This window comes from Methanobacterium alkalithermotolerans (genome assembly GCF_018141185.1).
Classification (GTDB): domain Archaea; phylum Methanobacteriota; class Methanobacteria; order Methanobacteriales; family Methanobacteriaceae; genus Methanobacterium_F; species Methanobacterium_F alkalithermotolerans.
In genome coordinates, this window is record NZ_CP058560.1 from 2046024 (window position 1) to 2161366 (window position 115343).

The following is a 115343-nucleotide window of genomic DNA, read 5'->3' on the forward strand; positions in this document are numbered from 1 at the left end:
CACATCTTGTAATCTTCTCAATTGTAATTCTTCCATTTCATCCCGGGACATACATTCGGCTCTTTCATTCCAGATCATTTTATCAAATCCCTTAATCAGTGCAATTTTGATAGATATTCATCATGACAATAATCTTTATAATTAAATTTAAATTATAGAAGTTTTTAGGGGCCCTATAACTTAAATCTTACTAATATGTCAATTTGACTGTCAGGGTTTTACTGATTACAGATATTCAAAAGAAAAATAATCAGGTTAAAATGATGAATCAGGACATTTTAAGGCAAGTATAATTTAAAATAAGGATTTTTAAACTCTTTAAAAAAAAATTAAAAAAAAATTAAAGTGGGGATTCTAGCCAGGTTTCAGTTCTTTGGTTAACTTCTTCCCAGTTTACTATGTTCCAGAAAGCTTCCACAAAATCAGGCCTTACATTTTTATAATCCAGGTAGTAGGCATGTTCCCATACATCCAGCACCATCATAATCCGGAAGTTAGGAATCACATTCACGTTATGTTTTTCTATCTGCATTATAAATAAGCGATTAGTTCTCCTGCATAAAGTAAGAACTGCCCATCCAGAACCTTCTACACTAAGAGCAGCCTGTGTGAACTCTTTTTTAAATCTCTCAAAGCTACCAAAATCTTTTTTAATGTATTCTGCTATAGTACCTTCTGGTTCACCACCGCACTTACTGGCGGGCCCCATATTTGTCCAGAAAAGGTTATGAAGAACAAAACCACCTACCTGAAAGGATAATTCCTTGGCAGTTGCTTTTATATCAAAATCTTCATCATTTTCTCTAGCATCATCAAATTTTTGCTTTAAAATAGCATTAGCACCATCAACATAGGCCTGGTGATGCTTGGTATGGTGTATGGTTAACTGTTCTTTAGATATAAAAGGCTCCAGATCCTGATAACCATAGGGTAACTCTGGTAACTGATAAAGTTTTTTTTCCATTTTTTCACCTTTTTTATATTAAAAATATTTCATCTTAACTACCATTTGTAGTAATTTCTATGACATAACCACCAGTCATAACATTTGTATTCTTCTTTGCGCTTTTTAGCGGTTTCCACATCACTTGCAGGAGGTATAATCAGTCCTTTTCCTATTAATTCATTGTTAGGCCAGTTGGCAGGTATGGCTACTCCTTTTTCTTCTATATTGGCAAAACCCTCTATCATACGGAGTATTTCATCCATATTTCTACCCAGTTCTTGAGGATAATATAGAATGGCCCGTACTATGGCCTCCGGATCCACAATAAATACTGCCCGAACGGTATTGGTGGGGCGGGCAGGGTGGATTAAACCTAATGTATCCGCCACTTTTCCTGTATCTGCAATTAATGGAAAAGTTATCTCCACATTAAGGTTTTCTTCTATCCATTCAATCCATTTTAGATGTGAAAATATCTGATCAATACTAAGACCAATTAATTCACAATTTAATTTTTTAAATTCTTCATACCTGTTCTGGAAGGCCACAAATTCAGTAGTACACACCGGTGTAAAATCTGCAGGATGGCTAAAAAGAACAAACCATTTTTTTTTAAATGCCTTAGGAAGCTTCATCATCCCCTGTGTAGTTTGAACTTCCATTTTAGGAAATTTATCCCCAATTAAAGGTATTCCCCTTCCTTTTTTCTTAATTTTTTTTAGCTCATATATTTTTTCTCCCATTAAATCACCCCTCTTTGCATATCTATGGTAATATTATGCACCTAATTTTTATTTATTTTTAGCTTTTTTTATAAATCCATAAATTCTAAAAATAAATTTCATAAAACCTTAATTTTTTAATATCCACCATAATTTTATTATTTAGCTAACCCCGGGATTTAAATTAATTACTGGAGATTTTTTTTTTTTTGAAAATCAGATTATTCTAAAAAAAATAAATAAATGAGTTTAATTATTCTGAAAATTGCGATGAATTGGCGGAGTACTGTCTTTTATGGTGAATGTTATCCCGATCATTCCGCTGGTGGATTGAATACCCTTTGAGCCATTTCACTATCCAGCATCAGTAGACTGGCAGGAGATTCAATGGCCAGCCTTACTTTTTGCAATATTCCTCCGGCTGATTCTTCTTCTTCTACCTGTTCTGCCACAAAGTACTGCAGGAAGTTATTGGTAGCATGGTCTTTTTCTTCCAGAGCCAGGTTTACCAGCTGATTAATAAGTCCGGTTACCTTTTTTTCGTGGCTTAAAACATTTTCAAACACATCCAGGGCAGATTCCCATTCACGGGGAGGTTTTTCGATTTCATCCAGAAGCACTCTTTTTCCTCTTCTAATCAGGTAGTCATGGAACTTCATCCCATGGCTTAGTTCTTCCTGGGCCTGAATTCTCATCCAGTTGGCAAAACCGGGCAGGTCAGAATCCTCAAAATAGGCCCCCATAGCCAGATAAAGGTAGGCAGAGTATAACTCCGCATTCATCTGTCCATTCAATGCATCCTGCATTTTTTCACTAACCATCTACATTCCTCCTTAATATGAAAATAATTATGAAGATTCATGTTTTTTCAGTATCTCATCTGCCAGGGCATCAATTTTTTCTAAATCATCCTGAGTGGGAAGGCCTTTTATGGAAATAGATTCCAGATATTCTACTTTCAGGTTACTTAACTGACCTTTTAATAATTCTTCCATGCGACTGCCCCATCCAAAAGAACCCATAATGGCCACGTATTTTAATTTAGGCCTTAACAGATTAATCAAATAGGCATTGGAAACGGTAAGTGGATGAGGACCGGTTAATACTGTGGGGCTGGCAATAACTAAAGTGGATGCATCCACCAGAGACATTAAAAATTCACCAGGATCCATGTGACCTAAATTGAATGGCTTTACAACCAATCCCCTTTTAATTAAAGAATCCACCAGATGATCTACCATAACCCGGGTACTACCATGCATAGAAACATAAGGGATTACTACCAGGTTTAAAGTTTCATCAGATATCCAATCTTTATATAAATTTATTATTTCGTTTACCGGGGAATAAATAGGCCCATGGGAAGGGGCAATTGTTTTTATATCTCTTTTACTTATTTTCGCCAGATTGTTTTTTATGGTGGGTCTAAAGGGCATCATAAGTTCTGCATAATACCTCTTGGCTGCAGAATATACTTCTTCGTTTTCATGGGAATATAACTGACTGGTGGCCATATGTGATCCGAAAAAATCACAGGAAAAAAGCATTTTATTTTCCTCTAAATAGGTTACCATGGTATCTGGCCAGTGCACCCAGGGAGTGAAGATAAATTCCAGGGTTTTACCACCTAAAGAAATTTTATCACCATCCCCTATAGTCTTAAACTTATCTTCCGGGATAAATAAAAAATTTTTTAAAAGTTCTTTGCATTTAGGATTGGTAACTACTACTGCCTCTGGATATTCCTCCAGGATAAGAGGTATAGAACCAGAATGGTCCTGTTCAGCATGGTTGGATACAATGTAGTCAATTTTTAATTCTAATTCCTGGAGGTTTTTTAATAGTTCATGAGCCTTCTCTGGATCAACCGTATCAATTAATGCAGTATTATCTCTTCCCTGAATAAGGTACGAGTTATAACTGGTTCCCTGTGGTAACGGAATTAACTCATCAAATATTTGCCGATCCCAATCCTGGGATCCCACATAATAAACACCGTCTTCCATCATCCGGGCAGACATCTTAATCCACTTTAACGAACTGATCTTTTCCTACTCCACAGATAGGACAAATCCAGTCGTCTGGTATATCTTCAAAAGCAGTTCCTGGTTCTATACCAGAATCAGGATCACCATTTTCAGGATCATATATATAACCACACATCTCGCATTGATATTTATCCATTTTTTACTCCTCCTAATCCCTAAATCACTTAAATTTTAAAATATATCTTATTTTATTACTATAAACATTCTTTTAGGTGCTCCACATGAGGGGCATTTCCAATTTTTAGGTATATCTTCAAAAGCGGTCCCTGGTGCTATATCAGACCGGGGTTCCCCTTTTTCAGGGTCGTATATGTATCCGCATACTTTACATTTGTATCTTGCCATGATTACACCTTTTTTTATCAATCTGGACATACCTGCCTTTTATTGAATTTATCTACTTTTAGCTGATTTAAAAGGAAAATTAATTCTTTAGCGGCATAAATCTTATTTTACCTGCTCCACATTTAGGGCAAGACCATTCATCAGGAAGTGAATCAAATTCTACTCCAGAAGGAGTTTCCTTACGTGGTTCTCCCATATCGGGATCGTATATGTATCCGCATACTTTACATTTGTATCTCATTTATCTCACCGGATTTAATTATAATTTTCCTCAAGTTAATATTAGTTTTTTTTCAAATAAAAATATTGTTATTTTAATTTCTACGAACAAACAAATATTCGAAAAACAGGATTAATTTGAATAAGATTTTTTTAATCCAATTTTAAATGGATATTTGTTTAAAAACAGCAATCTAAAAGAAAAGTAACAGATATATTTAAAAAAGAAAAAAAAAGGATTCATTAAAAAAATTATTCTTCTTCCACCACTTCGAAAAACTTAACTTTTTTAGGAATAACTCCTGGTCTCTCATCAGTCATATAATTAAAATAACTAATTAAATGGATGTTGTATTCTAAATATCCTCTAATTAAGTCATTTAGACCTTCATTACGCTTTCCAAGTACTAATATTATTAAGAACTGGATGGTTAAACATATTCCGGCTATGATACTATACAATCCCAGTACTATAACCACTGGTATTGCATAAAAAAACCTCACAAATAGTTCTAATCTACTTGCATTTTTTTCATATTCAAATAATTCATTTAATTCAAAATCTTCGCTCATATATAAACCTCCGGATTATATATTAACTGTTTTTATCTATTATAAATCTTATTAAGTTTGCACTGATAACAGTAATAATTAAAATGAATTAAAATAACTTTTCAACAGTTTAAACCATGCAAAAATTAAAAATAAATAAATTAAGTTTATTTAATCAGTAAAACCGGTATATCAGCAGTTTTCAATGTATTTTCTGCTACACTACCCATTAATATTTTTTCCAGGCCAGTTCTACCATGCGAAGCAATTACAATTAGATCCGCTTCGGTCTTATTACTTATCTTTTTCATGTCATGCCCGGGATTCCCCAACAATAATACTTCAGATACCTCTACTCCGGCAGATTCTCCTTTTTTTTGAATCTGATGTAGTATTTCCATACCCTCTTCTTCCAGGACTTCAAAGGGCTGGATAAGTTTCTCATCAATCACATGCACGGCTACAATTTCGGCATCTAATATTTTTGCAAGTTGAATAGCCTTATCTGCTGCTTTGGTGGCATGTTCTGAGCCATCAGAAGGTACCAGTATCCTTTTAAACATTATTCCACTTTCCTTAAGTGGTCCCCTACCACAAAAGAGGTTCCTCCTAAATGAAGAAGAGGTTTCACTTTTTCCACATCCAACAAATCATCTTTCATACAGTTTTCCTCCACAGAAGCATGCACCACCTTACCCAGAATCAATAAATGATCTCCTACTTCCTGGATTTCAATCACCTTACACTCTAAATGGGCCAGGGATTCTTTTATTCTGGGCGGTGAAACTATTTTAGATTCCAGGGAGGTTAATCCTGCTTTTTCCAATTCATTTTCCCCATAGGGAACCTTTTCACCAGTTATCCACATTTGATTAATTATTTCTGCGGGGGTTAAATTAATAACAAACTCGCTATTTAACTGGATATTCTTACTGGTATCATGGGAAGGTGCAGAGGCAAATGCCACAATAGGGGGGTCCATGGAAACCGGCATTACAAAGGAGAAAGGGGCGCCATTGACCTTAGCTTCATCATTAATAGTGCTTATAATTACAGTTGGCCGGGGAGCCAGTATACGGTTTGCTTTTTCAATCGGGAAATCTTTAAAATCCATATAATCATTTCCATTAAATTTTAATCATTATATAATATCCTTAGAATAGTATTAATTCTTTTTCTTAATTAATTCATTCATCACCCATTAAATACTGGGCCTGGCTCCGTTTTATGAATTCTTCACATAAATCTTCAGGATTTCCATCCAGGACCAGTTTACCTTTTTCCATCATAAGGGATCTGGTACTCACTTCTTTAATAAAATCAATATGGTGAGATACCATTAAGAAAGTGGTCTGGAACTTGTTATTAATTCGTTTTAATGCATTGGAAACAGATCTTAAAGTTATGGGATCCAAATCACCGAATGGTTCATCTAATATTAATAATTCCGGTTCAGAAGCCAGTGCCAGTGCCATAGTTGCCCTGACCTTCTGACCACCTGATAATTCATAAGACTTACGATCCAGTATTTCCAGGGGCAGTCGCAATGCATCAAATATGGGTGCGGCATATTTTTTGACTTCGGTATCCGGGAAGCTGGGGAAGAGAATATCTAAAATTTCAGCATTAAGTCCTATTTTCTCTAAGCGTAATTTGGCTTCATTTTCTGGGAGGTCAGTTAATTGGTACAGCACATCCAGCACCATATCACTAATCTCCAATTCCTTAGCCTTTTTCTTAGCCTCATAAATTACATTTTCCCCTTTTACACCAAGTCGGGATGCTATCTGATCTTTAATAGTTGCATGATGAACTAAAGCAAATTCTTGATGCATGAAACTCATCTTTCTTCTGATTTCCATTCTGTCTATTCCTGCCTGGTGCATGTCTATCCATTTACTATTGAATTTAAAACAAACTCTCCCTCCTTCGGGAAAATCCAGTCCCCCAATAATTCTTAAGATTACTGTTTTACCGGCACCACTGTGACCAATTAAGGATACCATTTCCCCTTTGTTTATCTCTATATTCACATCTTTAATATCCAGAACAGAACCCCCATTCATCAGGAAAAACCTTTTTTTTAGATCAATTGTTTTCAAAAGGGGACTTTTATCAACTAAGGGAGGATATGATTCTACAGGTTCTATATCTTTTAAAAATTCTTTTATAACATCTCTTGGACTTCCTTCATCCACTATCTGGCCTTTTTCCATTAATATAAGCCTGTCTGCTAGATATTCATGAATTTCTGGCAGGTGTGATACCAGAACTATGGTAACTCCCAGCTCCTTATTTATATTTTTAATAGCATCCAGTATTTCCTGTTTTGTTTGAGGACAGGACATGGTTGCTGGTTCATCCAGTAGCAATACTTCTGGTTTTTTTGCTAACTGACGAGCCATAATCAGTCGCTGCTTTTCACCACCACTGAGTACCGGGGCAAAGTGATTGGCCTTATTTTCCAGCCCTACCAACTTTAATAGCTCCAGGGCTTCATCTCCAAATTCGTCATAAGCATATTCAAAATCAGCCATAGCTTCATCCCCATATTTAACCCCATAAAGCTTCCGGATGATATTGTCAAAAGCAGTTTCAGACCATAAACCAAAGGATCTCTGTAAATGGATAGCGGTGGCTTTCTTTAACTTGGTGAAATAGTATGGATTGGAGTCCGGTGAGATTTTTGTGCCATTTAATACAATATTTCCACTATCAAATGATTCCACCCCTCTTAGAATTCTAAGCAAGGTAGTTTTACCTGATCCACTTTTTCCTATAATCCCCACTATTTCTCCATCATTTATTTCAAGATTAATGTCATCTAAAGCCTTAATTTCTTCCCCATTTTCTATTTTAAAAGTTTTTGAAAGATTTTCTACCTTAATCATCATAACACCCTATAAAATAATTATTTAAATTACAATTCATTCTGAATAAATCGATATAGAAGAATATTTTAATTAAATTGGTTTTCTAATATTATAATTATATAGAATTTAAAACTATCTAAATGAAATAATCCGGAATTGATTTAATAACCTTAAAAAAAATTGCTATTATAATTACAGTGCCCTAATATTTAATATTTCATTCATTGAACTTAAATTAATTCTTAATATTAAATAAAAGATGAATAAATTATCTTTCATAAATGATACTAAACTATAAAACTTTAATTAATATCTTATATAAAACAATAAATAATATTTAATAAAAATTTAAGTGATAAATGATTATAATTTTATTAATTAACATGGCTTGAGGATATGGTGATTAAATGAGAGGATTACTGGTAGGTAGGATGCAGCCAGTTCATCAGGGACACTTACAGGTTATCAAAAGTATACTCAAAGAGGTGGATGAAGTAATAATTGGTGTAGGAAGTGCTCAGCTAAGCCATACTTTAAAAGATCCTTTTACAGCGGGTGAAAGAGTAATGATGCTCACTAAATCCTTAAGTGAAAACGGGATCCCTGCTTCCCGGTATTATATCATACCGGTACAGGATATTGAATGCAATTCGGTATGGGTTTCCCATATAAAAATGCTCACACCTCCTTTTGAAAGGGTCTACTCCGGCAATCCCCTGGTTCAAAGACTCTTTATTGAAGAAGATTATCAGGTCACGTCTCCTCCCCTATATTACCGGGATAAACTCTCAGGAACAGAAGTTAGAAAAAGAATGTTAAGTAATGGTAACTGGGAAGAACTGGTGCCTTCATCGGTAGCAAAAGTTATTAAGGAAATAGATGGTTTGGAAAGACTAAGTCATCTTTCTCAAAAAGAAGTCAGTGAATTAGAATAGTATTTAAAAGTATAGGTGATTTTATGTTAGTTAAGCTCCTGGAAAAGGATGAAGAGTTAATTACCATCCCTGATTTACTCCATCAGATTAAAAAAAGCATAAAAATTGATGAATGCGGTGCTATTTTTACCTTTGAGGGAATAGTAAGGGGAGAAGAAAAGGGTAAAAAAGTTGATAAATTAATTTTAAGCACTCCGGATAAATTAAAAACTCAAAAAGAACTGGAAAGTATTGCCAGAGAAGTGAAGGAAAAATTTTCAGTTGCAGAAATTGGGGTTGTTCATTACCTGGGAGAATTTTACACCGGTGATTCCCTCTTCCTGGTGGCTGTTCTGGGAAATCACCGTCAAGAAACATTAGATGCTTTAACTGAAATAATTGAAAGAACCAAGTTTGATCTGGATTTTCAAAAAGAGGAACATACCACTAAAGGCACTAATATCATCATGTCGGGAGGATAAGCTCTAATTAGAAGGGAAGTTTCAAAATTTATATCTTAATCAATTAACTAGTTAATTAATGATGAGGGGGATTTAAATGAAATTTATCAGGGATAGTGTACATGGGAATCTCCATATAAATGATCTCGAAATTAAATTGGTTGACACACCCCAAATTCAACGATTAAGAAGAATAAAACAATTGGGATTCACTTTCTTAATATATCCTGGAGCAAATCACACCCGCTTTGAGCATTCTATAGGTACCATGTATTTAGCCTCTCAAATGGCGGATCACCTGAATCTGGATGAGGATAAAAAAAGTATATTGCGCATATGCGCTTTGCTGCATGATGCCGGACATGGACCTTTTTCACATGTATCTGAGGCTGTTTTAGACGATTCCCATGAGGTACTTACCTCCCGGGTTATTAAAAATTCCATACTGGGAGATATCATATCTGAAAACTATGATATTAATGATATAATAGATATAATTAATGGAAAAGGAGTTTTAGGGCAGATTATATCTGGGGAACTTGATGTGGATCGTATGGACTATTTAATACGCGACTCCCACTACACCGGGGTGGCCTATGGTATCATCGATATTGAGAGATTGATATATAACATGAAACTGGAGAACAATCTGGTTCTCGATAAAAAGGGAGTTCAGGCTGCTGAATCTACACTTGTAGCACGTTATTTTATGTATCCCAGTGTTTATCAACACCATACCACACGTATAGTGAATTCTATGTTTAGAAGATCTCTTAGAAAATTAATTGACCAGAATATAATTGATTCTAAAAAAATTTACCAGTATGATGATGCGGATATGATCATGGCCTGCCGGAACCAGGATGGGTTTATAAAAGACATGATCAAGCGTATGGATAATCGTGACCTGTTTAAAAAAGTGGATTCTCTTAAATTATCAGAACTAGAAGATCCTCAAAAAATATTTAAAATTAAAAGAGAGCAGATTAAAAAAGCAGAAAATGAGATCTGTGAAGAAAAAAACATTAATCCTGATTATTTAATTATTGATATGCCAGAATACCCATCATTCGATGAAATGAGGACTCTTGTTTCTGTCGGGGATGGTATTGTAAATTTAAGTCAGATTTCAAGTATTGTAGGGGCTTTAAGGGATGCCAGGTTTAATCATGCTGATTTATGTATTTATGTCCCGGAGGAACATACCTCTAAATTAGCTGATTTTGATTTTTATGATTATCTGGATTTACCTGAAAAAATAAACAAACATGATAAACAGATGCGTTTAGTTAGCACTTTTTGATACATAAAATTTGATTATCTTCAAATGAGATTTAGGTGGTTTATAAAATGATAATTGTAGCTATAACCGGTGCCAGTGGGATAATATATGGGTTGAAGGTATTAGAAGCACTAAAAGAAAGGAAAATAGATACGGCCTTAGTAATAACAGACCCTGCCCGGATTATTTTAGAATATGAACTGGATTTGAAAATTGAAGATTTAAAGAATAAAGCCACCTGTTACTATGAAGCCAGTGACTTAACTTCTTCTATAAACAGTGGTTCCTTTAAATTTGAATCAATGGTCATTGTTCCCTGCACTATGAAAACCCTTTCGGCTATAGCCACCGGTTATGCCAGTAATTCAATTACCCGGGCTGCAGATGTAGCTTTAAAAGAACGGAGAAAATTAGTATTAGTTCCCCGGGAAACACCTTTACGCTCAATTCATCTGGAAAACATGCTTGAAATCAGCCGGGAAGGGGGAATAATTCTACCAGCCATGCCCGGATTTTATCACCGCCCTGAAAACCTGGATGACATGGCCAATTTTATTGCAGGTAAAATTTTAGATGTACTGGAAATAGAACATGACCTTTTCTTGAGATGGAGTGGGGATGAAATATGATTAGGGACCGGGATTTTATAAAAAACTCCACTGTACCTGGCCCTACTAAGGAAGAAATCCGTTGTTTGGTTTTATGCAAATCAGAACTTACTTCTCAGGATATTGTGGTGGATATCGGCTGTGGGACCGGTGGATTAACCCTGGAATTTGCTAAAAGAACATCAAAAGTATATTCCCTGGATAGAAATCCTGAGGCTATTAATTTAACCTCAAAAAACCTGGAAAAACATGGCCTGAAAAACAGGGTGCAGCTTATTTGCGGTAATGCAAAAGATGAAATGGATAAATTCCCTGATTTTAATGTCTTAATGATTGGAGGCAGTGGTGGGGACCTGTCTTTTTTAATTGAAAAAGGATTTAGCAAACTTAAAAAAAGTGGAAGGATAATCATCACGGCCATCTTACTTGAAACTGCATTAGAAGCTATTGAAACACTAAAAAAGTTTGATATGGACGTGGAAGTGATAAATGCCGCTATATCTCGTGGAAAAATAATTGAAAGAGGCACCATGATGCTGGCTGAAAATCCAATAACCATAATTGTGGGAGTAAAAAGAAATTAAATTTTTAAAGGTTTTCTTAAATATTTATTCTATTTTTATATTTTTATTAATTAATACGCCATAAAATCCTTAAAAATTACCATTTATAAGGTTTTTTATAAAAATAATTTTATATATCTATTAAACCAAAAAAATATTTTAAAGTACATATCTCAAATTCAACCTTAAAAAAATTTTCAGGGAGAAATTCCATGGCTGATAAGATAAACTGGTATCAACTTTCAGCAGAAGAGACATTTAAAAAGTTAAATACAAGTATAGATGGCCTTACCAAAAAAGAATCTTTAAAAAGGTTGGAAAAATATGGATACAATGAAATAAAATTTAAAAAACCTTCTCCTTTTAGAAGATTACTTAAACAATTAAATAATCCTTTAATTTATCTTTTAATTCTGGTTTCCATTATAACTGCTTTTTTAGGTGAATGGGTGGATACGGGGGTAATATTAGGCGTGGTTATAGTTAACACTGCCATTGGATTCATACAGGAAGGTAAAGCAGAATCGTCTATAGAAGCCCTGGAACAAATGATGGTTCCCGAGTGCACGGTCATTAGAAATGGTAATAAAAAAAAGATCTTAGCAAGAGAACTTGCTATAGGGGACGTGGTGTTACTAGAAAGCGGAAGTCAGGTACCAGCTGACCTTAGACTTTTCCGGTCTAAAAATTTACATGCAGATGAAGCAGCCCTCACTGGAGAATCAGTACCGGTATCCAAGGGAATAGAAGCCATTGAAACACCTGATTTACCACCTGCTGATCAAAAATCAATGGCATTTGGTGGTACTTTCATCACCCAGGGGTCGGGGGGAGGTATAGTGGTGGCCACTGGTGAGTATGCAGAGATGGGTAAGATTGCTGAGATTATGAAAGAAACTCAGGAGATCATGACACCTCTAACCCGGAAAATGGAGGAATTCACCAAAGTCATTGTAATAGCCATTCTTCTGGTGGCCCTGGTTAATTTTGCATTGTCGGCCTGGTTTGGTTTTGGACTCATATATTCCTTTATGGCTTCTGCTTCTTTAGCAGTTGCAGCTATACCTGAGGGTCTTCCAGCGGTTTTAACCGTGACTCTTGCTTTAGGCGTTAAAGCCATGGCCAACAGAAATGCATTAATCCGTAAACTTCCTTCGGTAGAATCCCTGGGAAGAACCACTGTTATTTGTTCGGATAAAACCGGCACCCTCACTAAAAATCAGATGACCGTGGTCCGGATATTTTCTGGTGGAAAAACCTTTAAAGTTACTGGATCAGGTTATAATCCCCAGGGCGAAATTACTTTTGAAAACAATCCGGTGAAACTATCTTCTGAAAATAAAGAACTTAAATATACATTAAAGGCAGGTTTACTATGTAATAATGCTAGTTTGGTTGAAAAAGATGGTTTTAAAGTAATAGGTGATCCTACAGAAGGGTCTCTAATTGTATCTGCAGCTAAAGCAGATCTCACTGATAAAACTCTGCGTCTGGATGAGGTTCCTTTTGAATCAAAACAAAGATACATGGCCACCCTCCATCAGGGGCTGGATGAAAATATTATCTATGTTAAGGGTTCTCCTGAGAAAATAATCAAACGCTCCCGGAATCAATTGATTAAAGGGGAAATAACAGATATTCAAGAAGATGAAATATATGCTGCTTCTAATTTAATGGCTAAAGATTCTTTAAGAGTATTGGGATTTGCTTATAAGGTAGTGGATGAGCATAAAACTGAGATTAATCCGGATGATATTAAAGATCTTACATTTTTAGGATTACAGGGAATGATTGATCCTCCCCGTGAAGAAGTTATAGATGCTATTAAAAAATCTAAATCCGCTGGTATCAGGACGGTAATGATTACGGGAGACCATGCAAAAACAGCTAAAGCTATTGCTAAACAGCTGGGTATAGGATCTAAAAAAGAAAAAGTATTAACTGGTAAAGAAATTTCCAGGATGAGTCCCGAAGAATTATATGAAATAGTGGATAAGGTTTCCATATATGCCCGGGTTGCACCAGAACACAAGTATGATATAACTACCCAGCTTCAAAAAAAGGGAGAAATAGTGGCGGTAACTGGAGACGGGGTTAATGATGCCCCTGCTTTAAAAGCAGCAGATATTGGTATTGCCATGGGTATTACCGGTACTGATGTTAGTAAAGAAGCTTCGGACATGGTTTTAGCAGATGATAACTTTTCCAGTATTGTTAAAGCTATAGAAGAAGGCAGATTTATTTTTGAAAACATTCAAAAAGTAATCTTGTATGCTCTGGCTGCTAATGGAGGCCAATCTCTAATTATATTAGGAGCATTGATACTGGCTCCTTTTATATCACTTTTCGTGGTAAGCCTTCCTTTAGAGCCGGTTCAAATTCTATGGATTAATTTATTTGATTCCATATTTTTGGCACTTCCTCTTATTAAAGAACCTAAAGAAGCAAATCTCCTGGAAAAACCACCAAAAGACCCGGATGAAAAAATTGTTAACTGGCAATTTGTAAGGAAGGTGGGCCTGGTTTCTCTGGCCATGGCTGGAGCAGGTTTAAGCATATTTTATATTTACGGTAGTGCTGCATTCACCGACCCTCTAAATGAATTTCTTTTAACCCAGGCCCAAACTGCTGCTTTTGCCACGGTTATCATGGTGCATGTATTCTATCTGATAACGGCCCGTTCCATAAGGGAATCTATATTCACGTTCAGCCCCTTTTCCAACAAATGGTCTCTATTAGGTATCGGAATTACCATATCTTCACTTTTAATGATAATTTACCTCCCTGCTCTTCAGATTCTATTTAGAACCGCCCCTATTCCTGCAGAATGGTGGATACTTATTTTACTGTTCTCTCTTCCAGGGTTGATATTGATTGAAATTGAAAAATTTATAGCCCGTAGAAGAGGGTGGTTTTAATTTCCAATAAAAATTATGACCCTTAGGGAGTAAATACCCTTAAGGCAAGTATTTATATATGGGGAGTAATAAATGTTAAAAAAACTGAAGGTTGATATCAATGGATCGATTGAGCCTGAATCAATATAGAGAAATGGTAGATGGTATAATAGAATTTAAAAAAACAAATGGTGAAATGCCTCAATTTGCCATTGTTGATGGATGTAAAATTGAAAAACAAAATTATATAGACATGATAGAACGTGTAAATAAATTCATACTTGAAATGGGTAGGAATCCACGTTCAGTAGATATTGAATCATAGACCTGGACTCTGTACATTTATAAGGGAGTTAAATAAGCTTTTTATTATAAGCCAGTATAATCCCCAAATAGCTTTCTGGTATTTATTTTGAGGTTTTATTTTATTATACAGATTATTTTTTCACTATTTTAATTTATCATACCTCCTATTTTCGCATAAAATTTAAAGACATTGATTTTTTTTAGCCTTAAAATTTCCTCTCTTTAGATACAATAATTATTTTTTTTTTTTTTAGTCAGGGGGGTGCGCTTAGTATTAATTATTAAAAAAAACATATCGAAACAGTTATTTGTTATTAACAATTAATATTGATTTAATTACTAATTTCCATTTTAATATTTATTTTGGTGGAAATTATGAAATAAGAATGCTTTCGGTGGATAATAAAACAAAAGAGGGGAAATAATGGTGGAAATAGTGGTGGATGAAGATGCATGTGTGGGGTGTGGATCCTGTGTGGATGATTGTCCCAGTGATGTTTACCAGATGAATGAGGAAAAGTGGAAAAGCGAAGTGATAAATGCAGATGACTGCATGGCTTGCTTGTCCTGTCATGAGATTTGCCCTTCTCAGGCTATGGAACATCGTGATATACATGTGGCCAAACGATTATACATTGACCGTAAGGTCAGTGATGTTTTAAACAAAATTATCTAGGGGTATAAAAATGGAAATGGAAGAGATAAGGGGCACATTTAAACCTGAAATGATTCCTGAAGAAACTGGGGGAGACATATCAGATTATGAAGAAGCACTGCACGTTTTAATGAAATTTGTGGGATCCATGTCCAGTGCACTGGAACAGGTTTCTGGAAGGGGAGCAAATGCAATTGTTTACCAGGCCGGAAAAAGGATGGGACATGATGCAGGAAAACTTATGGAAAAAACGGACAACCTGGAACAGGCCATGCAGGAACTGAGTGATATTTTAGGGGTGGAATTTTACTTTGAAATGTGGAAACCCGCTGGACAGGATAATTATACCATTGAAAAAGGAGATGAAACCGTGGTGAAACTCCTTTTCATGGATTGCGTGGTAAGGCAAACCTTGCGTAGGACAGGATTACCTCAAAAAGGACCACTCTGTTATCTCTTATATGGTTATATGGTGGGTGCTGTGGAGGAAGTGATGAGCATAAAGGGCAAACTGGATATTGATCATGTGGGATCTAATGCTTGTCTTAAAACTTTAACCATCAAATGGGGTGGTAAATAATGGTAAAAATAGCTTTAGAAGCACTTGCTAGCTGTGCTGGGTGTGAAATCTCTATTCTGGATTTACATGAAGACATTACTAAGTTACTGGACAATGCCGAGCTGGTATATGCACCGGTGCTGATGGATACCAAAGAACTGCCAGATGATATTGACATTGCCATAGTTTCTGGATCTGTCAGGAACCAGGAGAATCAGGAGAGATTGGAAGAACTACGGGATAAATCAGATATATTGATTGCTTATGGTACCTGCGCCTGTTATGGGGGTATAACTGGAATGGCAGATTTATACACTTCAGAAGAGGTTACTTCCAGAACTTACACTGATAATCCCAGTACCATCTCTGCTGAACTTCCATCAGAAGTCGTTCCTGAGCTTCTTACCATTGTACATCCTGCTGCTGATTTTACAGAAATTGATGGATTTATACCGGGATGTCCTCCTAAAGAACAGCTAACTGGAGACATATTAATACCACTTATAAATGATGAAGCCCCAGATGTTCCTAAGAAAAGTGTTTGTGCTGATTGTAATCGTGAAATGGAGCATATAGAATTTGATAAAATTCACAGAAGAATAGAGGGTGATCCTGAACCAGGCAAATGTTTCCTATCCCAGGGATATGTATGTTTAGGTTCTGTGACTTTGGGAAGATGCGGTGGACTTTGTACCGAGGCAGGAGTAGCTTGTCATGGATGTGGAGGTCCTTCACTGGATGTTATCCGGGAACCAAGTCACGATATTTACAACGGGGTCATTAAAAGGATAGCTCACCTTTCTAAAATGCCAGAAAAAGATGTGGAAAAACAGCTTTATGATATAGGACATGTAATTTACGGGTTTGTGATTGGAAGTACCATTATGGAGGATAAACAGGTATCTCTTATTCCTCAACTGGTGAAGAAGTAAAGGTGAAACTATGAAACAAATTGAAATTAGCCCGGTTACTAGAATTGAGGGACATGCCAAGATAACAGTTCAGATTGATGATGCAGGAAATGTGGCTGATGCTCATTTTCATGTAATGGAAATCAGGGGATTTGAAAAATTCTTAGAAGGAGCAGCAGTAGAAGAAGCTCCCCGTATAACTCCCCGTATATGTGGTATATGTCAAACAGCCCATCACTTAGCCGCTGCCAAGGCCACGGATGAAGTATTCGGACTCCAGCCCCCTGAAACTGCCCGGAGATTAAGAGAACTCATGCTTTTAGGACAGTATATCCACTCCCATTCCCTGCACTTTTATTTCCTGGGAGCACCGGACCTGGTAATGGGGCCTGAATCAGACCCTGCCCTTAGAAATGTCCTGGGTATCCTGAAATCCAAACCTGATCTGGCCATGATGGCCATTAAAACCAGAAAAATTGGACAGGAAATTACTGCCCTGGTGGGTGGAAAACCTATTAGTCCTGTAACAGCCATTCCTGGAGGGCAATCCAAGGGAATAACTGCTGAAGAAAGAGATAAGATTCTATCCAAAGCTAAAGAGGCAATTGGTCTTATTGGGCAGGGAGTTGAAGTAGCCAAACCATTGTTTGAAGAGTACAGTGAAACTGTTGAGACCCTGGGGCCGGTTGAAACTAGTTTTGGGGCTTTAACTAATGCTGGTAATCTGGAATTTTATGATGGCCCGGTAAAAATTATGGACAAAGAAGGCAGCCCTATACATGAATTTGCCGCCTCTGACTATCTGGATTACATTGAAGAAAAAGTTCAACCCTGGTCTTATCTTAAATTCCCTTACCTGAAACAAATTGGATTCCCTGAGGGTAACTACCGGGTGGGTCCTCTGGCCCGACTAAATGTGGTGGATACAGTTCCTACTGAAATTGCGGCAGATTTATTTGCAGAATATAAGGAAAAATATGGAATTGCCCAGAACACACTACTATACCACTATGCTCGTTTAATAGAACTGATGTATGCCGCTGAAAGATCAGTGCAGATATTAGAAGATGATAATATAACCGGCACTGATATTCGAAATGGACTAAGCGGCCCTTTAATGACGAAAGAAGAAGCTAAAGAGTCCAGTGAAACTAAAAGAGGAGTGGGTATGATTGAGGCACCCCGGGGAATATTAATCCACGATTATGAAACCGATGGAGCTGGATTTATTAACCGGGCCAACTTGATAGTAGCCACTGGACAAAATAACCTTTCCATGGATATTGGGGTTAGAGAAACGGCTAAAGAAATGATAAAAGGAGAAGAAGTTTCAGAAGGTCTTAAAAATAAGCTAGAGATGATTGTAAGAGCCTATGATCCCTGTCTATCCTGTGCCACCCATGCCATTGGTGAGGATTCACCTCTGGAAGTGGATATTTATGACAGTGAAGGCAGATTGTTAAGAAAACATTTGATTTGAGGAATTTTTCCTCAAAAATTATTTTTTTCTTTATTTTTAAAACAAATTATTTTTCCAAAGTCTAAATTATTAATAAATAAATTCTAAATCTTTGATACATCTTCTGGTCGATTAAAGTTTTTAAAACTCTTTAAAGATGGATCCAATTTACTGACTTCCACAAAAATAGTGTTTAGTTTTTTAACTAATGATTTAACATCTTTTTTACCCTTTAAAAGCTGAAAATAAATGGTTTTTTTACTTCTTTTGTGGTAGATGCCATGTAATGGTTCAAAATGATGATTATTTTTTACACCCCAAAAGGGGATTAATGCATCGTAATTTTCCTTACTATTCTCATAAACATTATAAACTTTTTCTATAAAATAAGTAGAAATAAAAGGTGAATCACAGGGAATCACCAGAGCATAATCAGACTCCATATGGGATAATCCTGTATATATGCCTGAAAGTGGCCCCTGGCTTTCAATTTCATCTTTTAAAAATTTTAAATTAAAACTGGTATTATCCACACTGTAAATATGATTCAGGATTTTTCGATATTCCTGCTTTTGTTTATCATTTCTCAGGACCAGCAAAACTTCATCCATCTGATTATCCACTTTATCCAGTATATTACAGACCATAGGCTTATTTTTAAATAGCATTAATCCTTTATCCTGACCCATTCTACTACTTAATCCTCCACACAGGATTATACAGGACCTAATTGCAGTTCTGGATATTTTAACTACCTTTTTTTAGTTTTGAAAATTAAATAATAGAAAGAGTTAAATAAAAAATTTAAAATCTTCTATTCTAAAGTAGGATAATTGGGACTTTCATTGGTAATGAGCAGGTCGTGGGGATGACTTTCTTTAATCCCACTGGATGTAATGCGTACCAGTTTGGCTTTTTTTTGCATGGACTTTATATCCTGAGCACCACAATAACCCATGGAAGCTTTAAGTCCTCCCACCAATTGGAAAACCATTTCACTAACCGAGCCCCGGTAGGGTACCACACCTTCTACTCCTTCTGGTACCAGTTTAGAATGCTTCATAGGGCCTTTTACCTCCTGGAAGTACCGATCAGTACCGGCACCGGTTCCACCGGTCATGGCCCCCAGGGATCCCATACCCCGGTATTGCTTATATTTCCTTCCATTCATAACCACTACTTCTCCTGGTGCTTCATAGGTACCGGCAAGTAAATTACCCATCATTATAACATCAGCCCCTACAGCAATAGCCTTAGCTATGTCACCAGAGTAGCGTATACCTCCATCGGCAATAACTGGAACACCATATTCAGATGCTACTTCCGCAACCTCAGAAACAGCAGTTAATTGGGGAACCCCTATTCCGGATATTATACGTGTAGTACACATGGAACCGGGACCAATACCTACTTTCAAACCATCAACTTCCTGAGATAAGAGATCTTCTGCTGCTTCCCGGGTGGCAATGTTACCTACAATCAGATCGGCTTCTATATTTTTCTTCATGGTTTTTACATATTTTACTATGTTCATATTGTGACCATGGGCAGTATCAATAGCAATAATATCCACTCCTGATTTGTCCAGTGCTATAGCACGGTCCAGATCAAAAGGTCCAGTTGCTGCAGCCACAATAAAACGTCCTTTTTTATCACGGCAAGCATTGGGATGTTTTTTGCGTTCGAGTATGTCTTTAATGGTTACTATGCCCATTATTTTTCCTTCACGAACAACAGGTAAACGTTCCACTTTATTTTCATATGCAATATCCAGGGCTTCACCAGGGGTGATGGACTCATCTACAGTGACCACGTCACTGGTCATGATTTCTCTAACTTTTTTATGGGAATCAGAGTTAATTATGGGTTTAATATCCCGGCGACTTATAATTCCAATAACCACTTCATCTTCAACTACAGGCATACCACTGACCATTTCCTGATCCATTATAGACTGGGCCTCTTTAAGTGATGATTCAGGATTAATGGTAATTACATCATGAATAGCAAGGTCTCCTGATTTTTTGACCTGCTTTACTTGTTTTACCTGCTCTTTTATGGTCATGTTCCTGTGAATTACTCCCATTCCACCTTCCTGAGCCAGTGTGATGGCCATATCAGATTCTGTTACAGTATCCATTGCAGAACTAATAAGGGGAATATTCAATTCAAAATTTCTGGAAACCATGCTTTTGGTTGAAACATCTTTGGGTTCCACTTCTGATGCTCCAGGGAGGATTAGAAAGTCATCAAAAGTATAACCTACTGGAGCTTCTTTTAATTTTTTAGAATACATTAAAACACCTCAGAACCTGTATTTTTTCTAATTATAATTTTTTATTTTTATTAAAATTCACTAATTTCAACTTGTGCCGGGTATTTATAAAAAAACTATAAAATAGGGATTTTTATAAAACTAAAAATCAGCAATCATCTCTTTTAGTTCTCTAACTGCACTTCTATGGATTTTTCCTGAGTTTCTATCTCCACCAGTACAGGCAGCTCCTCTTATACCTACCACATCGCATCCTATGTCATACAATGGTTTTAATTGCTCTTTTTTTACAGAACCGGCCAGTGCGGACTTTAAACCGTAATCGTGAATTTCACTTACAAATTTCTGCAACTGGTCCATATCCATAAAATCAAGGAGTGTTTTACCGTCCTTTACCGCAGTATCCACCATGGCCAAATCTGCTCCTGAATCTGCTGCGACTTTAGGAATTTCCATAGGATCCACTGCACCCACCCTATGGGCATCGGCATAACCAGAAGCCACCACCACTGCTTGGGGACTATTTTTTCTTATGGTCTTTACCACATTCTCCATTACTTCCAGTGCTTCATCATAGTTGGAGGTACCATAAAGACCTACTTTAATGTAATCTGCTCCTGAAACGAGAGCCCCCATGGCAGCTAATGAAACAGTGCCTGGCTTATAGGGAACATCTCCCAGAGTGGCACTAACCATCATATCTTCGGGGGTCATTTCTCTAACTTCTTGAATTATCCAGGGGAAATTAGCACCTAATGATCCTTCCTTTGGATTTTTAACGTCAATTATATCTGCACCGCCTTCAATGGCTTCCAGTGCTTCTTGGGTATTAATGGGACTTATCAGTAGAAGCAATTCATATTCCTCCTCTTTTATAGAAAAAAACCATTTGTATTATTAATTTAGTAAACAGTTTTACCATACTAAATATTATAATCAAAATGATGCTTTAAAATCTTAAAATATACCTTCTTTATTTTTACTAATTTTAAATTAATATTTTTTTTAGTATATGCCTCTGGGATTATAAAAACTTTTAGATATTTAATTTACTCATTCTAATTTCCTAAAAAAACACAATTTTGAAACTTAAATTAATTATATGCGGTTATACCCATTAACCTATTATATTTTTAAAAAGGAGATCCTTTCTTCTTAATAGATTTAAAGATTTTAAGATGTTCTTTTGGTGAAAAACCAGTATTTTTACTTTCTTTGCGTATTTTCTCCATAATTTCATTGGTAGGAGTTTTTACCGGACACTCCAAAGTACACAAACCACATAAAGTACACATATAAAGCCCGGAACTAATGCTGGTTTCTTCATCCTGCAAAAAACGACTCATAGCTACTCCTCGACCTCCTAAATAACCACGATAACCAAATTCATTACCTAAAACATTGTAAACCGGGCAGGATACAATGCAACTACCACAACCAATACACCACAGACATTCTTCCAGGGCCTCCTGACGACCGTTATCCAGCATGATAACCACTACTTTTCGTGCTCCATACATATCTTCCAGGAGCTTTTTTTCAATATCTGCAGTTTTGGATGGTCCGGATATAACATTAATGTAGGAAGGCAGAGCTGTACCGGTGGCATAGGCTGTCTCCAGCTTCACCACAGATATAGCATCTTCAATAGTTTCCACCAGTTTATCCACCCCCACCACTACGATGTGGGTATCCATTAAAGATAATAAGGATATGTTTCCCTCGTTATGTACCATTATCAGGGATCCATCTTCTGCTGCTACTGAATTTGCACCGGTTATGCCAATTTTACAACTTTTTAACTCTTCTAATACATTACTTCTAACCAGTTCCATTATAGCCCGGGGATCTGCTTTTACCTTTACCTTTAATGATTCGGAAATTATTTCTGCAATTTTATCCACCTTAAGGTGCAATGCCGGACCTATGGGGTGTGATGGTTTATTATCATCTACTTTTAACTGGATTATCCTATCTCCTAAATCGGTTTCCACCAGATGGATTTTTTTCTTTTTTAAATAATCAGAAAGACCTAATTCATTCAGAGTATTTGATTTTGATTTAGCCACTATCTTCTCATTTTTAATCAAATCATAAATTAAATCTAAAGCTTGATGTGAGTCTTCAGCATATAAAAATTCCATACCATTATTTTTGAAATTTTCCCGGGCAGTTTCCACCATGGCGGGGATTTTCTTTACAGATTCTTTTCTAATATTTTTAACTCTTTCCTGGAGTTTAATTATGCGGGGGTCCTGCATTAAATCTATTCTACGTTCCTCCATTAACTTAAATGAACTTCGCATAGTTTTTAGTTCATTTTCTTTCATGGTTTACCCCCTCTAAAAACAATAATATGAATTCAGATAGATCCCATACTTCCTGGCCTTGATTACTCAAGTTCAATTTACAAAAAGGACAGGAAGTTGTTATCAAATCCGATCCTGTTTTTTCGATTTCTTTTATTTTTTCCCGGGCTATTTTGTCAGATAAATCAGAATAAGCAGATTTAACCCCTCCTCCTGATCCACAACATCTGGATTTTTCATGGTGATGTTCCATTTCCACCAGTTCCCCCACATTTCTAATAATGTTACGGGGAGCTTCAAATTCACCTAAATGTCTTCCCAGATGGCAGGGGTCGTGATAAGTAATTTTATCCTGGGATTTTTTGAGTTTTATCTTTTTTTGACTTATCAGTTCATGGAATAACTGACTGGTGTGTATGACATCCAATTCCACTCCTAAAATTTCTTTATAATCCATTTTAAGGCTGCGGTAGCATCCTCCACAGGATGCCAGTATGGTCTGATTTTTAAATTTTTTTATATTTTTTTCCATCAATTTTTGAGCATCCTCACCATACCCGGTGCGCAGGAGCACTGAACCACAGCATTCTTCCTCATCTAAATACTCAAAATCAACTCCTGCATTATTTAAGATAGTTTCGGTGGCATCACCAATTTCTTTAACTTTTAAACGAGCTACACAGCCTCTAAAATATATCATAATAATTGCACCTTATTCTAATTTAAAGGGTATGCTAAATAAAATCCCGGGAATTAATTTTATTATTTAGCTATAAATTATCCCTTCTTATTATATTCTTCATACAAGTTAGTGTAGTGATATTCCAGTTTTTCCCCTACACTTTCCCCTTTATATTCCTGATATTGTTTCTGGCCTTCTTCTTTTAGACGGATGTAGATTTCTTTATTTTCCAATAGAACTTTTATTTTATCTGCCAGGTCTTGAGGGTCCTGGACATTAAAAAATAATCCTCCCTTATTATCACTGGCTTCCATAATTGGTTCTATGTTTGATGCTACAAAAGGGACTCCACAACCCATAGCTTCTACAATAACCAGCCCAAATCCTTCTACTTTGCTGGGAAGGCAGAACAAGTGGGAAGATTTTATAATACGTAATACATCTTCGTGTTTTTCTATAAAACCACAAAATTTAATCTTTTTTTGCAAATCGAATTTTTCCACCAATTTTTGGAGATGACTCTCCTGAGGCCCGGTTCCCACTATATTGCACCTTAAGGAGGGATAGTCTTTATTTAGAATATGGAGAGCATAAATCAAGTCTTCCACTCGTTTATATTCAACCAGGCGAGAAACACAGGATATGGTTATTTCCGGATATTTTTCTACTTCAAATGGGGGAAATTCAACTATATTGGGGACAACTGCTATTTTTTCACCAGAGAAATGTTTTTCCAGTTTTCTCCGGGTGAAAAAAGAAACGGCCACAATAAGATCAAATTTGCGGGATAAGGTATACCTCTCCAGAATCTCTCCAGTAATACCTGCTAAACCTACATTTTTTATCCATTCACCAATCCATACATCATGATATCTGGCTACTGAAGGAATATTTAACTTTTTTCCAATTTTCCATGCCACAGGATGGGTTATGAAATTATAACCCACCACCAGGTCAACTTCCATTTTGATACCCTCCTGGTATGCGGCATACATAAAAGATAATCTGTCTCTAAATAAACCGGATTGCCCATAGGATCTCTTTCTACCACAACCCTTTACTTTTATACCTTTAATTTCATATTCAGATGACATTCCATCTGTTAGTGAAGTTAAAACTATCATTTCGTGATTTTTTGAAAGCTGTAAAGCTTCATTAAAGGCGGTGGCTTCTGCACCACCTTTAACTTCCAGACTTTCAGTTTTAGGAAAATATTCAGTGACAAAACAGATTTTCATATTTTTATCCCATTATTCGCCGCTTTATCATATATGTGGCCTGAATGATTTTAATAAAAAACTATTCATGATTATTAGTTAGTTTATTCTTTTTTAGAGGAGGATATTTCTATTTTTTCTATTATTGATTCTATTTTTTCGTTTTTTATGGCTATTTCCCTTACTAATTGAGATATATCTGATTCTAAACGTTCTATCATGGTGTAAATCTTGAATATAAGATAATAACATCCAATTAATCCTAATATTATAATAAAATCAAGTCCCCTGCCTATACCAAAGATATTAGCAAAAATAGTTGTTTCCTGGGGGAAAAAAGAAATCAAGATTACCATTATCCAAATAATAATCCAGAATAATAACATTCGGGGTGAAGTCCTTCCTTCTCTAAAACGGATAATGCTTAATATTATACCTATGAGGGCAATTAATCCTGCTATGTAGGGATATATCATTTAAAACACCTTTTTTCTATCAGATTAATTCCATTTATAATTTTTAAAATTATTAAAATTTTTTAAATACATCCAGTATCATTTTGAATAATATTTCCAGACCAATAGAGGTATTTGTACCTTTTGAAAGGGAGTAATCAGTGTATATGGTCTTTATAGGTATTTCCACCATTTTTAATCTGTGATTTTTAATTTCCCTTATTATTTCTGAGGAAACACCATAACCCCGGTAATGGAGACGTAATAAACGTGCTGATTTTTTATTCAGGGCCCTTAGACCTGATTGGGAATCACTGACCTTTTCCCGGTAAAATATAAAGGTCAGAGTATTCATTATCTGGTTTCCCATTTTTTTAAATAGAGGCATATGATCAAAATCCCTCACACCTAAAACCACATCGGCCTGATTCTTTTTAAGGGGTATTAATATGTTTTTTATATCCTCCGGGTCATGCTGGCAGTCGGCATCAAAAGTTACCATGTATTCTGCCCCATGATTCAGGGCACAATCCATCCCGGTTTTTAAAGCTGCCCCTAAACCCTGGTTAATTAAATGCTGGCACACAAAAATCTGTTCAGGGAAATCTTTTCTAGCTTTAGAAATTATAGAATGAGTATTATCACTTGATCCATCATCAACCACCACTACCCGGTAACCCCTTTTAATCAAATGGTTCAATACCCTCCCCACGGTTTTTTCTTCATTATAAGCTGGTACCACAATGAAGGTTTTATAAGAAAATTTCCATGAGGGACCTATATGTTTCCCCTTGGATTGAACCACTTTTCTATCTCCTGCTATAATATTAGAGTTACCCATGTTATCCTCAACGAAATATAAAAAATCTTATTAATTATCTGTGCTGGAGGTGAGTATTATGGTGAGGGAATACTTACCGGGAATGATATAAATCCCGGGCTAGAATGGCCACTCTTTTTCCTAAATTCCTGGAAGTTTCCATACCTACCTCATCTTCCTGGCAGGCTGTTTTTTCCCCACCCACACCTGTTCCGCCGTAATGGGCAGTAGGGTTACCATCACCTACCACTATCCCGTCATGAATCAGGAAAAAATCATGAATAGCAGAACAGGTTGTTTCCTGACCTCCGTTTCTTGCTGCACCCACTGCAATAGCACCACAAACCTTATCTTTTAGCTGAAAATTTCTTCTAAGAGGTCGGGAGCGATCCATTAACATTTTGGTCTGGGCAGTTATGGTTCCAAAATAAACCGGGCTACCTATAATTATCCCCTGGGAAGTGGAAATTTTTTGGAGTATATCTTCCATATCATCTTCAATGGAACACTTTCCAGTTTTTTTACAAATCTCGCAGGCAATGCAGGGATTTATATTGGATTTACCTAGAAATATAATTTCAGTTTCAGCTCCTTCTTTTTCTGCAGCTTCCAAGGCCTTTTCAACTAAAAAGGAAGTATTGCCTTTTCGGGGGCTGCCTACAATTCCGGTTATTTTCACCATTTAAATTCCTCCTTAATCATAATATTCCATCAAATTATTAAAGAGGCCCTACATCAGGTTTACCCTCTCTCATACCCATACCCGCTTCTTTTTGGAGTTTATCCGGTTTGAATATCATTTTTATCAGGTTTTGAGCATGTTCTCTGGCCCGGTTTTCTGCCAGTATCTTTAACTCCCGGGGGTCAGCTTCCTCGTCTTCGTGTACAAAAACTTCCAGTATATGGGTACTGGTCATAAGCTGGGCCTGTATTAATCCGGTGGATGCTTCATGGGCACACATTTTATCTTTTTCTTCTGGACCTGGCATTCCCAGTGCTAAAACTATTTCACAGTTTTCTTCTTCAATTAATTTTTTGCAGGCTACAGGTAGATCTTTTATTCCCGGGACTGTTCTTCGCTTAATTTTTAAATTCCCCATGTGCATCTTCATTTCATCAATTGAAGCAGCTCCCATATCAAAACGAGCAAAAGTGGTATCACAAACACCTATTATTTTCATTTTATCACCTGATAAATCTTTTTTTCAGAGAATATGGAATTGTTGATTATTTTTTCTCTTCCAGATAATTTACTAAACGGTTTCGGGCTTCACCAATGGTCAGGGGATATGGTTCTGAAAAGGGTAACTGGTCCTCTTTTTTGAGTATCTCCATGAGATGAGCAATTCGGGGAAGTCTTAAATTGGCACCCCTTATGGTCTCCACGTCTTCAAATACCTGGTGAGCAGTTCCCTGTTTGATTATTTTTCCACCACTTATGATAAATATCTCCTCGGCATAAAGTGGAACCAGATCCACGTCATGGGTGGAAATGATTATGGTCATTCCCTCTTGGTTAAGATGGTATAATAATTTTAGTATTTGAGAAGCCCCTTTAGGGTCCAGACCACTGGTAGGTTCATCCAGGACCATTATATCCGGGTGCATGGCCAGTATCCCGGCAATGGCCACTCTCTTTTTTTGACCACCACTCAAATGATGAGGGGGTTTATTTTCATATCCCACCATACCTACTTTTTCTAATGCACTGGAAACCCTTTTATCCACTTCTTCTGAATCTAAACCAAGATTTAAAGGGCCAAAAGCCACGTCTTCTACCACTGTAGGGGCAAAAAGCTGATCATCAGGATTCTGGAAAACTATGCCCACTTTTTGACGCACTCTCATTAAACCATCCTTTTTATAGTCCAGAGTCTGGTTTTCAACTTTAATCTCTCCTGATGATGGGCGCAAAATTCCATTGAAGTGTAAAAATAGAGTGGATTTGCCGGCACCATTGGGCCCTAGTAGTGCTACTATTTTACCTTTTTTTACCTTAAAATTCACATTTTTCAGGGCTTGGGTGCCGTCAGGATAGTTATAATTGATATCTATTGCTTGGATAATATTCATGGCCTCACCAGAAAATTAGAATGATAATTCAATATTTTAATATAATTAAATCTTAATTGGGTTTTATTAATAATATCTTTAACCCCTTAATTAAATTAATTTTAATCTGTAAAGTGGATCTTGATTTAACCCTTTAATTAAATTAATTTTAATCCGCTGGTTAAATATAATCCCAAAATAAGACTTAATTCAAAAAATATTAACATTAAAATATGTTTTAAGGTTAAAGAAGAGTATTTATTCAGGCTTCGTAGTTCACCCTGATAACAGCGCGATTCCATGGCCAGATGCACTTTTTCTCCTTTAAACCAGGATTTAATAAATAAATTACTGGCTAAAAGACCCAGGGAATGGTAAGAATTTTTCAGACCATTATACCCTAATCGGGTTTGCTGGGCATGGTACATTCTATCTGATTCATCAATAAAGATAAAAATACTACGATACATCAAAAGGGCCAGTTCAATAAATATATCCGGGATTTTCAATTTATGCAACTGGGAGAATATATCATTTAGGGGTGTGGTAAGGGTTAAAAATCCCAGACAGGCAAAGCTTCCCACCATACGACTAAAAACCAGGAAACCTAAATTTAAACCATCCTGATAGATGGTCAAACCTCCAATTCCTGTGGCAAAAAGAGGTTGAGTTCCAAAAAAGAAGGCCATAAAAAGCAAGGTTAAAGCTCCAAATCCCAGAGGCACTCCTATAAATTTCAAATAGAAACGCCAGGGTATATGTGCCTTGAAAATTATAATTGAAGACATTATTAATGCTATTAAAAAAGGAATAAATGGTTTTTGAGATATTAAGCAGATTATCAGGGTTAAAATTCCCAATAATATTTTAAATTGAGGATTATAATCACTCAACTTATTATTATGGGCATGATAATCTATGGAAATATTCACTCAAAATCACCAGTTTTTAGATTCAAATTATTTATGGGGTCTTTTTTTTACCTTTTCCCCTGTAGTATCCGAAGAAATATCCAATTATAAGGGCTCCAATTGCTGCTTGCAGAGAAAAAAATAAACTTTCTATTTCGCCACTAGGGGGCTCCCATAATGGTTCAAACCATGGTTCGTAACCTGTTTCTTCTACTGCTTCAGCTGCTGCACCATCTGCACCACCAAAATAACCATCATCTTCTCCTAAACCTCCATAAAGGGCTAAAGGGATTATGGCTATTATGGCAACTGTTATTAACATGATTATATGTCTATTTTCCATATCAAAATCTCCTTACTTACTGGCTTCAATTATTGGATCTTCAACTGATTTAATTTTGAATATGTTGAGCCTTTCAAAGATATCCGGTCTGATTTGTATGATTTTTTCGATTATTACTACAGTTAAAAGGCCTTCTGCTATGGCTAATGGAATCTGGGTTACGGCAAATATTAGCATGAAATTGCTTATTGCTGCTCCAAAGCTGGGCAGGGGAAATGCCAGTGATAATTGCAGGGCAGTGGTAACATAGGTCATTAAATTTCCAAAAAAGGCAGCTAGAAATACACTAATGGAAAGGGGGAGTCCTGCGTTTTGAGAACCACGGTATATTAACCATGCAAAAAGTGGCCCTATAATTCCCATAGAAAAAATATTGGCACCCAGGGTACTGATTCCTCCGTGTGCCAGTAAAAGTGCCTGAAATATCAATACTAAAGTTGCTAAAACTGAAGCTACTGCTGGACCAAATAATATGGCTGCCAGACCATTCCCGGTAGGATGGGAACAGCTACCAGTAACTGAAGGAAGTTTTAAAGCAGATAATACAAACATAAATGCTCCACTAACAGCTAACAATGGTTTAGATTCAGGGAATTCCTGTGTGATTTTTTTAATCCTGAATATTCCATATATTACCACGGGAATTGATAATAAATACCATAAAATGCTCCATTCTGGTGGCAGAAATCCTTCCATAATATGCATAATTTATCCTCTCACATCTTTTTTTTTAAGTTTATCTGATTATCGTTAAATTAAACTTGAATAAAATACCTTATATATGTTTTTATTTTTTTAAAGGCTATTTAATTTTTATTAAACTTAACTTGATTTAAGCTAATATAATTCTCATTTAAAAATTAATAAAAAAAATTAATCCTACCTTTTGGGGCGTTTAACTGTTATAGGGGCATAACTAATATAACCCTTAAAACCTAATTTTTTAATATGAATGTGAAAAACAGGATCATACTGGCCATGGATTTAATGGATTTGGATCAGGCTATTAGTGTAACTGAACAGGTATCTGATTATATTGATACTATCAAGATAGGATATCCTCTGGCACTCTCCCAGGGCTTATCATGTTTTTCTAAATTTAAGGAAAATTTTTCATTTAATATTATAGCTGATTTTAAGGTAGCAGATATACCTCCCACCAATGAAAAAATCACCAGGGTTACCCTGGATGCCGGGGCAGATGCTATTATTGTGCATGGTATGGTAGGGGATGATAGTGCCCGGGCCTGTCAGGAAGTAGCAGAAAATAGAGGCAAAGAAATAATTTTGCTAACTGAAATGTCCCATCCTGGGGCTGAAAAGTTTATAAAACCATTATCAGAGGATATAGCTCGTATGGGTGTGGAATTAGGGATAACAAACTATGTGGCACCTTCTACCCGGTTAGACCGGTTGGAAAAAATAAGAAAGCTGGTGGGAGATGACTCGTTTATTATTTCACCTGGAGTAGGGACCCAGGGGGGAGACCCTAAAGAAACCTTAAAATACGCCGATGCTATTATTGTAGGAAGATCCATTTACAATGCCAAAGAACCAGAAAACGCAGTAATGGAAATTTTAGATGGCATAAAATAACTATAAAGTTTCTTTTTACTTAAAGATCCAGAATATTCCTTAAACAACCTATTTCATCCTTTTTTTATCAAAATCTACTTAAGATGTAATATGATTTGAGTATTATATTTTCCTGTAGGGAATTAATTAGGTTTAAGGTTGTATATCCCCTGATAAATCCTACTAAAAGAGTATCCGCTTAATTCATAGGATACTTCAAATAATATGAAGTAAAAAATGGTTGAAATACTTAAAAAATCAATATATGGCAGAGATAAACCAGTTAAACTTTGTATATATCCTCCTAATCCCAGTAAAACTATAACTACCTTTAAAGTAAACCGGTATTTAAAGAAAAAATTCCAGAAACGGTATTTTTCTAAATCAGGATTATCATTACCAATTTCATCCAGATAGGCACCCAGAGAACAAATCAGCAGGGTGGGAATACTTAAAAAAGGCAGGCCAAAAATCAGGGTAATGGATACAAAGGCCAGCAGGGTCAGGATATGGTGCACACCATCTATTTTTTTAGATAATAATGTACCTATAAGTATGGCAAAAAAGATATAGGCTGCATCAAGGTTACTAACAGCTAAAATACCAATTAAAACACCGCAAAGTATTCCAGTAATTATTGCCAACTTTTTATCTAAACGCTCATCAAAGGCATCATCAGAAAACTTCATCAAAAATCCAGATAATGAGTAGAATAAAGCCAGTATATAATATTCCAATGATTAACCTCCTTTTATTTATTTTTCAATAGAAAGATCCAGGGCACCGGCCAGTATCAGGGGGAAGATGATTGTAGCATCTCCTATTACACTGACCAGATTAGAACCAGCCCGGGCTTTAGCCCAGGACTTGGCTTCTTCTAAGGGAGCTCCACTTAAACTTCCTCCTTCACTGCGATCCATTGTAATTTGTATGGCGGCGTCTACTCCTCCTTTTAATAAATTAGAAGCAAGAGTGTAATGTTTAGGCAACCCTCCTCCTAAAATCACCGCACCTACTTTTTCAGATTGAAAAACAATGTCGGAGAGATGGCTCATATCGGCTACTGCATCCAGTATAAATTCGCTATTCTGGGTAAACATCCATAACTGAAGCCCCAGCATGCTGTCAACTATACCGGGAGCATAAATTGGCACTCCTTTTAAATGGGCATTTCTAATAATGGAGTCTTCGTCCTGAATTCGGGCCCCTATTTCATATATTAATCCCTGGATAGATGAAACATTTTTTTTATGTGCTATTTCATCTAAAATAAGCGTGATTTCTTTTTCAAAAATTTCAAAATCTTCTGAACGAGTATAAATATCTCCTATGCGCCCCATTCCAGATTCATGAAGTTTTTCATCATCAAATCCATAATCCCGGTAATGATTACCTCCAAAGGATTCTAAAAGATCATGAGTTAAATTCGCTCCACTGGTTATAAGTACATCGATATGCCCCTTTTTTATTAAATCAACCACAATATCCCTCATACCTCCTGGAACAAGTGGTCCTGCTATACTAAAAAATATTTTCATATCGGGATCTTTTAACATTTTTGAGAGTAATTCGGTTGCCCGGTATGTTCTACCTGCACCTAAGACACCTGAATTTCCCATTTCTTTTATTAAATCCGATACTTTCATGTCTTCTGTAATTTTTATAGGATTAACTCTCAAAATGGCACATCCATAAATAGTAGAATTAATTTTATGAATTTATAATTAAAATAAAAAAGTTACTTCAAGCCAGCAATTTTATCCAGCAGATCTGTTCTGGTAACGATTCCTACAGGTTTTCTATCAGCATCAGTTACTATTAACCGCCCAATTTTCTTTTTAGTCATTATTTCTATGGCTTCGGCAATCATCACGTTTCCCTGCACTGTAATAATTTTTCGGGACATGATATTTTTTACCTTATCCCTGGTTTTATCCTGGGCAATGGCCCGGGTAATATCACTTAAGGTTAATATGCCTACCACTCTTTTTTCATTATCCAGCACCGGGGCACCTTCAATGTCTCTGGTTGATAAAATTTCTGCAGCATGTTTAATATCGTTATCCACATCAAGGGTAATTAAATTATGGGAGGCCACATCCAGGACAGTTTTTTTGGGTATGCTGCGTATGCTGGTGGTATCCAGAAGGAGAATATTATCCATATCATCCCTTCCCACCACTACTCCATTAACTACCAGTTTATTCACTGGTGTGGGGCCTATTCTAATTCTATCTCCTAAATCAAGCTGTTTAATATTACCCAGGGCTTTAATAGCTGCTTCACATTCTCCGGGATGAGGTATGCTGGTAAATTCAATTTTAGCAACTGAAATATCTTCCAGCTTTTCTCCTTTCATATATATTGGTACCTGGGCTTCATTATCTGTTGCAGAAATATTCAGGGTATGATAAGCTTCAATGGTTGGTTTATATCCTCCTCGAGGACCAGGAACACCTTTGACTAATCCCAAACTTCGCAAGGACTGCATCTGGTTTCTGATGGTCCCCGGGTTGCGGTTCATCATTTCGGCAATTTCTTCACCTTTAATGGACTTACCCTTTGAATTACGATAGAGGTTAATCAAACTTTGCAAGATCTCTTTTTGAACGGATGTGAGCATATACTTCACCTGATTTAGTATATTTATTGTGAATAATAATTATAATTATTTTTATTTATTTTATTCTTATTATCATATAAAATATAATAGCTTTTAATTTTCGTAAATAGCCTGCTTAGTTTTTTTTTTAATAATAAAATTATGGCAGGGTTTTTAAAAAAATAGTCTTATCGATTTAACTAAATTTCTGGAGTCTATTTTTACAGTTTTCCTTAAACGGATATTATAATCCGACTCAAAGATTCCAAAATAGATCTCAAAAATATTTTCAGAAAATCTAAAAATAGTTTTTAAAATAATTATAAATTTAATATTTTTTATAAAGGTAAGGGTGTTTATTTTGGGGGTATGAAAAATACAAACCAGGCAAACCAGGCTATCCATATACTTTCTAATAAATCTCCATTTATTATCCCTATAATTCCTCTTATTCCTAATAATCCTAAAAATCCCAGAGGCCAGTTTTTTCTCATTTTATTCATTTTTTATAACTCCTATTAGCACTTATAAATTAATATATCTTTTTTCATTTCAAATTTATGGTTTCAAAACTTTTTAAGCAGCAAAATCATACTATTTATAATAAATCACATAGGAAAATAACAGGAGATTTAATGATAAACAATGTTTTTGGACTGGCAGTAAGGGTACTGCTTAGTGATGAAGAAGGTAAAATACTCATACTCAAAAGATCCACCCATTCTAAAACTAATCCTGGAAAATGGGAACTTCCCGGAGGTAAAGTAGACCAGGGGGAATCATTTGATCAGGCTTTAATAAGAGAGGTTTTTGAAGAAACTAAACTTAAAATATATCTGGAACATGTAGTGGGAGTTTCAGAACAGAACCTGCACCTTATCCGGGCTGTTCACATTATCATGTCTGGAAAGGTAATGGATGGAGAACTTACTCTAAGTAAGGAACATGAAGGATATGCCTGGGTATACTTTGAAAATTTGCCAGAGTATCCCCTGGCGGACTGGCTGCAATATTTTGTAAATCAACAAATGCAACTAATAAAACAGGAACAAGCAGATAATAATGATAATCCATCTTCTAAATCACTCGAACCCTGGTTAAATTCATTGAAAGATTCCCTGGATAAATTTAGAAAGAATTAACACATTAAAACTGGAATTATGTTTATATCATCTTTATGTACAAATTCTGAATAAAATTCAAATGGCCCTATTTTAGAGTGAATCAGATTTTAATTGAATTATTATAGGGATTTAATGGAGATTAATTGATTTAAATTGGTTATACTTTATTTTATTTTCCAGATTATGCACCTTTTTACGTACTTTTAAAATCTGATCAGGATTGGTAGAGATAGTGCTGATACCATATTCTACCATTTTAGTGATGATGCCTTCATCTGTGGCGGCATGCCCACAAATAGCACACTCTATCCCTTTTTTATTGCACTTTCCAATGGTCATTTCCACCATTTTTAATACCGCCGGATGCATTAAATCAAAATGTCGGGCCACCTTTAATCCTCGCCGATCCAGTGCGAGAGTACACATGGTCAAATCACTCATTCCAATGGATACAAAATCTATGCCTTTTTTTATAAAATCATCCAGGGTAAAAACAACAGAAGGAGTCTCCACACTTATTCCCACCGGTAAATCCTGGTGGGGATTAAGGCCGGATTGTTTTAGTATCCTCTTTGTGGATTCATATTCGCTAAAATCTCTTAAAAAAGGAATTTTAAGCCCAATATTATCATAACCCTCTTCTAATAAGATTTTAATGGCGTCAAATTGAGCCTTTAATAATTGAACATTTTTAAGATCTTTGTAAATTCCCCTTAAACCTAAAAGAGGATTTGCTTCTTTTGGTTCAACTTCCCCTCCTTCCAGGTTCCTCATTTCATCACTTGTAATATCAAAGGTTCTAAACCAAACCGGTTTAGGATAAAATGCATCCACAATACTCCTTACTCCCTTGGATAAAACTTCACTTAACCGACCCTCTTTTAAAAGAAGAGAAGGATGTTTCCGGGTGCGGTTTATTATTATCTCGGTACGAATAGAACCTACACCATCTGCCAGAGGAGCAGATTGGGAGGCCAGTTCGGGAATATTAATATTAACTTTTATACTGGTAGCCGGGTTATGAAATTCCATTAATTCTCCAGAGTCATGAATTTCGATAAATCCCTCATAAACCTTACCACTAAAGCCATCAACTGTAATAAGTAATCCATCCTCCAGTATTTCTGTGGCGTTTTCACATCCCACAATACAGGGAATTCGAAGCTCTCTTAAGGTAATGGCAATGTGGCTGGTAATTCCACCATAATCTGTTATAACCCCACCTGCTTTTTGGAGAGAGGAAATCATGTCCCGGGAAGCCCGGCTAATTACTACTATTTCGCCTGCTTTTATTTTCAGAGTATCCTTAAAACTACTGACCTTACGTACCTTACCCACACCAATATAAGAACTGCTACCAATCCCTTTAATAAGTTCCATATATATGATTATGTTCCTTAAGTTATAGAATATTTATCCAGCTTAAGAAAATAGAACCCTTTTCTTATTCTAATTTACTTAAAGATTTTCATAGAAATAATAGTAAATACATATAAAGCTGGGACTCAAAACAAATATTTAAGCATGCGACATGAATGTCTGCCCATAGAATATCAGTAAATAAATGGTTGTGTAAATTATATGAATGCCAATGAGATGATTTTACCTCTGATTATTATATTGACAGGAATTGTTATCGGAACGGTATTAGAGTTAGTAGTATACCAAAAAATCAAAAAACTAGCGGTTAGTACCAATAATAACCTATTTAAAATCATAATAAATTCTTTCAGAGGTTTATTCATATTCTGTTTTAGTCTCACTGCTTTATATATCTCTATAAATCGTATGAACCTGCCTATTGATATTCTAATAATCACAGAACAGATTTTAACCATTGCCCTTATTTTAGTTTTCACCTGGTGGGTGGCTCGTTTGCTGGCTGGTTTTGTAAACTTATATACTCAGGACACCGAGGGTGTTCTACCGGCATCATCTCTTTTTGGGAACATTACCAGAATAATAGTTTTCATTTTAGGACTGCTGGTTATAATACAGTTTTTAGGAATTTCAATAACTCCCATGCTGACTGCTTTTGGTATTGGAGGTATAGCAGTAGCTTTAGCTCTGGAAGATACTCTTTCTAATATGTTTTCTGGAATAAATGTTATATCTTCACGTGAATTAAAAATAGGAGACTATATAATGTTAGATTCTGGTGAAGAAGGGTATGTTGAGGATATAACCTGGCGAAACACTACCATCAAGCCACTATCCAACAATAAGATTATTGTGCCCAACAATAAAATGGCCTCTTCCATAATAACCAACTACCACAAGGACCAGAAGGAGCTACTACTAAACGTACGGGTAGGAGTATCTTATGACAGTGACCTGGAAATGGTGGAAAGAATTACTCTGGAAGTTGCCAGGGAAGTTTTACATGATCTTAAATTTGCAGATGGTAATTTCGAACCATATCTACGATTTTCTGATTTTGATAATTCCAGTATCAAATTCAATGTATTTTTAAGTGCTAAGGAATTCGTAGAACAATACCCCTTAAAACACGAATTTATTAAGAGATTGCATAAAAGATACCAAAAAGAAGGTATTGAAATTCCTTTCCCTATACGTACGGTACATATGAAGAAATGATCCCCTATAAATTCAGGATAAATAAATAATAAATTAATCTTAACCTTAATTAAATCTAATAGGAGGAATTAACTATATTTTGCCCGAAATGTGGTCATGAGAATGAACCTGATTCAAAATTTTGTGAAAAATGCGGAACATCACTGAGTAATCTTGCTTCTCCTCAGAAATCAAAAAATACATTCACGGAAAAAAAATCCCCCTCCCCACCTAAAAATAATGATAATGCTCTTATTCTGGTGGCATTAGTGGGATTGGTGGTTGTTTTAGGCTTAGCAGCAGGTTACTTATTAAATTTAAATTTTATGGAGGATACTGCTGAAAATGAATCCAGTACTCAATTATCAGAAAGTTCAGGTTTTCCCGTAACTGAAGCACCTGCTTTAGCATCTGAAATTTCAAGATATGATGGTAAAATAAGTAACATTCAATATAAAGGACTGAACCTGGATAAAAATCAGTGCCTGTACTTAATGGCCCGATCAATAACCCTGATAGATCAAGGAGAAAAAATTAATATACCTATCCGTAACTATGCCGGCCCAGCTAACCCCTATGGAGTACTATCCTCTGCTAATGTAGCTCGAGTTAATTATGTGGATATGGCCTCCCGGACATATATCTGGATGGATAACAATGGGCAAGCCCCTAATTATACTGGAATTTATACTCCTGGATCCCCGGACCTGTCTTCTGATTTAACCTTTAAACTATTCATGAAAGTATTAACCCAATATAAAAATACGGGAAAACTTCCCGCTACAGTATTTGTCAGTTAATGAGGCTTAATCATGGAAAAACAGAAAAAAATAATGGTAATTATCATTTTATTTTCAATATTCTTAATTACAACTGTTACATCAACCTTCCTCCTCTCCCCCTCCCCTGAATTGAATCCTTTTAATGGAGAGGAAAATATCTTTCAACCAGAAAACACTGAAAATCAGGATATAATTGAATCTAAAACTGTTCTTTTAGGCAAAAGAGACTATGGCAATGTTAAAAGAGAAGGACCTTTTGGAGATTCTTCATCCCCCACCAAAATTGCTTATATTATAGGGGTACATCCCAATGAGCATAATTCCCATCAGGCAATATTAGAAGCAATTAAAAGTAATCAAAATAATCTCAAACACTGCTACTATGTTTATCAGGTACAGGTAACTAAAGATGCTGCTGATTATAGCAAAGGAAGAATGAATGGTCAGTTACTGGCTCAGGAATTCGTGGTAACTGATATAAAAAAAACTGATTTTAAATTAGCAATTGATATTCATTCTCATCAGGGTGCCTATGAGGAGGAAAGATTCATATTTGCCCCGGTAGAGGGTGGTGCTGCTGAAAAAATTGCCAGAGATATTAAAAATAAAATCCCCTGGATGGTATACTATTTTCCTTTTTCACAAACCAGCCCGGAATATGTAACCATACCCCTTGACAATGCAGGTATCCCGGCAGTAATCTATGAAACCTATCTATATGAACCTTACTCCCTTACAAGATCCCATGCCGATGTTTTTGTAAAACAGGTAGATACTCTGGTTTTTTAAAGCCAGAAAATCTTTTCTTTTTTTGAAATATAAAACAAGCTATTTTTTAGTTAAAATCCAATTCAAAAAAAAAAAAAAAATAAAAATTAAATTATTTTATAGTAATCCAGGAAAGCTAACATCATAGCATAGGAGTCATTCACTGTTTTAGTACTGGCATAACCATGAGCGATAGTTACTTCAGGAGTTACTGACACTATTCCTGCTAAATTGGCCACATCTTCCAATGCTCCAGGATATTCTACACCTGCCTGGTTATAGGCATATACTGCGCATCCCGTTTTCTGAGCAATATAAGATGCCAGAACAAAACTTTCGTAGTTAGGTGATTTACTACATACCACTGCATCTTCACCAGGATCACCACCTGGCCGGGTAGAGTGATAATCCCCCAGAGCTATAACACTTAAACTTTGAGCTTTTTTCAAGATCACATTGGTAGGGCTTCCTGCTACATTTGCAATCTTATTAGGACTTTTACCATTCCAGTACCTGTAAGAATTTGCCGAGTTAACCGGTATCACAAAAGGCACTATATATACTGTCCCTTTCAATACCTTACCATCCAGATAATTTATCAGCTTCATGGCAGCTATAGGGGCTGGTAATTCATCTCCATGCACTCCTGCTGTTATCATTACTTTAGGACCACTACCATCACCAAAAGTAATCATTGGAGTGCCTTTTTTAGCTGCATTAATTACTGCTGTAGTCAGGTCACTTTTTGGCATGTACTGATTAAAATAACTATTTCTGGTAATATCTCCTCCAGTAGCATAGTTTATGATTTCAATGGCATAGTTAGTTTCTACCGGTACACCAGGAGGACTCGCAGGTAGCTTTTGTCCAATCCAGTTGTTTATGGTGGCGAAGTTAGGTAGTGTTTTTTGTGTTCCATGGAAGGCGATTATTCGGGAGTACATGTATATGGTTGATTCGTAGCTTATTGTTCCTCTGCTACTTGTTATGGATGGTGGTGCCTTGGTGGTGGTTTCTATGTGGTTTTTGATGGTTTGTGCTAGTTGCAGGTATTCTGCTTTTTGTATATTGCCGGAGTTTATTTGTTCCGGGCTGTAGGTGGGTGCGGTTACAGTGTACTGGGTTAAAGGACTATTTATTCTCTGGTTTAGATTGAGAGTGGCAGTGGTTAGCATGTGCAGGAAGTCCGGCATTTTAACCTGTCTGTTGTTAATGGTTACAAAGTTGGGCAGTACTCTATTGTTCTGTATGAAGTTTCTTACTCTTAATGCGGCGTTTTCTATTTGTGCAACTGTATAAGAGCTACCGGTTGGTGTTAAATGGCCTTGAACAGGTGGTTGTGGTTCTGGTGTGGGGTTAGGTTGAACAGGTGGTTGTGGTTCTGGTGTGGGGTTTGGTTGGGCTGGTGGGTTTTGTGGTAGTTTTTGTCCGTTCCAGTTGTTTATGGTGGCGAAGTTGGGTAGTGTTTTTTGTGTTCCGTGGAAGGCAATTATACGGGAGAACATGTATATGGTTGATTCGTAGCTTATTGTTCCTCTACTACTTGTTATGGATGGTGGTGCCTTGGTGGTGGTTTCTATGTGGTTTTTGATGGTTTGTGCTAGCTGTAAATATTCTGCTTTTTGTATATTGCCTGAATTGATTTGTTCAGGGCTGTAGGTGGGTGCGGTTACGGTGTACTGGGTGAGGGGTGTGTTTTTTGATTGGCCCAGGTTTATGGTGGTGGTTGATAGTATGTGCAGGAAGTCAGGCATGCTTACCTGTTTTTTGTTGATGGTGACGTAGTTGGGTAGTACTTTATTGACTTGTATGAAGTTTCTTACCCGGGTTGCAGCGTCTTCTATTTGAGCCACAGAATAAGAATTACCAGTTGAAACTAAAGGCTCATTAACCTGACTGTTTTCTATATTATTAACATTTATGGTTTCTAAATCAGGATCAACTATTTCAACCGCACTTATTTCTCCAATACTGAGAAATCCTATAATTATGAAAATTCCCATTAGTATTATACATTCTTTTCTAATAATACCTCCTCCTACCTCATAAAAAAAAGGTAATTTTTAATTAATAATTATTTTAATTTCCAAGGATATATAACTTGTTTCAAGTATCTTAATAACATTTTAAGCCAGTTATACGGCTTTAAATTATCAGATTTAAAAACAGGGATTCATCAGGACTTTTATTTCTGGAATAATTTTAAAAAAAGATAATTTTAACTTAATAAGAGAATTTGGACAAAAATTAACGCTTAAATTTTAAAAAAGCAGAAGAATATTAAATAATTTGCTAATTTCAAAAAAATAAATAAAAAACCTGTTTTATACAGGTTTTAAGCGGATATTAAATAATAATTGCTGTTTGGCATTTTTTCCTTACCACTAGCTCCACAATAGTCTGCACCACATCTACCGCAGCTCCATTCTCCATCTACTACTCCTTTAGGATTCCATAGAAGTGTACCATGATTTTTACATCGCACACAGTAGTTAACAAAGGAAGAAGTACTGTAAGTATAGCCAGATATTCCACAGGTACACTTAGCCGTAACTTTAACGACTTCGGGAGTTATCTCCACATTATATGCACCATTTAGATGAGGCGGAGACGTATGACTTTCAAACAAACTCATAGGGGCTGCTCCAACAGGTGAATTAGGCAGTTTTTGTCCGTTCCAGTTGTTTATGGTGGCGAAGTTGGGTAGTGTTTTTTGTGTTCCATGGAAGGCAATGATTCGAGAATACATGTATATTATTGATTCGTAGCTTAGGGTCCCTCGGGTAGATTGTATAGCAAATGGGGCCTGATTATTGGTTTCCATGTATTTAAGCATATTTTTTGCCAGGAAAATGTATTCCAGGCTATAAATATTGCCTGCATTGACTTGTTGTGTACTGTGAGTGGGTTCAGGCACATGGTATTGAGTTACGGCAGTGGTTATTTTCTGGTTTAAATTGATAGTACTTTGCAATAAAATATGCAAAAAGTCAGACATTTTAACCTGCCGGTTGTTAATGGTCACAAACTCAGGCAATTTATTATTGTTCTGGATGAAATTTCTTACCCATGTGGCAGCATTTTCTATTTGTGTCACAGAATACGAATAACTCGTTTTTATTATCTTATCTGGAGATGGCTGCTCTCCTTCTGGATCAGGGGTAGGTACTTCAGGTTCTGGCTGCGTTACTGGCGGATTGTTAGGTAGTTTTTGTCCGTTCCAGTTGTTTATGGTGGCGAAGTTGGGTAGTGTTTTTTGTGTTCCATGGAAGGCAATTATACGCGAGAACATGAATATGGCTGATTCGTAGCTTATTGTTCCTCTACTACTTGTTATGGATGGTGGTGCCTTGGTGGTGGTTTCTATATGGTTTTTGATGGTTTGTGCTAGTTGTAAGTATTCTGTTCTTAATATATTACCTGAATTGATTTGTTCAGGGCTGTAGGTGGGTGCGGTTACAGTGTACTGGGTTAAAGGACTATTTATTCTCTGGTTTAGATTGAGGGTGGCAGTGGTTAGTATGTGCAGGAAGTCCGGCATACTTACTTGCTTTCTATTTATGGTTACAAAGTTGGGCAGTACTCTATTATTCTGGATGAAGTTTCTTACTCTTAATGCTGCATCTTCTATTTGTGCAACTGTATAAGAGTTACCGGTTGATGTTAGCTGGCCTTGAACAGGTGGTTGTGGTTCTGGTGTGGGGTTAGGTTGAACAGGTGGTTGTGGTTCTGGTGTGGGGTTAGGTTGGGCTGGTGGTTGTGGTTCTGGTGTGGGGTTAGGTTGGTTGGTTGGGTTTTGTGGTAGTTTTTGTCCGTTCCAGTTGTTTATGGTGGCGAAGTTGGGTAGTGTTTTTTGTGTTCCGTGGAAGGCGATTATTCGGGAGTACATGTATATGGTTGATTCGTAGCTTATTGTTCCTCTGCTACTTGTTATGGATGGTGGTGCCTTGGTGGTGGTTTCTATGTGGTTTTTGATGGTTTGTGCTAGTTGTAAATATTCTGCTTTTTGTATATTACCGGAGTTTATTTGTTCGGGGCTGTGTGTGGGCGGGGTTACGGTGTACTGGGTGAGGGGTGTGTTTTTTGATTGGCCCAGGTTGATGGTGGTGGTTGATAGTATGTGCAGGAAGTCAGGCATGCTTACCTGGTTTTTGTTAATGGTTACAAAGTTGGGCAGTACTCGGTTAACTTGTATGAAGTTTCTTACCCGGGTTGCAGCGTCTTCTATTTGAGCCACAGAATAAGAATTACCAGTAGAAGTCAATTCGTTATTATTAGATGCAGTTTGCATTTCAACATTAGCAGTATCAGTTATATTTTCTGAACCATTATCTACTACGGCATAAATACCATTTACACTCAGTATTGCTATTAAACTAAATAATAAGATCGTTAATATTAATTTTCTTCTAATTATACCTCCTCCCGTCCTATAAAATATGGACATAAATATTTAATACCATATATTCACTCTTCAATGATATATAAATACTTTGATTCTAATTGCTAAAATTTTCTATTAAAACGCTCTTTTTTTCAATTAAAGCCCTTTAATTAACTTTACATTTAATAAAAAACCAATACTCCTTATCTAATTCTCTTTTAAATAAAGTAGCTTATCTAAACCTTATTTCAAAAATTAATCCTTCCATAAAAGTATTTTATCTCTAGTTTACTATTATAAATATCTAATAATTTTGATTTCCTATTTCTAAAACTAAAAAAAACCTTTTCAATATATTTTAATAAGAAATAAACGAATATCAATACTTACTTTTTTAATTAAAATTAAAAATACCTTTTTCTTTTTGACTTTTCATTTTATAAAAATAATAGAAATCTTTTTTAATCATTATCATCTGATGTTATGCTGTTCTTATTAATTACGAAAGTCTATTTTCAGATATTTTCTTGACATTAGCTATGAATCCTACTTAGAATTACGAGGTGAATTTTTTGCATAAGAATAATGAAAGTGTTGAAAAATTATTAAATCAGGCATATAATTGTAAATCATCTGATCTAAAATCACTGCTATTTAAAATAGAATCTGAACTGGAAAAAGATCAAAAAAACCAGACTATTTTAAGGGCAAAAACTGTTATTACCAGTAGAATTGCTCTAAATAGCAAATAATTAATTATTTTATAATTAGTTTATAATCCTTTTTTCATGGTTTATCCCCGGGATTTTGTAGATATACAATATAAGACTAAACCTATCTATTTCCCATTAACTTATTAATAGATAGGGCCAAATATATATCCAGGGGTTTAATTGCCAGGATCTTCTTTATATAATTTCAATCCTCGTTGGAATGCACTTAAAATTTCTTTAATTTATTTTACAGCCAGCATTATATGGATAATAGTTTCTGATAGTCTGCTGGAGTTATATTTTTCTCCAGACATGGTTACCCAATTACAAACAGTTAAAGGGACAGTATTTATAATTTTAACCAGCATACTAATTTATATTTTAATTTACAGGGATTTTATTGCTATTAAAAAGGCGGAAAAATCATTTATAAAAACTAAAGAAAAATTTGAACTCCTGGTTAAGGGGGTTAAAGACTATGCTATTTTTATGATAGATCCCTCTGGAAAAATTGTAAGCTGGAATGCTGGAGCTGAACTAATTTATGGTTACAATTCCCCAGAGGTCATGGGGAAAAATTTTTCCATTTTTTTCCCTCCAGAATCTGTTCAAAAGGGGCTGCCTCAAAAAGAACTTGAAATTGCTTCCCTTAAAGGAAATAAATATTTTGAAGGTTGGCGCATAAATAAAAAAGGACTTAAATTTTGGGCAAGCAGTGTCATAACCACCTTGTATGATAAAAAAGGGATCATAAGTGGGTACTCTAATGTTATTCGTGATTTAACTGATTTAAAAAATTTTGAAGAGAATATAAGGGCTAATAATGACTATCTAGCTGCAATTATAGATTCTTCACCCCTGGCCATTTATGATCTGGATCTGGAGGGAAAAATTAAGTCTATCTGGAATCCTGCAGCAGAAAACATTTTTGGATGGAAAAAAGAGGAGGTAATAAACAAAACTTTACCCATTATAACTAAGGATAATACCCCTGATTTTATGAAATTAAAGCAGAAAATTATGGATGATGAACCATTCACCGATTTAAGATTGCAAACTTTCACCAAAGAGGGTAAAGAAACTTATTTAAGTTTTTCAGCTGCACCACTGCATGATTCCCGGGGGAAAGTTAATGGTATAATGTCAATTGCAGCAGATATAAGTAAACAGGTATTTTATTTGCATAAGATTGAAAAATTAAGCCATGAATTAGAAATAAAAGTAGAAGACCGAACTAAAGAATTACTGGAAGCTAATGAAAAGCTAAAAGAACTTGATAAATTGAAGTCTCTATTTATAGCTTCTATGAGTCATGAGCTACGAACTCCTCTAAATTCAATTATAGGATTCACCAGTGTAATACTGCAGGGCATGACCGGCGATATAAACCCTGAACAGGAAAAACAACTCAATATAGTAAAATATAGTGCTAATCACCTTCTTTCTATGATTAATGACATTATCGATCTTAGTAAAATCGAAGCAGGAAAAGTAGATTTTTATATAAATGAATTTGATTATGTAACACTGGTTAAAGAAGTAATAACTTCTTTTGAAAATGAAATTAATTCTAAAAATATCAGATTATCACTGGACCTTCCTTCCACACTCTTCTTAAAAAGCGATGAACAAAGAGTCAGGCAAATTTTAATGAACATGGCAAGTAACGCTGTTAAATTTACTGAAGAAGGAAAAATTGACATTTATTTAAGCAAAAAATGTGAAAAAATAATATTTTGTATTAAAGATACAGGAATAGGTATCAAACAAGAAGACCTTTCTAAACTTTTCCAGCCTTTCAGCCGCATTAATGTGGAAGAAATGCCTTCTACTGAAGGAACCGGATTGGGACTATATCTATCCAAAAAACTTTCTAAAAACTTAGGTGGGGATTTAATGGTAAGAAGTGAATATGGAAAAGGCAGCACTTTTAAATTTACCCTTCCTGTTGAAAGGAGGAGTGTGGATGAAAAAGATACTGGTTGTTGAAGATAATGAAAATAACATGTATCTAATTACATATATCCTTGAAAATCAGGGTTATTCTGTTATAAAAGCTTTAAATGGCGCTGAAGGAGTTGAAAAAGCCTTAAACACATCCCCTGATCTTATATTAATGGATATTCAGCTACCTGATTTTGATGGATTTGAAGTAACTAAAAGAATCAGAAAATCAAATAATAGTATACCTATTATTGCTTTGACTTCTTATGCCATGGTAGGTGATAAGGAAAAGGCTTTAAAATCAGGTTTCACAGGATATGTTGAAAAACCAATTAATATTGATACTATCATGGATGAAATAGAGAAATTTTTTTGAGAGGGACAAATATGAAGGTTCTCATTGTGGATGACTTATCCAACAACCGATATTTACTGGAATCCATTTTAAAAGGTAATAATTATGAGGTTAAATCTGCCAAAAATGGAGTAGAAGCCCTCCAAATATTGAATAAATATCACTTTGACCTTATAATCTCTGATATATTAATGCCTAAAATGGATGGTTATCAATTTCTTAGAGAGTGCAAAAAGAACCCGGAATTTAAGAAAATTCCTTTTATTTTTTATTCAGGAACATATACTTCTAAAGAAGATAAAGAATTTGCACTTAAATTAGGTGCAGATAAATTCATTGTTAAGCCCACCGAAACCGGGGAATTCATTAAAATTATAGAAGAGGTCATAGAAAAGGCAAATATTAATAATTTTGAAATTTCACAAAGTACTTTAGAAAGCGAAGATACTTTTTTAAAGCTTTACAATGTCCGTTTAATAGAAAAATTAGAAAATAAACTGGAAGAGTTGCAAGAAACTAATAAAAAATTAAAATCAGAGATTGAAAATAGAAAAAAAGCAGAAAAGTCTTTAAGAGCCAGTGAAGAAAAGTTTAAAAATCTTTTCCATACCATGTTTCAAGGAGTGGTTTATCAGGATGCCCAGGGTAATATTATTTCGGCTAATCCTGCTGCTTTAAAGATTCTAGGTTTGAATATGGATCAATTAAAAGATAGAACTTCAATGGACCCTAATTGGAAATCAATCCATGAAGATGGTTCAGATTTTCCTGGAGAGGATCACCCTTCTATGATATCTTTAAAGACAGGAAAGCCAGTCAATAATATTATTATGGGAGTTTTCAACCCATCTGAAAATAATTACCGGTGGATAAATATTAATGCCGTTCCTCAGTTTAAACCTGGAGAACAAAAACCAGTTCAGGTGTATACCACCCTGGAGGATATAACCTACAGGAAAAAAATTGAAGATGATCTAAGACTTTCTCTGGAAGAAAAGGAAGTACTTATAAAAGAAATCCATCACCGGGTGAAAAACAATATGCAGATTATATCCAGTCTGCTAAACCTGCAAAAGATTTATTATTCCCATCATAGTATCTCCGATATTATTAAGGCCAGCCAGATCAGGATTAAATCCATGGCCATGATCCATGAAAAGCTCTATCAATCCCACCAACTCTCTAGAATTGATTTTGAGGATTATATAAAAAGCTTGATATCTGAAATTTCTGCTACCTACAGTGTTAATCAGAATAAAATTGAAATTGAAATGGAGGTAAGGGACATATTTTTAGATATTGACCTGGCCATTCCCTGCGGCCTTATAATAAATGAACTGGTATCTAATTCCCTGAAACATGCTTTTAAGGATAAAGAAAAAGGAAAAATAAATATTTTCATGGATAAAAAAGGAAACGAGTATTGCCTGAGTATTAAAGATAATGGAGTGGGACTTTCCCGGGATTTTGATTTTGAAAATTTAAATACCCTGGGTATGGATCTGGTAAAATCATTAATAAAACAAATTGATGGAGAATTGGAAATAAAAAGAGAAAAGGGGACTCAATTTATAATAAAATTTCTTAAATAGGATTTATATGTCTTTAAATTACTCTTATTCAATCAAAACCCTCTATTTTACTAAATCATAATCCTAAAAGGCACTGAGGTCTTTCTTTTCGGTATTTAACTCTCTGCCTGGTGGGAGAAACAACTCCCTGATATCCTTCCATGGTGGTTTGAATATCATAATGGAGCAAGTTATCTAATCTATCCTTTATTTCATCCAGGTAGTACTTCACCATCTCCAGAGATCTTTCGGTAGATATATCGTTTTCTTCCAATCCTTCGTCAATAACACCCTCTAAACATTCTAAATTAAAGCTTAAATCTTCGTAAAATTTTTTAAATTCTTCGTAAGGGAAAATTAATAATTTTTCACCTTCTAAAAAAACTCCCAGATTATAAAATACTGTTTCATCTTTTCCAAGTTCTATTATACTGAGTTTAATACTCATCCCTCCTGGAAATTAAATTATATACTAAAGTGTTATTGTGGATTAGGTAAAAGAGCAGATGAAAAGTAATTATTAATAAAAATTAAGATATAATGGTATAATTTATGTATCAATAAGAACATATAATTATCAAGGGGTGAATTATATGGATGAAAAGGATATTCAGGACTTTGTGGATAACTTTAAAGGTATGACCTGGGATGATCTGGAAGATGTTCTGGCAGTTATGACCAGAGAAGATATGGTTTTAGCCATACATAAACTCAAAAAAAGATTTGGTTGATTTTAAAGCCTTAAATTTTAACCATTATCTCATTTTTCCGGAGAAAACCCGGAATGGCCGGATGATTGTACTGGGCTACTATAAAATTTGATTCAGGTTCAATACCTTTCTGGGAAAGCCATTTACTCATTTCATTAATTTTTTCACGGGCTAACTGGGACTTAACCCGGCCTGAAAACTGCAAAACAGCCATTTTTTGATTTTTATATTCTTTAAAATTTATCCTTTTATCCTCTGGCTGGGGGAGTGTACTCAGAGTATATTTAGAGGGCATGGTAAATGATATACGATGCACATTACCCCTGGTTTTCTCTTCAGTAACCGGGATGGTCATGGCTATTTTTTCGGACTTTATCTCCTGAGTTACCGGTTTAGTCATGGCTATACTTTCAGATGGTTCTAAAGTTTCTTCAGAAACAGGCACCGTCATATCAATATCTGACTTTTTTTTATTGGCCCCAAATATATAACCGGCCAGTATGGAAAAACCCTTTCCCAATGCACTATCAAAATCCGCCTCTACATCCACCTGGGCCAGAATATAACCCGGATATAATCTGATTTCAAACTTTCCTTCTTTCTCCTCAACTTGATATGCAGGGCTTTCAGTCATGGGTATACCTCTAATTATATATTATGGTGGAGAAGGATTAAATAATTTTTTATAAATTACACTCTATCTTTGGGGGCTTTTTTTCAAATTTTAATAGCTTAATATCTTTCATTAAAAAAATTAGCCCCCTAATTTATAAGAGTGGTATTTTAAAGATTTAATTAAAAGTAAAAGCTTCTTAAAACCAAAAAATATAATATTAATTAAAATAAAAAATATTAATACCTAAGGGAGGTGGATTAATTGGACAATGAGTTAAGAAGGGAATTAATTGAAAAGTCCCCTATTACCTTTAAAGGTTTAAGGAAACTAAATATTGGGGCAGGGGTTTTACACCTGATACAGGGCCTTTTACTGGTAGGTCTGGGTATATGGTTGGAGTGGAGTAGAGAAATTTACACTTTTTATTTGAATTTTGAAGTGGTATCAGTTAATCCTTTAGTTTTCCAGGTACTACCTGATCCCCAGGTAATTTTTACAGTGGAAAATTTAGGGGTGATTCTGGCATCTTTCCTCTTGATTTCCGCAGTGGCCCATTTTGTAATTGCTTTTATTAGAAACAAGAATTACAATGAAAATCTGAAAAAAGGAATGAATCCTTACCGCTGGTACGAATATGCCTTTTCCAGCTCGATAATGATAGTCCTCATTGCCCAGTTTTTGGGGATTTGGGATTTATGGTCTCTGGTGATGATATTTGTATTAAATGCCACCATGATAATGTTTGGTTATCTCATGGAGAAAATAAATCAGTATCCTAAAAAAACAGACTGGTCTCCTTATTTACTGGGGTGTATTTCTGGGTTTACCCCCTGGATTGTTATGGCTGCTTACTTTGTAGCTGCCCTGGGGTCTGGAGAAACAGAGCCTCCTACTTTTGTGTACCTGATACTGCTTATCTACTTTATAATGTTCAACACTTTTTCCATAAACATGATACTGCAGTACAAGGGAATTAGCAAGTGGAAGGACTATCTCTATGGTGAAAGGGTATACATTATACTCAGCTTAATTGCAAAAACTGCCCTGGCCTGGCTGGTATTTATTGGAATATTTGCTCCATTTTAAAACTTCTCTTTTTTATTTTTTTTATAACTATCCAGTTAACTCCTTATACGAATTTTATCTACCAAAAATTTAAATTGTACTCAACACTTAAATGTTTAATATGAAAATGGAAGAACTAATGAAAAAGTGTCCAAAATGCGGTTGCAAGGACAAAAAAATCCTGAGGAAAATTCAGGATGAACATCGTGCTCATGCCACTATGAAGAGTATTTTATGTGAAGAGTGCGGCTATGAATTCCAATCAGAGGAAAAAGAGGATTAATTTTAATTATAATTAAAATACTGGTTCAAATGGGATTATGTAGCCGGGAGGAGGTAGGATTATAATAGTTAAGTGTAAATAATAAGATCTTCTTTAGAGCGCATAATTTCATTAAATATTCATTAATTGGGGGAAAATATGAAAAAACTACTTTGGTGGCTGATTGCCGGCTCGGGTGGAGGACCTAATAGAGGTAGGATAATTATGGAGTTATACAAACGTCCTAATAATGCTCATCAGCTTTCAGAAAAATTAAATTTAAATTATAAAACAGTAAGACACCACCTTAAAGTTTTAGAAGAAAATAAAATAGTTACTACTGAAGGTAAAAAATATGGGGAACTATATTTTCTCTCAGACCGGATGATGGAAAATTATGATGATTTTAATGCAATTTGGAAGGAAATAGATATAAAAGAGAGGGGGTAATCATGGCACTAATGGGATCAGAACATTATTATATATTAAATGCAGTGGCACTGGGTATTGGGGTTTTGAATATTTCACTACTACTGGCTTTAGTTTATGTTTATAAGAATACCTATAGTGAAGTAAGATCAGAATTTACTTTAGGATTGCTGGTTTTTGCCTTCCTTCTACTTCTTCAGAATTTTATATCAACCGCTTTTCTGGCTATTCAACTGTTTGCCCCGGAAAATATGCAAATTCAAGAGTTTTATCATCCTAGAATGCCTTTGAGTTTTATTAACATTGTGCAATTGATTGCTTTATCCATTCTATTTAAAATAACCCGAAAATGATTCGGGTTACTACTTATTTATTTAAAATATTCATTTTTTTTAAGTTATATTATATTTTATAATAATCACGAAATTAACTAAAGAAATTGAAAGTTTAGCAGATTTTTGTATAATTTGTGCCTAATTTGTGCAGAATCTGGGAATAATTACTTTTAAGATATTATAAATACTATGAATTGAATTTATTTAACTCAAAACTTAAAAATCTTAATTTAAAATTATGAAGAGCCCCTTATTGTTCCATCACCTCCATGCCGGAAAAAATAATCCGGGCTTCTTCATAATTTATATTAATGTGAAAATTTGTTAAATAATTTACAGTAACCACTTAACTGGTTATAGAGGACCCTTTAGTGATGGGAGTAATATTTTCCACCTAACATCATTCCTAAAAATCACTAATAAATAAAGGGGTCCTCAACTTTAACCTTTACTATTTTAAAGATATAAAAAGTGCCAGGGTAAGTACTTTTTAAATGATTAGATTTTTAACTTAACTAATATTTATATTATTATTTTTAAATTTTAATAAAATCGTAAATTTTTAACAGTACTTATAAATATAAACCTGGCGATACATATTTTATAAAAAAAATTCACGGTTCATATTTAATTTATACAATTTCGTGGTGTTTTAAATGGCCTTTCATGTAATGATAATTCCTTCTATGGATTGCCCTTCTAATTGCAGCTACTGCTGGGGTGTGGATAAAGAATCAGATTTGATGAGTCTGGAAACAATTGAAGAAGTGGTTAAATGGCTAAAAAACTTTAGAAAAGGACCGGTGACTTTCACTTTTCATGGGGGAGAACCTCTTTTAGCCGGATATGATTTTTACAAAAAATCACTACCTCTTCTTAGTCAGCAGCTGAGTCATTTAAAACCAGCTTTTGCTATTCAAACTAATTTATGGCTAATGAATGAGGAACTAGCCCAGCTTTTTGCAGAATATAACATTCCCATTGGATCAAGTCTGGATGGACCCCAGGATATTAATGATTTCCAGCGAGGAAAGGGTTACTATGAAAAAACAATGCAAGGATATAAAATTGCCCGGGAAAAAGGCCTGAGAGTGAGTTTCATCAGCACTTTCACCTCCCATTCCATTAAACTCAAAGAAGAAATATTTAAATTCTTCCTGGATAACAATTTAGATCTTAAACTACACCCGGCACTACCCTCCCTGAGGAGTGAAAATCCGGATAAATGGTCTATATCTCCAGAAGAGTATGGTGAATTGTTGGTTTATCTTCTGGATGAGTATCTAGAACACATAGATGATATAGAAATAAAAAATATCGATCATCTCTGCAAAGGAGTTTTCATGCGCCGGGGAGTGGTGTGTACCTATGCGGATTGTGTGGGAGATACCTTTGCCATAGGGCCTGATGGTAATATATATCCCTGTTATCGATTTGTAGGGATGGAAGAATATGTAATGGGCCATGTAAGTAATAATCCCACCATGGAGGAATTATCCCAATCACCAGCCTGGAAAAGCCTGCATCAATGGATGGATCTGGTGGATGAAGAATGTGCTGAATGTAAATATATCAAATTCTGCAGGGGAGGCTGCCCCTACAATGCCTTAACCCTGGATAAAAAGACCCGGAAAATGAAAATAGATGGGGTTGATCACCAGTGCGAGGCCTACAAAATAATATTTAGTGAAATAAGTAATAGGGCTAACAAAGAATTCTTATCATCGTCTATACCTCTTTTTGGGGGCTCCAAACCAAAATCAAAAAAGGCAAGTATCATGGACCTTATGCTTAAATCTTCATAAAAAAGGTAGTTTTACTTAAAACTATCCTGCAGATTTTTTAATAAATTTTTATTTATTTGGATAATTTAATTATCAGAATAATTGAGGACAATTTATGCTTCCTTATGAGCCTTTAATTAAAACCATTCATTCTAAAGTAAAGTGTTACACCCGAAAAACTAAAAAAAAGATAAAGTCCGGTGAAACACACAGTTATAGTTCTAAACAGTTTATCATTCCCTTAAAAAATGATCAGCCTTTTAGCTGTGAGGAAGAGGTTTCTATCCTCAAAAGCGAAGATTTTTTCCGGATGAATAACCTGCTTAATCAAAGAAGAAGTGATTATGAGGAACAATTACAACGTATAATTTCTTTAGAACAGGAATTGAACATCCTTAAAACTAAATTAAAATATTATAATGACCTGGAAGTTGATATTAAGTTATTGAAGCTAAAAAGACTGGAAAGAGAGCTTTTTGAGCTGGAGGAAAAATCAAAAAAACAGGAAGAAAAGATAAATGACCTTAAAAAGAGACTGGAAAAAGATGAAATCATTAATAAAGGTAGCGGGGTCCTGGGAAAATTATCTGACTTATTTATAAATAAGAATGATAAAAATCCCTGAATTTGAATTCAATATAATTTTTTTGGGGGATCTATTAAAGACGGTTTATTTCAATTAATTAGCACTGGATTTATCATTCAAGTGATAATTAAATTTTATTTTGTGGGATATAGGTTTTAACTGCCAGAAAAGAACCCGTAGCAGCACGATTCAAGTCCTGTTGTATATTAACATCATCACCATTTTCCAACCAGTCATACCAGCTATTTTTGGATTCAATGGCTCCACTCTCCAGGAAAAGATCCAGATTGCTGTAGGAGTAATTTATACTGGGACTTAAAAACATGGCTCGGGCTTCATAAAGGTTATGATAATAATGTGAGTTTCCACTCTCACTGTGAGGAGGGCATAACCCATCAGCTATATAGTGGGTGGCTACCCCATAACAGTAACTGGCATATTCATAGTTTTCTAATTGGTAATTAGCTCGACCCTTTTCTAACCAGTAATAAGCCTTATCCTGGGTTAAAGGATATATATGGTACTTAAAATCGAAAAACTTAGTATCAGGAGCAATTGATCCATTTTGCATTTCTTTTAGACTCAATTTTTCCTGAATATCTGGAGGCATAGCATAATAAGTTTCAGCAGCAATATCCCGGTGATTAGTAATAGCCCAGGCTGCGGCAGGCTCCATATAAGACAGGGCCAGTACTACTATTAATAATGAGAAAATTAGAATTTTTAACATATTATCGCTTATTAGATGTATAGTTTCAACTTAAACTATTAATTTACTAATTCGTTCCTAATCGTAAAATAGATTTTATTAATAGATATGTGTACCAGGCACACTATTTAAACTTAGTGGTAAATCTTATTATTTCCATTAAAACATGAGTTTTATAAATTTCTTAATTAACTTTATTTGATGTGGATTAGATAAATGATAATCTAAAATACATGCCCCTGATTAATATTGATTATAAAGATACTTCAATTTCTTCAAAAAGAGGATAATTGTAATATATTCTAGGCATATGGCCTTAAAAATTCTACAGGGAATTACTATGAATTCAAAAAATTATTACAGCCGGGTACGGAATATTCTTATAATTATTCTATTCCTCAATCTAGGGGTATCCTTGACTAAACTGGGTTATGGTTGGTATACTAATTCTTTGAGTATAGTTTCAGACGGTTTCCATTCCTTATTTGATGGTATTTCCAATGTGATTGGAATTGTAGGGATTATAATCGCCTCTCGACCACCAGACAGTGAACATCCCTATGGACATGTTAAATTCGAGACTTTAGCCTCCCTGGGAATAGCCATAATATTATTTTTCACCTGCTTTGAAATTTTTAAATCAGCAGTGGAGAGATTATTTGATCCCACAGTACCGGAAATTAGCATGGTTAGTTTCATAATTATCGGGATTACTATTTGCATAAACATAGTTATTTCCTGGTTTGAAAACCGGGAAGGTAAACGTTTAGGTAGCAGTATTTTAGTTGCAGATTCATTACATACTAGAAGTGATGTATATGGTTCAGTTGCAGTTATACTGGGTTTTATTGCCATTAAAATGGGATTTGTTATTGCTGATTCAATAGTGGCTATTTTAATTGCATTATTAATAGCACGGACAGGAATAAGCATAATAAAAAGTAGTTCTGATGTTCTCCTGGATAAAGCCCCCCTGGAGTCTAAAGATATAAAAAAAATTGTTAATGCATTAGAAGAAGTTAAAGATTGTCATAAAATAAGGACCAGGGGCCCAAAATCAAGTATTTATGTGGATTTGCACATTGAACTGGAAGGTTGTCTTTCCCTGGATGAGGCGCATGATATTTCCCATAAAGTAGAAGAAACACTTAAAAATTCCATTGAAGGAGTAAAGGATGTTACAGTTCATGTGGATCCCTGTAATGAATAGCGATTATTCAAAACTCCTTCTTGGGAGTTTTAAATTTAATTTTAAGGAATATTTAAATAGATTTTACAAAAATAAATTTATTTTAGAATAAAATAGTTTTAGATCCTTAAACTTAAAATCTATAAAAAATTGATTAAAAAAAACAATATTTTTAAGGGGCTAACTGCATCTGGATTATACATTAACCTTATCCAATTTACCATTTAAATTACTGCAGTATACTTCCATGGGTAAATTGAATACTTCTTTTTTCATTTCAGCACTTTCCTTGCAGCAGGGGGGAACCACTAACCAGAAACGTCTTCCATTATTAAAACTGAATCTTCTCCATTTTAATAAATTATCAGAATGGATGGTTTTACAGGTTTCCACTTCTATTATTATTTCTTTCAGGTTTTTGAAAGCATGAATATCGGGAGTATAACCTTTAACTGTTCTGGGAGTGCCATTGGGATGATGGATATGGTTAGCCCTAACCATGAATCCTTTACCTTCTAATTGGGTTACCACAGATCTTATTAATTCGTCATGTATTTTATCTGCAGATCCAGAATTTTCAAAGATTTTTTTTCTCATTTTTCTCCCTTTCTATTTTTTTTTTATAATATGCTCATGCAGTTTTACTGCAAAATTCTTCTGAACATTGTCTATACTTAAGGAGTTAATACTATAAATAGTTATAGGTTTTACTGAAATGTCTGTAAATATGCTCAATTAATTTTGAATATAGTGAAAAATATCTTATTTCTTAATCCTTTTGAACATTGTTTAATTTCGATGGTTCGATGTTACAAATAATTGGTTGTTTGACTTACATGTTTGTGGATATGGATATTCATTTAGCGATTTAATTGGAAATATTTATATATGATTTTGAAAATATCATAGTATGGTGATTGTATGGATTTATTAGATGAAGAAACCTTGAAGATGCGCTACATCGCCCTGGTGAAAAAAGGACTAATTGAAACTGATGAATGTACCTCTTATATTCAAAAAATGGATATGAAGCCCTGCATGAAAAGTGAAGTGGAAAAGTATCAAGATTTTTTTGTACCGGGAACGGTACTGTTAAGTGAAAAAGCCTCTTATAGATTACGGGTTGAATATCCTATGGAATAAATTATTAAACTTATTTTAAATTAATTTTATATTATTTATATGATAACTATTTTCCCGGCTTGAGTAATAGAGTACTTTTCAAACATCTGGGCCTGTTTAACCAGCCCCAAGTCCAGGAGGCCGGCCAGGTGTTTATAAACCATGGCCCGGGAAATACCCACTTTTTTTCCAATAGAAATGGCTGTAAGATTTTCTTTTTCTAAGGTTTCTAAAATTCTTAAACGAGTATCAGAAATATCCATCTTTAAAGCAGGTAAACGAATGGATTCATTATTTAAACAGACATAAACACCATCGACTCCTTCTTTATTGGCAATAAATCCCAGTAGAGATCCTAAAGGACCCCCGTCATAACCTACATAGACTTCGCCATGTTTTTTGGCCCCTCTTATAACCCTGGTTATTTTTTGGCAGACTTCCAGTGGATCTTCTGGTTCAATTCTTACTGAACCTCCTTTGATAAATTTATCCAGACAAGAATTATCTGATGGATCAGTATGAATACAAATAAGCCCGTCAATTTGAGTTTTCATAGATACCTCAAATAAACACTTTCCTTTTAAATTGCTAATTAGAGTTTTCATGTTTCTCCCCTCCACACTTTAATTAATTATAGAATATCTCCTTATAATTCATTTATCAAAAAGCAGCTTTTTTTTTACTGTAATATTTTTAGTCTCACTATAATATAGACTTGTCTATTTTTAAAACTTGAAAAAGGTAAAGTTTAAGTTACTTTTTAACTTACATCATATTAATAGACAGGGGGATTAGAAAAATGCCTGTAAACGAAGTAATGATTTCTGGTGATGATCTTTCAACTCGCACCATAAATAAAGAAATAAAAAATGGTTTAAAACAAAATCAAACCACATTTTTGATTGAAAACTCGCAAAAATTAGACTCCATTGTAGTTGGTATTCGAGAAGAATCACATATAAAACTTAAAGGAGATTTTGGAGACTTTATTGGCGCCTTAAATGATGGGGCCAAAATAGAGATTCAGGGAAACACAGGACGCTATGTAGGCAATAATATGACTGCTGGTGAAATTATTGTGCAGGGATCCACTGATGACGGGGTGGGCTTTGGGACGTATAATGGAACCATTGTGGTGCATGGTAATGCAGGAGACGCGGTGGGACAACTCAATAAAGGCGGATTAATAATTATAGATGGGGATATTGGAAAGCTGGCTGGACTTTACATGCTCAGTGGTGATATAATTATAACAGGTAATGCTGGAGAAGATACCGGTGACTGGATGATTGGGGGAACTATTTATGTAGGTGGAGACCTCCAAACAGGAACCAATGCTAAGATAACCACCCTGGATAAAACAGATAAAGAGAAACTTTCTGCCATATTCCAGAGCTATGGTATTTCAGCGGATGTAGAAAAATTCCAAAAAATTCAACATAAGGATTCCCGGCCTTTTTATGGGTAAGGTGATTATAAATGGTTCAAATATTATTAACTGATCCGGAAAATTGTGATGGATGTAATGACTGTATCGAGGCCTGTGCCAAAGTAAATAAGGAAAGTGCTTTATTTTTACACAAAATGAATAAAGGATACCAGGCAGTGGTATGCCAACAATGTGTGGATCCGGCCTGTGCCCGGGGATGCTTCCGGGATGCCATTGAACGGGAAAATGGTGTGGTAAAAATAAACCAGGATTCATGCTCTGGATGCAAATTGTGCATGTTAATGTGTCCTATTGGCAGCATAACATACACCGAAGGAGGGATGCTTAAATGTGACCAGCAATGTATCTCTGCTCCAGGAGAAATACCTCACTGTGTATCTGCCTGTGAAAGCGGATGTTTAGAAGCGGTAGATGTTAAAGAATTCGCCACAGGAATGCAGAAAGGCTTTGAATTAAAAAATAGTAATTCTTCACATTCCCTTAATCCTGCATCTCCTTCCAGTGATCTGTCAGCGGCTACTCAAGGGTTGTGTGTGTTTTGCGGTACTTGTAGCATAGTATGTCCCACTGATGCCATAGAAATTGTGGATAATAACCCGGTAATTGATAAAAACCGTTGTATCATGTGCGGGTCCTGCTTAGCAGCATGTCCAGTGTTAATTCCAAGTGGTGCAGGTAGTATATGGGACCCACGGACTATTGCGGTTATCAGGTATACTTCCAAGGCAGGTAAATATGCACTGCGTGGTTTTGGAACTGAAAGGCGGCTACCCAGCTTTGATGATATAATTATTTTACCGGCCCAGGCATCAATAGCTCCCGTTGACAAATATAGGGAAGCATGCAACACCCAGGTAGTACTGGGAGGTAGATTTGCAGAAGAACCGCTGGTTTTACAAACCCCGGTGCTTATTGCGGGAATGTCATTTGGTGCTTTAAGTAAAGAAAGTAAATTGGCCATGGCCAAAGGTACTGCTCTGGTGGGTTCCTGTGCTAATACCGGTGAAGGAGGTATGCTTCCGGAAGAGCGAGAAATGGCTGACAAGTTAATGGTACAGTATTCCTCAGGAAGATTCGGGGTTTCTGCTGATTACTTAAATGTGGCCGATGCCATTGAAGTTAAAATAGGCCAGGGTGCCAAACCAGGGATGGGAGGACACCTCCTGGCAGAAAAAGTAAGCCCGGAAGTGGCTAAAATAAGAGGAATACCTCTGGGTACTGATGCACTGAGCCCGGCCCGTTTCCTGGATGCAACCCGGGAGGGAGATCTGGCCAAACACATAGAACTCTTGAGGGAAGTAACAGACTGGAAAATTCCTATAGTGGTTAAATTGGGCCCAGGAAGGGTGGACGAAGATGTTAAAATAGCTGCAGAAGCAGGGGCAGATATCATCTCTGTGGATGGTATGGAAGGTGGAACTGGAGCTGCTCCAGAAGTGGTTATTGAACACACCGGAGTACCCACTCTGGCCTCTCTGGTACAGGCCGTTAATGGTTTAGAAGAAATTGGATTAAAGGATGAAGTGGATCTCATCATCACCGGGGGTATCAGGAGCGGAGCTGATGTGGCCAAAGCCATGGCCATGGGAGCGGATGCAGCCTATATTGGTACCGGGGCCATGATTGCTCTGGGATGTCGGGCCTGTAGAATGTGTTACACCGGAAAATGTCCAGTAGGAGTAGCCACTCAGGATCCCGCCCTAAGAGAAAGAATGGATCTGGAACTATCGGCCATGAGAGTGGCTAATTATATCAAATCCATGACAGAAGAAACCAAGATGCTGGCCCAACTGGCAGGGCATGATGATATTCGAAAATTCTCAGTAAATGACCTGAGAGCACTGGATACCAACATAGCGGCAATAACCGGTTTGAGGTTGATAGGACAGTAAAAAGTCCTGTTAATCTTTTTTATAATTTTAGTATTTTATACTTTTTTTTTACATATTCCTGGCCTTTAAAGTCGAGATGATATTTATGGAACCATATTTTTTTATATTACATTTCATTCTCCCCAAAAATTTAATTAAATAATTTTCCAATATAATTAATGGGGTGAATTATGTTTGAAAGCAAAAATCAGATATTGGGTATTTTAGGGATTATTTTAGGAATAATAGTTATTTCTTTTCCAGTATTCAGTGAACTGGCCGGCAGTATTTTAGCTGGTCTGGGCCTAATATTTTTAGGTATATGGTTAATGGCCTTGAGTTTTGATAATTGGGGTTATAACAATTTAGGTAGCCTGGCTGCTTTAGTAATTAGTTTAGTATGTATCCTGCTGGGGATAGGCTTTATAGGAAACATAATCCTTTTTGAAATGTTACTGGACGGTGCATTCTACCTGGTGGGTATCTTATTAATATTTAGTGGTATATTCCAGTTAATTAATCCCGGAGATACTTTTGATAAGATAGTGGGCTTAATAGGAGTTGTTACGGGAGTATTATATCTATTCATGGCATATATTGCCTTTGATCCTGAGTTTATGGCTCTGGTATTAGGGCTGTGGTTACTGGTGGCTGGTTTTATGCAGTTTTTAAGTAGTAATGAAAAGGCACAAACAGGATAATATTCCCGGGGTTTAGTTTATAAGGAGAAATCATCATGTCCCGATTTTATAAACTCATTATATTTTTAATGGTATCCATCATGATCATACTTTCTGCTTCAGAAAACTTCACAGTCTCCCAGGAAGTTAATAACACCTCTTCCAATGACTCTGATAATATTTCTTTTAATTTAAGCAGTCAGATTAATGAAACCATTAATAGTACTACCTATAAGCATTCCAGTTGGGGTATTCTAGTTCAGGATCAGGAAACTGGAGAAATCATTTATGATAAAAACTCACAGGATTTATTTGTCCCGGGCTCCACCACCAAACTATTCATTACTGCAGCTGTACTGGATAATTTTGGATCTGATTATAGATTCAAAACCCCTGTGTATTATAATGGTGAAATAGATTCAGAAGGAGTATTAAATGGAGATTTAATACTTGTTGCCAGTGGTGATATGACCATGGGGGGAAGAAATACTCCTGATGGAAAAATGGCTTTTAAACATATTGATCATTCCTATGCCAATACTCTGGGGAATGCTAATTTAACCAGCACCGACCCCTTAACCGGGATAAATGATCTGGCCCGGCAGGTTAAATCATCCGGGATAAATGAGATTCAGGGTAATGTGATTATAGATGATAGGCTTTTTGAAAAAACCATGGCCCCTACCGGAGAATACTTAATCACTCCTATAATGATTAATGACAATCTTATAGACCTGGAAATAGTTCCGGGGAAGAATGGAGAAAATGCAACCATCAACTGGAGGCCCAAAAGCAGTATTTATACTCTATCCTCCCGGGTAGAGACCATTACCTCAGGGGAGAATAACATAACTGTAAATTTCGATGGAGAAACTATTCAGGTGGAGGGCCAGATACTGGAAAATTCCCCTCCTATAATCCGGACCATAACTGTAGAAGACCCTTCCTCATGGGCCCGTACTCTTTTTATGGAGGCCTTGAAAAGAGAAGGAGTCCAGATAAATGCATCTAAGGGAGGTAAAAACCCACAAGAATTGCTCAATAACACAACCTATGCTGAAAACCAGCAGGTAGCCTCATTTACTTCCTTACCCTTATCTGAGAATATAAAGGTTATTTTAAAGCTTTCACATAATATACAGGCAGATACTCTGGTTTTACTCCTGGCAGCTAACAATGGTCAGAAAACTTTCTCAGAAGGCATGCAACTTGAAGGAAACTTTCTGGAAAATTCAGGGATTGAAAGAAACTCTCTGGCACTATCAGATGGTAGGGGAGGTTCAGAATCAGATAGAATAAGTCCTCTAGCCATGAACCAGCTTTTAAATCTGGTGCAGGATAAAACCTATTTCTCAGCTTACTATGAATCCTTGCCGGTGATGGGGTATGATGGTACCTTGGAGGGAGTGGTATCTAATAATAGTTCTATATATGGTAATGTATATGCCAAAACTGGAACTGCTATTGCTGAAGATAAATTAAACAACCGGGGGATACTTCTAAGTCAATCAATGGCCGGATACATGGTCACTAAAAGTGGTAGAAAATTGATTTTCTCCATATTCATTAATAATGTGCCCCTGGAAAAGGAAGGGGATAACCTGCTTATTGAGGAGGACATATTCCAGATTTTAGAGAAAATTTATGAGATAGTATAATTAAATAGTTAACATCCCTGAAATTTCAAATTCCCATAAAAATAAAGGCAAAGGAGAATGTAAATGAGCAAAAAGATTGATGAGGATAAAGCATTTGAAGCAGAATTAAAAGGTAAAATGGGCTGGAAATGTGCCTGTTCTCTGGATATTGTGGATAAAAAATCCAGTCTCATAGAACGCAGATGCAGTAAATGTGGCAAGGTTTTCAAATCTAACCGGGATAGTGATCTTTGTTTTTCCTGTGAATCCGGTCGCAAATGATATAATTCAACTATATTAATAAATTAACATTATATTATAGCCATATCAACTATTTCATAAAGATTTAATTATGGTAGCTAACTTAAAGTGTATTTTAGGTAATTAAATCAGGAGATCATAAAATGTTAGTGTATATTATTATTGGAATAATCATAATAGTGTTTTTAGCGGTGCTGGTGGGTTTATACAACAGCCTGGTGAACTTAAGAAACCGGGTTAAAAACTCCTGGGCACAAATTGATGTTCAGTTAAAAAGAAGGGCGGATTTAATACCCAACCTGGTGGAAACGGTTAAGGGTTATGCCAGTCATGAAAGAGGCGTATTTGAAAATGTAACCAAAGCCCGGTCCAGTTTATTAAATGCTGAAACTGTAAAAGAGAATCAGGAAGCTAATAATCAGTTAACTGGTGCTTTAAAGACTCTTTTTGCCGTGGCAGAAAATTATCCAGATTTGAAGGCCAGTCAAAATTTCCAGGATTTGCAGATGCAGCTTTCACAAACTGAAGATAAAATTGCCTATTCCCGTCAATTTTACAATGACACCGTACTGATGTACAACAATAAGTGCCAGATGTTCCCCAGTAACATTATTGCCCGCTTATTCAACTTCACAGAATCAGAATTCTTTGAAACAGCAGAAGCAGAGCGATCTGTACCAAAAGTAGAATTCTAATAAGGAGGATGATTAATTGGATAAAAAAAAATTAATCTCCTTATTTTTTTTGAGCTTATTCATGGTTTCTTTTATACCCGGAATAGTATTTGCCCAGGATGATGATAGAAGTTACTCCATTCCTAAAGCCAATATAGATCTTTTTATACAGGATAATGGGAATTTAAGGGTTAGAGAATCGCTTTTTTATTCATTTGATGGTACTTACCGGGGTGTTTTCCGGGAAATTCCACTTAAAACCAATGAAAGTATAGAAAATCTTAATATAATAACCCGGGGAGCATATTCTTCCTACGAAGTAAGCCAAAGAGGAAATTTACAGATTATAACTATTTTTCTTTATTCTGATCCTCAAAAAACCACTCCTATTACCAGCAGGGATGTGGAAGTCATTATTGAATATGATTTTATAAATGTTGTCACCATCTATAATGACGTGGCCGAACTCCAGTATAAGATGTGGGGAGATGAATGGGAGGTGGATGTGGGAGAGGTAAATACCAGAATCCATTTCCCATCTCAGGAAGGTGTTAAGTACTGGTTAAATCCTCCTTACTTTACTAAGAGTTCTCTCTGGCAGGGAAATATTTTAAATGTGACCAGTACTTCTATTTCTCCAGGTAACTTCTTTGAAGTAAGGGCAGCTATTCCCTTAAACCAATTCAATAATCCTGTATTTGCCCGAAGAGTAGACATGGACGGCCTTCTGGAAATGGAACGTATCCAGCAGGAATACGAAGATGAATTAAATTTTTATACCATGCTATATTCTATTTTGTCCGTTTTAATGCTTTTAAGCATAGTTTTGCCTGTTTTAATCTACTTTAAATATGGTCGTGAACCCAAAATTGATTACCAGGCAGAATATGAACGTGAACTACCAAGTAGTGATCCACCGGCGGTGGTTAATGCTATATCTGGAAGTGGTTTTGGGAAAAGTGTGGGAGACCCAAATATGGATGGTTTCCGGGCCACCATAATGGATCTCATTGACCGGAATTATTTAAAACTGGGGGATATTCCTTCCAATTTAGATGAAGATAAAAAAGGAGAATCCATCTACCTGGAAGTAAATCCCAATAAAGATTTAAGTAAACTCCATTTCTTTGAAAAAGATGTAATCAGTTTCTTAAGTACTTTTGAAAAAGAAGGAGTTATCCCGCTGGATAAAATAAAAAAGGATTTAAAAAATCAAAAAGTGGCCAAGGCTTTCAAAAAATCATATGACTTATGGAGGGATGACTTAAAAAGCCAGTTTTTAGATGATAAAACGGTTAAAAAATTCTTTATAAGTAAAGGAAACACCTACCTGAAAATTTATGGGGGATTAGCCATAGTGGTGGCCTTTATTGTATTCATATTCACCTTAATGGATCCCTTACCTGCAGCAATATTTGCTCTTGGGGCTTCTGTGGTGCTGGGAGTAGTGGCCATCATTTCCCTGGTGATGCCTCAAAAAGTGGGAGGTCGCTGGACCCCTTATGGTATGGAATATGATGCAAAATGGCAGAACTTTAAAAAATTTATTCAGGATTTCTCCTTAATTAAGGACTATCCTCCTGGATCGGTGGTAGTATGGAACCACTATCTGGTTTATGCCACAGCACTGGGAGTTGCAGATAAGGTTAGAAAAACCATGGAAATGAGCTTACCGGCAGATGAACTATCACGTAGTGACATTTACCTCTTCCACTACTACGGAGGTTATGTGATACTATCTTCCAGTCTGGACACCGGAATGTCCACTGCCACTGGCGGCAATGGAGGCGGCGGTGGCGTAGGAGGAGTCGGTGGCGGCTCTGGTGGAGGTGGAGGTGGAGCATTCTAAGCTAAACTTCCATTTTCTTTTCTTTTTAAAATCTTAAAAATAATCTTTTTTTTGTGGTGATATTAATGGTTGAAAATAAAAATCAGGGCTTTATTCCAGCATTAACCAGTTTAATAATAGTTTCTCTTATTCTGGTAAGTGTGGTTTCCTTTGTAATCTACCAGGTAAGACTGATTGGCCCGGTACTGATACTTTTGGGTCTTTTGCCTTTAATACCCCTGAAACTTTCAGGTAGAACCATTAAATCTGCCGGAGCAGACATTGTTTTTGGGGCTATTGATACCGGGATTCTGGGGGTGGCCGCTCTAATTGGGGCCAGTTTTGCTGGTGTATTAGGAGCTATTGTTGGTGGTGCAGTAGGGGACTCTATCACGGACGGGTTTGCTGGTTTGGTAGAAGGTAAAATTGCATCAACATTAAGAAAACACGGCATTGAAGAAGCCCGAACACCACTAAGTTCTTCCATGGGTAAAATGAGTGGCTGTTTAATAGGAGTGGGTATAACCCTGACCATAGCCTGGACCATACTCAATATAAGTATTTAATTAATCTTCAACATATTTCAAAAAAGCATTAATCAAAGTGTAAACACATTTAAGGATTAAATCTACTAAAAGCGTAATATGTGCTAAGATATGGATTAATCTGCCTCTTCAAGTTTTATCTGGCCCTGGGAAATTAATGAAAATATTAGGACTTAATAAAAATTATCTTAGATAATTTATGTTTATATCTGGATTTGCAGCAATTCCTGGTTTTGCCAATAATTCAACAAATCTAAATCCTTTTTCAGGATGAAATAAATTAGCAGATGCGCAACTTTTTAAAACCCAAGCAGTATCAAGACCCATTTCAGTACCTGCACAGGCCAAAACCATTTCATTTTCAGGTATAATCCCTGCATCTGTAACCATTAATACGGATTCCATAGCCACTAAAGTGCCCGGGGATATCAATTCTAGAGTCTTTGCCATAATATCTAAAGAAGTTGGTCTTTCTAAATGTAACCTCATGGAAAAACTGGGTCCAAAAAGGGGAATGGTTCCTCTTACAATATCCACATTCAAATCCTTTAATCTAATCTGGTTTTCATCAGTTACATTCATAGGAACTCTTTTAAGTCCCTGTTCTACCCATTCATCACGAGCAGCTTTTAATTCAGGGATTTGAGAAAATAGATCTGCATCCATCTTTTCAACTTCCCAATACATGCCCTGAGGGCAAGTAACACATATTATTTTTTTATCAGGAATAGCTTTTGCTATTTTAACTGCACTATCGCCTCTAACAGAAGCCACCACAATGTAGGGGGATAGTGAAGCTGAATTTTTTAAGATATCAATTATTTTATCGGTATTAACTGGCCCTGGTCTTTCAAATACTATCATTAAAATCACCGGATTTAATTTAAACATCAAATCTAAAAAAGATGAAAATAGTTCCATTAGCTTATCAATTTCATATTTTTAAATAGGTTTTACTAGAATATCCTGTTTTAAAAACTATCTAAAATTTCCCATATTTATATGGAGTCTAATGGTTATTTATCTTTAGCTAATTTCATAACTGGAATCTGCACATTTTTAAATAATATGGTAGTTTATCTAAAGTAAAGGAGGATTATTAATGAAAAAAGTTTCATCCCAAATATTTTTAGGTATCATAATAATTGTAGTGGGAATATTCTTACTACTCCGGAGCACAGGAATTATAGACATGGGCAATATATTCCGGTTTTTACCTTCCATATTTATTTTAATTGGAATTTATTCCCTTATTAAAAGCAGATTTAGAAATATAACTGAACCTTTATTACTTATTACCATATTTACGGTTATCCAGCTGTGGATACTAAATATAATTACTCTGGGCAATATTCTATCCTGGTGGCCACTAATATTAATTATTATTGGAGTGGGCATAATACTAAGTAGATTACGTGGACCCTTAAAAGAAGAGGATATTCAGGAAAAGCTGGATATTTTCACCTTTTTTGGTGAAGTAAAAAGGAATATTAAATCCAATAATTTTCAGGGAGGAGATATAACTGCAGTATTTGGGGAAATAAACCTGGATTTAAGAGATGCTGCCCTATCTGAAACTCCCCGTATTAATGTGGTATCTCTTTTTGCAGAAGTAAATATTAAAGTTCCTGCAGAATGGAATGTTAATTTAGATACCCAACAAATCTTAGCCGATGTGCAGGATAAAAGAAAAGAGTCACCGGTAAAAGAGGAGCTAATAATAGGTGGTCTGGCCATCTTAAGTGAAGTTAATATCCGCAATTAAAATATATTTTTATTTCTCCCCTTTTATTTTTTTAAATTAATCAGGTCTGGTATTTACATTCTGTTCCATTTACAAAGTTATCCCTGGTTTTACTATAGAGAATCCAGGCTAGAATATAGGTACCTGAATTCAGGGCTATATAGGCCAGGAGGTATCTGTCAAATATGGCGGTGAAGTTGATTAAAAGATGCAATCCCACGGCTATTAGATAGAAGAAAAATGGTCTTTTTTTGGCAATACCATATGCCACAATAGCGGTGCTGCTGGCGTGAAAGAGTATTCCTGGAAGTCTAATGTAAAAGGGAACACCCAATCCAAACACATAAACAAAAAATTCAGCAATACCAAATCCCAGCCCTACTAAAAACCCTAACTTAACTATGGACTTTTCAGTCTCTCCATGGCGATAAAAAAGAGGATAGGCCTTGGCAAATTCTTCAATTATCGGGGCGAATATCACCACTGATAAAATTTGGGCATAGAAAAAGGGCAACACCGAGGTCAGTGTAGTGGTAAAAGTTCCAAAAAATAAGGTCAGGGGAACACTTACTATTATCCCGGAAATAAAAAAGAATAATTTTTCTTTTAAATCTGGTTTATGAGGTTCTATAATTAAACAATCAGGTTTATCATCCATTTTATTAATTCTCCTTACTTAAAACATAACCTGCTAATCAAAATTTATATAGGCAAAAGAGAATAATTGTAATAATTAATTTTTGATTTTAATTACGGTAAAAAATATCACAGGCTATAGTTTATTTTCCAGGGGATATATAACTTTTTTGAATTATAGGGGGATATAAAATAGATTATATTATATCATTTAGTTATTTTAGAGGGAAATGATTTTTTTAACACCCTAAAAAAATTTAAACTTTTTAAAAACAAATCATATTTTTTAAAAAACAGACTAAATCATCAGTCCCCTATATACCAGTTCCTTGAAATTAGCATATTTCATCAAATTATTAAATCTTAACCACAATTTAGAATTATAAAAGATAAATTTCAATATTAATTACGATACATATAATTATCTAATTCAGGTGGGGGTTTATGAATAAAAAGATAATTCTAATAATTTTTGCAATAATCCTGGGAAGTGTTGCTATTTTAGCTTATCAATCATGGTATTTTAATAATGATACAACTAGTAGAATAATACTGGGCAATCAGAATCTCCCTGAACCTGTTTTAGAGGGAAATCTCTCTTTAGAAGAAACCATAAATAATAGGCGTTCAGTTAGAAATTTCACAAGGGAAAGCCTGATCTTAAGTGATGTTTCCCAGGTACTATGGGCTGCTCAGGGTATAACTGATCTTGAAAATAACTTAAGAGCAGCACCTTCAGCCGGGGCAACTTACCCTCTGGAGCTGTATATTCTGGTTGGGGAAAATGGAGTGGATGGACTGGAGGCAGGTTTATATCACTACCTCCCCTTGAGTCATTCTCTGGAAAAACTGGTGGAAGGGGATCTTCGACAAAAATTATATGAATCCTGCAATAATCAGGAAGCAGTTCTAAATGCACCGGTGAGTATTATTATAACCGGTCTGGTACAAAGAACCCAGGATAGATATCTTGATCCAGATATAAGTAGTAAATATATGCATATGGAAGCAGGACATGCTGGTCAAAATATTTACCTGCAATCAACTGCACTGGGACTGGGAACAGTTTCTATAGGGGCCATCAACCAGGTCCTGATGAGAGATTTACTTAAATCCGGGCAGGATGAGGAAGCATTATATGTTTTCCCTATAGGATACTCCTTAACTTAAAAAATAAAATAATATTAAATTTCACCTTCTTTAAAAGTGATTTTAAATTCGGTGCCATTGGTGGAGTTAAGTTCGATTTTACCATCTATTTGATCAGTGAAACTATTAACTAATTGTAGACCCAATGAATCGGTATTTTTAAAATCCAAATCCTCAGGAAAACCGATTCCATCATCTTTTAATATAAATTCATAATTATCATCTTTTTTATGGAAATCAATATTAATTTCTCCTTTTTTACCTTCGGAGAAGGCGTGTTTTAAACTGTTAGTTATCAGTTCATTGATAATTAAACCCAGGGGGATGGCGGTGTTGATATCCAAAAAAATATCATCCACATTAAGGTTTAACTTCAAAACGTGAGGATTGGAAACATAGCTATGGAATAGTTCGGTGGAGAGCGACCTGATATAATCTCTAAAATCAATTTTTTTAAGATCAGTAGACCTGTACAACCTTTCATGGATAATGGCCATGGAACGTGCCCGGTTCTTACTCTCAATAAAAATATCATGGGATTCTTTATCCTTAATGTACCTGGCCTGAATATTCAATAAACTGGATATCACCATTAAATTATTCTTAACCCGGTGATGTATCTCCTTTAAGAGCATTTCCTTTTCTTTTAAATCTTTTTTAATTCTTATCCGGGATTCTTTCATCTGAGTAATATCCCGCACAGATTCAATAGCCCCAATGAAGTTACCTTTACTATCATAGAGGGGCACGGCAGCAGCCCAAACAGTTCTAATATCCCCTTTTAGGGATACATCAGTTTCTATGGATAATCTTCGACCTTTCCTTTTAACATCCGGATAATATTTTAGAATTTCATCATCAGGTGCAGTTACCAGATCAATTAACATAGGTCGACGCATACCATAAAAGGGCAGGGCATATTCATGGTTTTCTTTTCCCAGGATTTCTTCTGACCACACCCTGGTCATCTCCTCCATAGCCCTGTTCCAGGAAATAACCCGACCATCACTATCAATAGTAAAGGTGGCATCAGGAAGAAAATCAATAATATTTGATAAAAGTCTATCTGACTCACTCAAAGCATCTTCGGCTTTTTTAAGATCAGTTATATCCTGATTCACACCCCTGGTACCAATAATTTGCCCATTTTCATCAGCTATAACCTGTGTGCGCACGATTATGGATCTTCTCTCCCCATCATCCCAGATTATACTGTGTTTTAGTATACTGGAATAATAGGGGTCATCGGTTTCCAAAACTTTGGCAACTTCCATTCCCACTACAACACGTTCCTCAGGAGGAATGAAGCGTTTAGAATACTCCTGAGGGGACATGTGAATACTTCCCTCTTTTTGGTAACTGGTACCATAAAATGAGTAAAAGTCATCATCAAAGGTGAATTGATCCTTTTTAATGTCATATTCCCAGTAAACCAGTTTGGCCATTTCCATACTCCGCTTCAGATGTTTTTCTTTCCATTTAAACTTTTGTTTGGTAGATGATCTCTTACTGGTATTATTTTTTTCATCCGCCTGGAGAACTCTTTTCCCTGTCATGGTATAACCATAAAAAAATATATTTTTTCTGTTATTTATCTTTATAGGATTTAAGCAATATGGCTCTGTCAAAAACTTGGGGGTTAATTGTCGAAAACCTTTTTCTGATACTGAATTTCTTTTCTGATGTTTATTCGTGACATTACACCATTTTTAATCTTCATTAGCTTCTTAACACTTTTAGGAAAGGTTTTTTGAAAGATGTTTTCTATTTTGTTAGATGTTCGCTGGATATTTTTATCATCTAAGAACGCGAAGAAAGTTTTAAAGTAAGGACGCAACGAATTAATGATAATAAATTGAATAATCTTCGAATACTCTTTAATTTTAACTAAAACTTGGTTAAATTTATTTCTAGCATTTTTTAATGATCCAACTTGAAATAAATTGAATATTTCTTCTTTTTCTTCTTTTATTTTGTTTATTTCTTCTTTTGATACTTTATTTTGTTTAATATAGTTCTTTATGATTTTGTTAAAGTTTTTAAATGTGTGAAATAAACACCATTGGTGTTTAAACCCTAATTCTTCGATAATTGGTTTATATTTCTCATCTAAATCAGTGGTAATGGCAATTCTATTTTTATTTCGAGTATTTTGATCTAAAAACTCTTTGATGTTCTTAGAATTCTCTTTAGAGTATATTTTGTCTGCAACAATAATATCCTGTTTACTGTCGATTAAAGTGAATCGGTAATTCCATACACCTTTAATTTTAACCCACTCTACATCAAAAATGTAATATCCCGAATAACGATATTTAGAATCTTTTTTTTTATTTTTATATTCAAGGATCCAGTTTTCAATTGTTTGATGTGAAATATGGATTCCTGTGTCTTTTTTAACTTTATAAGCAACGTTACGCAATGATCCAAAGAATAAACCTACTAATTCAAGACATTTACTCTTAAAATCACGCGTGAAATTACTATTATTCTCAATAAGTTCTGATATATCTGTATTAAATTTTTTATTACATTTTTTGCATTTATATGCTTGAATTTCGGTTTTAATCTTTTTTTTATTATAAAATATGAGTTTTCTTCCTTTAACACCATTTTTGATCACGGATCTGGTGAAACATTCCGGACAAAAGGCTTCCAACATCTCAATATGAAAAATATCTTTTTTATGCCATGTTTTTAATGTTTTAGATACTTTATATTCTTTTTTGCAGGATTTTAGTTGATTTTCAACATATTTTGACAAACCTTCGCAAAAATAGGAAAGTTTATAACTTGGATCAAACAAATCAGTAATTGGAGCAAGTGTTTTTGTTTTTTGCATGCAAAATACTATGCTCCATTTATTATAAAAGTTTTTAGGTTTCTATTTTATAAAATAACGGGTTTTTAGAAGAATTTAAAAATTTTTTATCAAAAACATAAAATCAAAAACCCCCAAGTTTTTGACAGTGCCAGCAATATCCTGAATTAAAATGGTATAAGAGGCCTTATGCTCGGTTAAAGCAATTATCTTACAAAAAAATTAATTCTGGATTTAATTTCGTTTAACCTATAGTCTTTATAACTAATAGGATTTTATGGATAATTGAAAATTCTACTTGCAATAAAAAGAATAAATAATTAGGTTGACTTGAAAATATATTTTTTAAAAGATAGTTATGCTGTTGCAAATTGAGATTTAGTCTCAGTTAAATTAATATCATTACTAACTTGCCAATTCAAATCTTTAGGTATTAGTTTTTGATGAACAAAAACAGAAAATGATGCATCTAATCTTATTTTTTCCTTACCAATACATACCTGCATATTTATAGCAATAGGTTGCAAAAGGGAAGATTTATTAACCCGAAGCGTTTTTGATGCATTTAATAACTCTAAAGCAACAGGAACATCATTTTTATCAAAATCAAGTATAATATCATCATCTAAACGCAAAGATTTTTGGTATTCATAATCTTCAGTAATATATAACAACAAAGAATCAGCTGCATAATCATAATCCTGATCCATAGTAAATTGATTAGTCAGATCTTTACTTTTTATCAATTTTTTCACCTATCTTATTCTATAATTACTGTTACAATCTTTATAATTTTTTCGTTAATATTATACGGCATAAATATTATAACAATATTCTCATCCTTTTTATGGGGATGGTTTAATGCACTTCAAATTTAGGCACATTCGTATCTTCTTTATTTTTAATAATTTTTTTAAAAGGGTGTTCAATTAGTAAAGAATATATGTTTTCTTCTGAAAAAACTCTTAGCCTGGATCTTCTTCTTGCATGATTATCAATAAGGATTTTTTCTCTAGTTAAACCCGAAAACCACTCTTTCAAGTCTTTTTCTGATAACATTCTATTCTTAATTCATCCATCCCCCTTCAGTATAATAATCTTTAATTAAATTTTATTAATTCAACTTTAAGTAAGTATCTTATTATAAAGTTTAATAACTTTTGGTTTAACTTTGCTTTTTTGAAAATGGTTTTCAGATTTTTACTCTTTAATCCAATTTTTCTATTTACCTATATCTCATGTGGCTAAAATTACTAATTCATATGAATATTTTTCTTCGGTAAACCATTATATTACGAACACTGGGCAAGGAAAAATACAAAATATAATACAATAAGTATATATTAGTAATACACTAAGATAGTATTACTTTCAGGAGATTTTAGTATGAAATTTGATGTTGCCTCCCAGGACCGTATTGACTTATGGGTACTAAGAAAAGATCTAGAAAAATCAACTCTAAAGTCCTATCTTAATTGCTTGAGAAACTTTTGTGAATTAATTGGTAAAACACCGGATGAACTTATCTTAGAAGCAGATGCTGAAGAGGAAAAGGGTATTAAATTGAGGGATAGGAAAATTAATCTTTATTTTTTAAAATTTAAAAGAAAGCTGGAAAACGATGGAAAAGCCAATGGAACTATCAAATTAAATATCTATGCTTTAAAGTCGTTTTATAGCAGTTTGGATATACAGGTCCCTAATTTTAAAACTCCCCGAGGTGATATATCTCTGGAAAAAAACTATGGTAAACTGATATCACAGTTTGAACTTCAAACTCTAATAAATATTGCTGCTTCTCGTGAGAGAGCATTAATCTATATCATGGCCCTTTCAGGGATGGCCCAGGCAGAAGCCCGTAGATTAACCATAAGACAATTTATGGATGCAGTGGGGGAAGTTATAGATAAAGAAATTAATTCTATGGAAGAATTATTTGCAGAAGAAAAAAAATTGGAAGAACATATATTAACCATACACCTGGTACGTAAAAAGGTAAATTATCGCTATATCACATTTATTCCTCCGGAAGCAACCATGCAGGTAATTTCTTACCTTAAAGAGAGAATGTATGGTAGAAACCAAAATATAAGAATTAAAGATTATGAATCTCCCATATTTGTCAAAATAAACGGAGAACCTATTGATAGGGATTGCATAGTAACTAATTTTAGAAGGGTTGGTTTAGAAGCAGGTTTTAAAAAGAAAAAAGGTGCTTATAGTTTCTGGAGGGCACATGGTCTGCGTAAATATTTCATATCTACTATTATGAATAAGATGGGGGATAAGGTCCTGGCCGATTTTTTGGCAGGTCATAAGATCTCTGATGTGGACCGGGCTTACTGGTACATGGATCCTGAGGATTTGAAGAAAAGATACATAAAGGCCTTAAAGTACCTTTCAATCGATGGTACCAAAGTCCTATCTGACGATATCAAAAAATTAAAGTATTTACAAAAAGTTCAAGATAAAATGAAACAAGATATGATAAAAACACAGAAACTATTCGAAGTGCTGAAAGAAAATCCTGAATTAATGGAAATTATTAATCAAGTTGAAAAATAATAGCAGAAAATAGATTCTAACAACTAAGAATTATATCAATAGACCCTCTAATCTCATTAGCAGAGCTAATGAATAACATAACGTAAAACATGACGATATTTTATCTGTTCTTAAACCATCAGGCCCATTACTAAGAATATTTTATTATTTCTTCATACTTTATTCTTTTAATCTATTTTTTTTTTAGTTCTATGATTTCCTCCCGTGCTAATTGCAGTAATTCAAATAATAAATCCCTTTGTCTTACAGCTTGTTCTGCTATCCTTCCAGCTTGCACTGCTAATCTCTGGCATTTGTAATAATTTTCCTTTAATTCCTCGATTGATACAGATTTTCCCTCTCCTTGTTTCTCCAGTTGTCTAAAATATTCCATAAGTTCTTTATCATCCATATCTGCTATTGATTTTATGTTATCATCCTCCTTTTTTAACCATAATTTCATTTATATAAATATCATGGTTTACCTCTTTATCACACCCGAAATTATAATCCCTTAAAAAACTCCAATAATACCCCTTCTTCTGACAACCATAACAATAATACCCCTTTTCATGGACCATAAAAGAAGGATTCTTATCATCATGTTCGGGAAAGGGGCAGTGGTACATTACATATTTCTTATCAGGGTACTCTCTTTCTGGCCTGCCCAGAATTGATCTGAAAAAGGCCCGGTGGTCTATCCACTGGCTTGATTTTTTATTCTTCCAGGCAAAAACAGGCCTTTTATTCAAGTTAGAATTATTTACCTGGGAATTATGTGATTCCACCAGATCTATTTTCTGCATATGCTTATTAAAATCAGAGCTATGATCTTCTCTTCGGAATTTTTTAACCCGGGGATCTAATGATTTGCGGATTATATCTTCATAGCTATCGTTGATGGTGAAGGGGACTACACTAAAACCAGTTAGTTGGTGTTTGCTGTAGGGTATTCTTGATAATCGGGCCATGGCATCTTTATTTACTGATAAATCCATGGTTTGGTACCCATAGCTATCTTTTATGTGCTCTGCAAACCAGGAAATGGCCAAGTTAATATTCTTGAAGCTGGATGCTCTAAAAAAGGTATAGGCATGACAACCTTTCCCACCACTGAAAAATAGGGCCGGGTAGCTACCAAAAGTTTCTTTAAACTTCACGGCAAAATCCTTTGCTTCGTCAATTGCCGGCTTGGCTATTTTCCCGACCTGGATCTTAAATCTCAGTTTTTCCATGAAGTCATGCTGCAGCTCTTTCTGGTACTCGGCTCCATGGGATCTTAAGGAACTTAGCTTTTCTTTTAGTTTTCGGGCCTCAGGGTGGCTCACATCAAAGTCGAAAAAGGCCCGGTCCAACACCATATTCTCTGGATTTTTTGCCTTTAAATTGGATAGCCCTCCATGGTCATAGACATGGATAAAGCAGGGGTGGTAGCCGTTATTTACATTTACATAAAAATGAATATTTTTTGGGGATTTTAGGGTATACTGGATCCTGAAGTGCTTATGGTTAAACTCAGATGGCCTTCTAAAGTGCCGGTAGAAAGAATCACCATAAAATGACCGGTAAAAAGATTGGAGACCCCTCATCTTCTCCCACCCCTGGAAAAAATAATATCATCCAATCTTTTCAATTCATAGGATACCTTATCTGAAATTCTAATATCCTCGGCTGAGGTCGCATGGATATATCCTTCAGCTATAAGGCTCTCCACAATTAGTTCCGTCTGGGCCGGGACGATATCACCCATGCTTTTTTTAAGGGTGTTTATCAATATTTCCAGGGTAAATCCATTTCCTGGCTTATCATATTCATCTCCAACTTTTAAGAGGTGGATTAAAACAAATCTTTTAAATCCAGGTAGTAAGAGTGTCCATTTTAGTCTCGGGGCTGGATTTTTGCGCAAAATCCTATTATTTGACAGATTATCAAATAAAGTCTTCTGGGGTGTCATGCGAGCCACCCCTTTTTATCCATGTCCTCCAGGGCCAGGATAATCTCTTCTTTAGAAAAATCAGATCGGAGCTCTTCTACCAGGGACCTTGTGGTGAATTTCCTTAAACTGGCCAGTTCACTGATTATGGCCTTTTCAACCAGGGTCAGGTTCCGGTAATCAATTTCTGCACTAAAATTTTGTTCCACTATTTTATCCATTTCTGGATTACTCTTTTTACTCTTTATCAATAGAGAGTCTTTTTGATCCTGTTTTTTGGTTTCAGTGGTCTTATTTTTGCAAAGTTCAAATTCCTCAGAGGATATAGAGGTGGGTTTGTACACCACTTTGTTGTGCACCCGGGGGTCGTATTCAGGTAGGTATAATATTTCGCCTATCTGGTGGGAGGAATTTGGAATTTGTGTTTTTATAAATTTTTCTTCCCTTTCTTTTATATTAAGCCAATCTATATTTCTAATAGATAAAAGGAGGCTTTTATATTCCCTGGCCCCGGTTTTTATGTACACATTGACTTTCCCTTTTATGCCTTCCGCAATTTTGGTATCATGATCATGGTAGATGTAGCCGTTATCCTCAAAAAATTTCAGTATCCGATAGGCATACTTGTTGGATTTTTTCAATTTTTTTTGCAGGGACTTGGTGGTCACATACCCATTATCCTCAATGAGTTGGTAGGTAACAGGTAGTGCCTCTAGTAACCGTTTATCAAATCCAGTTAGTGTTGCTTCCAGGATAGGGCCGCCCAGTATTATGGAATGGGCCAGGTCTATCCAGGAGGCCACTAATACTGGTTTTTCATTTAATTTGGCTCGGCAGCGCTGGTACTGAAAAAGCAAAGCACTCTCTTTTATAAGCTGCATCAACTTCTTGGAGTCCCTCCGGGCCCGGGGATTGTTGGTAGGGAAAATATCCAACAACTCTGACTCAAAAGGTATCAGCACTATGTACTCTTTTAGTAACTGGAAAGCGTCCTTCAGGTTTTTATATTTGTAATCAAAATTCATCTCACCCTTTATTTCCTGGAGAGTTTTTTCTGTGGTTTTAAAATTCTCTTCCAGGATCCTCTTAGTCTGCTCCTCACTATCATCCACAGGTATGATGAAATTTCTACTGGCAAATTCAGGATCCAACTCTATAGCGGTGGTGGTGGTAACCAGGGTCTTAACCGGTATAACAGTCTTTTGAACTTCAAACTGGCCTGTTTTAGGGTTTTTAATGGTGGTCTCTGCAACAAATCCCCCGTCATCAGCTGACATTAACCGGGTCTGTTTGTTGTTGAACTCTTCTTCCAGGGTCTCCTGGATGTATATGATGTCCACCTGGTCCAGGTCATCAGCATACTTAAGGGCCGTATCAGAGAGACTACCCACCTTTTTAATCCTGTGCAGGCCAGTTACCACATTGGCCGTATTGGTCTTACCAATGGAAGATTCCCCTTTAAGGGTATTGATAGTTGAAAGCCCCAAACGGGCCCCGATACAGTTAAAATTTAAAGTATGCTTGGATTCCACCTCCCCAATAATAAAACCCTTATTGGGGGGCCTCTCATACAATGCTTCATCAATATAGCTCAACAGATCGGGCCGGCTTAATATCTCAATTAGCTCATTTCTTCTTTCTTCTGAAAGTTCTTCTTTTGATCCTGGATCTTTTTGTGCATCTTCCTCCGGATTTTCCAGGGCAAAATCAGTTTCATTATTAAGTAAACCCCTGTTATTTTCTATGAATATTCCTGCTTCATTTAAGAATTCTCTTATTTTTTCCCGGGGGATGCCGGTGTGGTTATTTAAATATTTTACCAGGGCCTTGTCACGGTTTTTACTTTCAATATCTGGACTGCTTCTGCTGGAGACTTTTCTATGGAATTTTAGTGGTTTATGGCCGTCTATCTCAACCCACTGAAGTAGGTAGGACTTTCCGGATATTTCAATGCTTAAATAGTATTCCAGGCCATTAATATCCATGAAAAATAAACTGCACCCTCCAGGGAGTAATTTTACTACCTTTTTCCTAAATTCCGGTATTTTAGTTTCTAATTTTTCTGGTAGCACCGCCATTAAATTATTACTTTCCAATAAGTTTTTATTCTCCAATGGCCAATCATTAGATAAGGCTGGTCTCCCCAACCCCTTCTCTATTTTTTCTTCAGTCATCTAATCCCTCTATTATCATTCTGGGCCAATGTTCTCCCTCCTTTTTTTAAGATGAAATAGGGCCAACTTACCCTATTTAAAATCTCTATTTCTAATTTTATTTTGATTTAGATCCGTATGATCTAGATTCAGCTCATTTTTTATTGCATTTCGGATAAAATGGCTTAAACTGGCCACTTCTCCATCTTCAATCTTTTTTGAAATTTCTAGTAGATCTTCCAGTTCAATGGAGACACTTTTTGTTACATACAATTCCATCACCACAATTAATACATTTAATGTAATTAATTATTAACTATCCTTATTTATAATACTTATACTTAATCCAGTATGATTAATATGTGGAATAGCATCATTTTTTATCTTCATTATATTTTGATATGACGAAGATAACCTCAGATGGCCTATCTACTAAAATCCATTAAAACAGGTTTTTTGATAAAAAAAGGAAAATATGGCCATAACGATGCAGGCTAAAAACAGATCCCAGATTGAACAATATATTGAAAAATTAATATTTTTTAGAAATAATGATAATTTAGCTTTTAAAAACTAAATTGAAAAATTCATCATACTCTTTTTCATGAAGGCTGCTGGCCACTACCTGGCAGATTTAGTAATATTTTTATACTAAATTAATATTAATTATTCTATAAGTAATAACTAAATTAAAAATAATTCAATATGGTGTTACCATGGACAAGATAAGTAAAAAGGAAATAAAAGAAGGATTAAAAGCATGGGAAAGACTTTTAGATTGGGCTACTTATGATGTGCCTTTGGTTGATGAGGATGAAGAAGAATAACCTTTTTATAAATTAACATTATTTATCATATTTTAGCCGCTGAAATCTAATTTAAGGCAGTTTTATTAGATAATATTTACTATATTTTACCTATGAAACTTTACTCGGAGCATAATAGTTAATGACCAGCCAAATATTTTACTTTTTATTTAAACTTATCAATGCGATATATAACTTTTATTTACAGATGAATTATTGTTTTTAGAGATTAATTTAGACCTTAGTTACTTTTTTTCATATAGAATCAATATTGTCCTTTGTTTTTACTATTCTAATATAAAAATAATATCTGTTAATGTTAATTATATAATATTTGGTAAATAATATATAATAGTATAACATATATTTGAGCATGTAGGGGTGATTCTATTGATTGATAGGAATCTTAAAATTTTAATATTATTAGTAGGGGTTTTTGGAGGATCTGTAGTCGCATGAGTATTTATTTTTCAGGATGATCCTTTTATGGAGTTATTTGACTTTAATTCAACTGTAAATCAGAGTGATGAAATGGAAAATAGTACCATTGACTCTAATAGTTCTTCAAATGTATCAAAAAATGGGGATTGTAGTTTTTTAACTGCGGATGAGTCTCAATTTAAGGAAGGGGAAGTCAGGTACTGTAAAGGCATTAAATATAGTTATTATGGCCAGCACGGATGGGTAACTGATGCTGAAATGAAAAGAATGCAAAGGGAAATGGAATGGGAGTTTCAAGAATCTGAAAAGGAAGGATATTGGTATTATGATCCTGAAACAGGGGGTTACTGCTTCCAGCGCTATGATAATGCACCTACTAGTACTTAGGTTTAATTTAATATTTTAGCTATAAAATAATGCGATGGAGGTAAAAAATGAGTAAAAATTTATTTATTTTATGTTTATTGATTATTGGGGGTGTGGTTGCAGTTTCAGGGTGTAACTCTGAGTATAGTTTGACCTATGAGGAGTTACTGGAAGAATATGGATCTCCTCCATCCGGAGAAAATTTAGCTGAATGGAACAGGGAAAGGGCCAAGGATGATTATTATGTATTTTTACAAAATTTTACTCTTTTAAAAGAAATGACAGTTGAAACTGCTAAAGAAAGAGTATCACCTTCATCAGATGACTCTGAAATGGACTATACTATTTTAGATTATGGCGAAAAGGATATAGAAGGAGTAACTGTTTATTATGGGCAGTGGACCACTCCTAGTAATAGAATTGAAGGAGAGGTGCTTTTTGAGATTAATAGCAGATGGTACAGTATTTTATGGTATGATCTTATAGGAAATCCTAATAAAGAGGCCATAGATGCTAAAATATCTCAAATTATATCTAAAGCAAAGAGGGTGAGTACTTAACTTATAGCCTAATAATCTACCACCAATCACTATTTTTATTTTAGAAATTATTTTTTCATTAGAATTAAAAATTTTATTTTATTTTAATTTTTTATTCTTTTATTATTAATATGATAAAATAAGCTAAAATCAAACTTTAAAGAAATAAGGGGGAAGCTAATTTTTTCCCATAGAAAGTACTGATTAGATTTTTTTAAAATGCAAGGATTATTAATTATCTTGATATTATTTGAAGCATAATTAAATCTATTTATGTTACCATTTGCACCACTTTGATAAATAATAATGCAAATAAATCTAAATTTAATTATAAATAATTATTTAATATTAATCACCATTGTACCCATTCTAATTACTCAAAATCTTTTGATAATATTTTAAATTTTATTTTTTTCTAAACTAAGGATAATTATATGATTAAATTTTAAATTTTTATAAATAAAAATGGAATAAATAAAATTATTTTTAATTCTTTTTCTTTTTATAATAAAAGTGATAATATTAATGATTTTTCTAATTTAAATGTTGATAATAATTATAATAATAAATAAAATAATTTAGTTTCTTATTTTAATTTTAAATATATTATTAATGGTTTTATTTTTATTTTTAATTATTTTAATTTTCGTTTTTGTGGCGGCTGCTTCTAGTTTTGCGTTAATATTACCGGAAATTTCGCCTGGTTCGTTTTTTGAGCTTTCAGCGGTGGAACTTCTATTAATACAACTACTAATACTTCTGCTGCTGTTACTACGTTGTAGTAAAAGGAGCAGTAATAGTATTTTTGATATTAAAATTTCGACTGCCAAAAGATCAAAAAACGTGTTGGGGCGAAATTTCCGTTATAATAAAAAACCAACATGAAGGGGGTGTAGGAGTAAAATAACCTTTAAATCCAATAAGGACCCTTATAGCCGAATTTGATCAATTTTTCTACTTTTATGCATAACTATTTATTATATAATAATACTTAAGTAATACTAATTCAGTAGGGGGTGTTACAATCTGACCTAAAAAGTAGTACTAATTGAACCACTTATTTCTCCTGCAACAAGGCAAAAGACCATTGCCCTGGAGGATAAAAAAAGGCCATCCCTGGATTTTCCTCTATTTGTATTAATTGGCCTTTTTTTAGATCTCCAGAGAGTAAGCCCTGGGAGAATATTTCTGAAAATGGCCGCAAATGGCCATAGACGTAAAGATAACAAATTTATTTTAATTTCAAATAATTCATGGGGGTGTATTTTATTGGATTTAGATGTTGAAAATAGACAGAGTTTGAATATTAAGCACGAATATGAGTTAATTAATCTTTTCCGGGACCAGAACTTTGAAGCGGCCCGTCTACCTGGTGCAGTCTCTCGGGCCCCGGATCTAATAGCAGGTGATGGTGATACGGTGTTCATTTTAAGGGTGAAGGCCACCGGGGGAGAACGAATCGAACTATATAAAAAGCACGTATGGGACCTGAAAAGGTTTTCTGTGAAGTTAAAGGCCAAACCATTACTGGCCCTGAAATACGAGGGCCACTCTCCCTGGATATTTGCTCATTTAAGTGTCTTGGAAGATGATGGTGGCCGGTTTGCTATAGGCCTGGAAGAAGCCCGTTTAAAGGGGTTTAAGATGAATGAATTAATTTCTAATGAATTACAGCAGAGGTTGGTATGAATAAAGATGAGATTAAGGATGTTTTGATAAGAAACATCAGGGAAGGGAAAAACAGTCTGTTGTGGCAGCAGCACACCGCCCAGTACATCGAGGCCATTGAGGAAAAGTACGAGGTGGTTTACATCAATGAGCCGGACCCCATAAAGGCCAAGATGGTGGAGATTATCACTGCCATTTCCCATGAGAAAGAGACCACCTTGTCCCGTAAGACTGTCCCTGAACTTAAAAAAATCCTGGCGAGTAAGACCGCCCGAAAAAAGGTGGTGATTATTTTTAACCATTTTGAGCGCATAACTGCCAGTGTGGCCCGGGCCTGGCTAAGCATATCTGAATTTGAAAGAGTGATATTGGTGGGGTCCCTTTTTGGCCGCTTCAAGAAAGGTGCCTATGGTTTGTACAAGGTCTTTGAGGTGGTGAATGAAGATGACATGGAGGAGAGCTTTGATGAGGTGGACATCAGCATCTTTGTTTTTGGCGGGATCAGTGTATTGATTTTTTTGGCTTTTTTGAGGGTAAGCCTGCAATTTGCTTTTGAAGTTACAGGTGCTTTTTGGTTGGCTGTTATAGTATTTAGAACCTTTATTTTTGTAGCAAGATAGAAAGGGGTGTGATAAAATCGAAGTTGATGGAAAATTAATTTTTGACAAGGATAAAGAAGAGCTGGTCTTTATCCTGGATGAACCTATTTATTGTGAGGCCCTGGATAACTATTTAATAATGTTGGGCTTTCTGGACCTGGAAATGGCCCGATGCATGTTCTGTGAAAGGATTATAGATATGGCCCTGGATGGTGAGGTTGTATATACCAGCATGGACCTCCCTCTGGATATGGATGTGGAAGATGATGTATCCATGGTGGTGTATGTATGAGGTTCTGGACCCACATACCCACCAGTCTATTACTCTACCTGGTCCTGATCTGGCTATTAAACTTACCAGTGACCATTCCTGGAATGGTAATTACCGGTCTGATATCGGTGGTGCCGGATATCATTGACAAGGTTACAGGTAAGCACCGTGGTTTTGGCCATTCATTTATTTTTTTGGCACCGGCCATACTGGCCTTCATGATAAACATATCCCTGGGATTGAGCATCGTATCAGCCTTCATTACTCATGTGGCCCTGGATTGTGCTACCAAGAAGGGTGTTCCTTTATTTTATCCATTTTCTGAGACCCGGCTTTTATACCCTAAAAAGGAGAAGTCCAGGATAACCACCGGATCCAGCCGGGAAGTGGCCCTGGCAATGCTGATTATATTTTGTTTGGTGCCGTTGGCATATGGCCTGACGGTGGGTATGCCGGATCTGGATGAGATCTGGGCCCAGGATGAAGAATTAGAAAATAAAACTGAAAATAACTCGGCTAAAGAATATATAAAAAGGGATTATAGGAGGTATTATAGTCCTGAGAGTGAGGATAAAAAGGTGGAGGTGATAGTTAAGGTGGTTGAAGTTAAAGGGAATGATAATTATAGTAAAGATTCAGATTATTACAGGTTAAGAAATGGGCAGAATAAAACTGAGAATTATTCTGCCCAATTATGATTTCTTTTATTGTGAATTATTCTTCTAAAACATATTCCTCTCCTTCCAAATTATTTTTTTTAACGGTTTTGTAGAAACCCTTTTTTTTTAGTTGATTTGTGTTGTTCTGTAGATGTTGTATATTGTGTTTTTGAGTTTGGTTTCTTTGTTTGATAGTTGTGTGCTTCTGCTGTGGTTTGTGCCGTTGAATTTTCTTTTTATTGTTGAAAATATGCTTTCTATATTGTTTCTTTTTGTGTATATTTTGTGTCGGAATATTGTTGGGCTTTTTAGTCTGTATTGTCCTTTTTTTGCTCTTTTTTTTGAGAGGTATTTGGTCAAATGCTTTTGAGTTCTTCATTTATGCATTTTCTTATTGGTTCTGTGTCATATGCTTTGTCGGCTACTATGTAATCTGGTTTATACTTTTTGATTTGTCTTAATGCGGGTTTTGCAAATTGTGTGTCGTATTTTGGTCCACGTGATGTTTGATAATATAAAATAAGGCGTGTTTTTACGTCTATTGTTAAATGGTTTTTTATGTAGCTTTTTCTTTCCTTTTGCCGTATTTTTGCATAATATTTGTCTGCATAATCATTCGTAAAACCAGAGCCGTCTAATGCTATTATATCTGCTTTAATATCGTTTAATGTTAATATTAATTGGTTAATTTCTCTAATTTGTTTTGAAGGTAGTCTTTTAAAAAATTTTTGGATCGTTGTAAAGTGTGGAACCTTTTTTATTCTTAAATATTTCTTAATTATGTCTGATACATCAATAAAATCAATTATTTCACGATATGTTGATTTTGTGTAAATTTTGATTGCTAATATCGTGAATAAAGCATGTTGTGAATATAAATGGTTTGAAAAAGCATTAGAATACTTATTTATCGCTATTTTAACATAATAATACGTTCTTTCGATGAATTTCACCAGTTTATTTTCTTTTAATTCACTATTCTTGTTTAAAACACTTTTTAAACGTTGAATATTAGAATTTTTAAAACTAAAATCCAAAAGATTTAACTGCTTTGAAACTCCACTATAAACAGGGGAATAATAGATTTCGCTAATCATAATAGTATTATTCCCCTTTCTCATTATAAATACTTTAGCAACCTGTTTTAAAAATATGTAGCTGTAATTTCAAGTTAAAACAGGAAAAACGAAACTTAAAACTAAAAAATTTTTTTTACAAAAAAATCTACAAAAAACCTCAACTTCAAATAAAAAAAAATAAGGGTTTCTACAAAGCCATAATTTTAAAGAAAAATCACAAAAAGAACGCATCATAATGCTTTAAAATTTATTAATAACCTTAAACTTTATGGGGCTCATCATAGTTATTCGAAAAATTTCAGATAAAAAAACCGAAGGATTTATTATAAAACTACCTAAAAATTCATTTAATCTGATTATTTCGCTTTAAACTTTTATTAATCCCCTTAAATGATTAAAAAATGATAAAATTAATCAATTAACTTAAATATGTCCGTAAAATCTTTTTGAATAAATAAAATAAAAGGTTCTAAAGATGCTATGAGAAACTTGAAATTATGGAAAAAAAGATATAATATGCTTAAAAATACGAAAAAATGATACTGATTACTTGGATTTTGATTGGTTTTCAAGCATAATTATTACTTATTAATATTTGTGATATTCATCACATAATATTTTTTTTTGTATTAATGATAGTGAACATAATTAATAAATGAAAATATAATATATTTTTTTCGAAAAATAATAATATTTTCAAATAATAAAAATGGAGGAGATCAAATTGGAAAAGAAAGTATTTGCAGTATTATTAATAATTTGTTTAGTACTGCATTTAAAATTAAGTGATATGGCACTATATGCCCCTAATGTCACTGAAAACTTTAAGGGGGTGAATTATGATGGACATAAAAAAAATTTTAATTTTAATGACTATATTAGCATGTTTAACTCTGTCTATTAGTAGTGTTTCGGCATCTAATTTGACTTTTAATGAAACTGGATTAGCTTCTCAAGGTGTTAAAAACTATACTGAAGCTAATAATAATAAGTTACCGAATCATGTGGTTGTCTCAGATAAAAATAGTACCATGCCTTCTTTTTTACGTACACTTACTACTACCACAGTACAACTCAATTCTGGTGTAACTACGCCAGTAAATATTACTAATGTAAATAATCCTACTGGACCTTCTGGAACTGCAACAGGCATAGTATATAAATCAGAGTATGTACAAATTGCAAATAATATAAATACCTTTATAAATAATAATGGTGCAGCTCCTAATTTTGCATCTAGTAGTAGAGGCAACATACGTTATGAATCACTAGTCTACATGTATTCAAGGATAGTAAACTGGTATTATGTAAATGGAGAATTACCCACTTATGTAACCGTAGTTCATTGTAGCGGGGTAAATTCCAATGGGGTAGTAATAGATAATGTACCTCCAAGTGTAACCAATAGCCTAGCTCCAGGTACCTACAACACCTTAAAAAATGTGACTTTAACTGCCAATGATAACCATGATCCTAACCCTAAGGTTTATTATAGTTTGGATAATGGTGCTACATGGAGTAATCAAATTAAAACAGTTACATTAAACCTTAATGTTGGAGTAACAAACTTAAAGTATTATGGGCGAGATGCAGCAGGCAATCAAGGCACCACTCAAACAGCAACTTATACTATCAACACTAATTCAACAGCACCAACAAGCTTCACCATAGATGAAATAAAAAATGCAGCAAGTTCTGTGAAATACTATGTCGAAGACATTAAACAGTTGCCTTCCAATGTAACGATTTCTGGAATTACAGTAAGTATGGCGGAATTCCTAAAACTCCAGTCAATAGCATTATTAAATATTAACAGTACTTCTAACTCATCTATCGTATTAAGTAATGTCATAGATGCTACAAATTCTACAGAAAATCTTCAAACTGGTAAATTAAATCAAACAGAGTATCTTCAGATTGCTAATACTGTTAAAACTTTTATTGACTCCAACGGCCAAGCACCAAATTTTGCCTCTAGTACTAAAGGAAACATAGGCTTTGAATCACTAGTCTACACATTTGCACAAATTTTAAACTCCTATCAAGTCGGCAATGTTTTACCTAATTTCATCACAATCAGACCATGGACAACTGTTACAAATAATAACACAGTTTTCATAAGGATGGAACAGATTAGAAAAGCAGCAGATACGGTGCAATCATATGTGGAAACCAGCCATAAATTACCAGACCATGTAACTATCTCTGAATCTACAGTTAGCATGCCTCAATTCTTAAATTTACAACTAAAATCTTTAATAAATGCTGATGCTTATTTATATCAGTCAATTATTTTAGAAAATTACACTACAGCTCCGAATCCATATGAAAGCATAACTGGCGGCAATCTAAATTATGTAGATTATATGAGTGCAGCAAATGATATAATTGCATTTATGGATAGTAATGGCCATGCACCAAACTATAAAGATACTGTAAGGGGATATATACGTTTTGAATCTTTAGTTTATATGTATGCGGAGATAATAAACTCTGTTTATAGGAATAATGGATTTCCACAGCATATACCATTAAGGCCTTGGTCAACTGTTACGAATAATAATACGGTATTCATAACTATGGATCAGATAAATGCAGCAGTTTGGGGTGTACAGAATTATGTAGAGACTTATAATGCGCTTCCTAGTAGTGTAACTATTTCTGGAAGGCAGATAAGTATGCCGCAATTTTTGAATTTAGAAATTAAATCACTAAAAAATATTCAAGCAGGCCTATATCAATCTATTATTCTACAAAATTACAATACTGCACCTAACCCTTCAGAAACATTAACTAGTGGTAAAATTAACTATGAGAATTATCTTAATTCGGTAGATACTGTCATCTCATTTATGAATGATAATGGTCGGGCGCCTAATTTCACTTGGACATCTCAAGGAAATATGCGTTATGAATCCTTAGTTCATATGTACGCTCAAATCCTGAATTATTATAATGTAAACAAAGATCTTCCACAATATGTTACAGTTAACCCTTGGACAGTGGTATCCAATCCAAATACGGTATCTTATAATACTGGACAAATAATTAGTGCAGCAGAAACTGTTAAATCATATGTGGAAACTAATAATGCACTTCCAAGTAGTGTGAATATTTCTGGAACACCAGTGAGCATGCCACAATTTTTAAAACTCTTAACTACAACTCTGCATAATATAAATGGTACATATGCTGGTCAAATAGTCTTAGGAAGTTATAATCCACCTACAAGTACTTCAGAAACTATCACTGGAGGAACTCTCAACAAAACCCAATATCTGGATCTTGCAAGGAGTGTTGAATTTTTCATGTATGGTAATTTAAGAGCTCCTAATTTCCAAAACTCTAGCCTAGGAAATATAAGATACCAATCATTAATCTATATGTACAGCCAAATACTAAGCTCATATAAAGCAAATAACTACAATTTACCTGATTTTATTACAGTAAGACCGTGGTCGGTTGTTTCAAATTCAAATACTAAGTTTATAACAACAGATCAAATAAAAAACGCCTCAGAAACTGTTAAATCATATATTGAGACTAATCACGCACTACCAAGCAGTGTCACAATATCTAACACTCAAGTAACTATGCCTCAGTTCTTAAAACTTTTAACAACATCAATATCAAATATTAATGGCCAATTAAATGCTACTATTGTCCTGCAAAATTATAATTCAGCTCCTAATCCTTCTGGAACTATAACTGGCGGAATCCTTAACAGTACAAATTATTTAAACATTGCCAACAATATAATCTCTTTTATGGACTCCAATGGACACGCACCAAACTTCGCATACAGTAGCCTTGGAAATATACGCTATGAATCCTTAATTTACAAGTACTCTTTAATCATGGGCTATTATTCTAATAAAACAGAATTGCCCCAGAATATTACTGTAACACCATGGTCAGTTGTTTCAAATCAAAGCACAGTATTCTTTACTAATGATCAGGTAGAAAGTGCTGCTAAAACAGTACAATCCTATGTAGAAACCAATCATCAGTTACCAACTAATGTGATAATTAATGGAACTACTGTTACCATGCCCCAATTCCTACAACTTGCAACTACTGCACTATTAAACATAGATCGCTCATTATACAGTTCAATTGCACTTAAAAGTTACAATACTGCTACCAACCAATCAGAAACCATAAATAATAGTGAGGATATTACTTACACAGATTACATAGAATTTGCAAATGATATAAATACATATATGCGTATTAATGGAAAAGCTCCTGACTTTATAACTACTAAACTCGGGACAATGCGCTATGAATCACTTGTATACATGTACAGTCAAATTTTAAGCTCCTATAATGCAACAAGTACCCTAGCAGAATTCATAACAGTAAATCCATGGTCAACTGTTTCTAATTCAAGCACTATATTTATAACAACAGACCAGATAAAAAACGCATCACAAACAGTAAAATCATATATCGATACAAATCACACACTACCAAGCAGTGTAAACATATCTGGAAATGATATAACCATGCCTCAATTCCTTAAACTAGCTGCTAAATCAATCATAAATATTGAAAATTATTTGAACATTTCTATAATATTAGACAATGTAGGAGAACCAACAACTTCCATAGAAAATATAACTGTTGGAACAATAACGAGTTATGAATTTGTAGACATTGCAAATAAAATAACATCATTTATGAATTCTAATGGCACAGCACCCAGTAACATTACTGATATAAGCTTAGGAAGCAATATAGGCTATGAATCATTGGTTTACATGTTTTCTAAAATAATGATGTCATATAATGCTACTGAACACGCTTGGGGGAGTATTTCAGTTTCTCCATGGGTAGCATTGTCTAATCCTGATGGGACTTTTAATTTCAGATCTCAAAAAATGTTTAATTCAATACAGGATGCTATAGATGATGATGATACTATAAGTGGTGATACTATATGGCTTAGAAAAGACATATATTCAGAAAATGTTTTAATTAACAAAAAAATCATCATAAGACCAATTTATGGAGTTGATGTATCAATATATGCCTTAAATTCTACTCTTCCCATATTTACCATAAACATCGGTGGAAATGGCACAACTATACAAGATCTCATTATAAATGGATCTATGGGGAATGTTGGTATTTATATCAACAATTCAATTGAAAACCAAATTCTCGGAAATAATATAACAAACACCAGTGATGGTATATACCTGTACAACACTACCAAGAACTTGATTTCTGGAAATAATATAAATAATAACAGTGGAAATGGTTTACTCATCAACACAGGATCTGATAATGAAATATCAAGTAATATAATTACTTCAAATGGTTTTGCAGGGATTAGCATCCAGAACTCTGATAAAAACAAGATTTACAGTAATATTCTCACTAATAATCAAGATGGAATTTATTTAAATAACTCCTCAACAGAGATTCACTTAAACCAGATTGCTGGAAACATCAGATACGGACTCTACAACCAAGGTAATGGCACTATAAATGCAACCAATAACTGGTGGGGTACCAATAACCCAATTGTATCCTCAGCAAGTCCTAGTGACATTAATATAGATGGCGGCACAGTAACATATAATCCATGGCTAGTACTCACCATAAACAGTTCAACCGATCGTTCAGACCGCAACGGCTCCAACTACAATTACATAATAACTGCCGATTTAACCCACAACAACCAAGGAAATGATACCTCTTCAAAAGGTAATATTCCTGATAATATACCTGTTAACTTCAACTCGACTATAGGAACTATTAACAGCTCAGATTCTACCAAGAAGGGCAAATCAGAGATTAAACTTACAAGTACCCAAGCAGGCACAGCTAATGTTTCAGTGACATTAGACAACCAGACAGTATCCAAATTAGTCAATATAACCAGTGTAAATGTGCTAGGAGTGTATAATACTAGGACTCAAGAAAGCTTTATCAGTATACGGGATGCAATAGATGATGCCGATACACGAGATGGTGATTCCCTAACTATATCTGAAGGCATATATACCGAAAACGTTGTTGTTAACAAAAAACTTACAATAAAGGCAGCTGCGGGAGCAAAAGTAACAGTTAAAGCAAAAGACGATGATAAAAGTGTCTTTGTCATAGGTAATGGGGGGAGCGGTTCAACTATACAAGGATTCAACATAATTAGTTCTAGTGATTCATATGGAATATCTTTAAGCCACTCGTATAACAACAATATCAGTAACAATAATGTATCAGACAGTAACAGAGGAATTTATTTATATAACTCTGGAAATAATACCATATCTGGAATTACCATAAAAGATAGCTACTACGGAATATTTATTTACAATTCAGCCAGTAACAATATATTTGGTAATATAATAAAAAACAATGAAAACGGTATTTATCTTAGAAACTCCAATTACAATATAGTTACAGGAAATACAATAGTTGATAATTTCTTTGGAAGCTATGTTTATCATTCTAACAACAACAATGTTACTGGAAATATTATTACTGGTAACTGGGCCGGAATTTATCTCTACGACACTAACAATAACTACGTAACTAATAACAATCTTACAGACAATGGGGCAGGAATCACCCATTATAACTCCATTGGCATAGTTATATCTGGAAATAACTTCAGTGACAACTGGATTACAGATATATCTGTAATAGACTCTGGTAAAGTGGTAATGGCCACTAGTTTCTACACATGTGGACCAGCAGCATTAGCCACAATCCTCAAAAATATGGGAATATACACTACAGAAATCGAACTCGCAGAATTAGCAGGTACGGATGAAACAGGAACTAGTTTGTTTGGATTGACGACAGCAGCACTAAATAAAGGTGTAACTGCAATAGGAGCAAGATTAACCACAGATCAACTTAAAAGCAATCATATGGTTGTTCTATCTATTAAGGGAGTCAATCACTTCGTAGTTATACAAAACATTACTGACACAACAGTTTATCTATTCGACCCTAACCTTGGAAACGTTGAGATGACGATGGACAAATTCAATGAACTCTACATTGGAATTGCACTGATAATTAATGAACAGGCACCAGCAAACGCTACATTATTAACTGACACTGAAATGGAAAATATCAAAGGATTTCGCTGGGAAAAGGTTGCAAATGAATATTGGATACCCGGATTCTATTATCCTACTTTGCAATGGGTAAATCGAATCATTTATTATCCCGTCATTAAATTTAGATGGGTTCCTGGCTATCGTCTCTTTGGTAGAATCCCTATACCTGGCCACTTTAAGCCTTATATAAAATTGGAAAAATTAATCATCCCTGTTCCAAAAATAGTATGGAAGTGGAAACCACCCGAAAAAAGGACATACTATACATACAAAAGAGTCCCTGATATACCAGTTTATTTTTCATATGTACCTAATTTAGATCGTACAAGCAAAAAAATAGCTTATGGTGGTGCAACGATATTCATGGGAGCGGTCGGTGTAGTATTCGGTCCAAACCCTGCTTATCGAATTGGTGGGGCAGGGATGATATATAGTGGTTTATATAATTACCAACAGCATTTAGACGAGGTAGGTTACGGAGATGATTGGCGCTATACAGACCCACTTTTTTATATATAACTTTTGTAGTTATATATAATGTCCATTTTTTTTTAAAAGTTAAAAAAGAAAATAGGAGGTATAAATTAGATGGTTAAAATTAATAATAAAATAAGATTTGTAGTTGGAATTGTTCTTGTAATTATGAGTATATACTTATTCCTATTACCTGGAACTTTTTTTATTAAATCTTTTATGTTTCTATTCTCAACGTATTTTCTTGTAGATAGTGTTTTAGAAAATAAATCTGCATTAATGTCCGTTTTTTGGGGTATATTAATACTATTAATGAGTATTATTTCATTAAGAATAGATAACTTACCCTTAATGTCGGTGGAGGTTATATTTGGGATTTTGTTAGGTTTATCATTTATAGTAACAGGGATAGGAGTAATTTCAGGCCATTTAAGTGGAAAGTGGGTAAAACTAAATTAAATAACTAAAAACTCACAATAACTTAGATAATAAATAATGGTTTATGCATGTTGAAATATAGATCTGAAACTCTTAAATTTCAGGATTTAAACTGATGCAATTTCATGGGGTTTTTTTAGATAAAAAGATTTAGATACCTCTATTTTGATAAAGTGTCCACTAACAAACTTTTTTTTAATATTTTTTTTAGTGGTTAATAAATTAAAGAGAGCCAAAAAAATGAAAAGTAGAGATTTTTTTATTCTATTTTTAGCGTTATTATTTGTTGGATTTTCAAATTACTCCTCTTCATGAAATCCAGGCCTACTGGTCTATTCTTTAACCATTATAGGGGTATTGATTTCTGGAACTAAGCTCTTTAATTACAACCGGATTATTTATTATGTAATTTTTTTATCCCTAATAATAGTTCAAAGTATAATATTGCTGGATGGCTATTTATTTAATCTAACCTACTTGCAAAATACTAAAGAATATGCAATTTTAGGTGGGGCAGTTACATCATATCTATTTGTAATTATATTGCTTTTTAAACCCAATATTTTCAGGTCTGATCTTACTTAAAATAAACAGCTAAGAGTACCTATATGATTTAATAGAGAATTTTTATCAAATTTTAATCCACTTCAAAGTGGAAGCCAATAATATTTTTTTATAGTAAGGATTGCGACGAAGAATATATCTCCAGTAAGAGATAATCCAGTTATAGAAGGCCATACAAAACTATGAAAGTTTACTGAAGGCTTTAAACCTTATACAATCTAATACTATTAATTGAAGGGAAAAAGGTAGGTAAGATATATGAGGCAAGGTATAGGAATAATAGTGGGTAGTTCAATTCTGATATTAGCTAATTTAATGTCTTTGGGAGATCCGACGTTTCCATACCGTATTATAATTATACTGGGACTTTTATTTAGTATTATATATGGGTTTTTTGAGTATAAGGAATATTACAATCAAATAGCGTATTCTCTCATTTTAGCTGTGTTTTTGATTATAATATGGACATTATATTTCATCCAACCATTTTCCCCAAAGGTGGATGAAATGATTTATCGTTTAGAAACATGGATTATCACATTAATGCTATTAGGACTATCTTTAGGTGTGTTTATATACTGGAGAAAAAAGTCAGAAACATCAAAATGATGATTTTTATGTTAATACTAGCACTATTAAAACTTTGAATGATTATTTAAGTAGAGTTATGAATATCAAAACTAAAAAAGAATTTTTTATTTTTAGAAAATAAAATGCAAAAGGGGGAAGTAAGTGAAATTAGGGCGATTACTAATAATTTTTGGGTTTTTAGGAATATTATTCTCTTTATTGAGTTTTTTTCTTTCCGGATCCCCGTCGTACTTATTTATTAGTTCATTTGGTGCATTTTTTATTTTAATAGGGATATTTGGGGATAGATACTATAATAAGAGTTTTTATCTAAGTTTTTTAGGTGTGGTTATCTTTCAAGGAGTAATATTAAGCTATATTTACTTTTTTAAACCAGTATACACAAATGAATCATTATTTTACTTCAATATTGTATTTTTTATAGTATATGCGGTTTTTTTTGTTTATATATTCACTCAAAGAAATGAATATTTCCAAAAAGAAATTTCAAGATAACCAATTTTCCTATTTTTTAAAGGATAAAAAGATTTATTTAAGAATGCACCGTTAAAACATCTGTCATAAGCCAAAATAACAATGATAGATGTGCTGGATATTATTTGCTAGATTATAGTTGGTTTAAAATTTTCTCTTTTGCTTTTTTAGCAAGTTCACAGTCTGGTTTTAATTCTAATACTTTATTTAAACATTTTAATGCTTCCTGATTATTTTTTAGTTTTTGGAAAATTTCAGATTTACCATACCATGCCTCAACGTCAAGGGGATCTAATTCCAGGATTTTATTGTAAGATTCTAATGCTTCTTGATTTTTTCCAAGTTCTCCCAGGACCATTCCTCTCAGGTACCATACATCAATGGCATTAGGGTCTAATTCTAAAGATTTATCATAGGATTTTATTGCTTCTTGTTGTTTTCCTAGTTTTCTGAGTAAATTACCTCTATTTGACCAGACGGTGGGATGTTCTGGATATAATTCCAGGCCCTTATCATATGCTTTTAGTGCATCGTCATATTTTCCTAATTTTTTTAATATATATCCTTTTTGAAACCATGCGTCAACATTGTCTGGTTCTAATTTTGATAATTTGTCATAAGCTTTTAATGCTTCCTGATATTCTCCGGCTTCTAATGCAAAATAGCCTTTATTAAACCATGTATCCACATTTTCAGGTTCCAGTTTTAAAGCTTTATCAAAAGATTCTAATGCTAACTTATATTCTCCCAGTTGTGATAGAGATATTGCTAAAGTATATTGTGCACCCGGATATTTTGGATCTAATTCTAGAACTTTTTTAAAAGAACCTATTGCCTTATTATATTCTCCCAGTTTTGACAGAGCAAATCCCCTCTCAAACCATAGATAAGCATCTTCAGGATACCATTCTAAAGCTTTATCAAAAGATTCTAATGCTTCTTGATATTTCTCAAGTGTCATTAAAACCCCGCATTTATTAAACCAGGCATCTTTATAATCCGGTTTTAATTCTAGGAATTTATCATATGATTTTAAAGCTTCCTGATACTCTCCAAGATTATAAAAAATAATTGCTTTACCAAACCACACTTTATGATAATCAGGATTTAACTCCAAAACTTTATCAAAAGCTTTTAATGCTTCCTGATACTCTCCAAGTTCTGATAAAGAAATAGCTCTACCAAACCAGGCTGTGGAATTATTTGAATCATTTTTTAAAATTTCATCATATATTTCCAGTGATTTTTGATAGTTACCTTGTTGAAAAAATTTGTTAGCTTTTTTAAAACGCTTTTTTTGGTTATATTTTTTAAGTAAGCCTATTTCAACACCCCCTGGAAAAAATATGGCGTCGCTGCTGCCGGATATTATTTGCTAGATTATAGTTGGTTTAAAATTTTCTCTTTAGCTTTTTTAGCAACTTCACAGTCTGGTTTTAATTCTAATGCTTTATTTAGACATTTTAATGCTTCTTGATCGTTATTTAGTTTTTGGAAAATTTCAGATTTACCATACCATGCATCTGCTTTAAGGGGCTCTAATTCCAGGGCTTTATTATAAGATTCTAATGCTTCTTGAGTTTTTCCGATTTGTCCTAGGACCATTCCTCTCATGTACCATCCATTGGTGTAATCAGGTTCTAATTCTAAGGTTTTGTCATAGGATTTTATTGCTTCTTCTAGTTTCCCAAGGTTTCTAAGTGGATTAGCTCGATTAAACCAGGATTTAGGTTCTTCTGAGTATAATTCCATACCTTTGTCATATGCTTTTAGTGCATCATCATATCTTTCTAATTCGTTTAATGTATATCCTTTTTCAAACCATCCATCAGAATTGTCTGGTTCTAATTCTAAAAACTTATCATAAGCTTCTAATGCTTCCTGATATTCTTCTGCATCTACTGCAGTATAGCCTTTGTTAAACCATACTTCCATATTTTCTGGTTCCAGTTTTAAAGCTTTGTCATAAGCTTCTAATGCTAAATTATACTCTCCAAGATAGGATAAAGATATAGCTTTATAGTATTCTGCATCAGGATATTTGGGATCTAATTCTAGAACTTTTTCAAACGCTTTTAATCCTTCCTTATATTCCTCAAGATTTGATAAAGAAACTCCCTTACCAAACCAGGCTGAGGAATCATTTGAATCATCTTTTAAAATTTCATCATATATTTCCAGTGCTTTTTGATATTTACCTTGATTAAAAAATTTATCAGCTTTTTTAATACGCTTTTTTTTATTATATTTTTTAAATAAGTCTATTTTCAGGCCTCCTAAAAAATGGACATTTCCTATATCATGTTCTTAAAATTAGGATTATAAAGTAGAATATCTCTATAATAAAATAAATATTTAAATAACCGCCAGTTTCCCGGCAGAGGTTATCTCCAGTTTTTCCTGATCAATAAAACCCATCTCCCGTAGTTCCCGGATGTGGTTATAGGTCATACCCCGGCTGATACCCATCTTTAGGGCCAGATCTTTTACCGAGGTTTCTCCTTCCATTAAGGTTTCCAGGAGTTGTTTTTTGGTTTTGGATATGCCGAAGTTGAGTATGGGTAGGTCAATTAGTTCATGGTCTTCCTGGGTGACGTATACTATTCTTTCTACTTCGTGGTGCCGGGCATAGCAGCCAAAAAGTGCTCCCAGGGCCTGTGTTTTTCTACCCCCACTTACATTCACCACTACCTTTTTACCGGCTGCTTTTTCTTCATCTATTGCCTCGGCGGTGTCCTGGGCAACCTGGACCACATTATATAAACTGGTTTCCTGGTATACTATTTCAATGAATTTTCCAAAAGTATCCTTTAACATCTGCTCCACATTATTTTTCTCTTCAGGAGGATTATCTTCTCTTAAAAGAACCAGTTTCTTAGGGGAAAACTGGGTGATGCAATACATGACCGGCTCAAGGGAATAAATAGTGGAAATCAAAGTTGTTTCGATAAATATCACTCATCCTATATAATTTTCCTAAATGCTTAATGGTAACTCATGGTTACTTATGTATATTATTATGTGGTAGCTAGTTTATATTTATATTTTACCCAAATAAGGGCTATAATAACCTACTAAAGTCTAAGTCTAATAATTTTAGCTGTATTAAACTTCAGTTACTATAATTATCTGCTATTTATGCTGAATTATCCTTAAATAACTTATAAGTTAATTAAAATAATAAATCGATTATTAAATTTTATATCTAAAATTAAAATAATTAGCAGATTTCGCCTATTACTTGTCACACGCTATCTCCACATTTAAATAAGATTTATTTACACTTATTATATTATAGGAGGTGGATTTATGCCGTACCTTATTTGTGAAGATTGTGATATGAGTTATGAGGTGGATAGTGGTGAGGATCCCTCCTTATATATCTGCAGCCAGTGTGATGGCCCTTTAATTTATGCTGAAAAATTAGGCGAATATGGCCCTGGCCCAGAAGCTTCTGAAATTACTAAAATCGGCAGCTCCACCTTCACCGAGAAGATGGTTTCTCGATATAATTTCATAATGTACATTGCAGCTGCAATATTCTTCCTTAGTGCTCTGGCCCTTTATTTTGGTTACTACTTTGCTATTTTACCCCTGGTGGCCTTTTCTGGTATAATAGTATCTATTTCCTCCCGCCGCAGGAGCTGGAAAAAGGGAGACAAAGGAGAAAAGATAGTGGCCTGGTGCCTGGATGAACTTCCCAGTTGCATTATTTTTAATGATGTTAATCTCCCCTCGGGCCGGGGCAACATCGACCATGTAATAGTTTCCCCTAACGGCCTTTTTGTCCTGGAAACTAAAAATTATAAAGGCCGCTTCGCAGTTAAAGGCGATGAATGGTTCTATAAAAAAGACAAACGCCTTATAAAATCAAAATCCAACCCTGGAAAACAGATTAAACGCAACGCACTCTCTTTAAAAAAATTTTTAAACCATTACATGGACATGGATAAGGTCTGGATTAATTCCCTAGTGGTCATGGTAAATGGCCGTGTGGATATAATAGATCCAACCCCACATTATAATATAATCCGGCCATCCCAGATAGAAAGGGCTGTTAAAATTGGTAGAAGTAAGTTAGATCTGGATACTATTTATTCATTATCCTGTCTATTGCAGGATTATTCTAGTGAAATGGTCTATCGGGCCGGTTATTGGCCAGAAGAATGGACCCAGTAAATTATATTAACCGTTTCTGGCCGTCATCTTTTTTAATTTTTTGCAGGTTTTCCTGGGTCTTTTTTATCCAGTTTAAGGTTCTCTGGGCATCCACTCGGGGACCATGGGTGGACATGTTATTTCGGGAATCATTTACTATTTCCAGGGCATGGTCCAGGGACTTTTTCACATCCTCTTGAAATATTAAAAAGTCCTTCAAGGAAAATACTACCAGTTCCTCATCATGGCTGAATACTCCATGCCTATAGAGTATTACTTCATCTTCTGGTTTTTTCAGTTTAAGGGACTTCGTCAAGACTATATCTCCCGGTCAATTTTCTTAAGTTTTTTAAAAAAAATATTATTTTATAAATTCAAATAAGGCTGTTTCATCTTTATTTTGCGGTAATCTCTTTCTTTTTCGAGCAGTCAGCACCGGCCCCTGGTACTGTACAATGGATGATTGTAGGGTGAATTCGTCCATGGAATCAATTAGGGAGTAGGCCCGGTTTAGGTCGTCACCTACTCTACTTAAAGCCTGTTTTTTATATTTAACTTGGCCTTTGGTGATTTTTCACTGTCTTTTGCTGCTTTTTCTAAATATTCTTTTACCTGGAGCAGGGTTTCTTCTAGTTCTTTTCTGGGAAAAACAATTATTTCCTCCTCAGGAGGGATTGATTCCCAGTTATAGGAGATTAGTTTTTGATCCTCAATTTTTATAATAGCGTAATCCATTTTTTATCACTATATTTCTGATTATGATATGGGCTAAAAGAGGTTTAGATAGAGAGCCAGGGATAAGTAATTTATAAATAAATTTAGTTTAGTCTGATACGTATGCTCCCAATACAAAAAAAATAATGGAGAGAATTAGATTAATTTACCTATTTCTTTAAAAAAAACTAGAAATTAGACATTATATTCTATGGAAACTTTATATAAAATGTTAAAATATTTAATAAATCATTATTCATATCCTAATTCTTCTAAGTATATGAACTCAATATCGTCTCTTTCATTTATTAAATTGATGAAATTTGGTTCATATCCTCTTGCAATTACTATGCCTTTACATATCAGTTGATAATTCTCTTTTAGTGATTTTAAGTAATTATCAATTTGATTATACGTTTTTAATGTTGCTTTAACATTTTTAAGCTCTATAACAATTGATTCATTTGTTTTTCTATCTTTAAATATTAGATCTATGAATCGTGTTTTACCTTCTTGATCTTTTATAGTATATTGTTGCTCAATATGTTCAACATCATATCCGTATTTTTTTAAGATAGAGGGATCATTATATATTTTCTCTTCTAACTGTGATTCCAGATAAATTGCTGATGATGGGAAATTTTTTATAATTTTTTCATATTCCTTTGCTTCTTCATACCTTCCTAATGCGACTAAGCAACGTTTTATATTAAGCAACGTATCTGCTTCGTCAGGATCTAATTCATGAGCTTTTTTAAAGCAATCAATGGCCATTTCATATTCTTTCTTGGCTCTTAATATAGCCGCTTTACTAAAATAGGCTAGATACGAGTTGGGGTCAAGTTCGATAGCTCTATCATTGCATTCCATGGCCTTATCAAACTCTCCTAGGAATGGAAGACAATAGCCTAATTTAGACCAGGATTCTGCATCTTCAGGATTATTTTCTAAGTGTTTTTCAAAATAAAAGACAGCATTTTTATTATCCTCTAATGCAAGATAATTGTAAGCTTGTCCATAATAAACAAAATCTTCTTCAATACCTTTTTCAACAGCTAAATCATAATAATGAATAGACTCTGAATAACGTTCTAATTCGTTTAAAAGACTTGCTTTAAGGAAAAATAGATTGTAATATTCACTATATCTTTTTATTTGATCATTTAAATAATTCAAAGAGTCTGGAATTGATTTAAGTTCTGCTAGAATAAAACATTTATTAATAATGGCCCTTTCGTATGAAGGATCCTTTTTTAGGATATTTTCAAACAAATCTAAGCTTTCTTCATATTTATTCTGGCCTAAAAGATCAAGGCCCTCATTAAATAGATCCTGCTTTTCATGTTCATCCATTCTATTCCTCCGTTTTATATAATCTTATAATCTTGCTAATTATCTATAATTAGAATAACATTTTTGTGAATTTAAATTTTAGAACTATTAAATGATTTCTCTAAATCATTTAAAGCAGCATAGACAACCTGTATACATATATTGCAAGTATCTTGGTCGGGATATACCATATCTTCTCTCTGTTTAATGGGGTGGACTAAGTTCCTATAATCTCTTAAACTGCTATTAAAATCTTTAATATCCTTACCCATCCAATCAAGGTCATGGGCAACATTTATAAGATCATTAAGAGTCCAATGCTTAAATTTCTTAATTGTATTATTTTTATATTTAGGAGCATATGGGGACTGATTAGCATCTTTAGGATTCTTTTCCACATTATGAATTAAAACACCTTCTAATATACTTCCCATTAATATGATTGCAGCAAGAAATGCTTCAGCAGATAAACAAGATTCTATTTCGTTCCAGCGGAGTTCAAGAATATTACATAGTTTTTCATCGCATACTATTTTATTAAAATTAATATAATCAATTACACAAGTTTTAGTAGTCTTATTAATAGGAATATATGAATCACTAATTTTTAATCGTGGTTCTATGCCATCAATAATTACTTCAAAGCCTTCTAAAGCTAAATATACATTTAATTGTTTTAGAACCTCTTCATGTATTTTATTATTATAATATTCTTTAGGATGGGCCAATCGTAATATAACTTTTTCAATAGAAGAATCTAAATTATAATTCTCTAATTGATCTAAAACATACCATTTGCGTGTTTCATTAGTAAATTCACGACATTCGAGTCCTGCATTGTTGAAAAATTTTGGTAAATCTGAACCTTTTCTGTAACAAGGGCAATCATTATAATTATCCTTAAAAAGCTTATCTGCTAATTTATCCCCACATATTAACTCTGAAATCATTTCTAGAGTTTTATAATCTAGTTTCATAGTATTCTCCAAATATCAAATTTTACTAAATGGATTATAGGATGGTATTGCTCTCATTTAGCTATTTAATAGTAGATTCCCTATATTAAACACTAAGAATATCTTTTATTACTATATAGATTCAATGCTATTTATTTTATTATTCTATTAATCTGGCCGGTATTCTTTATTTGAATTTAAAAGAACTACTACTTTAAATCAGATATAAAATTAGTTAAAAAGTATATTATTTTGAGTATGCCATCTAGTTATAGAAGTTCTATTCCATTTTAAATCATTTTAAATTAATTAAATATTGTGGATTCAATAATTGAGTATTAAAAAACATATTTTAGATTTATGGGGAGTTGTTTACTCTTATTTTATTAGTTTAAGAGTTCGCCGTCAAACGTCTGCCGACTTCAACCGGAATAAAAAATTCCGGCATCGTCGTCAAACGTCTGCCGGCGCGCTGGAAAACTATTTGACCTGTTTTAAACTGGAGAGTTATAGCAACATTAAACCATATCAATTTATTATATGGGGTGTAAATATCCATAGAATAAGTATAAATTTTATGGGGAGAATAGATGGCCACTCAAAGTGAAGCAGCACTGGAATCAAAACTAATCAATAAACTGGCAGATGGGGGATATCAGCGGGTCCAAATAAATGATGAAACTGAATTAAAATCTAATTTCAAGGCCCAGCTGGAAAAATTTAACCATATCCAACTCACCGACAAAGAATTCAATCAGATATTGATTCACTTAGAAGGTGGGACCGTCTTTGATAAGGCCAAGAAGCTCCGGGATAGGTATGAGCTTAAAAGAGAATCCGGCCCGGTAAAATATATTAGTTTTTTAAATAAGAAGGATTGGTGTAAAAACATATTCCAGGTTACTAACCAGGTGACTTTGAGAAAAAAATATGAAAACCGGTATGATGTCACCATCCTGATTAATGGCCTGCCTTTGGTGCAGATCGAACTAAAAAAAAGAGGAGTGGAACTAAAAAGGGCTTTTAATCAAATAAATAGATACCATCGCCACTCTTTTAAGGGATTATTTAACTATGTGCAAATATTTGTCATAAGTAATGGTGTAAACACCAAATACTATGCCAATAATAAAGATTTAAGCTTCAAGTATTCTTTTTACTGGAAGGATAAGGATAATCATAATATCTCCAATCTGGATGAATTTGCCGATATTTTCCTGGAAAAATGCCATTTATCTAAAATGATTGCCCGTTACATTGTTCTTAATGAAACGGATAAGGCCTTAATGGTTCTGCGAGCATATCAGTACTATGCCGTGGAGGCCATACTGGACAAGGCCCTCAATACTAAACAAAACGGGTATGTGTGGCATACCACCGGTAGTGGAAAGACTCTTACTTCTTTTAAAGTAAGCCAGATCCTGGAAGGGGAGGAGGGTGTTGATAAAATTATCTTTGTGGTGGATAGAAAGGACCTGGATTACCAGACCACCAAGGAATTTAACAGCTTCTGTGATGGGGCGGTGGATGGAACAGATAATACCAAATCACTCTTAAAACAGTTATCTGGATCTAATAAGTTAATCATAACTACTATTCAGAAGCTAACCCGGGCCGTGGATAGGCATGATATTAAATTAAAAGATGTTAAGGATAAGAAGATTATTTTAATGTTTGATGAGTGTCACCGTAGCCAGTTTGGGGAAATGCACAAGAAGATTACCGGGTTTTTCACCAATCTACAGTACTTCGGGTTTACCGGCACCCCTATTTTTGCAGTTAACTCCAATAAAAAAAGAACCACACGGGACATATTTGGGGAAAAGTTACACACTTATGTGATTAAAGACGCTATACATGATCAAAATGTCCTGGGATTTTGCGTGGAATACCTGGGAACCTATAAAAATAAGGCCGTAATTGATATTGAAGTAGAAGATATTGACCGCAAAGAAGTAATGGAATCAGATCTGCGGCTGGAAAAAATAGTGGAGTACATAATCAATAATCACGATAAAAAGACCTATAATCGGGAATTCAATGCTATTTTTGCAGTTAGTTCCGTTAATGTACTCAAAAAATACTATGATCTATTTAAGAGTAAGGATCATGACTTGAAAATAGCCACCATTTTCTCCTATGATGATAATGAAGAGATTAAGGGTGAAAAGCACTCCCGGGAGAAATTGGATGAATATATAAAAGATTATAATGAATTATTTGGAACCAATTTTTCCACGGAAACCTTTGACCAGTACTATGTTGATGTGGCCAAAAGATCTAAAGACAAACAGATTGACATTTTAATCGTTGTTAACATGTTTTTAACTGGTTTTGATAATAAATTTTTAAATACTCTCTATGTTGATAAGAATTTGAAATATCACACCCTGGTACAGGCCTATTCCCGTACTAACCGTTTGTTAAATGAGAAGAAAAAGCAGGGGAATATTGTTTGTTTCCGCAACCTGAAAAAGTTCACTGATGATGCCATACGTCTTTATTCTGATGAAGACGCAGCAGAAGTAGTTTTAATGAAAACCTATGACGAATATGTAAAAGATTTTAATGAAGTCCTGGTGCAATTATTCGAATTAACTCCTGATGTTTATGATGTGGATGAATTACCCTCCGAAGTAGAAAAGAAGCTGTTTGTGCAGATTTTCCGGGAATTATTGCGATTAATCACCCGGCTATACATATTCACTGAATTTGATTTCGAAGATCTGGATATACCGGAGCAGGCCTTTGAAGATTTTAAAAGTAAATACCTGGACATTTATGAAGAAGTGAATACTCCTACTGGTGTGGAAAAAACATCGGTACTGGATGATATTGACTTTGAAATAGAACTCATAAGAAGAGACGATATTAATGTGACCTATATCTTAACCTTACTTAAAGAACTGGATTATAATAGCCCCTCCTTTGAAAAGGATAAGGAGTTCATAATAGGCACCATGGAAAAATCCCGTGAGCTCCGGAGTAAAGTACAACTCATAGAACAATTCATTGATAATAATATTCCTCAGATTGAAAATAAAGATCATATCGAGGAGAATTTTGAGATTTTCCTGGAAAAAGAAAAGGAAAAGGCCATTGACACGCTGATTAAAGAAGAGAAATTAAATGATGATCTAGCCAGGGATATTATATCTGAATATGAATTTTCAGGCAAAATGCAAAATAATCTTATTAAAGAATCATTTTCAGATATAATGGGTTTAAAAGAAAGAAGATCCAAATTAAAAACTATTAAAGAGTACATTATGAATTTAGTGGATAAATTCAGCTGGTAAAACTTTAGATATTATTTATGGGGAGTTGTAGTCATTGTCAGAATATCAAAATAAACTTGAAAGCAAATTATGGGCCATTGCCGATGAATTAAGAGGCAATATGGATGCCAATGAATTCAAAAACTATATCCTGGGGTTCATTTTTTACAAATACCTATCTGAAAAAATAGAACTCTACCTCAACCAGGAACTAAGAGAAGATGGAGTAACCTTTAAAGAGGCCTTCAAGGATAAGGAGTTACGGGAAGAGATTGAGGCCGAGGCCCTGGAGAATCTGGGGTATTTTTTGGAACCCAAGTGTCTTTTCCAGAGCCTGGTGGCAGAAGCACTCAATGGCCAGTTTATTATGGAGGACCTGGAAAGGGCCTTAAAGCGTATTGGTGATTCCGCCGCGGGCCATGAAAGTGAAGAAGATTTTGTCAATCTATTTGATGATGTGGACTTACAATCCTCCAAGCTAGGTAGATCCGTGGAGGATAAAAATAAGCTTATTTCCAGGATTATTTTGCATTTGGCGGAGATTGATTTTAAGCTGGATGATCAGGAACAGGATATTTTAGGTGATGCCTATGAATATCTCATTGCTCAGTTTGCCTCCAGTGCCGGTAAAAAGGCCGGGGAGTTCTATACTCCTCAGCAGGTTTCCAAGATACTATCCCGTATCGTGACCCTGGGTAAAAGTAAGATTAAAAGCGTCTATGACCCTACCTGTGGGTCTGGTTCGCTGCTTTTGCGGGTGGCCCGTGAAGCTCGTGTATCTGATTTTTATGGTCAGGAATTAAATCAGACCACCTATAACCTGGCCCGGATGAATATGATCTTACATGATGTTAGTTTTAGTGATTTTGATATACAGCAGGGTGATTCCCTGGTAAATCCCCGTCACTTTGGTGATAAGTTTGAGGCTATAGTGGCCAATCCTCCTTTTTCTGCTCACTGGTCCTCAGATAAGAGCTTCCTTGATGATGAACGATTCAGTGCCTATGGTAAATTAGCCCCTAAATCCAAGGCGGATTTTGCTTTTGTGCAGCACATGATTTATCACCTGGATGAAAACGGTACCATGGCCATAGTCTTACCCCATGGTGTATTATTCCGTGGTGCCGCCGAAGGCGTTATCCGGAAGTATCTGGTGGGGGAGAAGAATTATCTGGATGCGGTGATTGGTTTACCGGCCAATGTTTTCTATGGGACCAGTATTCCCACAGTGGTGCTGGTATTTAAAAAGTGCCGGGAAGATGATGCAGATGTGCTCTTTATTGATGCTTCTAAGTACTTTGAGAAGGTTAAAAATCAGAATCGTTTAAGGGAGGATGATGTGGATCGGATTATTGATACCTATCGTGAAAGGGTTGAGGTGGATAAGTTTTCCCATAAGGCCACCTTGGAGGAGATCCAGGAGAATGATTATAATCTGAATATTCCTCGTTACGTGGATACCTTTGAAGAGGAAGATCCGGTGGATCTGAATGCAGTGGTTAAGGAACTGGAATCCCTGGAAGAAGAGATTGAATTGGTTGATGCAGAGATTGAAAAATACTGTGCTGAGCTGGGTATTAAGGCCCCTGTTTTTAGGAGGTGAGGGGTTATGAGTGTGCCTGAGTTGAGGTTTCCGGAGTTTGAGGGGGAATGGGATGAATTCAAACTTAAAGAAATATCTACTGAAATAAAAAGGACTTCTGAAAATGTAAATGAAGATGTTTTAACTATATCTGCTAGTGTAGGTTTTATTAGTCAAAAGGAAAGATGGAATAAAGTAATTGCGGGCAATAGTCTTAAAAAGTATGTTCTTCTTAAAAAAAATGAGTTTTCATATAATCGGGGTAACTCCAAATTATTCCCTTATGGTTGTATTTATAGATTAAAAAATCACGATTCTGCTTTAGTTCCTAATGTGTATCGTAGTTTTTCATTAAATGGTCAGAATCCTCTTTTCTTCGAACAATATTTTATTGGAGGATATATTGACAGACAACTTCGTAGGATAATTTCTTCTAGCGCAAGAATGGATGGCTTATTGAATATAAGCAAATCTGATTTTTTTGATGTAAAAATTAAAGCTCCTAAAATTGACGAGCAGGCGAAAATTGGCTTTTTTTTAGCAAAAGTTGATGAAAAAATAGAGAAGTTAGAGAAAAAACTTGAGCTTTGGGAAGCTTATAAAAAAGGAATGATGCAGAAGATATTCAGTCAGGAATTACGGTTTAAAGATGAAAATGGGGAAGACTATCCTGACTGGGAAGAAAAGAAGTTAACTGAAACCGGAAAAATAGTTACTGGAAACACTCCTTCCACTAAAAATAAAGAATATTATCATGAGGGGACATATCTTTGGGTCACTCCGACGGATATAAGTTCTTCTAAATATATTAAATCAACTGAGAGAAAATTAAGCGATGCGGGAATTAAAAAAGCTAGGATTGTTTCAAAGAATAGTGTTTTAATAACTTGTATTGCTAGTATAGGAAAAAATTGTATTATAACTGAAAATGGGAGTTTTAATCAACAGATTAATGCTATTACTCCTAAAAAAGAATTTTCACATGAATTTATGTATTATATTATCGATAAGAACTCTGAAAAACTCAAAAAATTCGCAGGTATTACAGCAACCCCGATATTAAATAAAAAAAGCTTTGAAAATATGAAATTTGAATTCCCCTGTCTTGATGAACAGATTAAGATTTCAAATAGTTTATCTTCCTTAGATAACAAATTAGGATATTTAAATGGAGAAATTCAAATAAATTATAACTTCAAAAAAGGATTATTGCAAAAAATGTTTTGTTAAGGTCTTTGTGGAGGTATCTAATGTTAATATCCAAAATTTATGTTGATAATTTTAGGAATTTAGTTGATTTTAAGATGACTTTAACAGATTTTGAGGTTATAGTGGGTGAAAATAATATTGGCAAAACTAATTTGCTTACTATTTTAAATAAAATATTCTCAACAAAAAGAATTTACTTCGATGGAAATGATTTTAATAATCCTGAAATTCCAATAATTTTTGAAGCTACATTTATATTTTCTTCAATAGATGAAGAAGCAATTTTTTTTGATTTTGAGGGTATTAAAAACCCAGATACTAATGAAGTAAAACTGAGAGTAAAGGCAAACTGGAATGAAGATGTTGGAAATGTTGATGTATCCATCTTGTTTATTAGAGAGGATCTACCAGATGAAGAAAAAGAATTAATGACGCCTTCATTACAATTTAGGAAACATATTTCGTGCCATTACATATCTGCTTCACGAGATCTACGCAAAGAAATGAATACTCGATCTGGTGCTATGTTTGAACTTTATAAGTCTTTTTTTCCTCAATCAACTTTACCTTTACAAACGATAAAAACTAAGATATCAGAAAAAAACAAGGCCCTCGAGGAACTTGAAGTAAAAACTAAAATTTACTTAAAAAAAATTGAACAAAATTTAAATAATGATGAATGGGAAGATTTAGAGTTAAATATGGAAGATTTAAGTAAAGTTATTAATTCTAATTCAAGTAATGAGTTATTAAAACAAAAATTCGGTGAACTTAAAACTTTAATGAAAAATTTTCATACAAGAACTGATTTAAAGGAGGAATTGGACGACTTCCATATCCGTATGAAAGATCTATATAAAATTGAAACTGTTGAGAATGTTCTTAATTCATATACAGAGAATATTTTACCATTCGAACAAATAGATTTAAATCTAATCCCTATAAATGATGATGAATTTATAAAACAGCTAAATATTGAATTAGGAGGATATTCTATTTTTAAACAAGGGGAGGGATATCAAAATATAATAAATCTATTTATAAAATTGATAAAATTTTTTAATTTAGCTAAATTAAATGAAGATGGCATTAAACTTTTCATAATAATTATAGAAGAACCTGAAAGCCATTTACACCCCCATTTACAGAGAAGTTTTATTAAATCATTAAAAAAATTCCAAGAAAAGTTCACAGGTGAAGGAATCCAATTCCAATTTTTAATTTCGACCCACTCCCCTTTTGTGATAGAGTCTATTGAACTAGAAAATCTTAACTTAATTCGTAAAAAAGAGCAGAAACCACATTCTCTTAAAGTTAATAGAAAAGAATTCATTGAAAAAACATTAGATGAAATGGGAGTTCAGGAAAATAAAAAAAATAAAAAAAGAACACAAATAAACTATTATTTAGATGAAATATTCCTAAAAAATGCCGATATATTCTTTAGCGGATGTGTTATCATTGTAGAAGGTCAAACGGAAGAAGGAGCAATACCCCTATTCAGTTCAAAAGTTATTGGGGGCTTTGATGAATATGGGATATCTATTTTAAATGCTCAAGGCGCTGCTACGATACATTATTATATTAGACTTTTTTCGAATTTAGATATTCCTTACGTATTAATTATTGATAAAGATCAAGAAAATGAATTCAAAGATGAGTATAACGCATACTTCATAGGTAAAGACAAAAATCAGGCTTTTGAATGTGAAATTTTAAAGGAATGTCCTCTCGAAAAGATTTTAAAAGTTCTAGATTTGAAGGTGCCTGAAAAATTTAGCAGTCAAAAAGGTGATTTAATTAAGGAGTTTAGTTATCTAAGAAATCATCCCCTAAATTCCTTGAATGAAGTTTTAGAGCATATTAACGATTCTGATAGAAATAATTTAATTTATATAGTTAAAAAATGGATGAAGGGCGAAAAAGGTTATACATTTGGCAGGATGCTAGCTCAAAACCTCGATGAAAACGAAATTCCTTCAAAGTTCATTGAAGCTATAGAAAAAGCAAAAACTTTATCTAAAGATTTGCATGGTGTTTAAATGATTACTTTAGATGATGATCAAAAAAAAGCCATATATTCTTCGAGAGAAAAATCTTTACTAGTTTTAGCACCCCCTGGAGCAGGAAAAACATTAGTAATGGCAAAGAGAATCGAATTTTTAATTAGAACAAAAGCTATCAGATCTCCCTATAAGATTTTGGGATTGACTTTTTCTAACTCTGCGGCGGACGAAATGAAAAAAAGAGTGATTAAAGAGGTTTCTGGATCAAAAGGACGTGTACATATAACTAACTTTCATTCTTTTGCTTATTCTGTTCTGAAAGCATATGGTAATCGAGCTATCATAAAAAGGAATTTTTCTGTTCTAGGAGAATTAGATTCAGAAGGTCTTATTATAGATAAACTTGGCATTTCAGGATCTTTTTCTTTGAGTAAGTATGATGAAAGAAGAAAAGCAGCCCAAAAAATGTTAGATCGTTATAAAATATGGAAAATTGAACGAATACTGAAATTAAATGGAGATTATTGTGATAAAAAGTTTGATAAGCATTTTGAAGCTGCTTTAAATGCGTTCAAAGACGAATTACGTAATATTAATGCATTAGACTTTGATCATATTCTTTATTACTCATATATATTACTAAAAAATAATGAAAATATTCTAAATTATTACAGGTCTGTTTTTCAATATATTTTAGTTGATGAGTTTCAAGATACAAATCCCATACAATTCAAACTATTAGAACTATTAGCCAATGGAATTGATTCTTCATTACCAAATCGCCCTGTTTTTATTTTGGCTGATCCTAACCAGGGAATTTATGAATTTCAGGGAGCAAATCCTAAAAATATCGAAGATTTATTAAACACTTTCAATATTGAAAAAATTGAACTTAAAGGTGATCACAGATTTGGTTCAGATGGAATAAAAAAATTAATAGATGAAATATCCAATTTCATTGAAGAAAAAACATTATCATTATCACCCTCGCAAAGTGATAAGCCTGTTTACTGCATTTTTGATAATAAAAAAGATGAAGCACATTATATTCATGAAAAAATTAAAGAATTTAAAGATGATGTGAAACTTCATGAAATTGCCATTTTATCTCCACAAGGCTATAATTTAGACATTATAAAAAAACGATTGAATAAAGAAGAATACATTTTTTTACCTGATTTTAAAGGTATTGAAATAGAAAAAAAATATAAGTCATTATTTAATGAATTAAAAAAAACTGCTGGAATTAAAGGATGCTTAGAAGAAATCATAATAGATATAACCAAGAAAATCGGCATCGAAATTGATAATGATCTTTTGCAAATATTAATTAATATTGCCAGAAAATATGATAATAAAGTCTCAATGATGTTACAGGACAAGATATTGCTTTTTTCAAATGAAGTTCTATTAGAAATTAATTGGGGAGATATTCTTAGAAAAGAGATTAAAAATAAGATATTTCTTTCAACAATCCACAGTGCTAAAGGATTAGAATTTCAAAAAGTAATTGTTTGCGGTATTGAAAGTGGCTCTTTGCCATTTTTCGTTTCTTGTAATAAATGTAATGAACATGGCTTAGATGAGAACTCTTGGATGGAGAGTTTAAAATTATTGAATGTGGGAGTTTCGCGTGCAAAGCTAGAATTACTTATCTCAAGTTCTAATTCAAGGCGCAGGTTTAAAACACACCCATCATGCGTCCTAAAACCATTCTATCGCCATTTAGAAATATTAAATACCACGCTTTTATGATTTTAGATTAACTAATGAAGAGATTTAAATTGTTAAAAGATTAGTGAAAAAAATTTAAAATTTTATCGATTTTATAAGAGGTAAATATATGCGTGATTATAATTACTTTAAAAGAAGATATGAAAAAGTAGAAAATGAATTTATAGATTTAATTGAATATATTGAGATGAATGAAGATTTTGATCACTGCTGTTATAATATTGGGTCGTCAAAAATTATGGATTTTTGTTTGAGTGTTTGTACCGAAATAGAAACTATGTTTGTACTAATGTTAGAATGTTCACGATTTGATACAGTTCCAGATATAGATCATAAAAGAAAGCATCAGAATATAGATGTTTATAGGGAAATAATTGTCCGAGAATATAATTTAACTGAATATGTATTAAATGTAAATTTTATAAATGTAGATATCCGCCCATTCGAAAAATTTGATGAAGAGACCCCTACTTGGTTTAAAGATTATTCTAATTATAAACATTATAAGCTTGAATTAATAGAAAAATGGAATTTAAAATATGCACTATTCGCTTTAGGGTGTTTACGCTTATTAATATTAAATCATCCAGATCTTGATAATAGATCTGTTGATATTCGTGGAATCCAGAACGGTAAAGTTTTTAACTTAAAAAATTCTCAACCACGATTTGTGCTAAATCTTTATGGCCCTGATAGTGGTGAAGGGATGATGGTTAAATTATAATTGAAAATTATTATTTTTAAATATTTTATTAAATTTTGAAGCTTTTGAAGACGCTCATGAAGGTTGAATGGGTGATATTGCAATCATGATTAAGCATCAAACCGTAATACTTGGCAAATATGTAAAATCAATCTTGAAATCCGGGTAATGGATTCAAACATCCAATAGGGCGATAGTCTTCATGTTGATAAACATAAAAACTTAAAGGCTGATTATATTCTTGCAAATCCTCTATTTAAGGATAGTAACTGATCGAAGGCGGTGAAGTTCTCTTTACTGCTGTAAATTGGGCATAATGGTCGATATAACACACAGAGAACTAATTATGAAGATATCAAGAAGATCACTGAGTTCATCGTATAGTTTACTAACATTATCACCGAAATAAACATATAACTTATAATATTATTGAATCTTTTTTGGGGACTCATCAGTTATTTTTTGTGTCCGTACTATATGCATCAAGGTTTTTTTTACTTATGTCCTTGTCTTGCAGCTTTGCTTCATCAGATTTTTTTCTTCAACCATTTTACTACGACTTTCTTCTCGTTAAAGGTTATTGAAATATTCTTTTATACCTTTAGCCATTAGTTGCCTTCTTTTTTCAATAAAATCAAAATATTGAAGATTCCAGAAACCTTCTGGCAAATCATAAGTATCTTGATAACTCTTTAATATATTAGCACGATCTACATCAGATAAACTATTAACTAACTCATTCCAATATTCTTTTGGGTTTTTATCACTGATATTAATGTTATCCTTGTATTCGAGGTACATATAGTTAGCTACTTGATTATAATCCTTTTGTTCATCTATTCCACTATTTTTCAAATAATTTTTAGGGAATAAGTGATGTAAATCTAACGTTTTTTCCTTCATTTTAATTAATGGATTTAAATGATCCCTTAATTTTATATTTGAAAACATTACATTTACATCTTTAAATATTAAGGATGCTTAATGTACTTTATAAGCATAGTTCCTTGTTGAAGAAGAAAATAATCTTTGAGGTAAAGTAATATTCCAATAATCTTCTGTTAATTCAGTTTTCATGATATCATTTAAGATATCTAGAAAATTCTCTTTACCTTTTAATAATTGTAAATCTCTTTCGATCACACTTTCAGGAGATCCTGTATATCTATGGGTTAGTGTTTCATATGTCTCCAATTCTTAAACTACTGGTTGCAGCTAAAAGAATTATTGATTTATATTTAAATTATTTGTAGGATATACAGCTTGTCTTATGTGATCTATCGTAGTATGTCCTTTTTCTAATTAATCTTATTATGAGGTTCTTTAATGGGGTTGGGTTCCGGTAATTAATAAATTTTATAGAATTTATAAAGATCTAATTATTTTAATAATTTATCGCGAGAACTGGTTTCAAACCTGGGACCATGAAAAAAGCTATATCCTAAAAGCCATAAAAAATATTATAGTTGTTTTTTCTTCTTGAACAGATTCGTAACCCTGATTTATCGAATATGCGACATGATTAAAGCAATAAATACTATTTATTTATTTAATAATTAATAATCTTATTTTAACTAAAAAGAGACATACGCATGAAATTTGATATTCGTGACCATCCGGGATAGTAATTTCTAAATTTATTCAGTGTTTGAAAAGAAATTTTAAGCTCCCCTGCAATAATTAATTCTAAAATTATTTTTATTTATGACTATTAAGTATTTGATATGATCCGCCATATATGTAATATACTTAATATAATAAAGTCTTAATATAATTTATGAAAATGAGTTTATATAGTAAAGTTACTATGGGGGAGCAAGAGTTTTTAATTGCAGAAATAGACAGTACTAGATACCCTAAATTAAATAAAGCTCTAAAATATATTCCTTTAGATGAATTTAATGATTTTTCAGAACTAAAAGATACTAAATTATATGATTTTTATCTGGAATTAAATAAAACCGAGATGAAAATCTTAAATGTTGCTGATGGTTCTATTGGTAATTCCGATCCTGATCAAGTTGCAGAAACTATGTTTTATAATAATTTAATGAAATTCATCTTGTCATGGAATCAGAAATTCTATGAATCATTAGATCAAAGCCATAATTTGGTATTATCAGAAACTACGAAAAAAAAGTTAAATTTATGTTTAGCTTATTTTGCAGCATTTGATTCATATTTAAGCTGGATTTTAGAAGAATCTAGATTTTATTCCATTCCTCTGATATTAGATGCAATTTCTGAAATTGAAGCGTCATTTGTTTTGTCTTCGAGTTTTTATTATAAACAAGCAGCACATTTATTTAGAAATTTTTTAGAATTAGTCGTTGCGCAGTATTATTTTTCCACAAATACTAAAAATTTTGATGATTGGCGGACTCTACCCCACGTGAACATGCCAAGATTTAGAGGGAAAGATGGGATGATTACAAATTTAAGGAAAAATGGGAAAATTAATAATACAGAAGAAGAAAAGTTAGCGCAATTATTTGGAACTCTATCCGCATACACTCATTCAAAATATGAAAAATTAGTTCATATAGATTCTAAAACAAAAAAATCAATTCCTTTTGGTTATAATTCTCGATATTTTGAAGAATGGATGAATTTAGGAATAGAATGTATGGAAATTGGACTAAAAATATTAGCAAAACATACTGAAGACTGGGAAAAACAATTAGAAGATGAAGAAGATTTATTATGTCCAAAATGTCATGAAAAAGCTTTTGAAACTATTTTAGAGAAATACGGAAAAACAGAAATAATGCTTCACACTTGTAAAAACTGCAACCAACAAATTAGAACTGATGTTTTAATTGAAAAATAATTGATTATTCACAAAACAAAATAATTAAATTTAATTATAGTATATATAAAACAGTAATCATTCGTAAAAATAAGGTGTGTAGATGGGTAAAATTCAAGAATATCCTGACCTAGTTGATACATTTGATAATCTAAGTTTAGATAATGTGGTTAGTAGAAGAATAGGTCATATAACCATTATATGACTATTTTCAACGGTTATTGAGAGATGTTGGAATAAAAAATGTGGATTAGATGATAATGATATTAAGAATACTCATCTAAAGTTAGATGGGTGCA

At 34.2% G+C, this 115343-nt stretch carries 119 protein-coding genes and 1 pseudogene (1 of these 120 only partly in view); 58 read left to right on the forward strand and 62 right to left on the reverse strand.

Translation table 11 applies throughout. From position 1 onward, the window contains the following. The 12 genes from HYG87_RS10260 to HYG87_RS10315 form a co-directional block, all read right to left on the reverse strand. A protein-coding gene (locus tag HYG87_RS10260) for a phenylacetate--CoA ligase family protein (RefSeq protein ID WP_211533064.1) crosses the window boundary here: on the reverse strand, positions 1-78 show its 5' end (the start). It extends 1224 nt beyond the left edge of the window; 78 of the gene's 1302 nt are visible here — the first part of the coding sequence; its start codon is at positions 76-78; its stop codon lies off the left edge, out of view. 262 nt (positions 79-340) lie between these two features. Continuing rightward, positions 341-964 (reverse strand): superoxide dismutase, encoded by a 624-nt coding sequence (locus HYG87_RS10265; RefSeq protein ID WP_211533065.1) that lies wholly within the window; start codon positions 962-964, stop codon positions 341-343. 38 nt (positions 965-1002) lie between these two features. Beyond that, positions 1003-1689, reverse strand: a complete 687-nt coding sequence (locus HYG87_RS10270) for a peroxiredoxin (RefSeq protein ID WP_211533066.1) — start codon at positions 1687-1689, stop codon at positions 1003-1005. A gap of 293 nt (positions 1690-1982) precedes the next feature. Continuing rightward, on the reverse strand, positions 1983-2489 hold the full coding sequence (locus HYG87_RS10275; protein WP_211533067.1) for a ferritin: 507 nt from the start codon (positions 2487-2489) through the stop codon (positions 1983-1985). Positions 2490-2516: 27 nt separating this feature from the next. Continuing rightward, positions 2517-3689: an FprA family A-type flavoprotein gene (locus HYG87_RS10280; protein ID WP_211533068.1), complete on the reverse strand. Its 1173-nt coding sequence runs from the start codon at positions 3687-3689 to the stop codon at positions 2517-2519. A gap of 1 nt (position 3690) precedes the next feature. Continuing rightward, positions 3691-3852 carry a rubredoxin gene (gene rd / locus HYG87_RS10285; protein ID WP_211533069.1) on the reverse strand — a complete coding sequence of 54 codons (162 nt, stop codon included), beginning with the start codon at positions 3850-3852 and terminating at the stop codon, positions 3691-3693. Between the two features lie 47 nt (positions 3853-3899). Next, positions 3900-4061, reverse strand: coding sequence for a rubredoxin (locus tag HYG87_RS10290; protein WP_211533070.1), 162 nt, complete (start codon positions 4059-4061; stop codon positions 3900-3902). A 79-nt stretch (positions 4062-4140) separates the two neighbouring features. Next, entirely contained in the window at positions 4141-4302 is a 162-nt protein-coding gene (locus HYG87_RS10295; protein ID WP_211533071.1) for a rubredoxin, read from the reverse strand. A 230-nt stretch (positions 4303-4532) separates the two neighbouring features. Beyond that, positions 4533-4853 carry a DUF4389 domain-containing protein gene (locus HYG87_RS10300; RefSeq protein WP_211533072.1) on the reverse strand — a complete coding sequence of 107 codons (321 nt, stop codon included), beginning with the start codon at positions 4851-4853 and terminating at the stop codon, positions 4533-4535. Positions 4854-4999: 146 nt separating this feature from the next. Continuing rightward, positions 5000-5395, reverse strand: coding sequence for a universal stress protein (locus tag HYG87_RS10305; RefSeq protein ID WP_211533073.1), 396 nt, complete (start codon positions 5393-5395; stop codon positions 5000-5002). After that, complete coding sequence (locus HYG87_RS10310; protein WP_211533074.1) at positions 5395-5946, reverse strand: flavin reductase family protein; 552 nt, start codon at positions 5944-5946, stop codon at positions 5395-5397. The genes HYG87_RS10305 and HYG87_RS10310 overlap by 1 nt, the downstream gene beginning before the upstream one ends. Positions 5947-6019: 73 nt before the next feature. Continuing rightward, complete coding sequence (locus HYG87_RS10315) at positions 6020-7723, reverse strand: ABC transporter ATP-binding protein (protein WP_211533075.1); 1704 nt, start codon at positions 7721-7723, stop codon at positions 6020-6022. Positions 7724-8112: 389 nt separating this feature from the next. On the opposite strand from HYG87_RS10315, the gene HYG87_RS10320 reads away from it, so the two are divergent. From HYG87_RS10320 to HYG87_RS10370, 11 genes are all read left to right on the forward strand, one after another. After that, a complete protein-coding gene (locus HYG87_RS10320) occupies positions 8113-8640 on the forward strand; it encodes a nicotinamide-nucleotide adenylyltransferase (protein ID WP_211533076.1) in 528 nt (175 codons plus the stop codon). Positions 8641-8663: 23 nt separating this feature from the next. Then, entirely contained in the window at positions 8664-9101 is a 438-nt protein-coding gene (locus tag HYG87_RS10325; RefSeq protein ID WP_211533077.1) for a molybdenum cofactor biosynthesis protein MoaE, read from the forward strand. A 76-nt stretch (positions 9102-9177) separates the two neighbouring features. After that, positions 9178-10383, forward strand: coding sequence for an HD domain-containing protein (locus HYG87_RS10330; protein ID WP_211533078.1), 1206 nt, complete (start codon positions 9178-9180; stop codon positions 10381-10383). A gap of 47 nt (positions 10384-10430) precedes the next feature. Then, the gene (locus HYG87_RS10335; RefSeq protein ID WP_211533079.1) at positions 10431-10991 is read left to right on the forward strand and encodes a UbiX family flavin prenyltransferase; all 561 of its coding nucleotides are present in this window, start codon (positions 10431-10433) and stop codon (positions 10989-10991) included. Beyond that, complete coding sequence (gene cbiT, locus HYG87_RS10340) at positions 10988-11554, forward strand: precorrin-6Y C5,15-methyltransferase (decarboxylating) subunit CbiT (protein WP_211533080.1); 567 nt, start codon at positions 10988-10990, stop codon at positions 11552-11554. The genes HYG87_RS10335 and cbiT overlap by 4 nt, the downstream gene beginning before the upstream one ends. Before the next feature lie 191 nt (positions 11555-11745). Beyond that, on the forward strand, positions 11746-14451 hold the full coding sequence (locus HYG87_RS10345; RefSeq protein WP_211533081.1) for a cation-translocating P-type ATPase: 2706 nt from the start codon (positions 11746-11748) through the stop codon (positions 14449-14451). Between the two features lie 100 nt (positions 14452-14551). Continuing rightward, positions 14552-14755: a pseudomurein-binding repeat-containing protein gene (locus tag HYG87_RS10350; protein WP_211533082.1), complete on the forward strand. Its 204-nt coding sequence runs from the start codon at positions 14552-14554 to the stop codon at positions 14753-14755. A gap of 405 nt (positions 14756-15160) precedes the next feature. Beyond that, positions 15161-15412 (forward strand): 4Fe-4S dicluster domain-containing protein, encoded by a 252-nt coding sequence (locus tag HYG87_RS10355; protein WP_211533083.1) that lies wholly within the window; start codon positions 15161-15163, stop codon positions 15410-15412. Between the two features lie 10 nt (positions 15413-15422). After that, positions 15423-15971 carry a hydrocarbon binding protein (contains V4R domain) gene (locus HYG87_RS10360; RefSeq protein WP_211533084.1) on the forward strand — a complete coding sequence of 183 codons (549 nt, stop codon included), beginning with the start codon at positions 15423-15425 and terminating at the stop codon, positions 15969-15971. Continuing rightward, positions 15971-16882 carry an NADH-quinone oxidoreductase subunit B family protein gene (locus HYG87_RS10365; protein WP_211533085.1) on the forward strand — a complete coding sequence of 304 codons (912 nt, stop codon included), beginning with the start codon at positions 15971-15973 and terminating at the stop codon, positions 16880-16882. Before HYG87_RS10360 ends, HYG87_RS10365 begins: the two co-directional genes overlap by 1 nt. Before the next feature lie 10 nt (positions 16883-16892). Next, on the forward strand, positions 16893-18341 hold the full coding sequence (locus HYG87_RS10370) for a Ni/Fe hydrogenase subunit alpha (RefSeq protein WP_211533086.1): 1449 nt from the start codon (positions 16893-16895) through the stop codon (positions 18339-18341). An 83-nt stretch (positions 18342-18424) separates the two neighbouring features. On the opposite strand, the gene HYG87_RS10375 is transcribed toward HYG87_RS10370, so the two are convergent. The 14 genes from HYG87_RS10375 to cbiM form a co-directional block, all read right to left on the reverse strand. Beyond that, positions 18425-19009 (reverse strand): molybdenum cofactor guanylyltransferase, encoded by a 585-nt coding sequence (locus tag HYG87_RS10375; RefSeq protein WP_249164854.1) that lies wholly within the window; start codon positions 19007-19009, stop codon positions 18425-18427. Between the two features lie 125 nt (positions 19010-19134). Then, positions 19135-20616, reverse strand: a complete 1482-nt coding sequence (gene guaB / locus HYG87_RS10380; protein WP_211533087.1) for an IMP dehydrogenase — start codon at positions 20614-20616, stop codon at positions 19135-19137. A 120-nt stretch (positions 20617-20736) separates the two neighbouring features. Then, on the reverse strand, positions 20737-21450 hold the full coding sequence (locus HYG87_RS10385) for a (5-formylfuran-3-yl)methyl phosphate synthase (RefSeq protein ID WP_211533088.1): 714 nt from the start codon (positions 21448-21450) through the stop codon (positions 20737-20739). 278 nt (positions 21451-21728) lie between these two features. After that, positions 21729-22925: an LUD domain-containing protein gene (locus HYG87_RS10390; protein ID WP_211533089.1), complete on the reverse strand. Its 1197-nt coding sequence runs from the start codon at positions 22923-22925 to the stop codon at positions 21729-21731. Beyond that, positions 22912-23604, reverse strand: a complete 693-nt coding sequence (locus HYG87_RS10395; protein ID WP_211533090.1) for a (Fe-S)-binding protein — start codon at positions 23602-23604, stop codon at positions 22912-22914. Before HYG87_RS10395 ends, HYG87_RS10390 begins: the two co-directional genes overlap by 14 nt. A 77-nt stretch (positions 23605-23681) precedes the next feature. Then, positions 23682-24824, reverse strand: coding sequence for a glycosyltransferase family 4 protein (locus tag HYG87_RS10400; protein WP_211533091.1), 1143 nt, complete (start codon positions 24822-24824; stop codon positions 23682-23684). A gap of 83 nt (positions 24825-24907) precedes the next feature. Next, entirely contained in the window at positions 24908-25279 is a 372-nt protein-coding gene (locus tag HYG87_RS10405; protein ID WP_211533092.1) for a DUF2304 domain-containing protein, read from the reverse strand. Positions 25280-25331: 52 nt separating this feature from the next. Further along, positions 25332-26099: a glycosyltransferase family 2 protein gene (locus HYG87_RS10410; RefSeq protein WP_211533093.1), complete on the reverse strand. Its 768-nt coding sequence runs from the start codon at positions 26097-26099 to the stop codon at positions 25332-25334. A 73-nt stretch (positions 26100-26172) separates the two neighbouring features. Continuing rightward, on the reverse strand, positions 26173-26760 hold the full coding sequence (locus HYG87_RS10415; protein ID WP_211533094.1) for a flavodoxin family protein: 588 nt from the start codon (positions 26758-26760) through the stop codon (positions 26173-26175). Between the two features lie 37 nt (positions 26761-26797). Then, on the reverse strand, positions 26798-27259 hold the full coding sequence (gene ribC, locus HYG87_RS10420; protein ID WP_211533095.1) for a riboflavin synthase: 462 nt from the start codon (positions 27257-27259) through the stop codon (positions 26798-26800). Between the two features lie 46 nt (positions 27260-27305). Further along, positions 27306-28151, reverse strand: a complete 846-nt coding sequence (locus tag HYG87_RS10425) for an ATP-binding cassette domain-containing protein (protein ID WP_211533096.1) — start codon at positions 28149-28151, stop codon at positions 27306-27308. A gap of 137 nt (positions 28152-28288) precedes the next feature. Then, entirely contained in the window at positions 28289-29062 is a 774-nt protein-coding gene (cbiQ, locus tag HYG87_RS10430; RefSeq protein ID WP_211533097.1) for a cobalt ECF transporter T component CbiQ, read from the reverse strand. Positions 29063-29093: 31 nt separating this feature from the next. After that, on the reverse strand, positions 29094-29384 hold the full coding sequence (locus HYG87_RS10435) for an energy-coupling factor ABC transporter substrate-binding protein (RefSeq protein ID WP_211533098.1): 291 nt from the start codon (positions 29382-29384) through the stop codon (positions 29094-29096). A gap of 12 nt (positions 29385-29396) precedes the next feature. Then, the gene (gene cbiM / locus HYG87_RS10440; RefSeq protein WP_211533099.1) at positions 29397-30089 is read right to left on the reverse strand and encodes a cobalt ECF transporter S component CbiM; all 693 of its coding nucleotides are present in this window, start codon (positions 30087-30089) and stop codon (positions 29397-29399) included. A 243-nt stretch (positions 30090-30332) separates the two neighbouring features. Here cbiM and pyrF point away from each other — a divergent pair, with 243 nt between their 5' ends. Then, a complete protein-coding gene (gene pyrF, locus HYG87_RS10445; RefSeq protein ID WP_211533100.1) occupies positions 30333-30980 on the forward strand; it encodes an orotidine-5'-phosphate decarboxylase in 648 nt (215 codons plus the stop codon). 122 nt (positions 30981-31102) lie between these two features. Here the strand turns inward: pyrF and HYG87_RS10450 are convergent, their stop codons facing one another. The 4 genes from HYG87_RS10450 to HYG87_RS10465 form a co-directional block, all read right to left on the reverse strand. Then, positions 31103-31696 (reverse strand): hypothetical protein, encoded by a 594-nt coding sequence (locus HYG87_RS10450; RefSeq protein WP_211533101.1) that lies wholly within the window; start codon positions 31694-31696, stop codon positions 31103-31105. An 18-nt stretch (positions 31697-31714) separates the two neighbouring features. Beyond that, a complete protein-coding gene (locus HYG87_RS10455) occupies positions 31715-32638 on the reverse strand; it encodes a deoxyhypusine synthase (RefSeq protein ID WP_211533102.1) in 924 nt (307 codons plus the stop codon). 59 nt (positions 32639-32697) lie between these two features. Further along, positions 32698-33582: a CBS domain-containing protein gene (locus HYG87_RS10460; RefSeq protein WP_211533103.1), complete on the reverse strand. Its 885-nt coding sequence runs from the start codon at positions 33580-33582 to the stop codon at positions 32698-32700. A gap of 335 nt (positions 33583-33917) precedes the next feature. Next, positions 33918-34064: a hypothetical protein gene (locus HYG87_RS10465; protein ID WP_211533104.1), complete on the reverse strand. Its 147-nt coding sequence runs from the start codon at positions 34062-34064 to the stop codon at positions 33918-33920. A 132-nt stretch (positions 34065-34196) separates the two neighbouring features. Between HYG87_RS10465 and HYG87_RS10470 the strand changes: the two genes are divergently transcribed. Further along, a complete protein-coding gene (locus HYG87_RS10470; RefSeq protein WP_211533105.1) occupies positions 34197-34703 on the forward strand; it encodes an NUDIX hydrolase in 507 nt (168 codons plus the stop codon). Between the two features lie 111 nt (positions 34704-34814). Here the strand turns inward: HYG87_RS10470 and HYG87_RS10475 are convergent, their stop codons facing one another. Next, complete coding sequence (locus HYG87_RS10475; protein ID WP_211533106.1) at positions 34815-36065, reverse strand: putative PEP-binding protein; 1251 nt, start codon at positions 36063-36065, stop codon at positions 34815-34817. Between the two features lie 201 nt (positions 36066-36266). Between HYG87_RS10475 and HYG87_RS10480 the strand changes: the two genes are divergently transcribed. From HYG87_RS10480 to HYG87_RS10490, 4 genes and pseudogenes are all read left to right on the forward strand, one after another. Beyond that, positions 36267-37283, forward strand: a complete 1017-nt coding sequence (locus tag HYG87_RS10480) for a mechanosensitive ion channel family protein (protein ID WP_211533107.1) — start codon at positions 36267-36269, stop codon at positions 37281-37283. Between the two features lie 74 nt (positions 37284-37357). After that, positions 37358-37426: pseudogene (locus tag HYG87_RS11105) on the forward strand (zinc-ribbon domain-containing protein); the annotation flags it as partial. A gap of 105 nt (positions 37427-37531) precedes the next feature. Next, a complete protein-coding gene (locus tag HYG87_RS10485; protein ID WP_249164855.1) occupies positions 37532-38062 on the forward strand; it encodes a hypothetical protein in 531 nt (176 codons plus the stop codon). Between the two features lie 12 nt (positions 38063-38074). Next, positions 38075-38833, forward strand: a complete 759-nt coding sequence (locus HYG87_RS10490; protein ID WP_211533108.1) for a hypothetical protein — start codon at positions 38075-38077, stop codon at positions 38831-38833. A gap of 86 nt (positions 38834-38919) precedes the next feature. On the opposite strand, the gene HYG87_RS10495 is transcribed toward HYG87_RS10490, so the two are convergent. Next, a complete protein-coding gene (locus HYG87_RS10495; protein WP_211533109.1) occupies positions 38920-40815 on the reverse strand; it encodes a pseudomurein-binding repeat-containing protein in 1896 nt (631 codons plus the stop codon). Positions 40816-41147: 332 nt separating this feature from the next. Next, positions 41148-43259: a pseudomurein-binding repeat-containing protein gene (locus HYG87_RS10500; RefSeq protein ID WP_211533110.1), complete on the reverse strand. Its 2112-nt coding sequence runs from the start codon at positions 43257-43259 to the stop codon at positions 41148-41150. Between the two features lie 509 nt (positions 43260-43768). Between HYG87_RS10500 and HYG87_RS10505 the strand changes: the two genes are divergently transcribed. The 4 genes from HYG87_RS10505 (at position 43769) to HYG87_RS10520 (ending at position 47800) form a co-directional block, all read left to right on the forward strand. Beyond that, positions 43769-43948, forward strand: coding sequence for a hypothetical protein (locus tag HYG87_RS10505; protein WP_211533111.1), 180 nt, complete (start codon positions 43769-43771; stop codon positions 43946-43948). A 141-nt stretch (positions 43949-44089) separates the two neighbouring features. After that, complete coding sequence (locus HYG87_RS10510) at positions 44090-45898, forward strand: PAS domain-containing sensor histidine kinase (protein ID WP_211533112.1); 1809 nt, start codon at positions 44090-44092, stop codon at positions 45896-45898. Continuing rightward, positions 45876-46229 carry a response regulator gene (locus HYG87_RS10515; protein WP_211533113.1) on the forward strand — a complete coding sequence of 118 codons (354 nt, stop codon included), beginning with the start codon at positions 45876-45878 and terminating at the stop codon, positions 46227-46229. Before HYG87_RS10510 ends, HYG87_RS10515 begins: the two co-directional genes overlap by 23 nt. 11 nt (positions 46230-46240) lie before the next feature. Next, entirely contained in the window at positions 46241-47800 is a 1560-nt protein-coding gene (locus HYG87_RS10520) for a histidine kinase dimerization/phosphoacceptor domain -containing protein (RefSeq protein ID WP_211533114.1), read from the forward strand. Between the two features lie 55 nt (positions 47801-47855). Here the strand turns inward: HYG87_RS10520 and HYG87_RS10525 are convergent, their stop codons facing one another. After that, complete coding sequence (locus HYG87_RS10525; RefSeq protein ID WP_211533115.1) at positions 47856-48227, reverse strand: hypothetical protein; 372 nt, start codon at positions 48225-48227, stop codon at positions 47856-47858. 145 nt (positions 48228-48372) lie between these two features. Here HYG87_RS10525 and HYG87_RS10530 point away from each other — a divergent pair, with 145 nt between their 5' ends. Beyond that, positions 48373-48510, forward strand: coding sequence for a hypothetical protein (locus HYG87_RS10530; protein ID WP_211533116.1), 138 nt, complete (start codon positions 48373-48375; stop codon positions 48508-48510). A gap of 10 nt (positions 48511-48520) precedes the next feature. Here HYG87_RS10530 and HYG87_RS10535 read toward each other — a convergent pair whose 3' ends face one another. Then, positions 48521-49123: an SOUL family heme-binding protein gene (locus HYG87_RS10535; RefSeq protein ID WP_211533117.1), complete on the reverse strand. Its 603-nt coding sequence runs from the start codon at positions 49121-49123 to the stop codon at positions 48521-48523. Between the two features lie 243 nt (positions 49124-49366). On the opposite strand from HYG87_RS10535, the gene heR reads away from it, so the two are divergent. The 6 genes from heR (at position 49367) to HYG87_RS10565 (ending at position 53605) form a co-directional block, all read left to right on the forward strand. Then, a complete protein-coding gene (heR, locus tag HYG87_RS10540) occupies positions 49367-50191 on the forward strand; it encodes a heliorhodopsin HeR (protein ID WP_211533118.1) in 825 nt (274 codons plus the stop codon). Between the two features lie 100 nt (positions 50192-50291). Next, on the forward strand, positions 50292-50453 hold the full coding sequence (locus tag HYG87_RS10545) for a TIGR04165 family Cys-rich peptide (RefSeq protein ID WP_211533119.1): 162 nt from the start codon (positions 50292-50294) through the stop codon (positions 50451-50453). A 138-nt stretch (positions 50454-50591) separates the two neighbouring features. Next, positions 50592-50882 (forward strand): ArsR/SmtB family transcription factor, encoded by a 291-nt coding sequence (locus tag HYG87_RS10550; RefSeq protein ID WP_211533120.1) that lies wholly within the window; start codon positions 50592-50594, stop codon positions 50880-50882. A 2-nt stretch (positions 50883-50884) separates the two neighbouring features. Continuing rightward, a complete protein-coding gene (locus HYG87_RS10555) occupies positions 50885-51214 on the forward strand; it encodes a hypothetical protein (RefSeq protein WP_249164856.1) in 330 nt (109 codons plus the stop codon). A gap of 638 nt (positions 51215-51852) precedes the next feature. After that, a complete protein-coding gene (locus HYG87_RS10560) occupies positions 51853-53001 on the forward strand; it encodes a TIGR04083 family peptide-modifying radical SAM enzyme (protein ID WP_211533121.1) in 1149 nt (382 codons plus the stop codon). 94 nt (positions 53002-53095) lie between these two features. Further along, the gene (locus HYG87_RS10565) at positions 53096-53605 is read left to right on the forward strand and encodes a hypothetical protein (RefSeq protein WP_211533122.1); all 510 of its coding nucleotides are present in this window, start codon (positions 53096-53098) and stop codon (positions 53603-53605) included. Positions 53606-53693: 88 nt separating this feature from the next. Here the strand turns inward: HYG87_RS10565 and HYG87_RS10570 are convergent, their stop codons facing one another. Beyond that, entirely contained in the window at positions 53694-54296 is a 603-nt protein-coding gene (locus tag HYG87_RS10570) for a zinc dependent phospholipase C family protein (RefSeq protein WP_211533123.1), read from the reverse strand. A 319-nt stretch (positions 54297-54615) separates the two neighbouring features. On the opposite strand from HYG87_RS10570, the gene HYG87_RS10575 reads away from it, so the two are divergent. Further along, entirely contained in the window at positions 54616-55485 is an 870-nt protein-coding gene (locus HYG87_RS10575; protein ID WP_211533124.1) for a cation diffusion facilitator family transporter, read from the forward strand. A gap of 174 nt (positions 55486-55659) precedes the next feature. On the opposite strand, the gene HYG87_RS10580 is transcribed toward HYG87_RS10575, so the two are convergent. Further along, the gene (locus tag HYG87_RS10580) at positions 55660-56061 is read right to left on the reverse strand and encodes a hypothetical protein (protein ID WP_211533125.1); all 402 of its coding nucleotides are present in this window, start codon (positions 56059-56061) and stop codon (positions 55660-55662) included. A gap of 324 nt (positions 56062-56385) precedes the next feature. Here HYG87_RS10580 and HYG87_RS10585 point away from each other — a divergent pair, with 324 nt between their 5' ends. After that, positions 56386-56607, forward strand: a complete 222-nt coding sequence (locus tag HYG87_RS10585; protein ID WP_211533126.1) for a hypothetical protein — start codon at positions 56386-56388, stop codon at positions 56605-56607. Between the two features lie 35 nt (positions 56608-56642). Here the strand turns inward: HYG87_RS10585 and HYG87_RS10590 are convergent, their stop codons facing one another. Continuing rightward, entirely contained in the window at positions 56643-57191 is a 549-nt protein-coding gene (locus HYG87_RS10590; RefSeq protein ID WP_211533127.1) for an ArsR family transcriptional regulator, read from the reverse strand. Positions 57192-57385: 194 nt separating this feature from the next. On the opposite strand from HYG87_RS10590, the gene HYG87_RS10595 reads away from it, so the two are divergent. The 8 genes from HYG87_RS10595 to HYG87_RS10630 all read left to right on the forward strand — a co-directional run bounded on the left by HYG87_RS10595 (position 57386) and on the right by HYG87_RS10630 (position 65553). Next, complete coding sequence (locus HYG87_RS10595) at positions 57386-58054, forward strand: GltB/FmdC/FwdC-like GXGXG domain-containing protein (RefSeq protein WP_211533128.1); 669 nt, start codon at positions 57386-57388, stop codon at positions 58052-58054. A gap of 11 nt (positions 58055-58065) precedes the next feature. Beyond that, positions 58066-59928 carry a glutamate synthase-related protein gene (locus HYG87_RS10600; RefSeq protein ID WP_211533129.1) on the forward strand — a complete coding sequence of 621 codons (1863 nt, stop codon included), beginning with the start codon at positions 58066-58068 and terminating at the stop codon, positions 59926-59928. Between the two features lie 170 nt (positions 59929-60098). After that, complete coding sequence (locus HYG87_RS10605) at positions 60099-60608, forward strand: DUF308 domain-containing protein (protein WP_211533130.1); 510 nt, start codon at positions 60099-60101, stop codon at positions 60606-60608. Positions 60609-60643: 35 nt separating this feature from the next. After that, positions 60644-62245, forward strand: coding sequence for a D-alanyl-D-alanine carboxypeptidase/D-alanyl-D-alanine endopeptidase (gene dacB, locus HYG87_RS10610; protein ID WP_211533131.1), 1602 nt, complete (start codon positions 60644-60646; stop codon positions 62243-62245). A 63-nt stretch (positions 62246-62308) separates the two neighbouring features. After that, positions 62309-62506 (forward strand): hypothetical protein, encoded by a 198-nt coding sequence (locus HYG87_RS10615; RefSeq protein WP_211533132.1) that lies wholly within the window; start codon positions 62309-62311, stop codon positions 62504-62506. A 122-nt stretch (positions 62507-62628) separates the two neighbouring features. Beyond that, positions 62629-63180, forward strand: coding sequence for a LemA family protein (locus HYG87_RS10620; RefSeq protein ID WP_211533133.1), 552 nt, complete (start codon positions 62629-62631; stop codon positions 63178-63180). Positions 63181-63196: 16 nt separating this feature from the next. After that, entirely contained in the window at positions 63197-65008 is a 1812-nt protein-coding gene (locus HYG87_RS10625) for a DUF2207 domain-containing protein (RefSeq protein WP_211533134.1), read from the forward strand. A gap of 65 nt (positions 65009-65073) precedes the next feature. Continuing rightward, positions 65074-65553 carry a hypothetical protein gene (locus HYG87_RS10630; protein ID WP_211533135.1) on the forward strand — a complete coding sequence of 160 codons (480 nt, stop codon included), beginning with the start codon at positions 65074-65076 and terminating at the stop codon, positions 65551-65553. A gap of 162 nt (positions 65554-65715) precedes the next feature. Here HYG87_RS10630 and HYG87_RS10635 read toward each other — a convergent pair whose 3' ends face one another. Next, the gene (locus HYG87_RS10635) at positions 65716-66396 is read right to left on the reverse strand and encodes a pyruvate kinase alpha/beta domain-containing protein (RefSeq protein ID WP_211533136.1); all 681 of its coding nucleotides are present in this window, start codon (positions 66394-66396) and stop codon (positions 65716-65718) included. Between the two features lie 238 nt (positions 66397-66634). On the opposite strand from HYG87_RS10635, the gene HYG87_RS10640 reads away from it, so the two are divergent. Next, positions 66635-67297, forward strand: a complete 663-nt coding sequence (locus tag HYG87_RS10640; protein ID WP_211533137.1) for a LiaF transmembrane domain-containing protein — start codon at positions 66635-66637, stop codon at positions 67295-67297. 40 nt (positions 67298-67337) lie between these two features. Here HYG87_RS10640 and HYG87_RS10645 read toward each other — a convergent pair whose 3' ends face one another. Next, positions 67338-67934, reverse strand: a complete 597-nt coding sequence (locus tag HYG87_RS10645) for a PrsW family glutamic-type intramembrane protease (protein WP_211533138.1) — start codon at positions 67932-67934, stop codon at positions 67338-67340. 422 nt (positions 67935-68356) lie between these two features. On the opposite strand from HYG87_RS10645, the gene HYG87_RS10650 reads away from it, so the two are divergent. Further along, a complete protein-coding gene (locus tag HYG87_RS10650) occupies positions 68357-69082 on the forward strand; it encodes a SagB/ThcOx family dehydrogenase (RefSeq protein ID WP_211533139.1) in 726 nt (241 codons plus the stop codon). A gap of 14 nt (positions 69083-69096) precedes the next feature. On the opposite strand, the gene HYG87_RS10655 is transcribed toward HYG87_RS10650, so the two are convergent. The 4 genes from HYG87_RS10655 to HYG87_RS10670 form a co-directional block, all read right to left on the reverse strand. Next, positions 69097-70617 (reverse strand): sensor histidine kinase, encoded by a 1521-nt coding sequence (locus tag HYG87_RS10655; RefSeq protein ID WP_211533140.1) that lies wholly within the window; start codon positions 70615-70617, stop codon positions 69097-69099. Positions 70618-70700: 83 nt separating this feature from the next. Beyond that, entirely contained in the window at positions 70701-71903 is a 1203-nt protein-coding gene (locus HYG87_RS10660) for a hypothetical protein (RefSeq protein WP_211533141.1), read from the reverse strand. Positions 71904-72238: 335 nt separating this feature from the next. Further along, on the reverse strand, positions 72239-72628 hold the full coding sequence (locus HYG87_RS10665) for a DUF2283 domain-containing protein (RefSeq protein ID WP_211533142.1): 390 nt from the start codon (positions 72626-72628) through the stop codon (positions 72239-72241). A 112-nt stretch (positions 72629-72740) separates the two neighbouring features. After that, positions 72741-72941, reverse strand: coding sequence for a hypothetical protein (locus tag HYG87_RS10670; protein ID WP_211533143.1), 201 nt, complete (start codon positions 72939-72941; stop codon positions 72741-72743). 327 nt (positions 72942-73268) lie between these two features. On the opposite strand from HYG87_RS10670, the gene HYG87_RS10675 reads away from it, so the two are divergent. After that, a complete protein-coding gene (locus tag HYG87_RS10675; protein ID WP_211533144.1) occupies positions 73269-74447 on the forward strand; it encodes a tyrosine-type recombinase/integrase in 1179 nt (392 codons plus the stop codon). 172 nt (positions 74448-74619) lie between these two features. On the opposite strand, the gene HYG87_RS10680 is transcribed toward HYG87_RS10675, so the two are convergent. From HYG87_RS10680 to HYG87_RS10700, 5 genes are all read right to left on the reverse strand, one after another. Continuing rightward, a complete protein-coding gene (locus HYG87_RS10680; protein ID WP_211533145.1) occupies positions 74620-74889 on the reverse strand; it encodes a hypothetical protein in 270 nt (89 codons plus the stop codon). Continuing rightward, positions 74861-76015, reverse strand: a complete 1155-nt coding sequence (locus HYG87_RS10685) for a CHC2 zinc finger domain-containing protein (RefSeq protein ID WP_211533146.1) — start codon at positions 76013-76015, stop codon at positions 74861-74863. The genes HYG87_RS10680 and HYG87_RS10685 overlap by 29 nt, the downstream gene beginning before the upstream one ends. Next, positions 76012-76380, reverse strand: coding sequence for a hypothetical protein (locus HYG87_RS10690; RefSeq protein WP_211533147.1), 369 nt, complete (start codon positions 76378-76380; stop codon positions 76012-76014). Before HYG87_RS10690 ends, HYG87_RS10685 begins: the two co-directional genes overlap by 4 nt. Next, positions 76377-78533: a hypothetical protein gene (locus HYG87_RS10695; protein ID WP_211533148.1), complete on the reverse strand. Its 2157-nt coding sequence runs from the start codon at positions 78531-78533 to the stop codon at positions 76377-76379. Before HYG87_RS10695 ends, HYG87_RS10690 begins: the two co-directional genes overlap by 4 nt. 72 nt (positions 78534-78605) lie before the next feature. After that, on the reverse strand, positions 78606-78785 hold the full coding sequence (locus HYG87_RS10700; protein WP_211533149.1) for a hypothetical protein: 180 nt from the start codon (positions 78783-78785) through the stop codon (positions 78606-78608). Positions 78786-79804: 1019 nt separating this feature from the next. Between HYG87_RS10700 and HYG87_RS10705 the strand changes: the two genes are divergently transcribed. Together HYG87_RS10705 and HYG87_RS10710 are read left to right on the forward strand one after the other, a co-directional pair. After that, a complete protein-coding gene (locus HYG87_RS10705; RefSeq protein ID WP_211533150.1) occupies positions 79805-80146 on the forward strand; it encodes a hypothetical protein in 342 nt (113 codons plus the stop codon). 47 nt (positions 80147-80193) lie between these two features. Beyond that, positions 80194-80685: a hypothetical protein gene (locus HYG87_RS10710; RefSeq protein WP_211533151.1), complete on the forward strand. Its 492-nt coding sequence runs from the start codon at positions 80194-80196 to the stop codon at positions 80683-80685. A gap of 557 nt (positions 80686-81242) precedes the next feature. Here the strand turns inward: HYG87_RS10710 and HYG87_RS10715 are convergent. After that, positions 81243-81494: a hypothetical protein gene (locus tag HYG87_RS10715; protein ID WP_211533152.1), complete on the reverse strand. Its 252-nt coding sequence runs from the start codon at positions 81492-81494 to the stop codon at positions 81243-81245. A 227-nt stretch (positions 81495-81721) separates the two neighbouring features. Next, positions 81722-81868: a hypothetical protein gene (locus HYG87_RS10720; RefSeq protein ID WP_211533153.1), complete on the reverse strand. Its 147-nt coding sequence runs from the start codon at positions 81866-81868 to the stop codon at positions 81722-81724. Between the two features lie 65 nt (positions 81869-81933). Here HYG87_RS10720 and HYG87_RS10725 point away from each other — a divergent pair, with 65 nt between their 5' ends. The 4 genes from HYG87_RS10725 (at position 81934) to HYG87_RS10740 (ending at position 83900) form a co-directional block, all read left to right on the forward strand. Beyond that, positions 81934-82353: a hypothetical protein gene (locus HYG87_RS10725; protein ID WP_211533154.1), complete on the forward strand. Its 420-nt coding sequence runs from the start codon at positions 81934-81936 to the stop codon at positions 82351-82353. After that, positions 82350-82952 (forward strand): hypothetical protein, encoded by a 603-nt coding sequence (locus HYG87_RS10730; RefSeq protein ID WP_211533155.1) that lies wholly within the window; start codon positions 82350-82352, stop codon positions 82950-82952. Before HYG87_RS10725 ends, HYG87_RS10730 begins: the two co-directional genes overlap by 4 nt. A gap of 118 nt (positions 82953-83070) precedes the next feature. Then, on the forward strand, positions 83071-83223 hold the full coding sequence (locus HYG87_RS10735; protein WP_211533156.1) for a hypothetical protein: 153 nt from the start codon (positions 83071-83073) through the stop codon (positions 83221-83223). Further along, complete coding sequence (locus HYG87_RS10740) at positions 83220-83900, forward strand: metal-dependent hydrolase (protein ID WP_211533157.1); 681 nt, start codon at positions 83220-83222, stop codon at positions 83898-83900. The genes HYG87_RS10735 and HYG87_RS10740 overlap by 4 nt, the downstream gene beginning before the upstream one ends. Before the next feature lie 16 nt (positions 83901-83916). Here HYG87_RS10740 and HYG87_RS10745 read toward each other — a convergent pair whose 3' ends face one another. Next, positions 83917-84240 (reverse strand): hypothetical protein, encoded by a 324-nt coding sequence (locus tag HYG87_RS10745; protein WP_211533158.1) that lies wholly within the window; start codon positions 84238-84240, stop codon positions 83917-83919. Beyond that, the gene (locus tag HYG87_RS10750) at positions 84218-84958 is read right to left on the reverse strand and encodes a transposase (RefSeq protein WP_211533159.1); all 741 of its coding nucleotides are present in this window, start codon (positions 84956-84958) and stop codon (positions 84218-84220) included. Before HYG87_RS10750 ends, HYG87_RS10745 begins: the two co-directional genes overlap by 23 nt. An 821-nt stretch (positions 84959-85779) precedes the next feature. Here HYG87_RS10750 and HYG87_RS10755 point away from each other — a divergent pair. The 3 genes from HYG87_RS10755 (at position 85780) to HYG87_RS10765 (ending at position 94107) form a co-directional block, all read left to right on the forward strand. After that, positions 85780-92541: a pseudomurein-binding repeat-containing protein gene (locus HYG87_RS10755; RefSeq protein WP_211533160.1), complete on the forward strand. Its 6762-nt coding sequence runs from the start codon at positions 85780-85782 to the stop codon at positions 92539-92541. A 69-nt stretch (positions 92542-92610) separates the two neighbouring features. Then, entirely contained in the window at positions 92611-92955 is a 345-nt protein-coding gene (locus tag HYG87_RS10760) for a hypothetical protein (protein ID WP_211533161.1), read from the forward strand. Between the two features lie 801 nt (positions 92956-93756). Beyond that, positions 93757-94107 carry a hypothetical protein gene (locus tag HYG87_RS10765; protein WP_211533162.1) on the forward strand — a complete coding sequence of 117 codons (351 nt, stop codon included), beginning with the start codon at positions 93757-93759 and terminating at the stop codon, positions 94105-94107. Between the two features lie 589 nt (positions 94108-94696). On the opposite strand, the gene HYG87_RS10770 is transcribed toward HYG87_RS10765, so the two are convergent. From HYG87_RS10770 to csa3, 3 genes are read right to left on the reverse strand one after another with little or no spacing between them, the layout of a single operon-like run. Further along, on the reverse strand, positions 94697-95935 hold the full coding sequence (locus HYG87_RS10770) for a tetratricopeptide repeat protein (protein ID WP_320055119.1): 1239 nt from the start codon (positions 95933-95935) through the stop codon (positions 94697-94699). Positions 95936-95943: 8 nt separating this feature from the next. Continuing rightward, positions 95944-96861, reverse strand: a complete 918-nt coding sequence (locus HYG87_RS10775) for a tetratricopeptide repeat protein (protein WP_211534326.1) — start codon at positions 96859-96861, stop codon at positions 95944-95946. Positions 96862-96918: 57 nt separating this feature from the next. Beyond that, positions 96919-97521, reverse strand: coding sequence for a CRISPR-associated CARF protein Csa3 (csa3, locus tag HYG87_RS10780; RefSeq protein ID WP_249164857.1), 603 nt, complete (start codon positions 97519-97521; stop codon positions 96919-96921). A gap of 351 nt (positions 97522-97872) precedes the next feature. Between csa3 and HYG87_RS10785 the strand changes: the two genes are divergently transcribed. Next, a complete protein-coding gene (locus HYG87_RS10785) occupies positions 97873-98742 on the forward strand; it encodes a nuclease-related domain-containing protein (RefSeq protein WP_211533164.1) in 870 nt (289 codons plus the stop codon). A gap of 1 nt (position 98743) precedes the next feature. Here the strand turns inward: HYG87_RS10785 and HYG87_RS10790 are convergent, their stop codons facing one another. The 5 genes from HYG87_RS10790 to HYG87_RS10805 form a co-directional block, all read right to left on the reverse strand. Next, on the reverse strand, positions 98744-99037 hold the full coding sequence (locus tag HYG87_RS10790) for a hypothetical protein (protein ID WP_211533165.1): 294 nt from the start codon (positions 99035-99037) through the stop codon (positions 98744-98746). 45 nt (positions 99038-99082) lie between these two features. Then, positions 99083-99205: a hypothetical protein gene (locus tag HYG87_RS11065; RefSeq protein ID WP_256438688.1), complete on the reverse strand. Its 123-nt coding sequence runs from the start codon at positions 99203-99205 to the stop codon at positions 99083-99085. A gap of 47 nt (positions 99206-99252) precedes the next feature. Beyond that, positions 99253-99456, reverse strand: coding sequence for a hypothetical protein (locus HYG87_RS10795; protein ID WP_211533166.1), 204 nt, complete (start codon positions 99454-99456; stop codon positions 99253-99255). A gap of 231 nt (positions 99457-99687) precedes the next feature. Then, positions 99688-100788 (reverse strand): endonuclease NucS domain-containing protein, encoded by a 1101-nt coding sequence (locus tag HYG87_RS10800; RefSeq protein ID WP_211533167.1) that lies wholly within the window; start codon positions 100786-100788, stop codon positions 99688-99690. Between the two features lie 71 nt (positions 100789-100859). Continuing rightward, positions 100860-101744, reverse strand: a complete 885-nt coding sequence (locus HYG87_RS10805; protein WP_211533168.1) for a hypothetical protein — start codon at positions 101742-101744, stop codon at positions 100860-100862. Between the two features lie 569 nt (positions 101745-102313). Here HYG87_RS10805 and HYG87_RS10810 point away from each other — a divergent pair. The 6 genes from HYG87_RS10810 (at position 102314) to HYG87_RS10835 (ending at position 112256) form a co-directional block, all read left to right on the forward strand. Further along, a complete protein-coding gene (locus HYG87_RS10810; protein ID WP_211533169.1) occupies positions 102314-105022 on the forward strand; it encodes a type I restriction endonuclease subunit R in 2709 nt (902 codons plus the stop codon). Positions 105023-105056: 34 nt separating this feature from the next. Continuing rightward, positions 105057-106604 (forward strand): type I restriction-modification system subunit M, encoded by a 1548-nt coding sequence (locus tag HYG87_RS10815; RefSeq protein WP_211533170.1) that lies wholly within the window; start codon positions 105057-105059, stop codon positions 106602-106604. 6 nt (positions 106605-106610) lie between these two features. Further along, positions 106611-107813 carry a restriction endonuclease subunit S gene (locus HYG87_RS10820; protein ID WP_211533171.1) on the forward strand — a complete coding sequence of 401 codons (1203 nt, stop codon included), beginning with the start codon at positions 106611-106613 and terminating at the stop codon, positions 107811-107813. A 20-nt stretch (positions 107814-107833) separates the two neighbouring features. Beyond that, positions 107834-109834 carry an AAA family ATPase gene (locus HYG87_RS10825; protein ID WP_211533172.1) on the forward strand — a complete coding sequence of 667 codons (2001 nt, stop codon included), beginning with the start codon at positions 107834-107836 and terminating at the stop codon, positions 109832-109834. Continuing rightward, a complete protein-coding gene (locus HYG87_RS10830; protein WP_211533173.1) occupies positions 109835-111553 on the forward strand; it encodes an ATP-dependent helicase in 1719 nt (572 codons plus the stop codon). Between the two features lie 88 nt (positions 111554-111641). Next, positions 111642-112256 carry a hypothetical protein gene (locus HYG87_RS10835; protein ID WP_211533174.1) on the forward strand — a complete coding sequence of 205 codons (615 nt, stop codon included), beginning with the start codon at positions 111642-111644 and terminating at the stop codon, positions 112254-112256. Positions 112257-112805: 549 nt separating this feature from the next. On the opposite strand, the gene HYG87_RS10840 is transcribed toward HYG87_RS10835, so the two are convergent. Beyond that, positions 112806-113138: a hypothetical protein gene (locus tag HYG87_RS10840; RefSeq protein ID WP_211533175.1), complete on the reverse strand. Its 333-nt coding sequence runs from the start codon at positions 113136-113138 to the stop codon at positions 112806-112808. 904 nt (positions 113139-114042) lie between these two features. Here HYG87_RS10840 and HYG87_RS10845 point away from each other — a divergent pair. Next, positions 114043-115065: a hypothetical protein gene (locus HYG87_RS10845; RefSeq protein ID WP_211533176.1), complete on the forward strand. Its 1023-nt coding sequence runs from the start codon at positions 114043-114045 to the stop codon at positions 115063-115065. Positions 115066-115343: the final 278 nt, after the last annotated feature.

Bases quoted from the DNA above. Each gene is read 5' to 3' on its own strand.
- HYG87_RS10645 (WP_211533138.1), bottom strand. From the start codon at position 67,934: ATGGATGATAAACCTGATTGTTTAATTATAGAACCTCATAAACCAGAT.
- HYG87_RS10810 (WP_211533169.1), top strand. From the start codon at position 102,314: ATGGCCACTCAAAGTGAAGCAGCACTGGAATCAAAACTAATCAATAAA.
- HYG87_RS10405 (WP_211533092.1), bottom strand. From the start codon at position 25,279: ATGATATATCCCTACATAGCAGGATTAATTGCCCTCATAGGTATAATA.
- HYG87_RS10750 (WP_211533159.1), bottom strand. From the start codon at position 84,958: ATGATTAGCGAAATCTATTATTCCCCTGTTTATAGTGGAGTTTCAAAG.
- HYG87_RS10705 (WP_211533150.1), top strand. From the start codon at position 79,805: ATGGAGTTATTTGACTTTAATTCAACTGTAAATCAGAGTGATGAAATG.
- dacB (WP_211533131.1), top strand. From the start codon at position 60,644: ATGTCCCGATTTTATAAACTCATTATATTTTTAATGGTATCCATCATG.
- HYG87_RS10560 (WP_211533121.1), top strand. From the start codon at position 51,853: ATGGCCTTTCATGTAATGATAATTCCTTCTATGGATTGCCCTTCTAAT.
- HYG87_RS10520 (WP_211533114.1), top strand. From the start codon at position 46,241: ATGAAGGTTCTCATTGTGGATGACTTATCCAACAACCGATATTTACTG.
- HYG87_RS10595 (WP_211533128.1), top strand. From the start codon at position 57,386: ATGCCTGTAAACGAAGTAATGATTTCTGGTGATGATCTTTCAACTCGC.
- HYG87_RS10695 (WP_211533148.1), bottom strand. From the start codon at position 78,533: ATGACTGAAGAAAAAATAGAGAAGGGGTTGGGGAGACCAGCCTTATCT.
- HYG87_RS10650 (WP_211533139.1), top strand. From the start codon at position 68,357: ATGAATAAAAAGATAATTCTAATAATTTTTGCAATAATCCTGGGAAGT.
- HYG87_RS10745 (WP_211533158.1), bottom strand. From the start codon at position 84,240: ATGAAGAACTCAAAAGCATTTGACCAAATACCTCTCAAAAAAAAGAGC.
- HYG87_RS10685 (WP_211533146.1), bottom strand. From the start codon at position 76,015: ATGAGGGGTCTCCAATCTTTTTACCGGTCATTTTATGGTGATTCTTTC.
- HYG87_RS11065 (WP_256438688.1), bottom strand. From the start codon at position 99,205: ATGGACGAATTCACCCTACAATCATCCATTGTACAGTACCAGGGGCCG.
- HYG87_RS10300 (WP_211533072.1), bottom strand. From the start codon at position 4,853: ATGAGCGAAGATTTTGAATTAAATGAATTATTTGAATATGAAAAAAAT.
- HYG87_RS10305 (WP_211533073.1), bottom strand. From the start codon at position 5,395: ATGTTTAAAAGGATACTGGTACCTTCTGATGGCTCAGAACATGCCACC.
- HYG87_RS10370 (WP_211533086.1), top strand. From the start codon at position 16,893: ATGAAACAAATTGAAATTAGCCCGGTTACTAGAATTGAGGGACATGCC.
- HYG87_RS10835 (WP_211533174.1), top strand. From the start codon at position 111,642: ATGCGTGATTATAATTACTTTAAAAGAAGATATGAAAAAGTAGAAAAT.
- HYG87_RS10600 (WP_211533129.1), top strand. From the start codon at position 58,066: ATGGTTCAAATATTATTAACTGATCCGGAAAATTGTGATGGATGTAAT.
- HYG87_RS10640 (WP_211533137.1), top strand. From the start codon at position 66,635: ATGAAAAAAGTTTCATCCCAAATATTTTTAGGTATCATAATAATTGTA.
- HYG87_RS10740 (WP_211533157.1), top strand. From the start codon at position 83,220: ATGAGGTTCTGGACCCACATACCCACCAGTCTATTACTCTACCTGGTC.
- HYG87_RS10325 (WP_211533077.1), top strand. From the start codon at position 8,664: ATGTTAGTTAAGCTCCTGGAAAAGGATGAAGAGTTAATTACCATCCCT.
- HYG87_RS10535 (WP_211533117.1), bottom strand. From the start codon at position 49,123: ATGACTGAAAGCCCTGCATATCAAGTTGAGGAGAAAGAAGGAAAGTTT.
- HYG87_RS10765 (WP_211533162.1), top strand. From the start codon at position 93,757: ATGAGGCAAGGTATAGGAATAATAGTGGGTAGTTCAATTCTGATATTA.
- HYG87_RS10615 (WP_211533132.1), top strand. From the start codon at position 62,309: ATGAGCAAAAAGATTGATGAGGATAAAGCATTTGAAGCAGAATTAAAA.
- HYG87_RS10320 (WP_211533076.1), top strand. From the start codon at position 8,113: ATGAGAGGATTACTGGTAGGTAGGATGCAGCCAGTTCATCAGGGACAC.
- HYG87_RS10390 (WP_211533089.1), bottom strand. From the start codon at position 22,925: ATGAAAGAAAATGAACTAAAAACTATGCGAAGTTCATTTAAGTTAATG.
- HYG87_RS10575 (WP_211533124.1), top strand. From the start codon at position 54,616: ATGAATTCAAAAAATTATTACAGCCGGGTACGGAATATTCTTATAATT.
- HYG87_RS10800 (WP_211533167.1), bottom strand. From the start codon at position 100,788: ATGGATGAACATGAAAAGCAGGATCTATTTAATGAGGGCCTTGATCTT.
- HYG87_RS10730 (WP_211533155.1), top strand. From the start codon at position 82,350: ATGAATAAAGATGAGATTAAGGATGTTTTGATAAGAAACATCAGGGAA.
- HYG87_RS10670 (WP_211533143.1), bottom strand. From the start codon at position 72,941: ATGTTATCAGAAAAAGACTTGAAAGAGTGGTTTTCGGGTTTAACTAGA.
- HYG87_RS10465 (WP_211533104.1), bottom strand. From the start codon at position 34,064: ATGAATAAAATGAGAAAAAACTGGCCTCTGGGATTTTTAGGATTATTA.
- HYG87_RS10400 (WP_211533091.1), bottom strand. From the start codon at position 24,824: ATGAAAATCTGTTTTGTCACTGAATATTTTCCTAAAACTGAAAGTCTG.
- HYG87_RS10760 (WP_211533161.1), top strand. From the start codon at position 92,611: ATGGTTAAAATTAATAATAAAATAAGATTTGTAGTTGGAATTGTTCTT.
- HYG87_RS10555 (WP_249164856.1), top strand. From the start codon at position 50,885: ATGGCACTAATGGGATCAGAACATTATTATATATTAAATGCAGTGGCA.
- cbiT (WP_211533080.1), top strand. From the start codon at position 10,988: ATGATTAGGGACCGGGATTTTATAAAAAACTCCACTGTACCTGGCCCT.
- pyrF (WP_211533100.1), top strand. From the start codon at position 30,333: ATGAATGTGAAAAACAGGATCATACTGGCCATGGATTTAATGGATTTG.
- HYG87_RS10330 (WP_211533078.1), top strand. From the start codon at position 9,178: ATGAAATTTATCAGGGATAGTGTACATGGGAATCTCCATATAAATGAT.
- HYG87_RS10315 (WP_211533075.1), bottom strand. From the start codon at position 7,723: ATGATTAAGGTAGAAAATCTTTCAAAAACTTTTAAAATAGAAAATGGG.
- HYG87_RS10415 (WP_211533094.1), bottom strand. From the start codon at position 26,760: ATGGTGAAAATAACCGGAATTGTAGGCAGCCCCCGAAAAGGCAATACT.
- HYG87_RS10845 (WP_211533176.1), top strand. From the start codon at position 114,043: ATGGGGGAGCAAGAGTTTTTAATTGCAGAAATAGACAGTACTAGATAC.
- HYG87_RS10830 (WP_211533173.1), top strand. From the start codon at position 109,835: ATGATTACTTTAGATGATGATCAAAAAAAAGCCATATATTCTTCGAGA.
- HYG87_RS10280 (WP_211533068.1), bottom strand. From the start codon at position 3,689: ATGTCTGCCCGGATGATGGAAGACGGTGTTTATTATGTGGGATCCCAG.
- HYG87_RS10275 (WP_211533067.1), bottom strand. From the start codon at position 2,489: ATGGTTAGTGAAAAAATGCAGGATGCATTGAATGGACAGATGAATGCG.
- HYG87_RS10335 (WP_211533079.1), top strand. From the start codon at position 10,431: ATGATAATTGTAGCTATAACCGGTGCCAGTGGGATAATATATGGGTTG.
- HYG87_RS10265 (WP_211533065.1), bottom strand. From the start codon at position 964: ATGGAAAAAAAACTTTATCAGTTACCAGAGTTACCCTATGGTTATCAG.
- HYG87_RS10710 (WP_211533151.1), top strand. From the start codon at position 80,194: ATGAGTAAAAATTTATTTATTTTATGTTTATTGATTATTGGGGGTGTG.
- HYG87_RS10350 (WP_211533082.1), top strand. From the start codon at position 14,552: ATGGATCGATTGAGCCTGAATCAATATAGAGAAATGGTAGATGGTATA.
- HYG87_RS10365 (WP_211533085.1), top strand. From the start codon at position 15,971: ATGGTAAAAATAGCTTTAGAAGCACTTGCTAGCTGTGCTGGGTGTGAA.
- HYG87_RS10525 (WP_211533115.1), bottom strand. From the start codon at position 48,227: ATGAGTATTAAACTCAGTATAATAGAACTTGGAAAAGATGAAACAGTA.
- HYG87_RS10675 (WP_211533144.1), top strand. From the start codon at position 73,269: ATGAAATTTGATGTTGCCTCCCAGGACCGTATTGACTTATGGGTACTA.
- HYG87_RS10425 (WP_211533096.1), bottom strand. From the start codon at position 28,151: ATGAATATTATCCAAGCAATAGATATCAATTATAACTATCCTGACGGC.
- HYG87_RS10785 (WP_211533164.1), top strand. From the start codon at position 97,873: ATGCCGTACCTTATTTGTGAAGATTGTGATATGAGTTATGAGGTGGAT.
- cbiM (WP_211533099.1), bottom strand. From the start codon at position 30,089: ATGCATATTATGGAAGGATTTCTGCCACCAGAATGGAGCATTTTATGG.
- HYG87_RS10395 (WP_211533090.1), bottom strand. From the start codon at position 23,604: ATGATATATTTTAGAGGCTGTGTAGCTCGTTTAAAAGTTAAAGAAATT.
- HYG87_RS10660 (WP_211533141.1), bottom strand. From the start codon at position 71,903: ATGCAAAAAACAAAAACACTTGCTCCAATTACTGATTTGTTTGATCCA.
- HYG87_RS10805 (WP_211533168.1), bottom strand. From the start codon at position 101,744: ATGAAACTAGATTATAAAACTCTAGAAATGATTTCAGAGTTAATATGT.
- HYG87_RS10605 (WP_211533130.1), top strand. From the start codon at position 60,099: ATGTTTGAAAGCAAAAATCAGATATTGGGTATTTTAGGGATTATTTTA.
- HYG87_RS10580 (WP_211533125.1), bottom strand. From the start codon at position 56,061: ATGAGAAAAAAAATCTTTGAAAATTCTGGATCTGCAGATAAAATACAT.
- HYG87_RS10500 (WP_211533110.1), bottom strand. From the start codon at position 43,259: ATGTCCATATTTTATAGGACGGGAGGAGGTATAATTAGAAGAAAATTA.
- HYG87_RS10345 (WP_211533081.1), top strand. From the start codon at position 11,746: ATGGCTGATAAGATAAACTGGTATCAACTTTCAGCAGAAGAGACATTT.
- HYG87_RS10550 (WP_211533120.1), top strand. From the start codon at position 50,592: ATGAAAAAACTACTTTGGTGGCTGATTGCCGGCTCGGGTGGAGGACCT.
- HYG87_RS10470 (WP_211533105.1), top strand. From the start codon at position 34,197: ATGATAAACAATGTTTTTGGACTGGCAGTAAGGGTACTGCTTAGTGAT.
- HYG87_RS10840 (WP_211533175.1), bottom strand. From the start codon at position 113,138: ATGAAGGAAAAAACGTTAGATTTACATCACTTATTCCCTAAAAATTAT.
- HYG87_RS10410 (WP_211533093.1), bottom strand. From the start codon at position 26,099: ATGGGTAACTCTAATATTATAGCAGGAGATAGAAAAGTGGTTCAATCC.
- HYG87_RS10310 (WP_211533074.1), bottom strand. From the start codon at position 5,946: ATGGATTTTAAAGATTTCCCGATTGAAAAAGCAAACCGTATACTGGCT.
- HYG87_RS10480 (WP_211533107.1), top strand. From the start codon at position 36,267: ATGAATGCCAATGAGATGATTTTACCTCTGATTATTATATTGACAGGA.
- HYG87_RS10295 (WP_211533071.1), bottom strand. From the start codon at position 4,302: ATGAGATACAAATGTAAAGTATGCGGATACATATACGATCCCGATATG.
- HYG87_RS10490 (WP_211533108.1), top strand. From the start codon at position 38,075: ATGGAAAAACAGAAAAAAATAATGGTAATTATCATTTTATTTTCAATA.
- HYG87_RS10530 (WP_211533116.1), top strand. From the start codon at position 48,373: ATGGATGAAAAGGATATTCAGGACTTTGTGGATAACTTTAAAGGTATG.
- HYG87_RS10435 (WP_211533098.1), bottom strand. From the start codon at position 29,384: ATGGAAAATAGACATATAATCATGTTAATAACAGTTGCCATAATAGCC.
- ribC (WP_211533095.1), bottom strand. From the start codon at position 27,259: ATGAAAATAATAGGTGTTTGTGATACCACTTTTGCTCGTTTTGATATG.
- HYG87_RS10290 (WP_211533070.1), bottom strand. From the start codon at position 4,061: ATGGCAAGATACAAATGTAAAGTATGCGGATACATATACGACCCTGAA.
- HYG87_RS10355 (WP_211533083.1), top strand. From the start codon at position 15,161: ATGGTGGAAATAGTGGTGGATGAAGATGCATGTGTGGGGTGTGGATCC.
- HYG87_RS10825 (WP_211533172.1), top strand. From the start codon at position 107,834: ATGTTAATATCCAAAATTTATGTTGATAATTTTAGGAATTTAGTTGAT.
- HYG87_RS10590 (WP_211533127.1), bottom strand. From the start codon at position 57,191: ATGAAAACTCTAATTAGCAATTTAAAAGGAAAGTGTTTATTTGAGGTA.
- HYG87_RS10565 (WP_211533122.1), top strand. From the start codon at position 53,096: ATGCTTCCTTATGAGCCTTTAATTAAAACCATTCATTCTAAAGTAAAG.
- HYG87_RS10655 (WP_211533140.1), bottom strand. From the start codon at position 70,617: ATGACAGGGAAAAGAGTTCTCCAGGCGGATGAAAAAAATAATACCAGT.
- HYG87_RS10360 (WP_211533084.1), top strand. From the start codon at position 15,423: ATGGAAATGGAAGAGATAAGGGGCACATTTAAACCTGAAATGATTCCT.
- guaB (WP_211533087.1), bottom strand. From the start codon at position 20,616: ATGTATTCTAAAAAATTAAAAGAAGCTCCAGTAGGTTATACTTTTGAT.
- HYG87_RS10735 (WP_211533156.1), top strand. From the start codon at position 83,071: ATGTTGGGCTTTCTGGACCTGGAAATGGCCCGATGCATGTTCTGTGAA.
- HYG87_RS10375 (WP_249164854.1), bottom strand. From the start codon at position 19,009: ATGGGTCAGGATAAAGGATTAATGCTATTTAAAAATAAGCCTATGGTC.
- HYG87_RS10755 (WP_211533160.1), top strand. From the start codon at position 85,780: ATGATGGACATAAAAAAAATTTTAATTTTAATGACTATATTAGCATGT.
- HYG87_RS10620 (WP_211533133.1), top strand. From the start codon at position 62,629: ATGTTAGTGTATATTATTATTGGAATAATCATAATAGTGTTTTTAGCG.
- HYG87_RS10495 (WP_211533109.1), bottom strand. From the start codon at position 40,815: ATGGGAATTTTCATAATTATAGGATTTCTCAGTATTGGAGAAATAAGT.
- HYG87_RS10630 (WP_211533135.1), top strand. From the start codon at position 65,074: ATGGTTGAAAATAAAAATCAGGGCTTTATTCCAGCATTAACCAGTTTA.
- HYG87_RS10545 (WP_211533119.1), top strand. From the start codon at position 50,292: ATGAAAATGGAAGAACTAATGAAAAAGTGTCCAAAATGCGGTTGCAAG.
- HYG87_RS10515 (WP_211533113.1), top strand. From the start codon at position 45,876: ATGAAAAAGATACTGGTTGTTGAAGATAATGAAAATAACATGTATCTA.
- HYG87_RS10690 (WP_211533147.1), bottom strand. From the start codon at position 76,380: ATGACACCCCAGAAGACTTTATTTGATAATCTGTCAAATAATAGGATT.
- HYG87_RS10635 (WP_211533136.1), bottom strand. From the start codon at position 66,396: ATGATAGTATTTGAAAGACCAGGGCCAGTTAATACCGATAAAATAATT.
- HYG87_RS10795 (WP_211533166.1), bottom strand. From the start codon at position 99,456: ATGGATTACGCTATTATAAAAATTGAGGATCAAAAACTAATCTCCTAT.
- HYG87_RS10475 (WP_211533106.1), bottom strand. From the start codon at position 36,065: ATGGAACTTATTAAAGGGATTGGTAGCAGTTCTTATATTGGTGTGGGT.
- HYG87_RS10820 (WP_211533171.1), top strand. From the start codon at position 106,611: ATGAGTGTGCCTGAGTTGAGGTTTCCGGAGTTTGAGGGGGAATGGGAT.
- HYG87_RS10570 (WP_211533123.1), bottom strand. From the start codon at position 54,296: ATGTTAAAAATTCTAATTTTCTCATTATTAATAGTAGTACTGGCCCTG.
- HYG87_RS10460 (WP_211533103.1), bottom strand. From the start codon at position 33,582: ATGCTCACATCCGTTCAAAAAGAGATCTTGCAAAGTTTGATTAACCTC.
- HYG87_RS10680 (WP_211533145.1), bottom strand. From the start codon at position 74,889: ATGAAATTATGGTTAAAAAAGGAGGATGATAACATAAAATCAATAGCA.
- HYG87_RS10270 (WP_211533066.1), bottom strand. From the start codon at position 1,689: ATGGGAGAAAAAATATATGAGCTAAAAAAAATTAAGAAAAAAGGAAGG.
- rd (WP_211533069.1), bottom strand. From the start codon at position 3,852: ATGGATAAATATCAATGCGAGATGTGTGGTTATATATATGATCCTGAA.
- HYG87_RS10585 (WP_211533126.1), top strand. From the start codon at position 56,386: ATGGATTTATTAGATGAAGAAACCTTGAAGATGCGCTACATCGCCCTG.